Source organism: Vibrio sp. TBV020, from assembly GCF_046056895.1.
Taxonomy (GTDB): Bacteria; Pseudomonadota; Gammaproteobacteria; order Enterobacterales; family Vibrionaceae; genus Vibrio.
In genome coordinates this window covers 691,107-806,449 of record NZ_JBEEAQ010000001.1, presented here as the reverse complement: position 1 = coordinate 806,449, position 115,343 = coordinate 691,107, and the positions used below count along the sequence as shown (strand labels likewise).

Here is a 115,343-nt window from a genome sequence, read left to right as displayed (position 1 = left end):
AGTCCACTGCAAGGCCGCCACCGATATCGAAGTACTTAATATCCGCGCCCATTTCACGTAGTTCACAGTAGAAACGCGCAGACTCGTTAACACCATTACGGATATCGCGAATGTTTGCCATCTGTGAGCCAAGGTGGAAGTGCACAAGTTGCATTGCGTCTAGCTGATCTTCTTGTTTCAGACGATCGATAACAGTAAGAACCTGTGACGCTGCTAAACCAAACTTCGATTTCTCACCGCCGCTTGATTGCCACTTACCTGCACCCTGTGACGCAAGGCGAATACGAATACCTAAGCGAGGTTTTACACCTAAGCTTTTTGCTTCTTTCAGTACCAGATCAAGCTCAGAGAGCTTCTCTAGTACGATAAATACTTTATGACCTAGCTTTTCACCAATAAGCGCAAGACGCACGTATTCACGGTCTTTGTAGCCGTTACATACAATCACTGAACTTGCTTTTTGCGCCAGTGCTAGTACCGCTAGTAGTTCAGGCTTGCTGCCCGCTTCTAGCCCTAGTTGCTTAGTTTCTAGCTGCGCTTGGCTTTCTAGAATCTCATCAACCACTTCTTTTTGTTGGTTAACTTTAATTGGGTAAACCAGCAGGTAGTTGTTTTGGTATTGGTATTCTTCAATCGCTTGGTTGAACGCTTGGCAAATACCGTGCACGCGCTGGTGCAGAATCTGCGGGAAACGAACCAATACAGGTAAATTAAGCTGCTTTTGTTCTAGCTTAGAGACGATATTACTCAGAGGTACCTGATGTGCGTTATCGCTACGAGGTGATACATACACTTCACCTTGGTTATCGATACCGTAGAAGCCTTGGCTCCAGTAATGAACATTGTAATCAGCACGAACACGATCAAGTTTGGAATTGTTTTCCACTTCAAATCTCACAAAGATAGGGAGAGAAATACATGACCCAGTGGAGCTGAGTCATACCTGACACGGGTCTGAATTCGGCTCTCTAAGCTTCCGCGTCGAGCGCATTAACGGATAAAAAGGCAACAGAGTCTAACAAAACAATTTTGTCGTCACGATTGATTAAATGAAGACAGACGAGTGGTGACTTTCTATGCATTTTAGATGCGGATTTAATGTGTGCTGAAGCCTTTCTTTGACTGCTTCGAGCCGTTAAAATGGGCGCAAATTGATTACTTTTGGAAGAACCATGGCAAAACTGACACTTCAAGAGCAAATGCTTAAAGCTGGCTTAGTAAACGAGAAAAAACTGAAAAAAGCGAAGAAAGGCTCGAAGAAATCTCGTGTACAAGCACGTGAAGTAAAAGCGGCAGTGGAAGAAAACAAGCGTGCGCAACAAGAGCGTGACAAAGCACTGAGCGAAGAGCAGAAAGAACAACGCCTGTCGAAAGAGATCAAAGCGCAAATCAAACAGCTGATTGAGATGAATAAAATCGATCAGAAAGATGGCGACATTAAATACAACTTCACTGACGGTACTTTGGTCAAAGCACTTTATGTTGAACAGTTGATTCGTGACCAGCTAGCAAAAGGTATTCTATCGATTGCTCGCACTGATGAAACTTACGTGGTAATCCCAAGCAGCGTAGCGAAGAAAATTGCGATGCGTGATGAGAGCGTGATCATCGAACAAAATGCACCTGCTGAAGATATCCCAGCAGAAGATGACCCATACGCAGATTTCGTCGTACCAGATGATTTGATGTGGTAACCACGGATTTAGTCGAATTGAAAGGAGCTCTACTTAAGGTAGGGCTTTTTTGTGTGTGAAGAAAAGTGTTTGTTCAGTCTAGGTTTCAGACACAAAAAAACCAGCCACTAGGGCTGGTTTTTAGAAATCTTAGTAATCGACGCTTAGGTCAATCTAAAATTAAGCTGGTACTACGTTAGCAGCTTGTGGGCCTTTTTGACCTTGTTCAACTTCGAAAGAAACCTGTTGGCCTTCTTTCAGAGTTTTGAAACCTTCAGAAGCGATAGCACGGAAGTGAACGAATACGTCAGCACCGCCGTTTTCTGGAGTGATGAAACCGAAGCCTTTCTCTTCGTTAAACCATTTTACGATACCAGTAGTTTTGTTAGACATGATGTGTCCCTTATATAAAAAATTAAATTGTAGTGCGCTGAAAAATCGAACTATTTAATGTAAACAATGAAGCTAAGGGAAACACTGGGATAACAACGGTAACGCAGAATCTAAGGCTTTACTTTTACTTGCAGTTTCACAAATAACCCTGTCTTGCAGAGCGACCTAAATAGTACCTGATTACCGTGTGATGTAAAGATATATTTTGTGTTTCCTTTGGGCTTCTTAGCAAGGGAGAACTTATTCTCCCTTGCACTCTTATGTTTTAAGCTTACGCGCTCTGTTTATCATCGGTTTGCTCTTCACCAATAAAGCCACCAGTCTGGTGTGCCCAAAGCTGAGCGTAAATTCCACCGCTTTGAACAAGCTCTTGGTGTGTGCCTTGTTCTACTACTTCACCTTTGTCGAGAACGATCAAACGATCCATAGCTGCGATTGTTGATAGGCGGTGTGCAATTGCGATTACCGTCTTACCTTGCATCAGCTCGTTTAAGCTTTCTTGGATAGCGGCTTCTACTTCTGAGTCCAAAGCCGATGTCGCTTCATCAAGAATTAACAATGGTGCATCTTTTAACAGAACTCGTGAGATAGCAATTCGCTGACGTTGACCACCTGATAGCTTAACACCACGTTCACCCACTTGAGCATCGTAGCCTAGGTTACCAAATGGGTCACTTAGGGTTTCGATAAACTCATGCGCGTGAGCTTGTTTGGTTGCGCGTAGTAAATCTTCTTCGGAGGCATCTGGGTTGCCATACAAGATGTTGTCACGGATAGAGCGGTGTAACAGTGAAGTATCTTGCGTCACCATACCTATCTCGCTGCGAAGTGAATCTTGTGTGACATCAGAGATGACTTGCCCATCAATTTTAATCTTGCCGCTTTCTACATCATGGAAGCGCAGCAAAAGGTTTACGAGCGTAGATTTACCTGCACCAGAACGTCCGACTAAGCCGACTTTTTCACCTGGTTTAATATTGAGATTAAGATTACTGATCACCCCTTTCTCTTTTTCACCGTAGTGGAAGCTGACGTTATCAAACTCGATACCACCTTTCTCAACAACCAGTGGCTTTGCGTTTGGTTTGTCTTGAATATCAATAGGCTTAGATAGTGTCTTCATGCCATCGACGACCGTACCCATGTTTTCAAACAATGCGCCGACTTCCCACATGATCCACATCGACATACCGTTGATACGTAGTGCTAACGCAATCGCAATTGCAATCGCACCGACACTGATCGAGTTATCCATCCACAAGAAGATAGATAGAGCACTGATAGAGAAAACCAATAAGTAGTTGGTGATTTCAACTGCAACATCGAAGCCAGTCACCAAACGCATCTGACGGTAAACCGTGTCCAAGAAGCCGTTCATGCCTTCTTCTGCGTATTCCGTTTCACGCTTGCTGTGAGAGAACAGCTTAACCGTCGCAATGTTGGTGTAACTGTCAACAATACGGCCAGTCATTGTTGAACGTGCGTCGGCTTGCTCTGATGCAACGCTTTTTAGCTTAGGTACAAAGTAGATTTGGATACCGATATAGCAGCACAACCAAATAACCATTGGGATCATCAGTCGCCAATCTGCTTGGGCAAGTAAGACGACAATAGATGTGAAGTACACTGAGACATAAACGAAAACGTCCATGCTCTTCATTACGGTTTCGCGCACGGCGAGGGAGGTCTGCATCACTTTGGTTGCTACTCGGCCAGCAAAGTCATCTTGGTAGAAGTTTAAGCTTTGCTTTAGTAGGTAGCGGTGCGCTAACCAACGGATCGACATTGGGTAGTTACCCAGCAACGTTTGGTGAATCAACAATGAGTAAACAACAACCAGAATGGGCATGACTACGAGTAGAAGGCCGCCGTAAAACATCAGTTCACTTTGATTTTCTTGCCAGAAAGTTTCAGGGTTACTGGTTGATAGCCAGTCGACAAGGTTTCCCATTGCGCCAAATAGAGACACTTCGACAATCGCTACTATCGTCGACATGATAGACATGATGATCAGAGGGACTTCAAAGCCCCGCGTATAGTGGCGACAAAAAGCAAAAATACCCGATGGCGGCTGACTAGGCTCTTGCTCGGGAAAAGGCTTGGTAAAGCCTTCAAATTTCTTAAACATAGTTAGTTCCTAAACACCGAAAAGACAGGAGTTTGCCGTATGGCAAAGATTTACGTCCAAAATAGGAAGGAAATGCAATGGTATAACGTTAGTGTGTGAAATGTAATCAGTTTATTACGCCTTTTTATGCATAATATCCATGTCATTTCGATAAAAAGTCAGCGTGACAATAAAAATCACTGAAAATTGACTAATTTGCATTGTAATTACCTGTATGGATGAGCGTTGTGTAGGTTATTTCAGTAAATGTTGTTTTAACATTATGTCTACAATTGCCACTATGAGTGAGATTAATTGAGTTTGTCCTAATGTTGAAACAGCAATCCCTACTACAAGAAAATCAATCAACAGTACAAAACGCTAATTGTGTGGTGATGGTGCCACCTAAAGAGTTTGCTTTTAACGCTGAAACTGCGAAAGACAATGAGTTTCAGCATCAAGTGTCTCAATCGACTAATGAAGTACGTGTTGCTGCAATGCAAGAGTTCAAGACTATGGTTGAGACGCTACGCAAAGCGGGCGTACAAGTTGTTGAGTTTGATTATCCGAAAGGCGAAGTTGAAACGCCTGATGCGGTATTTCCAAACAACTGGTTCAGTACAACGGCAAACGGCGAGTTGTTTACCTTTCCAATGGCGTGCACTAACCGCCAACATGAAGTGAAGACTGAATCTCTCGTTGAAACGTTACAAGGATCTGGCCGTGTGGTGTCAAGTCAAGACACCCTTACTCAGTACCTTGAGCAAGATGCTTTTTTAGAAAGTACCGGTGTGATGGTAAAAGATCACGTCAACAAGACGGTCTATGCGGCTTTGTCGCAACGTTGTGATCGTGAAGTGTTGGAAGATTATGCGCAGCGTATCGGTTATGACCGTGTGGTGTCATTCCAAACTGCTCTGCCGTCTGGCAAACCGATTTACCACACCAATGTAATGATGGCGATTGGTGAAAATTTCTGCGTGATTTGCGATGAAGTAATTCCTGAATTCGAGCGTCGCTTTGTGATTAAATCATTGGCTAAAGACAAGCAGGTAATTTCGATTTCACTGGAGCAAATGAACAACTTTTGCGGCAATATTCTACAACTAGAAACTGTGAACGGTGAGAAGGTTATTGCTATGTCGCAGTCAGCATATGATGCTTTCTCTCCTGCACAACTTGCTCAACTTTCAAGTCACGGTAAGTTACTGCCATTTGACGTTAAAACGATCGAGAACATTGGTGGTGGCAGCGTTCGTTGCATGTTAGGTGAGGTGTTTTTACCAACACGCCAAAAGCAGCTGTAATTTTAATTAAATAAAAAACCCGCCCCGCTTACTGAATTAGAGTCGGCGGGGCGTTTTTTTATGGTGTGAATATTAGAACTTCACTTGGTAGTTTAGGGTGTATGTGCGGCCTCGACCTTTATAGTCATAAGCTTCCGCAGCATAGTGCGAAGAGTAAAGAATTTGAGCTCGCTGACCCCAGATCGTGGTGTAGTCTTCATTAAACAGGTTTTGAATACCAAAACCTAAACTACCCACTGGAAGTTGATAGCTACCCACTAGATCAAATACCGTGTAACCGTCGAGCTTGTTGTCAGCGTCATCTTCATAGTCAAACATGGTTTGGCTTTGTAGTTTTAAAGCTAAATTAGCATCGTACCAACCTGCCCAAGCACTGGCTTTCGATGTACTAGCTTCTCCTGCTGTTAGATCTTCCCAGCCATTGTCACCATCCAGTTCAGAAATTACATAATGTCCAGAAGCACCTAGTTGTACATTGTCATGTACCCAGTAAGAAGCCAATGCTTCTAAGCCGTAGACGCGTTTCTTGTCTTCGACTTCTTCAATCAATAGTGTTGTTTTGTTGTATTTCGCGCTCTTGTCAGATTGAGAGTAATAAGCTGCTGTTTGGAAGTTTAGCTCGCCCGTATCTACGCGGTAACCCAGTTCAAAGCTATTGGTTTTAATTCCCGATAGTTTGGAGTCTGAGACATTAATGCTGTCGTTTAGCTGCCAGTGGTCGCCAACAAGAGTGTAGTCACCTTGTCCATAGTATTTGGCAGGATCTGCAAGATCAAAACCTTGCGAGAAGTTTGCCCAAACCTGAGAGTCATTTGTTAGGTGGTAAATTGTCCCTAGGTTAAATAGCCCAACACTGTAGTCTGTTTCACCCCCTGGAACAGCGTCAGCGCTACTACCATTGCCTGCAGCAATGTTCTTTTGTTGTGTATAGCCGACAAAGTCATCTATCTTGTTGACCATGTATTGGTAGCGATAGCCACCTTCGATGGTCCATTCATCAGTAATCGCGTAGTCTGCTTGGATGAATCCCGCGACAGAGTTTACTTCTACCCCTGGATAACGGCCAACCTGCGTATAGGTCTTATTGATCAAATTACCTGAATTATTGGCGATAGTCGGATCGTACAATGCTTGATTACTGTCCAAAGAATCATGGTAAGCATCCACACCATATACAAGATTGAAACGGTTAAAGCTTTTTGCTAGAGCCGCTTTTAAAGAGACAACATCGGTAATTTGCTGGCCAGAAGACTGATAGTAAGGGGTATAGGTTTGGTCTTCTCTACGGTATGAAGCTTCTGCAATAAGTTGATGGCCAAGGAACTCTTCATCGACGTATGAGCCGCTCAACATAATACGTTCAGTGCCATGCTCTCGGTCGGAATCAAAACCTTTTCTGACGTCAATGAAGGTAGAGTTTTCTATGTATAGGCCGTAAGGAGAATCTTGTTGACTGTCGTAATACTGAGCTAAGAAGTTGATTTTTTTAGTCTCAGAAAGGTTGACTCCTACCGTAGTCAAGAAATCGATAGTTTGGTTAAACTGCAGCGAACCTTGCGAAATATCAGGTACGACGATGTCACCGTTAGCATCGAAGAAGCCTTGCGTTTCAGTGTAAATAACAGAGGCTCTGGCTTGTACTTTTTCGTTACCGCCAGAAATCGCTTGGCCAAGTTTATAGTCAAAATCTTCGCCAGAGTTAAAACCGGAAGAGGCACCCACGTACGATTCAAATTCAAGCTCTTCACTTTCCGCCTTTTTAGTAATGATGTTGATCACACCACCGGATGCGCCCGCACCATAAATTGATGTTGCGCCTGATAACACTTCAATTCGGTCAATATTAAATGGGTCGATTGAGTCTAAGTGACGGCTGATCTGACGTGAAGATTGCAGAGATACACCATCGATCATAACCAGCATTTTTCGGCCACGTAAGTTTTGACCATAGTTGGTTCTTGCACCACTGCTCACATCTAATGAAGGGATAGTTGCAGCAAGGATCTCTCCTAATGTTTTACCACCGCGGTATTCCTGTTCAATTTGCTCTGATTCTATATACCAAACGGTACCAGGAATATCGCTGAGAGCTTTAGGAGTACGGCTTGAAACTACGACCATTTTTTCTTGAGTTTCAGTGTACTCCTGTGCGTGGGTTATCGCTGGAGCACTAATTGTCGCAATAGCTAAAGCGACAGAAGATAGGGGAAAAATTCCTTTTATTACGTTCATTTCTTTCTCTATTTTAATCATTTGGCTAATCAGGTCGGCCACGGGTCGTACTTTGAGCAAATACGAACTGTTACTGTTATTAACTCTAAATAAGAATCATTATTATTGTGTTTTTGTTGCGAAAAAACAATAGATAAGACAATTTAATTTTGAGAGATATATAGATAGGGATATTGTTTAGAAAGCTTTTCTGTTGTCGCGTAGGGGTTAGAGTGAACGATACGTACGCTCGAACTGATGCTGAAGGGCTGTGTTTAATACGTTGAAGTTTATTGAGGGATGAGAGGCTGCTGTATAAAACCAGCAGCCAGAGGTTAGTTTTTTGGCGTGGTTAGGTCGCGAATTAAGGTTTCGCGTTGCTGCCGAGGGACATTCATAACGTCATTGTAGGTGCGCGTCATGACACGAATATCATTTTCTAGTAGCTGAGTTAGTTTGGTGGCCGCAGCTTGATTCTCACCTTTAAGTACTAATTCTATAATGTCCAATCGGCGTTGACAGGATTTAGCGACGGACGATTGAATATGCATGGACACAAGGTCGGTCGCTTTGCGTAAGCGATTGTGTTGCTGCATGGTACCAAGTAAAAATCGATTTCCTGAGCAGGCAGAAAGCAGTTCGTGAAACTCAGCGCTAAGGTCAAACAGCTGGCTAGCTGTTACGGCATTTGGTTGATTGATTGCCCGGATGTGACGCTCTTGGCAACCCTCTAGGGCTGCAGTGTCTAGCGCCCAAGTAGGTTCCAGTAAACCTGCTGGTTCGAATATTAATCTACATCGATAGCTTTCGGCGTGTCTTTCTAGGGTATTTAATACCCCGTCAATGTGCCATTTATAACCAGGGCTGCGGCGGAAGATACCGTCGGTTTCTAACAGCCGAAGTACATTTTGTATCTCACCTCGATTAGCCTCATAGCGTTCCTGAAACTCCTTTTCTGAAAGCGAGGTGTTAAGCGCACCAAAAAATAAGTCCATTAGTATGCGCAGATATAGTTGCTCTTGGCGACACCGTTCACTGTCGTTAGCGAAAGGAATTTGGATATCGGCGGCGTTAACTTGTAAGACAAAGCCTTTGTAGGGTACTGCTTTTGCCACGTCGAGTTGTGATAAATACTTGAGTACTGCACGCATAGGCGTACGAGACACTTCAAATTGTTGTGCCAAAGATGACTCGTTTAGGCTATCGCCTGATTGCAAACCTTCTTTTTTGAGTCGAGTGACGACTTTAACCAACAAATCTTTTTGAAGTCGAGTGATTGCTGTTACGTCCATGATGTTCAATGACTGATTTTGATTTGTTCTATGGTAAACACAAAACGGTGGTAATGCCAATAATTGTATTTTTGCCATGAAAATACAATTTATAACATTGCCACCTATTTAGGTTAGCGCCTCATTAAATACAGGAAGTATCCGCCACCAATTAACGAAGCTAATAAACCCGCAGGGAATTGCCATGGGAACCAAAGCGTTCGTCCTATCCAGTCTGCAATAACCATGATTATTGCCCCCAATACTGCCCCCGTTAGCATTTGAGGCATGGCTCGGTATTGATGAAGAGATCGAGCCATATGGGGAGCAAGTAGTCCGATAAAACTCAATGGTCCAATTACGATGGTGCATAAGGTGGTTAACGCTGCGACCAACAGAAGCAGAACCAACCTAACGAGGGTGGAGTTCATGCCGATACTGTTGGCTGTTACTTCTCCCAAGCCGATAAGCTCAATCCAACGATGGAGTGAAAGTGAAATCGCGCCGATTATTGCAACACCAACGGCGAGAAGAAGGACGTCGTTACTGGCAACCAGATAGGTTGAACCGGACAACCAAGTGAGTAAGGATGTTGCATTATCGTGACCTGAGCTCATTGCAATTCGGAGTAAAGCATCAAGGCCAGCGCTAAGAGCAATGCCTGTTAACAATGTTTGAGTCGGTGCAAAGTTGTGTTTTTTCCCCATCAACCAGACAAAACCTGTGACCGAGACGGCTCCTAGGGTTCCTAGTAGCATTTGCTGATCTCTGTCTACCGCAATGCCCATCACTGTGCCTAAGACCAGTGCTAACGCAGCACCAGAACTGATCCCTAATACCTCGGGACTTGCCATAGGGTTGTTTGAAATACGTTGAATGATAGTGCCAGCGAATGCGAGGCCAATTCCGGCTAGCAGAGCGACCAAAACTCTAGGGGAACGTAGTTCAAACATAGAAGCGCTAAGGCTAATAGCCCAACCTTGCTGAGTTTTGCCTACAGCCAGAGCCAATAGGGTAACCACCATCAAAACGATGCACATGATTGCGAGGATGTGTCGAGTATTTATCTGGCGGTAATGTTCAACATGCTCAGAACGTGCTTTTAAATCAGACTGTAATTTGGTTCGTTGGAGCAGCCATAGAAGAAACGGCGCACCGATGAGAGCCGTCATTGCACCAGTGGGTAGTAGCTCTCCGCCAACGCCAGAAAATGGCTGAATCAGTAAATCAACGATTAGAAGAATAAGGCTACCAATAACTCCGCTTAGTATGATTTGTTTTGCTAGTGTACGAGCACCAAACATGCGAGCGATAGCTGGTGCAACAATACCAACAAATCCAATCAGCCCGACTTCACTAACTACGGCAGCGGTGATGAAGATGGCTAATGATAAACAAAGCAGCTTAATTTGCTTGATATTCACGCCTAGTGAACTTGCAACATTGTCTCCAAATTGCAGAGCTGATAATGGACGTTGAAGCATTAGCAGTAGTGCGGTTGGAGCGGCGATCAATGGGATTAGCATCTGTGTGCTTGTCCAATCGTTTTGGTTAAGTGCGCCTGCCCCCCAAACAAATATGCTGGTTAGCTGTTGTTCATGAAGCATGAGCAACATGGTGTTTAATGAACCTAAAAATAGGCTCACGACCATACCTGCTAACACCATATGTAGCGGTGAAAACCCTCTGGCTGAACTTAAAATAAACACCAGTCCAGTAGCTAAGCACCCGCCGAGAAAAGCGGGAACAAAGCTCGGGATCATTAGGTTCGCGGGGATGAGTAAGATTCCGAGTACCATGCCAAGTTCGGCACCAGCCGCGACACCGAGCGTCGTTGGCGAAGCTATGGGATTACGCAAAACAAATTGCATGACACAACCTGCAACTGCAAGCGCGAATCCACAAAGCGTGGCAACGGCCAATCGCGGCAGGTAGGTTAGATGAGTAATAAGGTGTTGGTAATTCGCGGAGTCATAATGAAACAGTGTGTTCCAAATCAATCCAATGCCTTGCGTATAAGGCGCTGTGAGCTCAAGTAATAGGATGACAGTAGCTAAAGCGGCGCCGATTAAGGCTGCCGCTTTAATATTGATTCTCTGATTTGAAGAGTTATCGATTTTTAATGTGTTCATTGCTTATCAGTAAGCTGCTCGGTGATATGGTCACTAAAGCGTTGTGCTGCGATTAATCCACCAAAGGTCCAAATCGCGGGAAGTTCATAAACAGAGTCGGTACGAGTAAACTCCATCGCTTGCCACAGCGGAGATTGGGTTAACTTGTTACGTTCATTTTGGGTCAAAGGTCCGAAAATCATCACACTCGCTTTTTGATGCTCCGCCAGTTTCTCTGTACCCGTGGTAGTGAATCCCCACAAGTTGGTTTCTTCTTGCCAATCATTTTGTAGGCCCATTGCACTGATGGTTGATTGAGCTAACGAACCTTGGCTGTGAATGCGAAGTGTTTTGTCATTAATAAAACGGGCGAAAAGCAATGGTTTATCTGCTTTACCAGATTGACGAATTTTGTCGCCATTGATAGCGAGTTTTTCGTCCGTTTGAGCGATCACCTGTTGTGCTTTCTGTTCTCTATCAAACAACTTCCCTAGCGAAGTGGTAATAGATTTCGCGGTGTTCAATGGCTGTTTCTTTTCACTGTACATGCTGTAAACGAGGACAGGAGCGATTCGGTTCAGTTGTTCGTAAGCCGGTGCCATGTGTTTGCTAATTAAGATTACGTCAGGTTTTAGCTCTGTGAGCAGTTCAAGATTGGGCTCTCTGCGAGAACCTACGTCTGCCTCTGTACCATTAAGCTCAGGTTCGACAACCCATTGTTGATACCCTTTTGTATCAGCAATACCTTGGAGATCAACGCCTAAACTTAATACTGTTTCAGTCAAAGCCCAATCAAGTGCCACAACCTTTTTAGGCGTAGAGTCAAAAGTAGTGACGCCCATTTCGTGGGTAATATCGAGTGCGTAGGTATTGAATGCCAGCGTCGCTGACAACATAAGTAGAAACTTTTTCACAACGAATTCCTTGTTAGTTAAGGGATGTAGCTGATGGGTTGACCAGTCTTTGGGTGTGGGAACAGCGCCAACTCCATCCCGTATATTTTCATCAGTGTCTCTGGTGTCATTAGGTTGGCTGGGGTGCCACTCGCAATGACTTTACCTGAATGGAGAGCAATCAGTTCATCACTGAATTTTGCGGCCATATTGACATCGTGTAAGACCATAATGACGGTTAGGCCCATCGATTGATTCAGCTCTCGAATTAGGGCGAGCAATTCATGCTGATGAGCGACATCTAACGCAGATGTGGGTTCATCAAGCAGTATGCATCGACTTTGTTGGGCAAGTAGCATTGCTACCCAAGCTCTTTGCCGCTCTCCTCCAGAGAGAGTTGCGACAAACCTGTCAGCGAAGTTAGTAAGTCCCACTTTGCTGATGGCTTCATCGACAATGGCATAATCTTGCTGGCTATATCGGCCAAATGCTCCTTTCCACGGGTAGCGCCCAAAGCACACTAACTCACGAACTGTTACTCCGTCGGTAATGGGTGGATGTTGGGGCAAATACGCGACTTGATGAGCGAACTCTAGGTTGGTATATGAGGATACTGGTTTCTTCTCAAACAAAACTTCTCCTTGAGACGGAGCATTCTGACGACTTAACAGTTTGATTAACGTTGATTTACCGCAACCGTTATGCCCGAGCAAGGTAGTGACTTTTCCAGGAGAAAAACTCAAATTAGTTGGAGAAAGGATATTTTTACCGTCGATTTCGAACGACGCATCGACAAGTTGGAACATGACAAAAGCTCAAAGCTGAGTATGGATGATTGGCGAGCAATCCTATCACAATGAAATGCAAATGATAATACTTGTCATAATCACATGCGCATTTGACTAGTCTTTGTTATCTGGATGGCGAGGGCAATCGCTACACAGCTTTCTGCCGTCGCACTTGTAGACTAAACAACAACTGGTCCTGATAAGCGTGAGTTGCTTAGTTGTTTCATCATAGGTCAGTGTCTTTATGAACTTTTCTGGTAAATCACAAGCTTGCAACCAACTGCGAGCCTGATCCAGGAGGTACTCTTTTGGTAAGTTAGGAGCGTATTGGTTTAGCTTTACCAGAGAGCCAAGTATGCCATCTGCAAACAGATGCTTGGTGAAGCCGGGGCGTATTCTGGTCCATTGGCTCATCTCTTCTCTGAAGTAGTCAAAAAGTGTATTAAGTTGTTTTCCTGCTTGGTCTATAAGTTCTTGCTCACTTCCTTCTACGAAAGCTTGTGATTCGAATTGATAGCCACTGACAAAGCCTAGCTTGATTGATTGCGCCATAGAAGCAAGGTTAGGTAGCCCACGACATGCATAGATAGCAATGAATGCAACATAAATAGGTTGCCAGCAAAGCAGTGTCCAAGTTCTTGTCAGCCAGTAAGCAGAGCCTGCCTCAGGGTGCTGAGACTTTAGTTGTTCATAGAGGGTATGGATGTGATCAGAACTAGAGCGATCGATATGAATAATCGCATGCTCACCACTGTCACTCGGTAATTGAGCAATTGAACCGCTGAGGTATGGAGTGACTTGTTTAGAGTGCTCGAATAAGTGTTCAAAGAACGAACTATCGCTCATTTTCTTATGCTTGTTTAGTTTCCTTAGCGCGCAAGAATAATAAAACCTACCATTTATTACAATTGATTCTCATTTCAGGTTAATCAATGAGCACAAAAAAGCGGCTGATTAAAGCCGCTTCTTGAACTCAGAACAGTTTTTTAAACATCTCGATTTTCAGCGAATTTCTCTAATCCAAGCACTAGTGCAATCGCGCAAAGCATCATGACAATAGCGATCCCAAGTTGAGCTGGTTGAGAGTTCAGTACTTCAAAGTCTGATGGCATTAGGTTGTGCTGAATCAACGGCACTTGCTCACCCTTGGAGTTTGTTCTCCAATTAATTGTTTCTTTCCACGGCCAGATCTTTGGTAGCGTACCGATCATTAGACCTGTTAAAAAGACGAGAGTGAGGTCTCTAAAACGTTTCAGCAACCAAGAAAGCACATGAGAGAAACTCAGCAATCCGATTACACAACCAGAAAGAAACAGGGCAAGGATGCCAATGTCGAAAGACTTCACCGCGCCGAGGACAGGCGTATACATCCCGATCAGCAGAAGAATGAAACTGCCAGAAATGCCAGGAAGAATCATGGCACAAATCGCAATTCCGCCAGCAAGCAGAACATTGATGCTCGTTGGTTCTAATTGAAGTGGATTAAGTACAGTGATGCTGTAGGCAAAGCCAATACCTAATATCAGGAACACCAACCGACTTAGACTTCTCTGCTCAATTTGCTTAAGCATATGGAAGACAGAAACCAAAATTAGGCCAAAGAAGAATGACCACAGTGGGATAGGGTGCGTGACTAATAACCAAGATATGAGTTTAGCCAGCGTCGCGATACTGGTTAGTACGCCACCAAACAAAGAGATCAGAAATAAGCCGTTGATATGTTCGAAAGCTGCTTTAAATCCGTCACGTTTCCAAATTCCGATGACTGATGGATTAATGCGTCGAATACTCTCAAGTAGAGTGTCGTATATACCAGTGATGAATGCGATCGTACCACCTGACACGCCAGGTACCACGTCGGCAGCGCCCATCGCCATGCCTTTTAGAAATGTAGTTAGGTAGTTCATTCTTATTGATGCGTAAATTAAAGTGCAGTGAGTATATCCACTCTGACGTAAAAAAAGTATGAAAATTCATTTTTGATAAATATGTTTATAGGAATCAGGTTTGATATGTTTTTGCGAATCTTTGCAAAATGCAATTTTCAAATTGCATTTTAGGAGGGTTAAATGGCAAAAAAGTGCGGACAGGTACAAACAAATCGGCGAATTAAAGTTGGCACGCAAAGTGCATGGTTATAACTGACCCTTATTAAGCCGAGGGTCACCTAGCCAACTGACGTTGTTAGTGAATACAATTTGTTCACACTATATATAAGCCAATTGCAATCTTGCGATTGGCTATTTTTTTGCTCCTTTTCCTGTCAACCATCTTCATTTGTTTATCTCTACGAGCGCACATTTACATTCAATGCACATAGGATTTTTATGTCTATACTCGACAAGTAGGGTCAAGATTATTAATAATGTCCGCTTTCTTTTCGAAACCCTAACTTTGTTTTATAGGGTTAACTGTTGAAACGAGCATCTTGAGGCTGTTTGTATAAGGACAAATTTCAATAGAAAAATTGAATCTATGAGCATTGCTCATCGGGGCTGTTTACGCCTTGAACTCGTTAAGGAAGATGAGTTAATAACTAATAAGAGGTTATATGAATCAGATAATTTCAGTTGGACCGCTAGAATCTTTCTTAATCGCAATCAGTGTTCTGTTCTTGGGGCACTTTGTAAACGCTAAGCTTCCTATTCTTAAGAAGTTTAATATTCCAGAACCGATTGTGGGCGGTCTTATTGTCGCGGTGATCATCACGTTAATGCATTTTAATGGCATAGACTTAGAGTTTTCACTACCGCTTCAAAAAGTCTTCATGTTGATGTTTTTCGCCACTGTCGGGCTTGCTGCAAACTATACTCAGTTAATGAAGGGTGGAGCGAAAGTCTTTGTCTTTTTAGCTGTAGCATCTTTCTACATCATCATCCAAAACGGTGTTGGTGTTTCAATGGCAACCGCACTTGGGCTTGATCCTTTAATGGGACTTATTGCCGGTTCGATTACGCTGTCTGGCGGTCATGGTACGGGCGCTGCGTGGTCACAGACTTTCTCTGAAACCTACGGCCTAACCAATACGCTTGAAATCGCTATGGCCTCTGCAACGTTTGGTTTGATCATTGGCGGTATCATTGGCAGCCCTGTGGCGCAAAAGTTGATCAACAAAAATGGTTTTGAGTCTGAGTACGGTACAGGAACAAAAACCCATGAACGCTTTCCTGAATTGGTGACTTATAACGAGTATGAAGAAGATAAAGTGACGGCTAAGAAAGTCGTTGAAGTCCTGTTTATTCTTCTGATTTGTGTTACCGGTGCGAAGTACTTAGAGCAGTGGGTAAGCAGTTTTAATATCAGCTGGTTGATGATTCCTGACTTCGTTTATGCGTTATTCATCGGCGTGTTTATCACAAATGTTATTGAGGTGACTAAGGTCCACAAAGTGGATACAGAAACGGTCGATATTCTTGGTACCGTTTCACTCTCCTTGTTCTTAGCTATGGCGCTGATGAGCTTGAAGCTGTGGAACATCTTTGACCTTGCGATTCCATTCCTAGTGATCTTAGCTGTGCAGTCGGTGGTATTGGGTATCTTTGCGTATTTTGTGACGTTTAAAGTTATGGGATCGAACTATGACGCTGCGGTAATCGCTGGTGGACATTGTGGTTTTGGCCTAGGAGCAACACCAACAGCCGTGATGAATATGGGGTCACTAGTGAATCGCTTTGGCCCATCTCCACAAGCGTTTATGGTCGTTCCAATCGTTGGAGCTTTCTTTATTGATATCGTCAACCTGATTATCCTACAAGGATATATCTCGTTTATTGGATGATAGGCCGAAACAAATAAAAACGCCCCGTATCAAACGGGGCGTTTTTGTATCTGGATTTTACTTTAGGGTTAGCTTGGTACCGTTGAACTTTAAATGACCCAAAAGTATTTTTGCGTTGTTCTTGCCATGGTCGTTAAATTCAATGCCGTAACGGGCATAGTGTAGCGAGCGCTGTAAGTTACATACTTTGCCAAACAATGGCTCAAAGTATATGTCCTTATTATTGGCAAGCTGTACATGCAACGCTATCTCTTCGCCTACTTGGAACGGTCGGCTTAAAGGAGCGGTAACAAAACGACAGCCACCTTTGGACAAATCTCTAATTTCACAATCAAGTTTATGACTTTCAGCAATAACACGCGCGGCTAAATTCACATCAAAACGTGGTTCTTTTCGCAGCTGCGTAACCTGCATTGTTTGCGGGATAGAGAGTGCGACCATAGCAACAGGAGACTTTAAAACGTGTTGAATCTGGCTTCTGAAGTGAACAATCGCCCCTTCACCACGTGGAGAAATTGCTCGAATCGCTATCCAAAATCCTTCTTGAAAGAAGAAGCTAAGATCGTCTTCAGAGATTTTTGGTAACTCGATGAGGATGACATTACTAGAATGCGTGCCAATAAAAGAAGACTTACAACGGAAAGTTGTACCAACAGGAGTAGAGATCCCTAAAGTCAGCTCACCGCCATGTTCTATCATAGCGAGTGCGTCTGTGCTGTTGAGTGTCGACACATTTCTGTCGTGAGAAGAGCGAGTTGGCTGCGCCTTCGTTGCTACCGCTTGGGTGTTCATCTAGCCTCCATTATCCCCACCATGTTATTGTTTTAGCGGTAGGTTGACGTGTACATTCCGAATTCTTATATAAATAGTTCGGACGTTATAAATTTTATGTGTGCTTTGATGTTTATTCAAACACCAAAGTGGCTGATTTATATGATCTAAGTATCATTTCTAGGAGCTATTGTGTCACATACGCTAATTATTGATGAAGTAAACTCACAGTTTCGGGTTCATTTAGAGGATGAACAGTACGCTGTGGTGAAATTCGAGCTCAAAGGAGATGTCTACGCGATTACGTCGACAAAAGTGCCTGAAGAACTGCAAGGTAAAGGGTATGGCAAGGTGATGATGGAAACTGTACTACCTGAAATTGAAAGACGAGGCGCAAAAGTAGAACCAATTTGTAGTTATGTAGTTCACTATCTGAATAGACAACAACAATGGGCCCACCTGAAAGCTGAATAATGAAAGAATACGATTATCACGTATTGGTTTGCTCTCTTGGAATGACGAGCTTACAGCGTATAGACGTCTTGCAAACCTTGTGGGGCGGCTATGGGGAGCTTGTCCGTCTACATTGCGAGAGCGGTAGTGTCATTGTGAAACACATTCGTTTACCCAAGCCAGAAAGTCACCCTAGAGGGTGGAATAGCGATCTATCCCATCAGCGAAAGCTTCGTTCTTATGAGGTTGAATTGAATTGGTTTAAATCAGCTGCGAATCAGTGCAAAGCAAAAGTGCCTCTGGCGATAAAGGTAGATAAACACGGCCAAGAGCTGCTTATCGTTATGGAAGATCTACACCCTTTAGGTTTTTCTGAAGTGGTGGTAGACCCGCAGCGAAGTCATTTGAGTGCATCGTTATATTGGTTAGCCAATTTTCACGCTCAGCATATTGGAGACCCTGGTGCAGGGCTGTGGGAAGAGGGAACATATTGGCATTTAGATACTCGCCCCGATGAATTGGCTGTGCTAAGTGACGAATCACTCAAGTCCGCGGCAGAAAAAATTGCTCAGGTATTGGCAACCGCTCCATTCCAAACCCTTGTTCACGGTGATGCTAAACTCGCTAACTTTTGTTTTTCGCCAGATGGGACTCAAGCCGCCGCCGTAGATTTTCAATACGTTGGTCGAGGGTGTGCAATGAAAGATGTCGCGCTATTTATGAGCAGTGCTGTTAAGCCAGAGCAGTGTCAGATGATGGAACAATGGGTACTTGATGAGTACTTTAAACATCTACAGACGGGGCTCGCTACATACCAACCTCAGCTATCTGCTGCTGATGTCGAAGCTGCTTGGCGTCCATTGTTCGCGATTGCATGGGCTGATTTCCAGCGCTTTGTGAAAGGTTGGAGTCCAAATCATTGGAAAATCAATACTTACACTGAGGGGCTGACTGCACGTGCGTTGCAAATGTTAAAGGCTTACCCAGAAAAGTAAGCCTTAGTTAGTAGAGTATTTTTATGAATGGCGATTGAGAATTCGCGATCTAATTAAGGTTTGATGCGCGCCATATAGTAAGTATTGATGTACTCACCGTCTCGGAAGGAGCCAAACTTAGATTCCCCTTCAATTTCAAAACCAAACTTTTTATAGCAGGCGATAGCCCCTTCATTATCAGTGTTGACCTCAAGTTGAACTCGCTTTACTTGTAGCCAGTTGTCGGCCAAATCTAACACGGTTTCAATTAACTTACTGCCTACACCTAACCCATGGTAGGCGTCATGAACCCCGATTCCAAAGCTAGCGCAGTGGGCAGTTCTTGGTCGCTGCGAATGCTCAAATCCAATGTTCCCTACCACTTTTCCGTCTATTTCCGCGACGAAACTATAAATACCTTGAGGCATGTTTTCCAGTCGTTGAGTCCACATCGCAATCGATGGTTTAGGGAGCTGGAGCGTCTCACGTTGCGCCTTAGGTTGTGAATAAATTTCACATAATGCTTCTGCATCACTCGCTAATGTCGGACGTACTATAATTTCCATTTTTATGCCTCTCGACTGGTTAAACATAAAAACACCATAACCATAACTTAAACTAATTTAAAGCATTGTTTTTAATATTTTTATTTTACGTATTTTTCCTAGTTACTAGTATGAGATAACCCAAATTTGATACAGTTAAAGTATAAATTGTAAATAAGTTTGTTTCTTAGGCTAAGTCGTTCTAATGTAACAGGCTATTCACATAAGGATTGACCTATGAACCACTCTGCGAGCTGGAAAACACCACAAAACTTTCTAATGCTCATCTCCATCGTTGTGCCAATTGCTTTTTCAAGTTGGATGGCATTATTGAATAACTTTGTTATTGAACGGGCTAATTTTGATGGCTCGGATATAGGTTTACTCCAGAGTGTACGTGAGATACCGGGTTTTCTTGCTTTTACTGCTGTATTCGTTTTGCTGTTTATACGTGAACAGCGTTTCATGTTGCTATCTTTATCGGCATTAACATTAGGAACTGCCATTACAGGTTTCTTCCCATCTCTTATGGGCTTGTTGCTTACCACATTATTGATGTCGACGGGTTTTCATTATTTCGAAACCTTGAAGCAATCACTCTCTTTACAGTGGCTGTCGAAAGACGAAGCGCCTGAAATGTTAGGTAAGTTTATTTCTGTCGGGGCATTGGCTTCATTACTGACCTATGGGGCGCTATGGTTCTGTTTAGAAGTGCTAAAGATGGATTTTGAATGGGTTTACCTATCCTTTGGCGGCGTTGGTTTCTTATTGGTAGTATGGATGGCGTTTGCTTTCCCTCAGTTCGAAACTAAGGTTCAACAAAATAAGAAATTAGTACTGAGAAAACGTTACTGGCTTTACTATGCATTGACCTTTATGAGTGGTGCCCGACGTCAGATCTTTACGGTGTTCGCAGGCTTTTTGATGGTCGAACGCTTTGGCTACTCTGCCGCGGATATTACCGTGTTATTCCTGATCAACTATCTGTTTAACTTCTTATTTGCAAAACGTATTGGCCGTTTCATTGGTAAAGTGGGTGAGCGTAAAGCACTGACGTTTGAATATGTTGGTTTAATTTGTGTCTTTGTTGGATATGCATTGGTGGAAACCGCAGAGTGGGCTGCTGCACTTTACGTTATTGACCATCTATTCTTCGCTCTCGCATTGGCCATTAAGACGTACTTCCAAAAAATTGCTGACCCTGCCGATATGGCATCGACAGCTGGAGTCGCGTTTACTATCAACCACATTGCAGCTGTCTTTATCCCTGTGACATTTGGTTTAATCTGGCTCGTGTCACCGTCGGCAGTGTTCTATATTGGTGCCGGCATGGCTTTGGTTAGCTTAGTGCTTTCGTTAAATATCCCAAGAGCTCCTGAAGAGGGTAATGAAGTTCGAGTTCTAAAGTGGAGTTAATTGACCTCTATGTGCGTTGAAAGCCCGCGAATTACTCGCGGGCTTTTTTATATCATGTAAATCAACTCAGACTCATTTACTGCGGTGTAGCTAATGCTTTAAGCGATGCTTGATTTTCTAATAACCAAGTTTCAAATGTCATAGGCTTACGTCCAGTGAGTGTTTCAAAATCATTGCTATTGCCGTCAGATAGGCCCGCACGGTTGTGTGCATCCATAGTTACACATAGGTCAACGATTGGAGTTGGAAGCTCAAAGCTCTCTAGCTGTTGGCGGTATTCATCATCAGAAAGGTTTACCATCGTAATTGACGTGCCAACTGCTTGGTCGATGCGCTTTGCCATTTCAGTGTTCGTGAATGATCCTGAGCCGTTCATCGATAAGGTGATGCTACCTTTAGCGGGTTTAACAAGTGCATTAGCGGCTGCAAAAGCTAAGTCTTTGCGAGAAATCTGAGCTGTTTTTCCCTCTGCTGCGGATGTTAGCCAATGGCCTGTTTGCAAGATGCTTGCAAAGTATTCCGTAAGGTTGTCAAAGTACCAGTTGTTACGCAGAATCGTCGCATTTGGAATATTACTGCTTTCAATGGCTTTTTCGGTGGCTTCATGTTCGTGAGCAAAGACAATCGGTGACTGCTCCGCTGCAGGCATTGAAGTATAAACAATGTGGTTCACACCTGAAGCTTCTGCTGCTTTGACAGCATTGAGGTGAGCTTGAGTACGCGGGCCCGACGCATCAATACTGATGAGTAGTAGACTCTCTGCCCCTTTGAATGCGGCTTCTAGTGAGGCGATATCTGAAAAGTCAGCTTCTCTTACTTCTACGCCAAGCTTTGCAAACTCTGCCAGTTTGTTGGCATCTCGTGTTGTCACGATGAGTTGAGTTGGCTGGACGCTGAGTTCACCTAAGAGTGAGCGTACAACCTCTTGACCAAGCTTACCAGATGCGCCTGTTACGAGTAGTTTTTTATCTGACATAGTGTGACTCCTTAACGAAACCGATGACTTACGATTTCTGCTTAATTAATGATGTTTGTTTCGATGGAGTAACTATATCGTTTGGTCATTGATAGATAATTAGCCTTAAACTAAACTCATTGTTTAATTTAATTAAACAATGATGGCATGATTTCACTCGATGACATGATGGTGTTCGCTACCGTCGCTGAAAAAGGCTCTTTTACCTTGGCAGCAGAGGAACTAAATCTGGGAAGAGCACGAGTCTCTCAAATCGTAAGTAAACTTGAGCAAACTCTGAATACCCGTCTTTTGCACCGTACGACGCGATCGCTCTCTTTAACGGACGCTGGCGAAGCTTATTTGGAAAAGTGCCAAGCAATTGCGGAAATTGCTCAAGAGGCCAACACACATACGCAGAATGTTAACCCTGTCCCCAGTGGAACCATCCGTATATCGACGCCAAATACAACACTAATCTCAGTGTTGAGTGACTTTTTGCGTCTGTATCCTGAGATTAAGCTCGATGTCATAGAAAGTGATAGCTATAGTAATTTAATTGAGTCTCGGTGCGACATTGCGTTAAGAGCCTCTTCATCTTTGGAAGATTCCAGCTTATACGCGATAAAGCTTGGCTATTTCACTGACATGCTTTGTGCGACGCCGACATATTTGGCGAAGCACCCGCCTGTGAAATGTGTCGAAGACCTCCTCAAGCTTGATTGGGTTAGCCACCATATTGTACACGGGGAAAAGCAACTTACTTTGGTCAATCATGAAGGCGCGGTGACTAAGCTTGCCCACTCACCGAAAGTTCAGGTTCGAACGTCCATATCGGTGCGAGAGTTTGTACTTAACGATCTAGGTTTTGCGATTATGCCGAGCTTTATGATTAAAGATCAGCTAGAGCGAGGTGAACTCACCCGTTTGTTGCCTACAGTTCACGATTATCAAGTCCCTATTTATGTTATCTATCAAGACAAAGCTTTAATGCCACTTAGAGTGAAGGTATTGATTGAGTTTTTAAAACAGCAGGGGGATGCCTTTGGTTAATCAACCGCTGTTTTCTTAAGTCACCAAAAGGTAACTACTTGAATAATTGACACTTAGTGCCTACTTTAATCTTGTTAGCTAAATGACGAACAGACAGATTAGGAGTCACAATGAGCACTTCAGTTAAACTAAAAGCGGGTGATCAGTTCCCACACCTTACTGCGACCAAGTTAGACGGGACGAGTGTTACTTTAGGTCAACCTCAAGGTGAAGCAACTTGGCAAGCCGTGTTTGTTTATCGTGGAAAACACTGCCCGCTTTGTACCAAATACCTAAATGAAATTGAAAGCTACAAACAGGCTTTTGTTGATGCGGGTGTTGATATCCTAGCGGTATCAGGTGACTCGAAAGCGCAGTTGGAAGAGCATATCGAAAAGCTCGACATTAGTTTCCCAATTGCTTACGGCCTGACAGAGGAACAGATGCAAACCTTGGGTCTATACATCTCTTTGCCTCGTTCAGAGCAAGAAACGGATCATAACTTTGCAGAGCCAGGTCTGTTCGTTGTGAACGAGAAAGGGGATTTGCATGTGGTGGATATCTCTAACAATCCATTTGTTCGACCTGAACTCGGTGCATTAACACGTGGACTGTCTTGGATTCGTGATCCAAACAATAACTATCCAATTCGCGGGACAGCCGATTACTAAGGACAGAATCGATCAGACATTAAAAAAGCAGGGCGTGAAATGCGACCTGCTTTTTTTGTTTCGTTATTTCGACAGTTGAATATCGTGGGTTTCAGACCATTCTCTTAAATCGTCGAGGATTTTCAGCGCTGTCTTACCAAAGTCGGTCAACTCGTAGCTCACAGCGATTGGCCTATCACTGATTACCTTGCGAAGCACCATACCTTCAGCTTCAAGTTCTTTTAATCGTTGATCAATCATTTTCTTACTTGCACCGCCAAGCATACGGGCCAAATCATTGAATCGAACTGGGCCGTCTTTCAAGTGGTAGATCAGTGAGCCTTTCCATTTGCCACCAATTAAACGCATCCCTTTTTCAATCGCGCAGGGCTCAGTACACATATTCGAAACTGACTTGCGACCTTTGGTGTCGACGGAAACTTTGCTTTGCATTGTGCTCTCCTGATAAAACGGCCAAAAGCGATGTGCGGTTCATGATTGCACATCGCTTGTTTTGGAATTATACCATTACTTAAAACGTGAGTTAGAAGTTCTCATTGATGTGAGTTTCGAAGCGTTTAAAGTCATTGTCGATATCTGCATTCTTCATCACATCATAACAAGCGAAAGTAGGCAGTGCTGTCATACCAAAGAAGCGGAAATTCGCGTGCATATGGAACATAAGGTCATCAACGCCCTTACCTTGGAATAGATACTCGCCTTCATCATTAAATGACTCTTTTGGTGCATTGAAGGTCAGAGAAAGCATGTATTTAGACCCAGTCTGTGTACCACCCGTACCGTAGTTTTTCTTTGGCTCTTCGGCGCTGCGTCCATCAAAGGCACATAAAGCGCCCCCCATACCTGCAGTGAACACATCGTCCATGTATTTTTTGAACGACCAAGGAACACTCATCCAGTTCACCGGTGACTGAATGATCACGCGGTCAGCCCATTCAAAGTGTGCCAGCTGTTCTTCAACGACAATATCGTCTTGCATTGTGACTACGCGAACTTGATGACCTTTGCCCTCAAGTAACGTTTGCGCTTTGTCCACTAGGCTCGCGTTTAATTTGCCTGGTGAGTACGGAGAGACTTCGTGTGCATTGATGATTAGTACATTGCTCATGGTTTTACCTTAATTCACATCGCTTTGCTAAAAAGGCGCAGAGTGCCACGCCGCTGATGTGGTTTATTATGGTAACCTGAAGAACTAAAGCAATTAGTATACTTTTAGTAACCACTAGGTTTTTGACCTAACTGACTGTATTTATGGAATAAGTTTTTTTGTTTTTATAGGTCACTGAATCGGTGAGCGAGATATTCAACAAAGGTTTTGATCTGACCAGGAATAAATTTTGATTGTGCGTATTGAGCAACAACTCGCCCTTGGTAGTTCCCCCCGACATGCCAATCTTTAAGTAGCTCAACGACATCGCCAGAGTCGATGTAAGAGCGAATGGCAAACTCAGGGAATACTGAAATGCCTACCCCTCTTAATACCGCTTCTCGTCGGATTTCACTGTGGTTCACGGTGAACGAACCGCTAACGTTGATGGAGATCTTTTTCAGGTTGTTGGTGAAGTCCCATACGCGATCTCTAGGATTTTCGCCAAGGCAGATACAGTTGTGCTTCGCAATATCTTCCGGATGGATAGGTGTACCATGTTCGGTTAAGTAGTCTGGACTGGCACACATGATCAAACGGCAATCTGCCAATCTTTTTGCAATTAACCCTTCTGTAGGCTTGTCGGTGATATGAATGATGACATCGACTTCATCTCCAATAGGATCGATATAGTGGTCGGCGACTTTGAGTTGCAGGGCAACATCAGGGTAGGCATCAATGAAGTCCAAAATCATTGGCATCAATACTTGTCGAGAGAGTGCTTTAGGCGCGGCGACTCTCAGTGAACCTGATACGATATTTTTATCGACTTGCGCTGCCGATACGGCCATTTTGGCGGAGTTCATCATATCACTGCACAAACTATACACTTCTTGCCCAGTCGTACTCAGGCGCATTTGCCGAGTCGTGCGCTCCAGTAGCTTCTCTTCTAATGCATTTTCCAAACGTGTAATCGAGCGACTTACTGAGGAAGGTGCGACTCCGAGCTTTTTCGCGGTCTGAGAAAAACTCCCGGATTCGACCACATGGACGAAGATCGCCATCTCAGAAAGCAGTGGAATGAGCCTATTTGTGTCCATGGTGCAAAAATCCTTTGCATTTTTACTATATTGTTTCGTTTAAGTTACTTATGGATACTAATTAAGTCAATAAATGGCAAGAACAGGGAACAAATGACGTGAAGAAGCTAAGAAGTATTGAAGATGTTCAGACTATCTCGAAGTCTGTAAAACACGTTTTGACACTATTTAGTGGTGGTTTAGATAGCACCTACTTATTAGAGCTACTGAAAGAGTCACAAGTAAAAGTGACCGCTGTGGCAATAGATCTAGGTGAAGGGATTGATCAATCGAGCCTACAGTTGATTGCTGATCACTATAGTGTTGATCTGAAAATAGTGGATGCTCAGCAAGAGTTCGTTGAGCACAGTTTGGTGTCCGCAATTCAATCTCAAGCACTCTATATGGGGGATTACCCTGTTAGCTCTTCGTTGTCTCGCCCAATCATTGTAAGAAAAGCCGTTGAACTTGCTCAGCAACTCGGCTGTGAGGCGATCATTCACACTGCAAACCAATCTCAGAATAGCTTGCGTAGACTTAATGGTGCTATTGAAGCCAGTGGTTACAAGGGCTACTACGGCTCTCCATATGAATACACGGCATTAACGCGTGAAGAAAAATCAGCAGCGCTATTCCATTCAGGCTTAGTCGGCTTTAAGTCACGCAATGTAAGTGGTGATGCCAACCTTTGGTGTCGTGAATTTGAGTCGGGTGTATTGGATGACCCAGAGTCTTTCGTCTTGTCTGAGTCTCTGTTTACTTGGTCGAAATGGGATACCAGTAAACAGCTTGATAAAAACCAAATCAAAATAGGATTTCGTAAGGGGTATCCAGTCACCATCAATGATCTGCCGATGTCTCTTAAAGAACTGATTGCTTTCATTAACAACCACGTTGGCGCGTATGAAATTGGTCGATATGTAGGGTTCGACCACCTAGACGAGGATGAAAAAGTCTTAGAGGTGCGAGAAGCACCCGCTGCACACATCCTCATGAAAGCATACAAGTTGCTTGAAACAGCAACATTACCTACAGATGTTCTCAAAGTAAAAGCGATGCATAACGACATTTGGACCCAAGAAGCTGTAGAAGGCCGATGGGGGAGTCTGCTGCAAAGCTCAAGCTATGCGTTCATCGCCCACACTGCTGAGTCTATCTCTGGCAGTGTTTTATTCACTCTCTCGCGTGGCCAAGTACTGGCAAGCAGCATTAAAGCAGATAAGCCGAAGTACTTACGCGACAGAGACAGTTGGGAGATTCAAATTGCGAAGGAGCGTAGCTTACGCACTTTGGCTCCTGAAACTAAAATCCTCAATCGTCAAATAGCCAATTAGAGAGGTAGGTATGGAAACCATTAAAAAGCCCATTGATCGGCACGCTTCTGTCATTGCGCGTCTGCTGGCTGAAAATCGCTATGTATTTATTAGTGGTAAGCAGATGACGACCATGCTTTCAACCAATGTAGATGAAGTGATTCGGTTTAAGAATTGTTGGAATCATCTTGAACGCGACCGCTATATGGCAGATGGAGGAACTTATCGCTACCGTCGTTATGGACAGTTCAACAAACTAGGAAGTGGTCGACAAATCTCAATGTTGGCGCATGAACCTTACATGCAGCCTGCATATATCAATACGCTCAATGGTGACGTTGAACGTCATTTTGAACCTTTAACAGACAAGTTTGTCACGTCACCTATTCTAGAAAAGCTGTTGTTGCTGATGAGTGATGTGTATGACTCTGTCGAGGGTGCAAAAACAGATTGGAACATTCGTTTGCATCCGTATCGCATTACTTCAGATCGTACCGAAGTTGGCCAACCAACGCCTGAGGGTTTGCATCGTGATGGGGTGACATATATCGCTTCTTTAATGATCAACAGAGCTAACTTGACTGGTGGAGAAACAACAATTACCGATGACAAGCAGCGAGTACTTGAGCAGCTTACACTCGACAAAACCTTCGATATTGTGATGGCGGATGATGAAAAAACCATGCACGAAGTGTCGCCGATAAAACCGAACAGTTCAGAAAAATGCGCGTATAGGGATGTGCTCGTCATCGCGTTTACAAAAATGGGAGAATAAAATGTCAACGGCTACGGGATTACTAAAAAAAGGAAGTTTTAAGTTTCCGTTAACCGAATCATTACTGCTGCTTGTAGCGGTATTTTGGGGAACAAGTTATGGCTTAACAAAGAGTGCACTGATATACACGAGTGTGTTGGTTTTCATTTCGATTCGTTTCTCGATCACTTTTCTATGTATGCTACCTGTAGTGATCCGAGACTTTCGCCAAGGGCTTAATAAAGACTGGAAGATTGCCATACCGACCGGCTTTATCCTCTCGGCGATTTTTTTCTGTGAAGTGTTTGGGGTCTCTCAGACCTCAGCATCAAATGCGGCATTTTTGATCAGTTTATCGGTAATTCTCACTGCATTCGCAGAGTTGATCATTAATAAAAGGCGGGTAAGCAACACCTTATGGATGCTGACTTTATGTAGTGTTGTTGGTGTGTTGCTACTCACGAGTAATCAAGGCATCGAACTGTCGTTAAATACGGGCGATTACTTCATCTTGGCCGCTGCGGTACTTCGCGCGTTAATGGTGACCTTGACTAAACGCTTTACTGAAGGCAAAGAGATCACGACTAGTACTCTTACTTCTTTGCAGTCACTTGTGGTTGCGAGCGTGGCTATCGTTTGTGCCGTCACTTATTTGCCAGCGAGTGAATTTGTTATCCCGACCAGCACCGAGTTTTGGATTACTGTCGCCTACCTAGTGCTGTTTTGTACTCTATTTGCATTTTACGTTCAAAACTATGCGGTTCGTAGAACATCACCAACAAGGGTTTCTTTACTTATGGGGAGTGAACCATTGTTTGGGGCAATTTTTGCGATGATTTGGTTGCAAGAGACGTTGAGTATTACTCAGGTAATTGGAGGAGCGTTGATTCTGTTTAGTGTGATTGTCACCTCTACCAAAGAAACCTAAAGATGAAAACGGGCCGATGATGGCCCGTTTTTATTGAATCATTGAATATTGATCTTATGGCCTAGGTGAGTAACTTGAATGGTGGCATAACCTAGTGTGACAGCCTCAAATTGTTGACTTAGTTGCTGTGCATGTTGGGCGTCTTTGGCCAAGAAAGATACTGAATAGACTGGGCGAACGATACCATCGTCGAGCTCTTGTGTATCTAGGTAAGAAGCTGTCACCAAGCCAGCTTGATTTAAGCTGATCACTCGTTGTAAGTCGATACCCAGTACACGATCCATTTCTAGTGCTTCAATACCATTCTTCCATGTAATCGTTACTCCATAGTTATTGTATACCGGTGTGTTATCGAGCCATTTCGAACCCATAGGCTGAATATTGGCGATTTTCACCAGCTCTTTTTTGTATAGAGGAAGATCTTTTAGTTTTTCGCTGACTTGTTGCTCAGTGTCTGCTTGGATGACGAAACGCAGCATCTGAACAGAACGCCCATCAAGTTGCGAACGGGAGACGAACATATCTTTAATCTCTCCTTGTTCGATCAGCTCTCCAAAGGCGGCCTTCTGCTCAGGCATTGTATCTAAGACTTGTTGAACGTCATCAGTGTTCCATGCGAGCTCAACACCAAAATCGGCAGAGTTCGCAACAGTTGCGGTAAAAAGTGTGGTGAACAGAGTGGCAAGAGTAAATGCTTTCATGATTGTTATCCTTGATAAATTGATTGCTGACGATTGTTGTAAGAGGCCTACCAACGTGAACGGTAACTGCGGTGACAAGCATTACAGGTGTCTTGAGCGATATTTAATCCGCTTTCTGCACCGGAAAGCTCTTGTTTTAGGCTTGCTTGATATAGGGTGTGAAAGCCTTCGTCCATTTGACTTAGAAGCTGGTTAAACTTTTCAGGCGAGTTCCAGACGGAAGCTTTTGCTTTACTGCCAGATTTGCTCCCTTGTGGAAAAAGTGAGAGCAATTGATGACTATGAGTTTTAAGAATGTCACTGTTCTCAGCGACAAGAAGCCAATTGATATCAGACTGGTTCAACTGTTTTTCAGTCTGTTTAGTCAGTGATTCGATGTCGCTAAACGCGGCTTGTCGTTGTTCGACAATGTTCTGTTGAGCCAGTGCACACAGTGGCAAAACAGCAAATAGGGTAGTTAGGGTCTTTTTCACGTTCGTTCTCTTAATTTGATGGTTTGATCAACGGAGGATCATTTCCTCGTGTTGAAGATAATTTACACAGCAATAATTGCAATTGCAACTATTGCTGTGTAAATTATTGCAAATCGAATATTTGGTTTGTTTTAAGAAAGGTCAAAGAATGAAAGTATGGGATTTAGCAACGCGCTTATATCACTGGGTGCAAGCCTTATTATTTGTCGCTTTAATGGCGAGCGGGTTTAGTGGCAATGGGCCTCATGTTCAGTTAGGGCTTGTATTGGCAACCTTACTGGTGTGGCGAGTTATTTGGGGATTTGTTGGCAGTGAGACGAGTCGATTTAGGCAGTTTGTTGGTTCGCCAAAGTCCATCATGCTCTATCTATTGGGTAATTCGCCACAGAAAGCAGGTCATAATCCAGCTGGTGGATGGATGGTGATAGTCATGATTAGTGCGTTATTGCTTCAGTGTTTTTCGGGGCTCGCTATCGCGGGCTTGCTGGACGGGTTGCCTATGACTCAGTATTGGTTAACGGATGAAGTCTTTGGAATACTGGAGTCTATCCATTTCGGTTTAGTCAATTTACTTCCTGCCATCATCGGGTTGCATGTCGGGGCGGTGTTGTTTTACAAGTTGCGTGGTAAACCACTGACTAAAGCGATGATCACAGGTGTACAAACACACGTTGTAAGTGGAGAGCGCGTTAAATTTGTCTCTCAACTGCGTGCATTATTAATGCTTGTTGTGTCTGCATCAGTTACCATGGCAATTATTGCATTTTCATCGTAATGAAACGGATGGTGAGCTGTACCATGAGTCAGGATTTTAATAGACAAACGAGCTTCGGCTGGTTAATCAATGTGTTAGCAAATGACGCGGCTAAACTTTTTGATAACGAGCTTAAAAAGCATGGTTTAACGATCGCTTTGTGGCCAACACTTATGTGTTTGTGGGAAGAGGAAGGTGTCACTCAGCGTGATATTGCGAGAAAATCAAAGGTGGAAAATTCAACCACTACTCGTACCTTAGATAAGTTGGAAAAACTGGGTTTGGTGGAGCGTCAACCTGACCCAACAAGCCGCCGCTCTTTCCGAATTTACTTAACAGATGAAGGTCGCGCACTAGAAAGTCAGTTAATTCCTATACCTGCTCGACTCAATAAAGAATATTTGAGTGTATTGGAAGCTGATGAACAAAAAGATCTGATTAGAATTTTACAAAAGCTAGTCCATCAAGTTTGATTTTTACTTCCCGTTGAGGTTATTTCCTCAATAATTAAACTTAGTTTTAACCTCCTGTTTACTAATTTAGGGGCATATATTGTGTCCCTGATCTCATATCTCTATTCTATTTTTATATTAGTCACACATTTTAAATGGGAAAAATAGCTTCCCTTGTTTGTCCCATTCTATTTATAGGAAAATTATCCCATAGGGACTTTCTTGTGGGAAAACCGGATGAATAAGAAGCAATTTGGAGAGCAAGTAAATCAACTTGGTGCACTTAGCAGTGCCGAGCAGTTGATTGTTCGCTACTTTAGTAATAATTATACGGTTCTTCCTTTTGCAAAAATTGATGAGCTATGTAAGCAAGTTGGTGTAGGCAAGGCGACACTTGGACGCTTTCTCAATCGGCTTGGCTTTAGCGGTTTTATCGAGTTCAAAAAACGGGTTTCGGATGATCTAGTCCAAGAGTTGTCAACTCCGATTGATAGATGCATGAGTGGCCAATCAGAGCAGCAGTCTAGCTGTCTACTAACAACACACTATCAAGAAGTTAACTCAAATTTAGAAGACACGTTCAACCAACTTTCTCACCAAGATTTTCAAACTGCGATTGACGCATTTACTGATTCAAAAGGTAAGTTGTATGTCATTGGCAGTGCTTCTGCTGAGGCGCTCGCGAATTACTTCTACTTGCTTGCTCGATATTTGCGCAAAGACGTTGTTCTAATCAAAGCAGATCCTTCAACTCTCCCTCACCAACTGGTTGATGTCACCGAAAACGATACGTTATTTGCTATCTCGTACCACCGTTATTCAAATATCACGTTGCGTCTAGCTAAGTGGTTTAAAGAACATGGTGGAGAGGTTGTTGTTCTTACCGATCAACAAGTGAATCCATTTGTTTCTTACGCAGATATATTGTTCGCAGTAGAAAGTCAAAGCGAAGGAATATTTAACAACCGAACATCTGGCTTATTTTTAATTGAAGCTTTCATTAAAGGTATGTCAAAAGTGGAAAATAAAGAAGATAGATTTTCAAGAATAGAAAAAACATTTGGAGATTTTGATTTCTTTAAAGTGAACTAATCAATAAATACATTTAAATTCTGAGCCCCTATTATTCGAGGTGTAATATGATTACTTACCTAGCGATCCCTATTATCTTTTTTGTCGGGTATTTTATTATTAAAAAATACAATACTCAGTCCGTTCTATTGCTTGCAGGCCTTTTAATGATTGCCTTGGGCGTGCTTACTGGCCATGAAGAGTTTATGCCTAAAGGGGGTAAGCCTACCGGTTCAGTGATTGTCGATTTTTTTGAAGTTATTAAAGTCATTTCCTCTTCAACCCTAGCTAAGCTTGGTCTCATTATTATGGCTGTTGGTGGCTTCTCCAAATATATGAGCCATATTGGTGCTGCGAACGCGATGGTAAAAATCGCTACTAAGCCTCTGTCGCATATAAAGAACCCGTATCTGGTTTTGGCAATGGCTTATGTTACTGGCCAATTGATTAATATCTTTATTCCAAGTGCAACGGGTTTGGCGTTATTGCTATTAGTGGCGATGTATCCGGTATTAGTTGGTGTTGGTTGTAATCCTGCGGCTGCGGCTGCTGTGGTTGCAACGACTGGCTGTCTAGATTTAGGTCCTGCATCATCAGCGGCAAACAAAGCGGCGGAAGTAGCAGGCATTGATGTGGCGACCTATTTTGTCAGCTACCAAATGATTGTGGCAGGTGTCGCGATGTTTGTGATTGCAGGGCTGCACTTTGTTTGTCAACGTTACTTCGACCGAAAAGATGCAGAGAACGGCATCGAGCATGACTTTAACCTAGAGATGAAAGAGCAGAGAGAAGTGCCAAAATGGTTTGCAATCCTGCCTGTTCTACCGCTTTTGCTTCTATTAACGTTCAGCAAATTTGCGATTACTAGCATTAAGATGAATGTGGTGACAGCAATGTTTATTGCTTTGTTTGTATCGATGGTCGCGGATTATATTGTGACTCGTGATGGCAAGTCGGTTGCTGCTTCACTTAAAGTTTACCTAGATGGCATGGGGGCAGTGTTTGCGAGCGTCGTCAGCTTGATCATTTCAGCGCAGGTATTTGTTACAGGACTAAAATCGATTGGTTTTATTTCAATGCTGCTTAATTCGGCTTCGAGTCTTGGCTTTGGCTACTTAGCGATGGTGCTGGTTTTAGTGTTAATTATTACCGTGGTTACCTTGCTTTCAGGTTCGGGTAATGCGTCATTCTTTAGTTTCTCTAACTTAGCACCGGATGTAGCTGGTCAGGTTGGTGCCTCAGTGGCGGCGGTGGCACTACCAATGCAATTAGCATCGGGTTTGATGCGCTCTGCGTCTCCAGTGGCAGGGGTTGTTATCGCTTGTGCAGGCGTTGCCAATGTCTCGCCAATAGAGCTTGCTAAACGCACTGCGATTCCGATGATTGGTGGCCTCGCAACTGTTCTGATTGTTTCACAAGTATTGGCGTAGAAGGAAAGTCTAATGGATATCGTTGAACGCTTTTTAAGCTATACCAAAGTAAATACAACAACAGACCGAGAAAAAGGGGCCGCTGGCATCATGCCTTCTTCGCCTGGACAAATGATTCTAGCCAAACAGCTAGAGCAGGAGTTACTCGCACTTGGCCTTATAGACGTAAAAGTCAGTGAAAAGGCGATCGTAACCGCAACACTGCCTAGCAATGTGAGTGAAGACATTCCTGCTGTAGCTTTCTTTGCCCATTTAGATACCAGTGCAGAGCAAAAAGGCGATACTCACGCACAGATTGCGACTCACGGCGGAGACTCTATTTGTCTGAACGAAGAGTTAGGTATCTATCTCACCGAACAAGAGTTTCCTGAACTAGCCCAATATCGTGGCCAAGACATTTTAGTCACCGATGGTACCAGTTTGTTAGGGGCAGATGACAAGGCGGCGATTGCTTCGATTATGGATATGCTTGAGTTCTTTACGGCTCATCCAGATATTCCACATGGTCCGGTTAAAGTGGCATTTTTGCCTGATGAAGAACAAGGGCTGCGAGGTGCCAAAGCCTTTGATGTTGAAAGCTTTGGTGCTGAGTTTGGTTACACATTAGATTGTTGTGGGATTGGTGAGTTCGTGTGTGAAAACTGGAATGCGGGTAATGCCGTTGTTACCTTCACTGGCCAATCTGCCCACCCAATGTCTGCGAAAGGGAAGCTTAAAAACTCGTTGTTAATGGCGCACAAATTTATTGCCATGCTGCCACCCGGAGAAGCGCCAGAATATACGGAAAATCGTGAAGGGTACTACTGGGTCAAAGAACTGGCTGGAAATAGCGCAAAAACCATACTTAAACTCGATATTCGTGATTTTTGCTGGGAAGGTTACAAAAAGCGTATGGCCTTTCTTGGTAAATTAGCCCAGCAGATGAACGATCTTTACGGCGGGGTCGACATTGAATTGAGTGATCGTTATGAGAATGTCGCAAACAGTTTACAAGGCGAGATGAGCTATCCGATTGATATTGCGCAGCAAGCTTATCAACGATGCGATATAGAAATGCGTCAAATCCCAATGCGAGGTGGTTATGACGGAGCTGTCCTGTCTCAGAAAGGGTTACCTTGCCCAAACCTGTTTACAGGTGCGCATAACTTTCACTCCATTTATGAATACCTTCCGGTTGATTCACTAAGAGCTGCCAGTAAGGTCGTTCAACAAATTGTTTTAATTACTCATAATAAATTCAGTCAGTAGCAGGTAACACTATGAATGTAATGCTTTTTAGTAATGGCAAAGTCGCAGGGAATACTCAGATCTTAGAATATGGCTTTGAGTGGATTGCGCCAATGATGAATAAGACGAAAGCGAAAAAGTTGGTTTTCATTCCTTATGCTGTCATTCGTGGAAGCTATGATGAGCGTACTGAGCAAGTACAGCAGTCATTTTCTCAGTTCGATTGTGAAATTGTTGGGATCCACACTTGCGATAACCCGGTAAAAGCAATTGAAGATGCAGACGGTGTTGTAATCAGTGGCGGCAATACTTGGGTGCTGAACAGAATGTTGCACGACAATGGACTGATTGGCGCTATTCGCAAAGCAGTGCTGCAACAAGATAAGTTATTCATTGGTTGGAGCGCTGGAACGAACGTGGCGACACCGACTATTCGAACAACAAATGATATGCCAATAATCAGCGCTGCTATTTTGCCAGCGTTAAACTTGGTACCTTTCCAGATCAACCCTCATTACATTGATGGTTCTATATCGGGTCACATGGGCGAGACCCGTGATGAACGTATAGAGGAGTTTTTAGTAATGAACCCTTCTGAAGTCGTGGTGGGAATTCCTGAAGGAACGATGCTGCAAGTGTCAGGAGATAAGTTAACGTATCATGCTGCACACGAAAAACCGTTGAAGCTTTTTAAACATCAGTATGAAGCCGTTACCTATACTCCTCAAGAAGATATACAGTTTCTGATGGACGAAGGGATTTAACCTTCACAAAAATGTGACCTTCACTACTCAAGCAAACGAAGACGGTTTAAAGTAACGTGAGCTTGTTAGAGATAACCAGAAAAGCGAGCCAATCAGATGCTCGCTTTTTTATTTTGAGGATTGCTATGACCAAACCATTGAATGAATGTATTGTACCGATGTACCCGACGATACAAGCTCTAGATGTGAATGCACTTGAAGCTGGGGAGCATAAGTTCTGGTTTGCGGTGGCAACGGATGCGATTGGGCACCCTCAAACATTGCCAGTTCGGGTGTTTAAAGGTGAAAAACCAGGAAAGCGCATTGTCATCACTGCTGGAGTACATGGGGATGAACAAAACGGTATTTTGAGCGCTCAAAAAATTGCGCGTGAATTGGAAGGCCAGTCAATTTCGGGCTGTATTACCATTGTGCCTGCGGTGAATCTGTCTGGTATTGCTCGACATAGTCGAGATTTTCACTCTGCTGCGCCCGACAGCTCTTCTGCTAACCTAAATCGAATCTTCCCTGGAAATCCTCAAGGGGATGACGCCAGTCGATATGCTTATAGCTTGTGGGAAAATCTGCTTAAGCCAAATGCTGACTTGGCTATCGATCTTCACTCACAAACCAGTGGCAGTGCATACCCATTATATGCCTTTGCCGATTATCGAATTGAAGATGCAATTCGTATGGCAAGGTTGATTAACCCTGATGTGATTCTCAATGATCCCGGTGATCCTGGAATTCTTGAAACCGTTTACAACCGAGCAGGTATTCCTTCTATTACAATTGAAGTTGGTGTCGGACGGTATACCGATTTGGAAATGGTCGACCGAGCAACCGCTGGAGTTCTCAACGTGTTGCGTGATTACGAAGTCTTAAAAGGTGATACTGTTACCCCACAAAGCGAGTGTGTAGAGGGCACGACGATCACCAGTATAAGAGCGCAGCAAGGCGGCTTTGTTATCTGCCATGTTGAGTTGATGCAACGTGTCAGTGAGGGGCAGACGTTGGCAACTCAATACAATAGCTTTGGTGACGAGATTCAAACCTATTACTCACCGAGTGACGGCACAGTGATCAGCCATAATGTTGAATCGGTGCGGGCACCTGGCTCTTTGGTTGTGAGGCTAATCAATTAATTTCGTGCTGGGGGATTGAGCTGCGCAATGTTGTTCAATCTTCCTTGTCCTCAGACCTAGAGTTATTTTTCTATATAAATATTCACTTTATACCCTTTTGATATCTCAATCGGCTAAGCCATCAGTTATTGCCCCCTGACGCGGCCTAAATTTTCTTTTTATACCCCTAAATGAAAGCTTGATAAGCCATATAATCATTGGGCTACCTGATGGAATGTACTTCAAGAATTAAAACTTCATATTAACACTAGTGTAACATTCTGGTTGGGTGCTTTTAAATAATGCAATCATCTGGATTTATTTTCACTATTAGTGAATAAAATTTCATTTATCTATTGCCTTGGGATTATTTATCGATATAATCGCTCTCATTGAAAAGTTATTCATTAATTTCGAGTTTATAGTCATCTAGGGAGTAGTCAGATGAGCGATACACTTCTTGCCCAAGAGAATCACAAGACAAACAGAAACTTTCTGATGTTTGCGATTCCATCATTACTGGGTTTGTTCTTTTTCCTTGCACCATTAACTTATGACGGTAGCTTTACTTTTCCTCTTGCGTTGATGGCAAAAGGGGTAAAAGCAGTCTTGGGTGATGCTATTTTGCCGACAGTGACTGGTGTTATCTGTTTTTCTGCACTAGCGTCGATTGCAGCAAGTCTTATTAAGCCAACTTTTGTTACTCAATCTCCTTTGCTTACCAGACTTTTTGTTCTGAACCCGACTTGGCTATCAATTCGTTCACTGGGTGCGGTATTTACTCTGCTTGCTCTTCACCAGATTGGTCCTGAGATCATTTGGAATGGCAATACTGGCGGATTAGTACTAAATGACCTATTGCCGTCACTATTGGTCACTTTCTTCCTAGCGGGATTACTGCTGCCACTACTACTGAACTTCGGCCTTCTTGAACTACTAGGTACCTTGCTGAGTAAGTTCATGCGCCCGGTGTTCCGTCTACCAGGTAGAGCGGCAATCGACTGTATGTCTTCATGGTTAGGTGATGGTACGGTAGGTGTTATTCTGACGAGCAAGCAGTACGAAGATAAGAAATACACAGCGCGTGAAGCAGCCGTAGTTGCAACAATGTTCTCACCAGTAGGGATTTCGTTCTCACTTGTCGTACTGACTCAAGTTGGCCTTGCAAACTACTTTGTACCGTTTTACTTCGCAATTTGTTTATCAGGTGTCGTTGCGGCGATGGTCATTCAGTTCCTACCGCCTCTATCGTACAAGAAAGATCTTTACATTGATGGCACTGCGCCGAATCGTGATGACGAGCTAGTACCAGCAGGTAAGTCAACGGTCGGCTATGGTCTTGAGTTAGCGCTTAAGCGTGCAGACAAAGTGAAAAACCTAGGCTCAGTGGCAAAAGAAGGTATTAGCAACGCACTAGATATGGTGTTTGGCGTATTACCAGTGGTTATGGCAATCGGTACATTAGGTCTTATTGTTGCAGAAGCGACACCGCTATTTTCTCTACTAGGTGCGCCGTTTGTACCACTACTAGAAATGCTAAACGTACCAGAAGCGGCGGCAGCGGCAGAAACTATGTTGGTTGGTTTCACTGATATGTACGTACCGTCAATCATCGCAGCATCGTCAATCAATACTGACCTAACTAAGTTTGTAGTAGCCGCGCTTTCTGTAACACAGCTTATCTTTATGTCAGAGACTGGCTCAGTAATTCTAAGCAGTAAGGTGCCAATTAACTTCCTAGAACTAGTTGCTATCTTCCTACTAAGAACGCTAGTAACGCTACCAATTATTGTTCTAGTGGCGCACGCAATTTTTTAAAATGATTTAAATGTTAAAAGCCTCTTCAGTGACTTGAAGAGGCTTTTTTTGTTTTGAGCTTAAACGTATTCCCTGATCAGTTAAGAGTTAACGTTTCTCCATCTTCAGGTAGGAAGACCTTATTTTGTAGTTGGTTTGCTTCTAACGACTCTTTGAGGATGTCTCGAGTGACGGCGCAATGATTCAACGCTTCCATATGATTCGCGATGACTTTGTTTGGTGATAGGCGAATAAACTCCATTACTTCATCGGTCGACATTAATAGTGGTTGTCCAACATCCATGCGAGCACGACCCGCAGCCACTACGGTGATATCAGGTTTTAGCTCCGTCAACGCACGTTTTACGTCATCAGTTAAAACCGTATCACCACTAATATAGATTGAAGGCTCATTTGGTAGCTCCAAGAAAAAGCCCACGCCATTGGCCATCACTTTATGGATCCAGCCATGACCGTGTTGAGCGGGTACAGCGGTAAGTTTTCCGCCTAAAAAGTCGATACTTTGCCAATCCTCAATGCCCCAACGCACGCTTAAGCCGTATTTTTCTAAGTAGGCTTTGTCTTTTGCTGGTGTAGCAACAGGTATGTTGCGTCTCACTAAAAACTCTTCACCAGCAGGATCGAGATGGTCACCATGCTGCAGCGCTTTAATTCCAAATGTTTGACTGTGCGTGATCAACGTATGAGTCACTTTGCTGAGCAGTTCATCGGCATTATCCGGTAGTTCAACGGTTGGGTTTTTTGCGGCTTTAGCTTTGATAACCGAAAACGGGGGCATAGAGCCTTTTTTGCCTAGCATAGGATCGATCAAGATAAACTTATCGCCAGATTCGATAATAAATGTCGCGCTGCGTAGGTGATGAACTTTCATAGTGACTCTCTAACGTGTAAATATTGCTTGGTTGCTATGGAGTCTAGTATGCACTGGGAGCAAAAACTGCAATACTGTCTCTAAAGTCAATGATCGCGCAAATCGGGCCATTTTATGTCGTTGGAAGAAAACAAAATCAAAGTAGCGTTGGTTGCCTTCGAAGGTATCAGTGCATTTCACCTCTCTGTGCCTTGTATGGTGTTTCAAGATATTTTTGTTGGTCAGCCTAGTCAGTTTGAGCTGAAAATATGTGCTGAAAATGGCAATGAGTTTTCAACAGGATCAGGATTTGGAGTCGTAATAGAGCGTGATATTTCGATCATTGAAGAAGCTGATATTGTCGTTATTCCCAGCTGGCCTAACGAGCTTCCCGAACCTAGTGAGCCGCTTGTCCATGCGCTGCGGGCTCACCATGCGAAAAATAAACTCACGGTAGGCTTGTGCTTAGGGTCGTATGTTTTGGCTTGCAGTGGAATATTAGATGGGAAAAAGGCGACCACACACTGGGTATTCGCGGAACAGTTTCAGCAGCGCTTTCCCTCTGTCATATTTGATCCAAATCCTCTATTTATTGAGCACGAGACGGTGATTACATCGGCTGGAATTGCAGCGTCATTGGATTGCTGCTTACACATTGTGAGGCGTTTTTGTGGCAGTGAGGTTGCTAATGATTTGGCAAGAAAGATGGTCACTGCTCCATTTCGCTCTGGGGGGCAGCAGCAATATATTCCCGCACCAATCAGCAGTAAAGCTCCGACTGAAACAAGCTTAAGCCGAGTGATAGAACACGTTGAGGAAACGCTAAACGAACACCACTCGCTAGATTCTGTCGCTGAGCGATGTGCAATGAGCAAGCGGACGTTTACACGACAGTTTAAATCGACCTATGGGTGTACATTTGGTGAATGGCTGTTGAATCAAAGGCTAGTGTTAAGCCAAAGGTTACTGGAAACAACGCAAAGCTCGATTGTTCAGGTATCTGAAATGGCAGGTTTTGGTTCAGAGAGCGTGTTTAGAAAGCACTTTAAGCGAGCGTTTCATGTCTCTCCTACACAGTGGAGGCTATCTTTCAAACAAGATGTTTAGGCGACATTTAAAAACGAAAAGCGAGAAATGAAGCACTAGAGCTTTGCTTAACTCTAGTGCTTGATATTGCTTGATTGAAGTTGAGAAAGGGCTATACCAGTTCGACTTCGACATCCGTTTGAATTTGGCTAGAGCAAGCTAGTGTATAGCCATTGGCCAAGTCTTCCTCGCTAAGCGTTTCAGTACTGGTGCGAGATACTTCACCTTTGGTGACTTTACACTTACAAGAACCACACATACCGCTTCGGCACGCGATAATGATAGGTACACCATTTTGCTCAAGAACGTCAGCAAGTGTTGCGCCTTGATCGACTTCTTGGGAAACGCCAAATGTCGGTACATCAAATTGTACCACTCCACTACTAGCCGTTTCTTGGTGAGTTTCAATGGGTGTAAAACTTTCTTGGTGGAATTGTTCTTTCTCAACACCTAACGCAAGCGCATTCGCTTCCATATCTTTCATGAACTGTGTTGGGCCACATAAGTAAATTGTGCGCTCAGAGAGATCTGGACAGAGTGTATTAAGCCACTCTTTATCAAGGCGACCTTGAGGGTGGCGGGTTCCGCTATTGTCTTTGAGAAGTAGTTTCAACTTAACGTTGTCATTGATAGCGTCCATCGACTCTAATTGGTCAAAGTAGATGGTTTTATCTGCATTTTTCGCCATATGGATAAAGGTAATATCGATATTGGCTTTATCACGCAGCCAAGTTGAAGTCATAGACATCACCGGAGTAATACCACACCCAGCGCTAATTAGGGCAACTTTTGATTTTGGTGGACAATCAATACTATTAAATGGACCTGTTGGTGCAAGCACGTTAACTTCATCACCAATTTGGAAGTGATCAACGATATGGTTAGATACGAGCCCATCTTCCACACGTTTAATGGTCAATTTGATATGGTCATCGCCAGGCATAGAAGCGATCGAGTAGGCGCGATATTCTAGCTTGCCATTTAGGTCAAAGCCGAGCGACACAAATTGCCCTGGTTTAAAGCCATTAAAATGAAGGTGGCAGCCATCTGAAGACTCAAGTTTGATAGTGACGGAATCTTCCGTCTCACTCCACTTGTCTACGCATCGCATTTTTGCTGGTTGATTGTTTTGCCATTCAATAAACATCTATTTCTCTCTAACAAAAGCGCCCAATACTGGAAGTGCAAGGTTCCAAGTATCGGGCGTAAGCAGTGAAGGGATTAAGCCGCTAGGATCGTTTTCAAGTCATCTTCTACATTGCCGATACTGCGCATATCGAATTTGTCTTGAATAACCTTAATAAGGTTGTCAGTTAAGAATGCAGGTGCGGTTGGGCCTGTGTAGATACCTTTAACGCCAAGAGCGAATAAGGTAAGAAGGATCACGATGGCTTTTTGCTCGAACCAAGATAGAACTAGCGTCAGTGGTAGTTCGTTAATGTCACAATCAAACTCTTTAGATAGTGCAAGTGCTAGCTGGATTGCAGAGTAAGCATCGTTACACTGACCAACGTCGAGTAGACGCGGGATACCGTTGATGTCACCAAATTGGTTTTTGTTGAAGCGGAACTTACCACATGCAAGCGTTAGAATGACGCTATCTTCTGGTGCTGCAGCTGTGAAGTCTGTGTAGTAGCTACGTTCTGACTTATCACCATCACAACCGCCAACTAGGAAGAAGTGTTTGATGTTACCTGCTTTTACTTCTTCAACCACAGCAGGTGCAGCTTGCATCAGCGCGTTGCGGCCAAAGCCAACAGTGATCATCTGTTCAATTTCATCATGTTGGAAGCCATCTTGCGCTAAGGCACATTCAATCACTTCACTGAAGTTATCTCCCTCAATGTGTGCGACACCTGGCCAACCCACAATGCTGCGAGTGAACAGGCGATCAGCGTACTGGCCGACATTTGGATTAAGCAGACAGTTTGACGTCATCACGATGGCACCAGGGAAGTTGGCAAACTCTTTCTGTTGGTTTTGCCAAGCGCTGCCGTAGTTACCGACTAGGTGAGGGTATTTGTTCAGCTCTGGGTAACCGTGTGCAGGGAGCATTTCACCGTTGGTATATACATTGATGCCTTTGCCTTCGGTTTGCTGCAGGATTTTCTCTAGATCGTGCAAATCGTGGCCAGAAACTAGAATCGCTTTACCTTTCACCGTTTTAACATTAACGGCGGTTGGCTCTGGGTGACCGAACGTCTTAGTCTCGCCGTGATCGAGCATTTCCATCACTTTGTAGTTCATTAGACCAATTTGCATTGAACACTCTAATAGGGCATTCAAATCTTCAGGGTCAGTACCTAGCCAGGCCATAATTTGGTGGTATTCAGCGAAAATGTCATTGTCAGTTTGTTCTAATACACGAGCGTGCTCCATGTAGGCAGCAGCACCTTTTAGGCCGTATAGACAAAGTAGTCGTAAACCAATTACGTCTTCACTGATGGTTTCGTAGCCGCGGTTGACGGCAACTTGAGGCGCATAAGCTAAGATAGCTTCAGAGGTTGCTGGCAGTTCGAAGTTTGCGACTGTTGGTGCTTCTTCTAGTGCAATGTCTCCCAGTTTTGCTGCTGCAAGTGTTTGCTCTTTTAGGCGAGCTTTGAATTGTGCAGCTTCAGCTGAAAGCTCAAGGATACGAGCAGGGTCAAAGTTAACGTTGGTTAGAGTAGAGAAGAATGCACGTGGTGCCCACTCATTAATTTCATTGTCGATGATGTCGAACTTTTTCGCTTGTTCTGCCCAGTAAGAAACGCCTTGTAGCGTGTAAACAAGAACATCTTGAAGATCAGATACTTCAGAAGTTTTACCACACATACCTTGTGCGAATGAGCAGCCCTTAACAGTCGGGGTTTGAATCGTCTGTTCACATTGAATACAGAACATGGCGTGTCTCCAGTAGTAATAGTTTTCAGCGGGCTTTCGTAACCCGTAGTTTTGTTTTGTCTCTACTAGAGCACGTAGTGTGCCAGTTTTTAAGGTGTTGATTTTTAATGAATATTAGTATTTTTCAATCTATGTTTGTTGTATAAATGACAACGCAATTGTTGTCGAAATTACATCGTAAACAATCAAGGTGAGAAAAAGTAGGCGGCTCAATGGCCAAAAAGAGTGATCAATGGAATCAAATTGCACCTCAATTTTGTTTGAAGATTAATCATTTATTGAGTAACTACGGTTGAGGAAACATTGATGTAGAAAATACATCGGATGAGACGATTGTTAGAAAAGCCCGCCGCACAAACAAGTGAATAAAATGGGGAATTAAATACGGATAAAAGTGGATCTAAATCACACTTTAGTGCATAATTTGCTCAAATTTTGATTGGTAGAGAAAGGTTTAGCTATGAACAACACAATAAGCATGAATCGTTACACTCAAGAGCACAATCAAGGAAAGACCACTGCAAAATTTGAATGGAAGGAAATTGCGACAATTATTGGTATGTATACCTTTGCAGCAATGACCGTTGTGTTAACTGGCTTATCTTGGGCCGCTTAACTAAAGATGCAGAAAGAGAAAAGGCGCTAATTTAGCGCCTTTTTAGATCATTGCTGAGCATCTAAGTTTAAGATAGTGATTGCATTAGCAACGCTGGTAGCCAAGATATCAATGGCTCCGGTGCGAAGCGCCCCAACAATCGATAGCGGTTTACTACTTTCAGCTGCGATAGCAATTACTTGTGGTATTTTTTGATAGTCAGAGATGGTTAATCCAACAACTCGGTTGCTCATGTTGGTATCTTGAACTCTTCCTTTGATGTCATAAAAATCGTAACCGCCGACTTCACCGACAACACCTTGCTGAATTCTCGCTTCAACCATTTCTTGAACTGAGAACCAACCTAAGTTAACCATATAACTACTTTCATTAAGATCGCCGATACCGACTAGTGCGACGTCAGCTTTGCGAGCAATGTCCATGGTTTGTTGAACTGTCTCATCTTCAAGAAGTGCATTGCGAAGTTCAGGGTTTCGGATGTAAGCAGGAGCGTATAACGTTTCACTGACTCCCCCGAAAGTTTTGGCGAAACGACGTGAAATGTGGTCAGCATTGAGCATGCCACCCCTAGGGTGGATCCCTCCGATACTGGAGACAAACGTACATTTCTTCGGATTAACTACACCAATATGTTCAGATACGGCAGAAACATTTCGACCCTGTCCAACGGAAATTACCATCCCGTCTTTTAACGTCGATGACAGATAAGTAGAGACCACACCGGCTAGCAGCGCACGTTGTTCGTCTTCACTTGGTTGGTCTAACGCAATCAACGCTCGCTTAAGTCCAAACCTTTCTTTGAGCTGCTCTTCAAGCTTGGCGCCAAATACAGGGTGATATTTAACTTTAATTTCCACGATACCCTGATCACGGGCACGCTTTAGTAAGCGACCTATTTTTACCCTAGATAGTCCAAATCGTTTCGAAATTTCTTCTTGAGTCGCGCCATCTTGGTAATAGGCCACGGCAATTTCAGTAAGAAGGTTATTTTCTTCTGTCTGTTCTATATTGGTTAAATCCATGCTTGTCCTTATTGAGATAGGGAATCTCCAACCCTATCCCTATTTCTCATTATTATTCTGTGAGTCTTTATTGCTCACTGTTCACGGTGACATCGTGAATGGATTTGACCATTCTAATCGTTTTTGTCTCCCCTTGTACAAGCAGAGTCTCGGTAGTTAGGCTTTGTCCATGTTTTTGGACTCCATCTAACACGTCACCTTTAGTTATCCCGGTCGCACAAAAAATGATATTGGAGCTTTTTGCTAGCTGATCTAAAGGAAGGATAGTGTTTGGTTCAACATTCATTTGCTGACATCGAAGGTGTTCTTGTCTGCTGATTTCTCGATTGTGTGGGTCTTGTCCTTTGACCTGCTCTCTCAGCAATAGTCGGGCTTGCATATTTCCTCCCATTGCCTTGATTACTGCGGCACTGACAACACCTTCAGGTGCACCGCCGATGCAATACATGGCATCAACATCGCTTTGAGGTAAGCATGTTAAAAGTGAAGCCGCGACATCGCCATCAGGGAAGGCATAAACTCTTACACCGAGTGCCTGCATCTGTTGAATCACTTTGTCATGTCTCGGTTTCGCTAAAGTTGCGACTACAAGTTCGTTGACAGGTTTGCCAAGTGCCTGAGCGATATTGTTAATATTGGTTTCTATAGAGCAGTTTAAATCAATAGCTGAAGAAGCTTTTGGGCCGACGACCAGCTTTTCCATATACATATCGGGTGCTTGTAATAGCGTACCTTTCTCTGCCGCAGCGAGAACGGCAAGTGCGTTAGCTTGGCCCATTGCGGTCATTCGTGTGCCTTCAATTGGATCAACAGCAATATCTATTTCAGGGCCTCCTTGGCCAAGCTCTTCGCCGATGTAGAGCATTGGAGCGTTATCTATCTCTCCTTCACCAATGACTATCTTTGCACTGATGCTGCTGCGATTAAGCTCTGTTCGCATGGCATCAACTGCCGCTTTATCCGCATGTTCTTTATTCCCCCTGCCAAGCCATTGGTATCCGGCCAATGCCGCTTTTTCTGTAACTTGGGTCAGTGTAAGTCCTAGTTCGTTCATGATCTTTCGTCCATTTGCGTGTTCATATGTTCATCTTATACATCAAATGTTCATCCTGTAAAACAAAAGTACATGAAATATAGTTCTCATAAGTTCAAACGGGTGTTCATATTATCAATTCCAATGGTTTAAGGGGGTTTTATATAAATTAATAGAGTTATGGCTCTAATGTGTTAAAAAATGTTACGGGTAAAGTTTTATTTAAGTTGTTGTTTTATATGTAATTTCTTAAAAGTGTGATTGAGGCGGCATGTTTGAGGGTTCGTCTAATGACCTTTTCAATGTTACGTGTATCGATCACGTAATTGTTAATAATATGTGTCTTTTTGGTGACTGATGTCTCACTTGGATTATGTTCAAGTGTTATAAGTTAGATAATTAGTTCAATATCATTTGTAACTTTTGTGGTCATATGTACAAGGAGAAAGCATGATAGCGATAGGTTGTGATGATGCTGCGATTGAATTGAAGGAGTGTCTAAAGTCCCACTTGGCCTCGAAAGGTATTGAATGTGTGGATTATGGCATTGACCCAGACAATGCAGCTTTATATCCGGATATAGCAAAGACGGTCAGTGTAGCGGTGAGTGAAGGTAAGCATCAGCGCGGAATCATTTTATGTGGGACAGGCATTGGTGTGTCGATTGTTGCCAATAAAGTACCTGGTATTCGAGCGGCGTTGTGTCATGACACATTCTCAGCCGAACGTGCACGCAAAAGTAATGATGCACAAATCATTACGATGGGTTCAAGAGTGATTGGTCAAGAGCTTGCTAAGTCGATACTCGACACTTGGCTAGACTCCGAATTTACGGATGGCCCATCGACACCAAAAGTAAACCGAATCAAGGAGATAGAAAAAGAATTTATTAGTTAAAACCCTACTCAATGTTTAATGGAATAACGTGGAAACTAACAATGAAAAATACAACGATTACTTACTCAGCACTCGCTATTGCTACTCTTTTTTCGGCGGCGACTTTAGCAAAAGACCTAAAGGTTGCGACAAGCGCGCAAGTTGGCTCGCTGCAATACAATACGACGCAATACTTTACTGATGTTGCAAACGAAGAATTCAAGAAGCAAGGTATCGACTACAACCTTAAGTTTTTTGGCGCAGCTCAGCTTGGTAAGGACAAAGATGTTCAGCAAAAGCTAAAACTTGGTACCGTCGACCTAGCTCTACTTACCTCTACGCTGCCGACGCACGTATCTGAAATGGCGCTGTTTGAATTACCATTCTTAGTTTCTGATCGTGACCATGTAGCAAAAATTGAGCAAGACGTATTCTGGCCTTACATTGCACCAGCTGCTGAGAAAAAAGGCTATAAAGTGATCGGCTTCTGGGAAAATGGATTCCGTAACATCACTAACGCGAAACGCCCAATCACAACACCTGACGATTTGGAAGGGCTCAAAGTTCGAACGCCAAACAGTTCTTGGCGCGTAAAAATGTTTAAAAACTGGGGGGCGAACCCAACACCGATGAGCTTTAGCGAAGTATTTATTGGCTTGCAAACTGGCGTTATCGATGGCCAAGAAAACCCATACACAAACATCTACGCAGCTAAGCTTCATGAAGTTCAAGGTTACTTGAGCGTGACTAACCACGTTTACACGCCAGCGTATTTAACCGCGGGTGCTCGTCACTACGGTAAATTCCCAGATGAAGTAAGAGCAATCCTAGAAAGCTCAGCGACTCAAGCTCAACAATGGGGCTACGCTGAGGCGACCAAACTTGAAACCGAACTGAAAGACAAACTTGTCGCAGGCGGTATGAAGTTGAACGTAGCAAATCGTGACGCGTTCGTTAATGCGAGCCAACCAATTTACGACGACTTCGTTAAGAACGTGAACAACGGTGAAGCAATGCTAAGCAAAGCAATGGCATCAGCAAAATAAACCTGCGTTAACTTAGACTGCGCCATGTGCGCAGTCTTGCTTGTCAATTTCTGCGAGGGCTTACGATGTCTTTTCTAGCGAGCATTAATACAATTTCAAACATACTAGAAAAAGTGCTGATCGCTATTTCAATGACGATTCTCATAGCACTAAGTACGATCATCATTGTTGCGGTGTTTTCCCGTTTTAGTGGCGCGTCTCTTTATTGGTACGACGAAGTGTCGGCCATTCTCTTAGCGTGGCTGACCTTCTACGGTTCAGCTCTTTGTGCGTTGAAACGAGCACATATGGGCTTTGGTGGCTTAGTTGCCAATATGTCACTTCAACTACGTAAAGTCGTTTTCTTATTCAGTGAAGCAATCGTTATTGGATTCTTTGCGGTAGTAGCTTGGGCAAGTTATTACATCCTTGAAATCTTTGGTGAAGAAACCTTAACCAGTTTGGATTTCATTACTCTTTCTTTTGCACAATCGGCTCTACCGATTGGCGCGGTACTTTTCATCGTGGCGCAGCTTTGTTCTCTCCCTAATGCATGGAAACTGCTGTGTGAAGGTTCAACTCAAGAAGATGAAGAAATTAAGGAAGCAATCCGTGATGCGAAAAAAGACATGGCGGAAGCAATGGAGGCTGTGAAATGAGTGCGTTAGTCGTCCTATTTTGTTTAATCGCTCTGGTTATGATCAATGTACCGATTGGTGTGGCGATCGGGGCAGTGGCGATTGTTGGTATGGTTGCGACGTCTGGAGTTGATGCCATTTACAATGCTGCATTGGCTATGTTCGAAGGCGGTTCTAAGTTTACCTTGTTGTCTATCCCACTGTTCGTTTTTGCCGGAGCATTGATGAACACTGGCGGCATTTCGTTGCGCCTAATTAACTTTGTAAACGCGATTGTTGGCTTTGTGCGCGGTGGCTTATCAATGGTTAACGTTGGCGTTTCGATGATTTTTGCGGAAATCTCGGGCTCTGCCGTTGCTGATGTTGCCGCTCTAGGTTCAATCCTTATTCCAGCGATGAAAAAACGTGGTTACTCAGGCAGTTTTTCAGCGGCTGTAACATCTTCATCGGCTTCTCTAGCCGTTATTATTCCCCCTTCGCTACCAATGATTATCTACGGTGCAATGGCGGATGTTTCTATTTCGCAGCTGTTTGTTGCTGGTATTGTCTCTGGCCTATTAGGCGCAGCAGGTATGTTCGCCGTGTGTTATTACTACGCAGTGAAATACGACTTACCTCGTGAAGAGTCGTTTAGCCTGAAAAAACTATGGGTAGCATTCAAAGATGCATTCTGGGCACTGACTCTACCATTCGCGATTTTAGGCGGCATCTTGTCTGGCTTTATGACAGCCACGGAAGCAGCAGGTATTGCAGTGTTGCTTGCGATTCTAATCAGCGTGTTTATCTACAAAGAGATGAACCTAAAACTGTTCTACAAAGCGATGATGGAAGGGGTAACCGGTACTTCTGTCGTTATGTTACTTGTGGCAACTTCAGCAGTATTAGGTCTTTTCCTAACTGAGCAGGAAGTTCCTCAAGCAATGGCTGCGGGTATCCTGAGCATCTCAGAAAACAAATATGTCGTGTTGATGATGCTTAACGTGATGTTGCTAGTCGTGGGTATCTTCCTGCACGGTGCAGCGGCCATCATCTTAACGGTACCAATCGTATTACCGCTTATTCATGAGCTCGGCATCGACCCAATCCACTTTGGCATCATGCTAGCGCTGAACATCTCAATCGGTCAGCAAACCCCACCGGTTGCAAGTGTACTTATTACCGCTTGTTCAATTGCTAAACGTGACATCTGGCAGGTGACCAAAGTAAACGCTTTATTCATCGGTGTACTGTTCACGGTACTTCTACTCGCAACATATATCCCAGCGCTGTCTGTTGGATTCGTTGACTACATCTACAAATAATTCAAGGAACTGAGAAATGACTAAACCAACTATTGCACTTGTACTCGGCGATCCATCAGGCATTGGTCCAGAAGTCGCAGTAAAAGTTTTGGCTAATGAAGCGAATCGTCAACAAGCAAATATTCTCATCATTGCTGATGAGTACGAACTGCGAAAAGGGATGGATATTGCCCAAACATCATTTGATTACGATGTAGTTCAAAGCTTTGAGCAAGCGAAGTTTGAAGATGGTAAGCCAGTATTGTTGGAGTTCAAGAGCTCTCATTCAGAGCCGATTGAGTATGGTGCAGCAACAGCACAAGGTGGTACTTACGTTCTTGAAACGCTAAAAATCGCTGTTGATTTAACTCTTGAACACAAAACCCATGGCATCTGTTTTGCGCCGCTGAATAAACAAGCGATGAGCAAAGCAGGTCTACAACACCGTGATGAGTTGTCTTGGTTTGCTGAGCTGACTGATTTCCACGGCTTTGGCTGTGAAGTAAACGTTGTTGATGACATTTGGGCGGGCCGTGTGACTTCTCACATTCCATTCAAAAATGTCGTTGAGAATCTAACGGTTGACTCGGTACTAGAAACGATCGAATTGATGGACGCAACATTGAAGTCAGCAGGTTTTGAGCAACCTCGAATCGCTGTACAAGCATTGAACCCACATGGTGGTGAAGGTGGCTTGTTTGGAGACGAAGAAATCACAGTGATCACTCCTGCGATCGAAAAAGCGAAAGAGAAAGGTATTCAAGCATTCGGTCCATTCCCAGGTGATACAACAATGTGGGTTGTTGAGAAAGAGTCGATGAACTCAATTGTTTCGATGTATCACGATCAAGGTGCGACGGCACTAAAAATGATGGGCTTCGACCGCGGTGTGACAGTGCAAGGCGGTATTCCAATCCCAATCGCGACGGCAAACCATGGTTCGGCATTCGACATCTACGGAAAAAATGTTGCGTCGACACCTGCTATGGAAAATGCCCTTAAATTGACGGTTCGCATGGCAACAAGCTACCAACAAAAGCAAAGTTAATCAGTGGTGATATCGATGAGAAAGCCAAAAAAATTAATCAATGATCCAATGAACGTCGCTCAAGAACAATTTGATGGTTTGTTAGTGGCGATGAACGGAAAACTAGAAGGTCTCCCAGGTATTACTGCGGCAATGCGTACGGATTTTCCTTCCGATAAAGTTGCGATTCTGACCGGCGGTGGTGCTGGGCATGAGCCTTTATTTGCTGGCTATGTGGGCAAAGGTTTAGCGGACGCTGCAGCACTTGGTGATATTTTTGCTGCGCCTGCACCGAACGTAATCTTACAAACCACAGAAGCGGTAAATAACGGTAAAGGTGTCATCTATATCTATGGCAACTATGCGGGCGATAACATGAATTTTGATATCGCAGCAGAGCTCGCTGATGACGATGACATTCGCACCCATACAATTCGTGTTTGGGACGATGTGGCTTCTGCTCCACTAGAAAAAATCCAAGAGCGTCGTGGTACTGCTGGTGATTTGTATGTTCTGAAAATTGCAGGTGCCGCATCTGAGCTATATGACGATTTTGACCAGATTGTGGAAGTAACCGAACGCGCTCGTGATTACACCCGTTCAATTGGCGTTGCTTTGTCTGCTGGCTCTGTGCCTCAAACCAATACTTTTAACTTTGAGTTACCAGATGATGAGCTTGAAATTGGTATGGGGCTTCACGGAGAACCGGGAGTTGCGCGTGAAAAGATGACTTCTGCGGACGTGGTTGTCGATCGATTGATTGATGAGTTATGTGCGGATCTTCCTTACCAGTCGGGTGATGAGGTCTGTCTTCTAATCAACAATTTAGGTTCATCAACCTATATGGAAATGTTGATCGCTAACCGCCAAGCGCATGCGAAGTTGGCTGAAAGAGGTATTAAAGTTCACGATACCTTAGTGGGCAATTACTGTACGTCTCAGGAGATGTCTGGTTACTCGATTACCCTTATGAAGCTCGATGACGAGCTGAAGAAACTGTTTGATTTACCTTGTGATTCATTTGCTTTGAGGAAATAACTATGGATGCATTAACTACAAAAGACATGATGGCGTATGTCGCTCAAAAGATGGTGGCAAGTGAACCTGTACTGACTAAGTTCGACCAAGCGATTGGTGACGGTGACCATGGTATTGGTATGGAACGTGGCTTTAAAGCTGTTTCAGAACTACTGGCGAGCGATTACCAACCTGAAGATGTGAGCAAACTGCTATTGAAAATTGGCTCGACCATGATGGCGACGATGGGCGGTGCGTCAGGTGCGATCTTTGGCACGCTTTTCCGCTCTGGTGCTAAGTCGATTAAAGGTGCTCAGACATTAGATACCGCAACACTGGCGACTTTCTTAGCTGGCGGCTTGCAAGGGGTTTATGACCGTGGTGGCGCAAAACCAGGTGACAAAACTATGATTGATGCGCTGGTGGCTGCAGTTGAAAAATCGGAAAGCTTGCAAGGAGACTTGGCAGCTAATTTACCGGCTATCTCGGCAGCAGCGGCTCAAGGGGTAGAAGCAACTAAAGATATGATTGCGACCACAGGTAAGGCAAAAACCTTGGGCGAGCGTTCATTGGGCCACCCAGATCCGGGTGCTATGTCGATGGCGTTTATTCTTCAATTTATGTGTGAATTTGCAACTGAGCAGGTAGCCGCATGAAAAAAATCTGGGTCGGTACGAGCTGGAAAATGAACAAGGATGCGCACACAGCAGAAGCATGGGCTTCTGCTGTGTCGCCTGCGTTAAAACATTGTTCTGAGCAGATTCAGCCATTTGTGATTCCGCCTTTCCCATACCTTAGCCTAGTCTCTGAGCTATTTAAGTTTCAGCCGATACAAATAGGCGCACAGAATATTTGTTGGCAAGACTCTGGTGCATTTACGGGGGAAGTCTCTCCCTTAATGGCAAGAGACTGTGGGGCAAACATTGTTGAAATTGGTCACTCTGAACGTCGAGCTATGTTCGGTGAAACTGATGAAACCGTTAACCTCAAAGTGAAGGCTGCATTAAGGAATGGACTAACCCCTCTTGTTTGTGTTGGTGACAGCGCCGATGAGAAAGAATGGGGAGTGTCGGCTGAGTCGGTGATTCGCCAAGTAAAAATTGCACTTTATGGTGTGGAAGCTGAGCAACTGACTAAGGTTGTGATTGCTTACGAGCCTGTTTGGGCAATCGGTGAAAATGGTACGCCAGCAACCAAAGAAGAAGCGCAGACGATTCACTGTGCGATACGACATGCTCTTGCTGAGCGTTATGGTCATGAGATCGCCTTTAATATGGTGCTTCTCTACGGCGGTAGTGTGAACTTGAGCAATGCTTCTGAGTTGCTCGACCAAGAAGACATTGATGGTGTCTTTGTAGGGCGAACCGCTTGGGAACCAGACGGTTACATCGAACTACTTAGCATCGCTCATAGCAAGGTCGGAGTGTAGTGTGGAGCAGGTGAAGTTGATGAGTTGGATCATTCTTGGTCTAGTCAGTGCTAAGGGGCTTTCGGCACTGTCTAAGTCAAGAGTGGATTGGGTGAGAAACTTCGCCTTTAGCTATCTCACACCTTGTCTGTTTTTCACCTCAGTGTATCGCGCAGATTTAGCTAACCTACCTTCGATAGAGTTGTTGACCACATATGGTATTTGCCTTGCTGGTCTTTTCGTCGTTTTAAGAGTTTGGTTAACCAAGCATGTGCGAGACACGTTATCAACATCCAACATTAAAGCAATCTCAGCGCTGTACCCTAATGCTGTAGGAGTCGGGGTACCGCTAGTATTTGCGTTATATGGAACGGAAGCTGAGCTGATTTTAATGGGGATAGTGGTAACTAACCTATTAGTGGTGTTGCCGTTTATCAATGTACTAATGATTCGTTCCGGTGAGCAGGGCTTTTATAGCTACCGAAAGGTGGTGACGGATCCCATTTTATTATCGATTGTAGGCGGAATTCTTCTCAATGTGTGGGGCGTTGAGTTGGCTCCGGAAATTGTATCGGGTCTGGCCCATATTGGCTGGATCGCTCTACCGGTTATTTTATTCATTCTCGGCGCAAGCTTGAGCTTTTATTCATTTAACTCGCTTGTGCAAGAGAAGATCGGTGTACTGCTGATCGTAAAAATAGTGATTTTCCCAGTCTTTACCCTGTTGCTAGCACACTATGTGTTTCAGCTGTCTGCATTGGAAACTCAAGTTCTAGTGTTATTGGCGAGTTTACCAACAGGGGTGAACGTTTATCTCCTTTCTGAACGTTACCAAGTGGCAAAAGAGGCAACTGCGGGTGTTATTTTGTTTACCACGATTTCTTCATTGGTTTCGTTATTGGGTTGGGAAAAGGTCTTACAACACTGGGTAGCTTAAAGGATGTAAGTGATGAGTATTATAGAAAGATTAGCGATCAACACGGCGATTTTTGATGGCCATGATTTGAAAACATCGTTAAAAACGATCAAAAGTTTGGGTGTTAGTCAGGTTGAGTTTGCTTTTAACCAAGGCTATGTCGGTCAACTGGATAGTGACATGTTTTCAGCCAACCATGCTCAATACTTAACGTCACTGCTCGACAAAGAAGGGCTGACTACACAAGCATTGGGCTGCACAATGAACTTAGCTGTTCCGAGTGCAATTGAAGATTTTATGATGCGCATCGATTTCGCCCATCAACTGGGTGTGACGTATTTGAATACCTGTACTGGACCAATTGCCGACCGTCATATCATCGTCGCTAATTTGAAAGTCTTATCTGAGTACGCACAAGAAAAAGGGTGCGTAATTTGTATCGAAAATGGTGGTGATCATAACTTTAATGCGTTTGCCAGTGCCCACGATGGGGTGAGAATCCTATCTGAAGTAGAAAGTGCAGGGCTTGCGCTAAACTTTGACCCTGGTAACTCAGTGTCGTTAGTGCCTAATTTGAGCCCAAGTGAAGAAGCTAAGATTGCTCTGCCATTTTGCCGACATTTCCATGTTAAAGATGTTCAGGTTCACGATGATAAGTTTACCTTTCCGGCGTTGGGAACAGGCATCATTAACTATCAGCCGATTGTAGAATCGCTGGCAGCTCGTCAAATTCCTTTTAGTATCGAAAAACCACTCAGAATGTTCCGTCGAAAAGACTCTTTCCCAATTCGTGGAAGATCGCCAGAAAGTATGGAAAACATTGTAAACGCTCTGACGCAGAGTATTGATTATATTAAAAATATTGAAAATTAAGCCCAGTAGGTGAACAGAATGCCAATTAGTAGTATTGAAGAAGTAATTGAAGATTATCGCCAAGGAAAAATGGTCATTCTGATGGATGATGAAGACCGAGAAAATGAAGGCGATATTATGATGGCCGCTGAGCATGTTACAGCGCAAGATATCAACTTCATGGCGACTCATGGTCGTGGTCTTATCTGTTTAACTCTGACTAAGCAGAGATGCGACAAATTAAACCTATTTCCGATGGTATCAAACCCAACAGAACCTTGGGCGACGGCCTTTACAGTGTCGATTGAAGCTGCTCAGGGCGTCACTACAGGGATCTCTGCAGAGGATCGTGCGGTGACTGTACAGGCTGCGGTGGCAGCAGAGGCAAAACCGGCAGACTTGGTTCAACCGGGGCATATTTTTCCGCTCGCAGCGAAAGATGGTGGCGTTTTGGTTCGCGCTGGTCATACGGAAGCTGGCTGTGATTTAGCGCGATTAGCGGGCTTTGAACCAGCTTCTGTTATCGTTGAAATTCTTAATGACGACGGCACCATGGCGAGACGACCACAGCTTGAAGTGTTTGCGGAAAAACATGGTATCAAGCTTGGCACAATTGCTGATTTGATTGAATACCGCAATGCAACTGAAACTACCATCGAACGTGTGGCTGAGTGTCAATTACCGACAGAGTATGGTGAGTTCTCAATGGTGACTTATCGAGATACGGTAGATAACCAAATTCACTATGCGTTGAGCAAAGGAAAAGTGAACGGCGCACCAACGAATGTACGAGTTCACCTTCAAGATACGTTCAATGATGTTTTGTTCTCACAAAGAGAAACTCAGCCTGCTTGGCCTTTGAATAAATCAATGGAAAAAATTGGTCAAGATGGTGGTGTGTTGGTCATTCTTGGTCAGCAAGAACATCCTGATGCGTTAATTGCACGTGTTAAGCATTATCAAGCCCAAGATATGGGTGAGAACGTAAATGCCAAGAAGAAAGACCAAACCTCGCGTCAAGTTGGGGTAGGTTCGCAGATATTAGCTGATCTGGGCGTGACGAAAATGAACTTACTTTCATCGGCGACAAAGAAATATCATGCACTATCAGGCTTTGGCCTTGAGGTTGTCGATTACATTGAAGGGTAAACAGTTAGGCGGGGAATCCCGCCTAACTTTTCTAGAACGGTTTTACACTTCTACACCCAGTTTTTTCCCCATTCGGTACAAATTTCCTCTGTCCATTTGTAAAAACTCAGCGGCTTTAGCCCAAGTTCCATTTGATTGCTCAAGAGCATGTACTATCAAATCTTTTTGGAAAGACTCCACCAAACCACGCATAGGCTGACTTTCTGTCGGCAATTGATGACTTGATGTTTCTGCGCCTTGCAGCTCAATACTGCCATCAAAATGATTTACTCGAATCATCTGTTGCTGCTGCTGGATAGCGCGTAATGCTGCGCGGGTTAATGTATGTTCAAGCTCGCGCACGTTCCCTGGCCAAGGCTGAGCTTCAAGCTTCGCCAAGGCTTTTGGGTGTAAATGTAGGTTGGGAATATTAAACTGACTACGTACTTTTTCTAGCAAGTAACCAGCAAGGACAGGGATATCTCCCTCGCGTTTTCGAAGCGGTGGGACTGCAATTGGGAATACGTTTAGGCGGTGGTACAAGTCAGCTCGGAATAGCCCCTCTTCGACTTCTTTTTCTAAATTACGGTTGGTTGCAGCCACGATGCGAACATTGACCAATAAATGTTTGTCACTACCGACTCGCTGGAGCTCTCCTTGTTGGATAACTCGGAGTAATTTGGCTTGTAGCAGTAATGGCAGTTCACCCAGTTCATCCAAGAAAATCGTACCACCATCAGCCAGTTCAAACTTACCAGCGCGGGAGCTATTTGCCCCTGTAAAGGCCCCTTTGACGTGACCGAATAACTCACTTTCTGCCAATCCCTCTGGTAAAGCAGCGCAGTTGACGTAAATCATCGGTTTGTTGCTGCGGTGAGACTGAGCATGAACACTGTGTGCAACCAACTCTTTGCCGACACCGGTTTCACCTGTAATGAGAACGGCATAATCTGACTTAGCCACCGTTTCAATGTTGTTACGCAATTGGTTGATCTGTGGGCTTAAACCGACCATCTCACCTTCTTTAGAACGAGCCTGTTGGATTAGTGTCTCGGTGACATGCTTCTGTTTTTTGTTCTGTGCTTTAAGGGCTTTGATCTGGCCGATATTGCGCAATGTTGCGGCGGCGAGCGCAGCGAAGGTTTCTATCGTGACCGACTCAATCGTATCAAATGCACCGACATTCATTGAGTCAAGCGTCAGTATTCCAACCAGTTGTCCATCAACGTATAAACTACATCCTAAACAGTCATGAACATCTAATTCGGCTTCTTCACTGAGGAGCACACCACTGAAGGGATCAGGTAACTCGCAATCAGCATCAAATCGGACCGGTTGCTTGCTTTGCATAATGGCTTCAAGGCGTGGATGAGCCTTTGGGAAAAAGCGGCGACCAAGAACACTACTCGATAGCCCTTTCACTGCCACAGGGCTTAAAAAGCCATCTTCATCAAAAATAAACAACGCACTCGCATCACAGGGAAAGACTTGATCAATACCGTCGATTAGGTGTTGGTATTGTCTTTCACTCGTCAGGTTGGAGCTTAAGTTGAGTGCAATATCGAGCAGCACTTTGTTCATGTTCACATACATTGAAGATGCCTTTCATAACGGTTTGGAGGCATCCTAACAACCCGTTGTCATTATTACATCGCACCAAAGGGTATAAACGCCATACGCTTGATTTAGGTCAATAGAACACAGTGGCGGTGACCTCATTCCATTTGGTTATCAGAGTGATATGGCTGATTCATTATTCGTTTTCACACTCAGTTAATAAGATGGAAGCCAACAACGGTCAGCAAGATAGGGCGACTTAACTTAAGCAATGGACAGCACCAACTAGCCAGTCTGAAATGAAAAAATACGTAATTATTGCCTCTCTATTCGCTTATTCAGCGCACGCCGATTTAGTTGAAACGATTGAACAGTTTACCGATATATTTGGGGTGAGCTTGTCTAATGTGGATGGAAATACTATTTATACGTTAGATGCCACTTATGACATTAATGATAAATTGAGAGTGTTCGGCGATATAGATACTGAGTCCAGTTGGGAAGCAGGCATTGGTTATTCGTTTTGGTCGGGTGAAAGTTATTACACAGAAAATACGATAAAAGTTTCTGATATTAAATATTCCACCGGTATATTTGCTGCTAAATCAATTGCTGAAGACTGGATAGCAATAGGAGATATAAACTACAACTATATGCTAGATATTGATGACCCTAACTGCCATTGGTTTGATAGTTGTAATGGTAACCGGCTGGAGATGGTTTACCTGCCTTCTGACACTATTGACTATAGTCTTGGGGCCATGTGGAGTGCTCATAAATACATTGACTTAATGTACAAATTTAATCAAGAAATAGGATTGTTTCACAACGAAATCTCTGTATTGGGTGAAAAATATCCACTAAATAAACGGACTAATACGATATACCATGAGGTGATGGTGTTCTTGAACTTAAAGTATATCAGACCATCTGTTACCTACACTGTACGTGACGAACTCGAGAATTATGTTGAATTTGGATTAACGTTTGATTTCTAGTTATTTCATTTTTGCCTTTGTGCCCCTTAAATAAGGGGCTTTTTTATGTCCATAATATGGTCATTCCATTTGGTTATCACGCAAATACCCACAGTTCATTATTCCTCTGATTTCAATTGGTTAATATAAACGCATTCAACGCACGGATGCTGTTATTTAATCTGAAACTAAGAGTAAATTATGAAAAAGACCATTCTAGCTTTGACCATTACAGCAACATTCTCACTTCCAGTTCTAGCCGCTCCAGCGCAAGTGGATCGTCAGCTAGCTAACCAGCAGACTGAGCAATTAATCCAAACCCAAATGTCAGATATTGATGCATCAGTTTTAGCTAAACTCAATGCGCAAAATAGCAATGTTGCGGTTGTCGATGATGTCGTTTATGAAAAGCAAAGTAATGGCACATGGGCGGCAGTTGGTGCGGCCTCTGCAACCTTAGTAGCTGGGCTTTTGAGTTCATCATCAAGCTCTGATAGCAACAGTATGACCCCTGAACTTCCAATTGAAGTCAACCCGGGGCATTTACCTCACGAAGATCCTGTTAACCCGATCGAAATTGACGGATTACCGACACTTCCATTACCAATTGATATTGATAATCCAAACGTTCAATGGGGAATGGTAACGGTTCAAAATACCACATACATTACCAAAAATGGTCAGCTAGCATTTGCAGTACACGACGGGGTGATCTTCGATGTGAATAACTATGAGCCGGTTGGTCAAGTCTACACACGCCCAGACGGTAAGATCTACAAAGTAGAACTAAATGGTGCGGAAGTTCTTGTGACTAATCGCATTAAGAATGGCGCTGAGATGACTGTGACGAGAAAAGACGGTTCGACGGTTGACGTTATTTGGACTCAACAAGGTGGATTAGTGATTGCTGGCACACCAGACCGACCAGTAGAAGGTGTTCCGTCGCTACCGTTGCCGATTGATCCTGAAAATCCAATCTTTGAAGGTGAAGGCACAGGCAATGTTAAAGTCTTTGTCGAAGTAAAAGACAACGGTGCGATCTTCTTTAGAGATGCAGAAGGCAATCAATTAGGCCGAGTGGATGGACATGGCGATGTGTACTTTAAAGGCAATAAAGTCGGCACTGCTGAGTATCATGGCCACAAAGATAATCAAATTACGATTACGTTAGATAATGGCGCAACCATCAATTACAAGGGCTTTAACGAGAAGAACAAGTCAGGCCAAATTGTTCGAGCAAACGGTGATGTGTATAACTGGACACCAAAGCATGGCCTTGTACCAGCGGGCGGAGAGCCAGCTAACCCAGTTCCATCAAATCCAATTCATGATACTCCGAATTGGACCTTTGAAGACGTAAACGATGACGGTATTTACACAGCATATCGTGATGGTGTTGAAATGGGGCAGGTTTACCATCAAAGTGGCGCTGAAAATGATCGCACTAACATTACACTGGTGAAAGGAAACAATGGCGGGAAAGTGTTTATTGAGACGGACACAACGGGTAATGAACGTAAAATTGTTGATGTGCAGGCCAATCAACAAGCGAAAGACACCATCAAGTCGATCGTCAAGCAACCTCGATTTGACCAGCTAAGAAGCCAAGTTAAAGCTCGAATGAACTAAGGTTTTCCGGAAAATAAAAAAAGCTCTGACCTAAACAGTCAGAGCTTTTTTTATTTTTGTTAGTCGTCAAAGAGTAGGTTGATGGCGATAGCCAATAGAACCAACCCTGATATAGGGATCAGAACGCCATAGGGGGAGCGTTCAATATAGGGTAAGTTTTCTGCGATCAGCAATCCCCACTCCGGCTCTGGTGGGTTAACGCCTAAACCAATAAAGCTCAAAGACGTTAAGCTCAAGGTGATCACTGGTAAGCGCAGAATTGCGTGACGAATCAGTGGTGGTAATACATAGGGGAGTATGTAAAAGCGGAGCGTTCTCCAAGAGCGCGTTCCCCAGGTTGGCGCTAGGTGGGTATAAGGTTGTGCTTTTGCTTCGACAACTAGACTAGAGCAGTGTGCTGCCAGCGGAGCCCACGAAACCAATACAATGGCAATCAACGCACTATTAGAGTTCATTCCGGTTAATCCTGCCACCAAAAGCCCTGCTACGATGTAAGGCACGCCCTTAGTGATTTCGATAAGCCCTTGACTATATCGTGTGATAAAACCCATCAACAAACCAACAGACAGACTCAATATTGTGGCAAAGATGCCCATTTTGAGTGTCGAGAACATACCGCTACCGATGCGGGCAAGTAGATCTCGGCCGACTGCATCTGCACCAAATGGCGCAGCTAAAGAGGGTGTGGCTAAACGAGTAAATTGAATCGTGTAGGGGTCACGCAATAGAGCCCAGACAGCACAAGTGGCAAGAATGGTCAGAAGAGCTGCACTGGTGATTTGTTTGGTTTTATTTGTGGTGAAACCAAATTTGCTGTGACTGCTGATGAGCTTGCCACTACTCACACTTTGGCCTAAAACCCAGCGTTGTAGCAAAATACTTAAACTACTGATGAGCATAGAGAAAATTAGTAGTACTAATAATCCCCCTTGAAGCAAAGGTAAGTCTTGTGATTTAGCAGCGCCTAAGATGAGTCGACCAATTCCAGGGATAGAGAAAATTTGTTCTACTGCAACGGCACCACCCGTTAAGCCAATCACGATCATTGCCACTTGTGGTATCAAGTTACTGATTGCTCGCCAAAGTGCAAAACGCATGATTTGTAGTTGGCTTATGTTGGCACTTAACCAAGTAATTACCCAAGGCTCATTGAGGACTCGTTTCAAGCTGTCATTTAATAATCGGCTGAACAAGCCGCTCGCGGGTAGTGCGAGCGCCAAGCTTGGTAGCCATAAATTGTGAATACCTTGCCAACCGTAAGGCGGAAACCAACCTAGCCAGATTGAAAAGAGCAAAATGAGCAGTGACGCGACAACATATTCTGGCAGAGAAATTAACACTGAACTTAAGCTATTATGCTGCTCCGCCAACTTGTTACGTTGCCATTGCATCACTGTATAAGCAGTACTTAGCACGCACAGCAAAAAGGTCATGGCTAATGCTGTGCTCATCAATAGTAGTGATGTCTTTGCCGTCTGCTGCACACTCTCGAAGACGGGCGAGCCATCAATCCACGAAACGCCCATATCGCCTTGAATCGCAAGGCTTAGCCAATCAATGAGGCGTTCGCTCGCGCTGCGATCAAGTTGTAAGTCGACACGAACAGCTTGTAAGGCTTCAGCAGTCAAAAGCTGTTGGGCACCTGACCTAGCCCGTAAGATCGACTGGCTTGGATCGATACCTGCAATATCGGGCATTAAGCCAACTAAAATCACCATGACGGCTAAAGAAATTAACCGTGACAACCAAGGCATCAGCGATTTTATTATGTGGGCAACCGACGGCATACGACTATTTTACCTCAGTGAACTGATTGATGAGTCGGCGTTCACGAGGGTCACGCTCAACTTTACTGACTTTCTCACTTTCACCTTGAATCACACGTTCGTGAAGTAGTGGAATCGCAGCGTATTGCTCTAGGATTTTGCGTTCAGCTTCAATAATCGCTTGTTGGCGTTTTTCACCGAGTGGCTGGCGGTCTGCGTGCTTAAGGGCAGCGTCTACCTCTTCAGAGCAGAATTGACCTAGATTGAATGAACCTTTACAACCAAAATCACTTTGCATGTAGGCAACTGGATCGCCTGAATCAAGAACGGTTGCGCGGGACAGAATGAACGCGTCAAATTTTCCAGATAGCGCATCATTTTCAATTTGCGCGTATTCACGTACATCAAGTTCGACGTCAAATCCTGCTGCTTCAAGTTGTTGTTCAACAAGAACAGCGACTTCAGGGAGTTCCGCGCGATCAGTAAACGTACCGATGACGATTTTCTCTCCGTGAGCTTGGCGCAGCTCCATTGTCTGCATCATAGGGTTCTTTTGACGCACAGGATCTGCCCAAGCGAGCGCTGGACCAAGCAGGCCTTTTGCTAGGTCCGCGTGACCTTCGTAGACGGTGTTGATGATTTGTTCACGATTGATAGCTTGAGCAGCAGCTTTACGCAGATTAAATTGGCTAAACACGTCAGATTGGTTGTTTAGGTAGAGAGTATTGGTGCGCGGCATAGCCACTTCATGCAGCTGAGACTTATCCATCATCGCGATTTGAGAGACAGGAACAGCTTCGACTACATCAGCTTCTCCGGTTCTTAGTGCAGCGGCGCGAGCAAAACCGTTCGGTACATATTCTGCGAAGATGCTTTGAACTTGGGCTTTCTCACCCCAGTAGTCATCAAATCGTTTTAACTTCGCGCTTGTTTGACCGTTGATTTCAGTGAGAACAAAGGGACCAGTTCCCGCCTTAATTGGCACTACACGACCATTTTCCTTGTAAGCCGCAGCCGAAAGAATCGCAAGCTGAGGGCTAGACAAACGGCTCGGTAGAAGCGGGTCGTTAAAGCTTGTGGTAATTTGAACTGTAAAATCATCTAAAGCGTTAACTTGCCATTCGATGCCGTCAAGAATACGTGGCTTTGGTGCTGCATCCAGTGCTTTCTGTAGAGAATTTACAACCGAGTGCGCGTCTAGACTTGAACCGTCATGGAATTTAACGCCCTGACGAACTGAGAACTGCCATACATGCTCATCCGTTTGCTTCCAGGTTGTTGCAAGCATTGGCTCAGCGACCGATTGGTTGTTCAGGTTAACCAGTGTTTCCGCGGTGCTCCAGCGAGATAATTTGAATGCGTCATCGGACAATGGTGATAGTCCAGTTCTCGGTGGCTGCATCATCGCAATCCGGATTTCTGAGGCTTGTGCTTGTTTAGTGCTTACATCTTGCACTGCCTTTTTTTCTTCAGAGTCGAAGCACCCAGTGAGTAGTGTGCCGAGCGCGACGGCTAATGCCAATTTTGGCGTTTTAAGTTGCATAGGAAGTATCTCCAACGTTTTGGTTTAATTCTGTAGTGTTGTGGTATTGAGCTCCAAGCAGTGCTTGAGTCGTATGGTGCTGAGCTTGATTAGAAAGCATGCGGCTATCGATTTTCTCGACCATTTTCCCTTTATCGAGAACAACGATTTCGTTGCACAGGACTTGGGCCGCATCTAAATCGTGTGTGACTAAAATCAGCTTCATTTGGCGTCTATATTGGATCTCTTTGAGCAAATCAATCACTTGAGCTCGACTGACAGGATCTAAACTGCTGGTGGGTTCGTCGGCGACAAGTACGCAAGGTTCTGATATTAATGCTCTTGCAATTGCGACTCGCTGAGCCTGCCCGACCGAAAGCTGTTGAGAGTTACGTTCAAGCAGTGTCGAATCTAAACGAACGTCTGCCAGCACCTGATGAACTTTTGCTTCTAAATCTTGGTTTGAACCCATGTTCGTTAAGGGCTCTAGCAAAACCTGACGAACGGTATAGTATGGGTTTAAGCTTGATTGTGGTTCTTGAGGGATCAACTGAATATGTCGACAAAGTGCTTGATGTTGATGGTGGTTGATCCTAGAAAGGGGCTGGCCGCAGACATAAACTTCGCCACTGCTGGGTTTGCGTAACCCAAACAAAAGCTCAATCAATGTAGACTTTCCTGCTCCAGATGGTCCAACAATCGCCACATTTTTCGTTTCAATGTTTAGGCTCAGATTATCAAGGGCAATATGCGGTTTTCCCCCCAGCCACTTGGGTTTTGAGTAATAAAGTACGCTTACTTTATCGAAACGCACTTGCGCGGAACGAGACTGTTCTTGATTCACCTTTAAAGTACTCCAACAGATAATTTAAGGCAGTAGCTTTGCCAATTGTTGGCAGAATGTGTGCGAAGAGTGATTGATGGCATCGATTGGTGAGCCGTAAGCCACCATTCCTCCATCTGCGATGACGAGCAACTTGTCGCAAGCAAGTGCGGCACTAAGATCGTGGGTGATCAAAATGCCGGAAATAGACTTTTGACGAACATTACGATGAATAAGCTGTAAGATTTCTGATTCAGTAATAGGATCAAGTGCGCTAGTGGGTTCATCAGCAATGATCAGGTTTGCTTTACCTAACATAGCCATAGCAATACAGATGCGTTGGCGTTGTCCACCCGACAACTGGCTCGGCTTTTTACTGAGGACTGTCTGAGCTTGTGCAAAGCCAAGAGCCTCTAGTAGGGCTAATACTTTGTTTTTATTGTCGATCGATAGACGTAGCTGCTTTGAGGTTAACGCTAGACTGAGTTGTTGTTCTACGCTAGCAAGAGGATTGAGTGCTTTAAGCGCGTCTTGGAACACCATGCCTGCGCGTTGAAGGTTTGGGCGTTGCATCAAATGCAGTTGGCTGACTTCGAGTCCATTTAATACGATACCTCCGTTTACCTTAATGCTTTCAGGCAGAAAACCTGCAATGGCTTTTGATAGCATGGACTTTCCTATCCCTGATGGGCCCATAACAGCGAGCATCTCACCTTGTTTGAGACTGAAGGAGATATCAGAGAATAGAGGCTGCTCACCAATACTGAGGTTGAGCTTGTTTACGGTTAATATTGGCTGAGAAGTCACGTTAGCAGAAAGTGTAATGATATAACATTACAATGCTACCATGCGATAACGAGCATGAAAACAACCCTGATGGGTTATCTTCTGCTCTTTTTATACTTTTATTACTTAGTGTACGAAGTCGAGGTGTAGATTACGCCGTAGCGCATTTTTGTTTTATCTGACCAATATATGGGTACAAAAATGCAAATCGACCTATATAGAACAGCGTAAACGCTAACCAAAGTCCATGGTTCCCCCAAAGCGGAACAGCAATAAACTGTGCAATTAAGAAAACAACTAAAGTGATGAAACTTGAATTTCGTACTGCTCGTGTTGTGCCTGTACCAGTAAAAATACCATATACGGTTAAACCAAACCCAGCAGCTAGCGGGAATAATAGTAACCATTGGCTCATGGACAGATAAAGTTCGACTAGATTGGGTAGGCTAGTAAACAAACTCACGATTTGAGTCTTAAACAGAAGCGTAAGCAAGGTTAAGGCGGCAATAAACGCAGCCGTCCATTGGAAATTGAGCTTAATGACGCGATCTAACAGCTTAGCGTTTTTTTCACCAACTGCTTTACCAGCAAATACACTTGAAGCGTTGGCAATCCCATCAAACATATAGCTGATGATAAAAGTGACCTGCATAAGAATAGCGTTGGTTGCCAGCGTGTCTGAGCCAAGCTGAGAACCCACCCGTGCCATCATATTGAAAAATACTAAGAGGCAGACTGTGCGTAACAATAGATCCATATTGGATGAAACGATAGTACGTAGGTCAGAACGAGACATCTTTGCACTGTTGAGATATGAGAATAAAGAAAATTGGCAAGTTTTGAATACGATCGCCATTCCAATAACGAATGTTGAGATTTGAGCGATCAGTGTAGCAATGGCGACTCCCGCAATACCCATGTCGAGATAAACAACGAAGAAGATATCGAGCACAATGTTTAAAACATTACCAAAAACTTGAGTAAATAAGGTTTCTTTCGCTTTTGCTTGCCCCATTAGCCAACCGATAACGGTGTAGTTAAGCAGTACAAACGGTGCACCGTAGATCATGATGTCAAAATAGATCTTGGCTTGCTCACCGACAGCATTGTTTGGCTCGATTACCCATAGTGCTGCCTGCCAAATGATGGATTGTAGGGCAATGAAGATAAAACCGACGATAGAGGCAAGAACAAATGGCTGGATTAGGCTGCTTGCTTGTTCGTGTTGGTTATTCTTGCCCAGAGCAATGGCGCTTTGCCCTGTAGTGCTAACACGGAAAAAACCGAATAGCCAATATAAGGTATTCATTATCACAGCACCAATTGCTACACCGCCAATCATTTCTGCGATACCTAACTTACCAATAACGGCAGTGTCGACAGCGCCAAGCAATGGTTGAGTGACTGTGGAAATAATAAAGGGGAAAGCGATTTTAAAGTAGTCTTTATGAGAGAGGGTCATGCTTACGGCGTAAAAGCGTTAATGAGAATCAATCTTATATATCACGATTTTACGCCGTAGGGTAAACAAAAAAGCCTAAGAAAATATATATTCACTATTTACTGTCTTTTTGGGGCTGAAATTGCTGACGATATTGATTAGGTGAGATACCGACCAAACGGCGAAAGTGATGACGCATCGTGGTCGCGTTGTCGAATCCTGACATGTTGGCTAGCCGCTCAATTGAGTATGGCTCAGCTTCTAGTAGACCTTTGGCTCTTTCTATTCGCTGTTGTATCAGCCACTCCTTTGGCGATAGATCAAAGCTTGCTCGAAATTTCCTATCGAAGGTTCTTCGTGACATGTTGGCTCGGTTGGCTAAGGTATCGACAGTAATGCTTTTATCCAAATGTTGGTTAGCCCAATCTAAAGCATTAGAGAATTGGTTCGGCACGGCGAGTATGGGGGTTTCGACAAACTGAGCTTGTCCACCTTGTCTATGTGCGGAAACGACTAAACGCTTAGCAACTTGATTTGCTATCACATAACCGTAGTCTTGGCGGATTATCGCGAGGCCAAGATCTAATGCGGCGGCACTTCCTGCTGAGCATCCCACATTACCATCGAAGACATAGAGCACATCGGGCTTGTAGCTGATATTAGGAAACTGCTCGCGAAATGCGTTTTCATACATCCAATGCGTAGTCGCTGTTTTTCCATCGAGTAATCCTAGCCTTGCCAGCAAAAACGCCCCTGAGCACAAAGTGAGTATTCGCTTTCCTGCTTTAGAAAACTCTAGAACCTCACGTTTAATGACTTCTGGGATAGGGTAGTCCCACGTGGGCCAGCCAGGAATGATTAACGTATCGTAATTTTTGAGACTATCGGTGTGTTGTGCCGTCAGCTGAAGGCTTCCCGTCGTCGTGATTGGTGTGTTTTCCATACTCACTACGTCGGTGACGTACCACTGTTCAAATTCCGGACGAGGAAGTGCAAAAATCTCTACTGCACAAGAGAGCTCAAATAGTGTGACGTGAGAGTGTGCGAGAATGGCAACACGATCCATTTTCCGATCCTTGGTATATGAATAAATTGGCTCAATATTAACGAACCTTGTCTATTAAGCCAATTTTTTATGGTTAAGTTTTGCACACATAATGACTCCTGTTCAAACTAACAAGGAGCATAGACATGGGAAGTTCGGTATCTAGAGTAACAGCAGCAAGTAGTGAACAAGCGTTGGCGCACTTTGAATCATTACTGAAGTTTGAAACGGATTGTTGGGATGTTCACCACGCTTTGACTAATGATCTACAAGACTTTGTGCTGGTGGATGTGCGTGGGGAAATCTTGTTTGAACAAGGCCATATTCAGGGTGCGATAAATATTCCTCACCCTCGATTGAATGAAAAGCGATTAGAGGAGTTCCCTCGCGACACCTTGTTTATTGTCTATTGCGCTGGTCCGCACTGTAATGGCACTGAAAAAGCAGCGATCCGACTAGCGAAGCTGGGTAGGCCGGTGAAGAAAATGATCGGTGGTGTGACTGGTTGGATTGATGAAGGTTTTCAATTGCAACCATCAGGTGATGTATGCACAAAACGCATAGCCTAATTGAATAAAGATCATTTGAGTCATTGCGCGAGTGTCACTACACTTCGCGCTCTTTTTTAATCCATGCTGAGATTTAGAATCATGTTTTCTCAATCACTTTTCGCTCAGCTGATGAGAATGTCCGTGCTGCTAGTACTAGCGCTTGTTGTGGTCCATCACTCCCCAAAATTATTGGAGCTGTTAGCCGAGCAAGCGATTAATAGCGGCTGTCACCAGACGACTGGTGGCGAACACGACCACTCTCACCACCATAATCACTAAGGTTTTGCGATGAGTATTTTCCGATTTCCACTTTTGGTTTGGCTTGGGATCGCCATTCTTGTTACCAGTCTAGGGATCAGACAGTCTTTCGGCATTTTTATGATGCCTATTTCTGATCACTTCCAGACAGGGCGTGAATTTTTTAGCTTTGCGATTGCTCTGCAAAACTTGATGTTTGGTGCATTTCAGCCATTTGTTGGTATGGCGGCAGATCGCTTTGGTGCCAAACGTATTATTATTCTTGGTGCGATTGCGTACGGTCTAGGTCTATACCTAACGTCTATTGCAGTTGAGCCGAGCATGCTTTACCTATCATTAGGTATGTTGGTGGGCTTAGGTCTAAGCTCAACAAGCTACGTGATCGTTCTGGGGGCGGTGGCGAAAGTCGTACCTGCTGAACATGCGGCAAAAGCTTTTGGTTTAACAACGGCGGCTGGCTCGTTCGGCATGTTTGCTATGATCCCTGGTGCTCAAATGTTGCTCGCAGATATGGGTTGGCAAGGCGCATTGAATGTGTTCGCGATACTTTGCTCGACCATGATAGCCTCCGCGCTATTTATGCGTGCACCCAAAGCGTCAGAGAAAAAAACGCAAGTGATGGATGACAATCAAACGCTTAAGCAGGCGTTAAAAGAGGCGTTTGCGCATAAAGGCTACTGGCTTATCCATGCTGGTTTCTTTGTGTGTGGTTTCCACGTTATGTTTATTGCGACACATTTACCGAGTTACTTGGCAGATAAGAACCTATCGGCTCAAACGGCGGCAATGGCATTGGCCTACGTGGGAATCTTCAATATCTTTGGTTCTTACTTCTGGGGTGTAATGGGCGATAAGTTCAGCAAGCGCCACGTTATGTCTGCGCTTTATTTAGTCCGAACCGTCGTCATTGCTGCGTTTGTTACTTTACCAGTAACGGAGTACACCGCTGCGATCTTTGGTGGAGCAATAGGCTTTTGTTGGCTAGGTACGGTGCCACTGACATCGGGCCTTGTTCGTCAAATCTTTGGTGCTAAGTACCTTTCGACACTTTATGGCCTAGTATTCTTTACTCACCAAGTAGGCAGCTTCTTGGGAGCATGGGCTGGCGGACGTATTTATGACTACTACGGCTCTTACGATCCAATTTGGTGGTCTACTGTTGTATTGGCGTTCGCCGCTGCACTGATTCACCTACCGATCAATGATAAGCCTGTTATGCGTTTAGCAACGGCGTAATCTAATCATCAACAATCTTCGTACAAGAAAGCGGCCATAGTGAAATGGCCGCTTTTTTGTTATGAGGAAAAGACTTTGACTAAAACGAAAGGGTTGTACTGGTTTACCAATGATTTGCGAATCCATGACAACGCATTGCTAGAGTTGGCTCTTGAACACGTTGACGAATTGGTTTGCTGCTATGTCTATCCTGAATTGACCCGCTTCCTTGGTCACTTCTCGCAAGAGAGTCACTTGGGGATGGCTAAGCAACGTTATATAAGGCAATCCGTCGAGGAGGTAGCAGCACGATTGGGCGAAAAAGGGCTCACTCTGTTGCCATTTAAGGGCTCTTTAAAAGCATCAATTTCGACGGCTATAGAACAGAATGAACCTACCCATCTGTTTTGCAGCCATAGTTCGGGCCATGATGAACAGGCGATCATTGAAGCGATCAAGTCTCAGTTCAAGGATCTGAAAGTGGTGCAACTTAGCAATAGTTCTTTGTTTCAAGAAGAGGACTTACCCTTCGGCCTAGATGATTTGCCAAAGACCTTTACGCAATTTAGAAAGAAAATAGAATCTGCAATCACGCCTTTGTTCCTGCCTTCAGCCCAACTTGCAACTTCAGACAATAAAACAGCAATAGATGCTTTTAACGATTCCGTTGAAGACTACTTTCGTGGCGGGGAGTCTGAGGGACTAGCGCATTGTGAGCGATACTTTTCATCAGAACTACCCTCAACCTACAAATTAACGCGCAATGGTTTGGATGGACTGACTTATTCGACCAAGTTCTCACCTTGGCTCGCGCTTGGTTGTCTAAGTCCACTGCGAATCTACACAAGCTTAAAACAGTATGAAGCGCAAAACGGACAAAATGATTCTACGTATTGGATCTATTTTGAGTTGTTGTGGCGAGAATACTTTTACTGGTATGGGCGCAAACATAAATGCCGGTTGTTTCAATTTGATGGGCTTACAGGCAACAAGCCTCTGACCACTTTTTACCCTCAACGATTTAAACAATGGAAAGAGGGAAGAACAGCATTTCCAATCGTGAATGCGTGCATGAATCAGTTACGTGAAAATGGTTACCTCTCAAATCGAGGACGTCAACTCGCCGCGAGTTGTTTGATACATGAACTCGGTATCGACTGGCGATATGGCGCGGCCTATTTTGAAACGCAATTGCTTGATTATGACGTGGGCTCAAACTGGGGTAATTGGCAATATCTTGCTGGCGTGGGGGCTGATATTAATGGTTCTAGGCAGTTTAACTTGCAAAAGCAGACTGAGCTTTATGACCCCGAGGGAGCATTTATTAGCCGTTGGTGTGGCGCTGTGGGCTGCGGGCTGACGGATTTAGTTGATATGGTCGATTGGCCAATTGTCATTAACCAAGCAGACAAATAAGAGGCCGAAATGAAGTTTGATACCGTTCGTCTGATTCTTGGTGATCAGCTTGATCACAACCATACTTGGTTTGCTACCTCGAATGATTCAATTCTGTATGTGATTGCGGAGCTGCACCAAGAGGCAAGTTATGCGAAACACCACGTTCAAAAAGTGTGTGCCTTCTTTGCTTCGATGGAGAATTTCGCGAATGAGCTAAGACATGATGGTCATCAGGTAATCTACCTCACCTTAGATGAAACTGAACGTTACGAGTCGGTCTGTGAGCTTTGTGCTGATATGGTTAATAAAGCCAGAGCAACAAAGTTTGAATACCAAAGACCTGATGAATATCGTTTGGCCAAGGCATTCTGTGAATTTGAGTTAGACAATTGTGATGTTGTACAAGTAGAAAGTGAGCACTTTTTGCTGCCTTTTTCTGAGATTTCGCAGCAATTTGCACCGAATAAACACATTATGATGGAGCATTTTTACCGACGAATGAGGAAGCGCTTCGATATTCTTATGGAAGACGGCAAGCCGCTAGGAGGTAAATGGAACTTCGACGCGAACAATCGTAACAAGCTTAAGCCACAAGATATTGATGTACTTCCAACCCCATTACTTTTTAGCACTGATATTCGTCCGCACATAGAACGACTAGAGCGGCATAGTATCAATACCATTGGCAAGACTGACAGTCATCTGCTTTGGCCGACTAATCGTAACCAGAGCTTGTCTTTACTCGCTCACTTTTGCCAAGTGTGTTTACCGCTATTTGGTCGCTTCCAAGATGCAATGACGTCTGAACATCCAAGTCGCTGGAGTCTGTATCATAGCCGCCTTTCATTCTCTCTTAATAGTAAGATGTTGCGACCGCTTGAAGTGATTGACGCCGCTTTGTCTGCCTACGCAGCCAATAAACAGATCGATGTTTCTCAAGTGGAAGGATTTATAAGGCAGGTATTAGGTTGGAGAGAGTATATTCGCGCTGTTTATTGGGCAAATATGCCGCATTACGCAACGAAGAATCACTTATCAGCGCAGCGTAAGCTTCCTGACTATTTCTGGAGCGGGGAAACGAAGATGCGTTGCCTGAGTCAAGCAATCTCACAATCTTTGGAATTTGGTTACGCTCATCATATCCAGCGTTTGATGGTCACTGGTAACTTCTGTTTGATCACCGAGATTGAGCCTAGCTTGGTTGATGAATGGTATTTAGGTATTTACGTTGATGCGATTGAATGGGTAGAGATGCCCAATACTCGTGGAATGGCCCTTTTCTCCGATGGCGGAGTTGTTGCAACGAAACCTTATGCGGCGAGCGGATCTTACATTAATAAAATGAGTGACTACTGCAAAGGTTGTCATTACAAGGTGAAAGAAAAAATTGGGCAGGACGCTTGTCCATTCAACAGTTTGTATTGGCGCTTTATGATCAAACATCGAGAGAGGCTTTCCCAAAATCCTCGTATAGGGATGATTTATCGTTCATGGGATAAAATGAACACAGATCTGCAGGGTGAAACCTTAACTAAGGCGGAGCAGTATCTAGAGCAAATCGAATCCTTATGATGGGTGAAAAATAATATGACGAGCAAGCAAGAATAGTGTGCCACTTTATTAACCAATTCGATTATCATGGTCAGACATTATTCTTATATATCTTACACATATGCTTGCTGAATGGATGACTTCCGAAGCATTGATCGCAGCCTTGCTCATTTTTTTAGGCTCTTTTGTTCAGACTGCGATTGGCTTTGGACTAGCGATTGTTGCTGCCCCTTTATTGTTTCTTGTCTCTCCGGACTATGTACCTGCCCCAATCTGTATTGTGGCGCTGTTTATCTCGATTCTAAATGCTCTAAAGCATAGAGAGAGCGTCGAAATCGGTGGATTAAAAATGGCACTGATAGGTCGAGTTCCCGGATCAATAGCGGGTGGCGTATTACTTGTTATGGTTTCGACAGACTTACTTGCTTTATGGCTTGGCGTACTTGTGCTGTTTGCTGTCGTGGTCAGCTTATTGCCATTTCGTATAGAACCCACACCTGTGAGAATGGGCGTAGCGGGCTTCTTTTCAGGTTTCTTTGGTACCAGTTCTGCGATAGGTGGCCCACCAATGGCATTACTGCTGCAGCATCAGGAAGCAAATCAATTGCGCGGTAATTTGTCAGCCTTCTTTGTGTTTAGCTCTATGATCTCTTTGATCATTCAGATGCCCGCAGGGTATTTAACGCTTCATCATGTATGGATTACCATTCCGCTTATTCCTGCATCTTGGATGGGCTATAAGTTGGCGAGATTGACGACTCAGTCGTTACCAAAAGAAAAAATTCGCACTGGTGCGCTGTTACTTTGTTCGATTAGTGGGGCGACGGCGGTGTGGCAGGGACTGCAATAAAATTACTTCATTCATCTTACGTTAAGGAAAAACCATGATACTGGAAGTCGCAATCTTAGATGTGAAGCCGAATTTAGAAGAGGAATTTGAACAGAACTTCGCGAAAGCTCAGGCAATTATTTCAAGTATGAGCGGGTATGTATCGCATCAGCTTCAACGTTGTATTGAGAATCCAAGTCGCTATATTTTATTGGTGAATTGGCAAACATTGGAAGACCACGAGCAGGGCTTTAGGCAGTCTGCTGAATATCAGGAATGGAAGGCTCTTTTACACCATTTTTATGACCCATTCCCAACTGTAGAACACTACCAGCCTGTTTACGGTTAGTTATCTTCAGCTTGGTTTTCTAAAGGAGAGACAAAGTGCTTAGAATTCTTGGCAATATAATTTGGTTTTTGTGTGGTGGTGTAATCATGGGATTAGCTTGGTGGCTAGTCGGTTTGATTTGCTTCATCAGTATTATAGGTATCCCATGGGGACGGGCCTGTTTCGTTATCGGTAACTTCTCTTTCTTCCCGTTTGGTCAAGAAGTGATTAGCCGTGATGAATTAACCAAAGAGATGGATATAGGTACGAGCCCACTTGGTACCATCGGTAATGTTGTTTGGTTCCTACTGGCAGGTATCTGGCTCGCTATTGGCCATATCATGTCAGCGGTGGCGTGCTTTATTACCATCATTGGTATCCCATTCGCGTTGCAGCACTTGAAGCTCGCGTATATCTCACTCGCACCAATCGGCAAAACGGTGGTGCCAAAAGAACAAGCTGCAATGGCTCGTTACTCAAACCTCAAGTAACTTCCAATAAAAAGACCCGCGATGTATAGCGGGTCTTTTCGTTAGGCATTAATTAAAGCTCTTCACCGTAGATATCGAATGAAAAGTACTTCGCTGCGATTTTATCGTAAGTACCATTGTCTCGGATGGTCTTGATGGCTTGGTTAAATTGCTCTGCGAGTGCTTTGTCATTTTTTCTTAGTGCAAGCGCAGTCCCTTCACCGATGTAAGCTTTGTCTGTGACTGCTTTGCCGATAAATTCAAATCCTTTGCCAAGGTCTTTGTCTAAGAATGCTAAAGCTAGCTGATCTGAGTTACCAAAGGTGAGGTCTAAGCGACCGTTGGTCATATCGATGTATACTTCGTCTTGACCACTATAGCGCTTAATGTTCGCTACATCGCCAAACTTATCTGTCACGTAACGGTCATGAATTGTCCCACTTTGAACACCGATGACTTTGCCTTTCAAGCCTTGTTGCGTGAGTTCAATGTTGGTGCCTTCCGCTGCTACAAATCGAGCAGGCGTCTGATAATATTTGTTGGTGAATAGAACTTTCTTCTTACGATCTTCGGTAATTCGCATCGATGCCATAATGACATCAGACTTTCGCGAAAGTAGGCTTGGAATAAGAGCATCCCAACCTTGAGATACCCATGTGCAGTTAAGTTTAGCTTCTTCGCAAAGTGCATCTGCAATTTCAATATCAAAGCCAACAGGTTTGCCACTTTTGTCCATGTAGTTGAACGGTGGGTAAGTGAAATCCGAAGCAAGACGAACTTCCTTTGCCAGTACTGGTGCAGAAATCAAAGCGGCAGCACAAGCGATCGCACTAAGCATTTTGTTCATGAGTAATGTCCTTATTATTTTCAGTTGATGGTCTCAGCGTGTCAGAAAAGTTGCAAATGATTTCGGCGACCTCTTGCATGGTTTTTTCTGTTCCTATGGTGATTCTTACGCAGTGTTTCAGGCTTGGCTCATGCCCTTGGTTACGTGTCACTACGCCGTGCTCAAGTAAGTAGTCGAATAGCTTTAAGTGAGGTTGCGTGCGAATCAAAACGAAGTTAGTGGAAGATGGGTAAACGCGTTCAATCCAATCTAAGTGTTGAATGCGTTGGACGAAATTCTCGCGGTTTGCAATCAATGCTTGGGTTGAAGCGCTGACTTGTTCTAACCCTTCTTTACTCAGTGCTTTTAATACGATCTCGGCAGAGCTGTCGGGCATTGGGTAAGGAGGAACGAGCTTTAGGACAAATTGCATAACCTCTTGCGACGCGATAATAAATCCACAGCGTACCGCCGCCAACCCAAAAGCTTTGGACAGGGTTCGGATAACAATCAGATTCGGGTATTGGTCAATTAGGTCTACGACACTTTGTTCCAGTTCAAACTCAATATATGCCTCGTCCAGCACTATCAAAGCTTTGTCGTGAGTGCGCTGTAGCACTTCCTCAATGGTCTTCTTCGGTAGCAGTTGTCCTGTAGGGTTGTTTGGAGAACACAAGAAAATGAGATTCGCATCATCAGCCGCTTTTACAACACTGTCCACATCCAGAGAAAAGTCCGGTGCAAGCAAAGGGCAGTCGATAGTGCTGATGGAGAGTGATTCCGCACAAAAATCATACATAGCGTAGGTTGGGGAGCATTGTGCAATTTTGTCTTTGCCAGGCTGACAGAATGTGCGAATAAGTAAATCGATTGCTTCGTCTGCGCCACGAACCGCTAATGCCGGTTGAGTAGTGCCACAGTAGTCTTGATAAGCAGCAGATATATCGTGTGGCAAGAAGTCTGGGTAACGATGTAAGTCAGACTGATGCTCAGTAAAATGAAGTGGCTGCTCCAGTTCGTTAGCGTTTAACCACAATCGCCCAGAACCACCAATCCGACGAGCAGATTGATAAGGTATTAATTTTTTTATGCTTTCTGGTGCGACTTTCTCTGCAATTGACGTCATTATAATTATCCATTTACGCATAGTTAGTCATTCAAATGAATTTAAACTAACTAAGTTTGCTCTATAAGAGATAATTTAGTCACTAAATGCTTTTTGAAAAATCGAAATAAAGGCATACTAGCCATGCAAAAAAATCATGGATAGTAAGATGATGAGTATGAGATTACCGTCGACGAAAAACCTACAAGCTTTCTTGGCTACTGCTCAGCACCTGAATTTTACTCATGCAGCAGAATCTTTGAACATGACTCAGGGTGCAATTAGCCGACAGATTCAAACATTAGAGAGCATAATGGGCGTAGCTCTGTTTTATCGTCAGGCAAGAGGCTTAGCATTGACTCCTGAAGGCGCGAAATTCATACCTCTTGCGGAAGATATTATCACTCGCCTTCAACTGTCTATTCGAGAAGTTGCGCAGAGTGCCAACCGGATAAAGATGAGTGCGCCGAGTTGTATTACAAACTGGTTGTTATCTCGTTTGGCAAACTTTCAGCAAGCTTACCCGGAAACGAATGTTGAACTGACTTCGACAACCAAACATCAAGCAGTACCCAACTTTGATAACTTCGATCTCATCGTTAGTTATGGAAAACCACTCCGCAGTAAGACGGTAGAACAAACATTGCTATTCAATGAGATTCTTGCCCCTGTATGTTCTCCAGAGTTGTGGAACCAAATCGAGCCAAAACTTGAAGAGTCTCAGGCTCTCAAGCACTTCACATGGTTGCACGCTAACTCAGAGCAGTCTGATTGGTCGATGTGGCTAGCGTCGCGCGGGCATTCCCATCTAAAGGGGAGAGGTAACCAGACGTTTGCTACGCTTGATCAGGCTATGAACGCCGCACAGCAAGGATTTGGCATGGCAATAGGCGACCTGACATTGGCTGAGCAAGATCTAAAACTAAAGCGTTTGATTCAACCATTTGAGGCGTCGGTACATTCCGGCTTTGGCTATCATTTGTTGAACCCTCATCATGGGGAAAATGAGAGGGTAAGTCAGTTGATTGAGTGGTTAACTATTAACCCGAGATAGTCTCTTCAATAATCCGTTTGAGCCATAGCATGGTCTCGTTTTGCCTGTTTTTATGGTGATAGTAGGCGTAGACATTGGGAGTAAGTGCTGTGTTATCAATTAAGATTGGTAAGCGGCGAAGCTTGTCGAGTTTTTCTATGTTTGCCAAACTAGAGCCTGGAAACATCATGTCAGAGTTTAGGACGACATCGATAACCGCAGATGGGAGCTCTGAACGAAAAGCGATGCGAGGGGCAATGCCGCGCATATCTAACATCTTCTCAGCAAAAGAGCGATTTGAATTCCAGTCGGGGGCGATGATGGTCGCGAGCTCAAAATTGAACTCAGAGTCGAGTGAAATCGTGTCTTGGTCGTAAGGGTGATCTTTGCGGATATACGCACTAAAGCTGTCTTGAGCAATTTTCTTGGCGATGAGCTCTTTAGGCGCATGACTAATTTCATAGTGTACCCCTAACTGAACCTCATTATTGATGATCTCTTGCATTGTGCTTTTCGACCAGTTCAGCAAATGAACTTGTACATTTGGTGCTTGAGAACGAATAGCACTAAAGATCTCACTGGCGAATGAGCTCAGGATAAACGGGGCCAAAGCCACCTTCAATGTACCAGTTAATTCATGGGGTTCAAATTCGGTAGAAGCGTTAATCGCACTGGATAGTTCATCAATCAGCGGTGAAATACTATCGGCTAATGTATTCGCATACTCAGTCGCTCGTAAGCCCGTGTGTGTTTTGACAAACAGTTCATCATCAAAGTGATCCCTAAGTCGCTGCAAGGCTTTACTCACTGCAGGTTGAGAAACAAATAGGCGCTCTGCTGCTTTGCGCATATTTCTTTCCTGATGAAGAATAATGAAGGTCCGCAACAAGTTAAGGTCTAGGTTTGCGAATAAGTCTTTTGCCATGTAAGCCTCCGTGCTGATGGCGTTATACTAACGGGTCTTCAAAGTGGTGACTAATGACTATCTTACATAGGTTAATAGGCTTTTATACCAAATGCTTTCAACCTAGAAGGTAACACTTCGTCGAGTTTTGAAATTTCGTCGGGTAGGACTTCAATCAAGGCAAAGTTGTGTTTTTCATACACTTGGCGGATTGCCCGTTGTTCTTTTTCTGATATTGCTCCAGCGTCATTACCCCAGAACTGAAGGTAAACTTTACCTGTTGGCAGATAAAAATCACTTAACACATCTTGTTCAATAGGAAGCTGACGGTCATAAGCGTGAACCACTCCATTCATATACAGCCAATTATCTATGATGAGCTCACCTTTAGAGCGAACGTAGTGACCGTCTAAGGTGCGATGCTTAGCTTCAAATTTCTGCCTAAAACTGGATAAGGACTTATCAGTAGCATGAGCCTCGGCATCTTGGCCTGAGAATTCGACGACAGATTGTTTTAAGCGTTTATTGCGCACGATAGAGTCATGCCACACCACAAACTTTTGTTCGCTTTCTTTGTCTTCTCGCTGATATCCACCGACGGTTAGCCCTGAGGCGGTGACAGTCCAGCCCAATTGCGTTTTCTCAATCCAACCAAGCTCTTGTAATAATTGATTTATCTTTTTAGCGCTCAGTGAGAAGCGTTGCCCAATTTGAGTGGCACTTAATGTTTTTCCGCTTGTGGCGTCGGAATCGATAAGCAGGTTTTCTGGCCACACAATGAATTGTCCGAATTTGGGGTGATTGGCGTATTCTCCGCCAAACTTGTTGCCTAGTTCAGTCAGTACCCAACTTTCCTCTGAACGGTTTATATAGCCCGCGGTTTTCAAATCGTTAAACAGCTGCTTAACGTCTAATTCTCGCAGCTTAGCCAGCGCAGTTGTGGAAATTTTCTCAGGCATGATTTTCTCCTTATCAATATCGACATTGTTGGAGTAAAAACCTATTTAATCAAGCAGATGAGTGTAAATATTGGAAGGGCGTAGAGCCCGTTTGTTGTTTGAAGAAAGTGATAAAAGCGCTATCGCTAGAAAACTCGAGTTGATAGGCAACATCATTAACCTGTAGCCCTAGTGACAATAGTTCTATCGCTCTCAGTAATCGCCATTGCTGACGCCATGATTGATAGGGCATGCCTGTCTCTCGGTCAAATATTCGACTTATGGTTTTACTGCTAGCCCCTACCTGCTCGGCAAGCTGATTGAGAGAGGGCGCAATTTGACCCGGTTGGGTAAGTCTTTCAAGCCAATTTCTAAGTCTTGGGTCGCTTGGCATAGGTAAGGAAAGTGACTGTTCAGGAGCTTGATTTAACTCTTCGATAAACAGGGCTAACGTATTGCTCATTTCGTTCTCTGGCTTGTCCCATTGCCAGAAAGCCATGCGTTCAATTAAGGCTTGAAGTAAAGGGGAGACCTCAACAATTCGTATTTGGTCAATCTGTGGTGCGGTAGAGTCGGAAAAGTAGAGTGAACGGTATTCAACGACATTATTCATTCTGGCGCAGTGTTGCACGCCGGCTGGAATCCACGCCGCGCGAGTGGGTGGCAATACACTTTTAGTTGCCTCAAGTTGAATGCTAATGCATCCCTTAGGGGCATAAAGTAATTGGGCTTTGTCGTGTGAATGCATGCCAGAGTCATGTTTGCCAATGCTAGCCGCAATGCCAATTACCGAGCCAGATAGCCCATCTAGATTAAAAGAGGTTGATTCATCAATCCGTGCCATTTGTCTTTATCTTGAAATTTTTTGTTTTAATGTTGTTATATGGACTCTATCAGCTTTATTTAAACTGCGCTCACTTTTTAGAAACTGAGTAAGTAAGAGATGAATAGAGCCCCTTCGGTATGGTTAATGGTAGGGCTGATGATGTTTCCTCAAATTGTCGAAACCATCTATAGCCCGGTATTGCCTCATATCGCTCAAGCGTTTGAAGTGAGTAGTACGATCGCAGGCCATACGTTATCAATTTATTTTAGTGCATTTGCTATTGGCGTTGTTTTCTGGGGGGGAGTGGCCGACTACCTAGGGCGCAGATACTCAATGTTATTGGGATTGTTCGTTTATGGGTTGGCCGCAATAGGTGCGGTGTTCTCGACCCAATTTGAACATTTAATGCTGTTTAGAGCATTGAGCGCTTTTGGTGCAGCAGTTGGCTCTGTGGTGACACAAACCATGCTCCGTGATAGTTATGATGGGCCAAGGTTGGCCAAAGTATTTGGTTACATGGGGATGGGTATTTCGATCAGCCCAGTAGTGGGTTTGATGTCAGGTGGGATACTTTCAGACTTTGCTGGTTATCAAGGTGTATTCACTGCTCTATCTTTGCTCGCAGTTACCCTTATCCTAATTTGTGGTAAGTCCCTGCCAGAGACAAAACCTACACATATCAGTCAGCCTGACTTAGTTGGCCTAGCGAGACAAATGTGTACAGATAAGAATATTTGGTTAGATGCGATCATGGTTGCTGGGTTTAACATCGCTTTATTTAGCTACTATCTCCAAGGTCCATTTGTCTTCGAGTCGATGGGGCTGAGCAGCCAGCAATTTGGTTATAGTGGTGTGGTTCTCGCGCTAGGAACATTTATGGGAAGCGTAGCCAATAAGTCGCTACTGCAGCGTAAGTGGTCTTCAAGCCGACTGATTTGGTTGGCTGTCATAGGAGCGCTTGTAGGAGCAATAGGTGTATGGTCGCTACAATCGAGTTTGTGGCTGTTAATACCAATGCTACTGATTGTTGCGGCGTTCGGAGTTGGCATACCGAATTTATTGAGTGGAGCTTTGATTCACTATAAAGCGCAAGCTGGCAGTGCTGGAGCATTGTTTGGGTTAATGTACTATTTGATGATTGGCCTTGGCTTATCGGTAGTAGGATCAATGCAAGATCTAGGAATGGCACTTTGCTTATCTGGCGCGGTACTACTGATCGCAAAGCTGATTAGGTAAAACAAAAAAAGGAGGCAACGGCCTCCTTTTTAATATAGTTTTCCATCGACTAGCACAGCGCGGCTTCGATATTCGCTGCCTAATACCGTGGCCGAAGCGCGAGAGCCATTCTCAAGTGTGCCAAGCTTGTCGCATTGCAGTGCTTGGGCAGGATAAGTTGAGGCCATTTTCAACGCTTCATCTTCCGCGATACCCCATTCAATAACATTAGCGACTGACTCGTCCATACCAATGTGCGCACCTGCAAGGTTTCCTCGGCTGTTGACCAACTTATTATCCACCACACTGATCACTTCGCCATCAAGCTCAAAGTAATCTTTTTCGCTGCCAACGGTTGCCATTGCATCAGTAACAATCAACATTTTGCCTTGAGGCTTGGCTTTGTGAGCCAGTAGGAAGCTTTGTGGATGGACATGGATATTGTCCGTGATGATTGAACACCATGCTTTATCGGTGTTGAGTGCCGTGCCGACAACGCCGGGCTCTCTTCCTTCAAATGGCGACATTGCGTTGAATAGATGCGTAAATCCATCAACCAAAGCAAGCTTATCTTCTGTCAATTGTGAGGTCTTAGCATTACTGTGGCCGCACGACAGAGTGAAATTGTGTTCTTTCATCCAACGAAGAGCGCTAGGCTCAATATTCTCAACGGCTGCTGTGACAAGCACTTTGCCCTGGCTTGGCCAAGTAAATTGGCTGAGATCGTCCGCACTTGGTGCATAGAACAAGTTGGGATCGTGAGCCCCTTTTTTGTCTTTGTTAAGCCAAGGACCCTCAAGGTGCACACCCAGTAGGCCAGCGATTTTGTCACTCATTCCTTGTTGCGTTGCATTGAGCGCCAATTGAATCTTTTCAGGTGTTGAGCTGATTAATGTCGGTAGTAAATAGGCCGTGCCGTGTTTTCTATGTGCTGAACATATAACGTCGATGCCTGTTGGGGTTATATCATTATTGAACATCACACCGCCGCCACCATTGACTTGAATATCAATGAACCCAGGAGTAATGAGCGCATCGGCAAAGTGCTGATGTTCAATGTTGTCATTGAGCTCTGAGATAGGGACGATTGAATGGATATGTTCATCATTCCAAACTAATGCAGCGTCCGAATGATATTGCTTCCCGTCAAAAATTCGTGGGGCCGAGATGGCTTTGAGTCCCATTGATTACTCCTTAAATTGATATGCTGCACCCAGCAAGCAAGCATCGTAATTACCTACCGCTTCGATAACGGGAACTTGGAACGCATCCGGACGAGACTGAATGGCTTTTTTCACACGGTCTAAGTAACCTCTAGCTAAACCTACGCCTCCGCCGAGTACAACGACATCTAAATCTAACGTAGCTTTCAGATTACAGCATAGAGTTGCAATTGCATCGGCACTATGAAGTATGATCGTTTCAGCCTTAGGGTTAAGATCAGCTTGCTCAAACAGTTCGATATTACTGATCGGCGGAACAAACTCAGCATCGCTCGCCTTTTTAATCGCAGTACCAGAAGCGATTGCTTCGACGCACCCTGTTTGGCCACAACCACATTTAGGTCCTTGTCTATCGATAGAAATATGCCCTATATGCCCAGCCAGTCCGGATTGACCACTATGAAGCTTTCCGTCAATGATAATACCGCCACCAACACCAGTCGATACAGTGATAAACGCCATATTCTTTTCCGGAGTATCAAGTTTGATAAATTCATACCAAGCTGCTGCTTGTGCGTCATTGAGCATGGAAACCGGCTTGTTAGTGAGTGTTTCAAGTGCATGAGCAAGAGGAAATGGGCTAGGAAAGGCGAGGGTATCAGGGTTGATGGCTGAAATACCTTCTTTTGTTACTAGCCCTGTTGTGGAGACTCCAATGTTTTCTATATTGGCTAACCACTGATCAGCTGAGGCGAGAATTGCTTGAGCAAATTGATCCGCACTCTCAGCTTGTGGTGTAGGGATCTGAGCGCGTTCTATAAGTTCGTCGTTTTCGACGATACCTAAAGCGACCTTGGTTCCACCAATATCAATGGCTAGTGTGCGCATGCTTGCTCCCCTGCGGCTCGTGTTGCTGAATTAAACCAATTGGTCACTACTTCTAGACGGGTGATTGCCGAACCGACCGTTACTGCTACTGCCCCCGCTTCAATTGCTTGAGCTGCCATCTCTGGTGTGTTGTAGCGACCTTCAGCCATTGTAAAGAAACCGGCTTGTGAAAACTGCTTAACCAGTTGCAAATCTGGTTCGGTAGGCTCGGTCTCTCCAACATAACCAGACAAAGTTGATCCAATGATCTCAACGCCTTGTTCGTGCGCCCATTTCCCATCTTCGAAGCATGAGCTGTCTGCCATGGCAAAACACCCTGAATTCTTGATGGCTTGTGCTATGTGTTCGCGGCTTTCGGGACGAACGCGATCTGTCGCATCAAAGGCAATAATGGTTGCACCCGCATTAGCAAGGTTATCAACATCACTGGCAAAAGGTGTGATGCGAACAGGACTGTCCTGCAAGTCACGTTTCACAATTCCAATTATTGGTACACTCACGGCTGCAGAAACAGCGGCGACATTTTCGACACCTTCAATTCGTAATGCTTTTGCTCCAGCTTGCTCTGCGGCTAATGCCATCGCAACGATAAATTCTGTTTTTTCTAACGGACTGCCAACAACGGGTTGGATAGAAACAACGGTTTGACCTAGCAAGGATGACTTTAATTCATTGATATTTAGATTTTTTGTTCTCACGACGGGCCTCATAAATTAAGCGTTGAGTTGCGGAATGATGGGAGAAAAACAATCCATCACAATTCGTCTAATCAGTCTGCCAATTGATAACTCTGGCGAATTTTTGTCCGCGATCACATTTTGTAAAAAGTTGGTTTGAAAATAATCTTCACGGCAATAATAATCCATAACGAAGATTTTTTTCAAACAAAATAAAAGTTTTTTTTGAAATTGGTGAAACAAGGTAAAAATCGAATAAAAAGGGAATAATATGAAAGCCATCAACAAACTTACTATCGCTATGCTGGCTCTTGGTTGCGTTGCTACAGTTAATGCTGAAACGACGCTAAAAATGGGCATGCAAGCTTCTGTTGGTTCTGTCGAATACACATCAGCGAAGTTGTTAGCTGACACCATTGAAGAGATGAGTAATGGCGAGTTGAAGCTTGCACTGTACCCAAGTGCCCAGCTAGGTGATGACCGAGCGATGCTTCAACAGCTAAGTATGGGTGATTTGGATATCACTTATGCAGAATTTGGCCGTATGGGCCTTTGGATTCCACGTGCTGAAGCAGTAACGCTACCTTATGTTGCACGCGACTACGATCATTTGCGTCGTATGTTTGACTCTGAATTTGGTCAAGGTGTTCGTGAAGAGATGCTGACTAAGTTCAACTGGCGTGCACTTGACACTTGGTACAACGGCACACGTGAAACGACATCTAACCGCCCTCTTAATAACATTGAAGACTTCAAAGGTCTGAAACTACGTGTTCCAAATGCTAAGCCGAACCTAAATTATGCAAAACTGTCTGGCGCTTCACCAACACCAATGGCGTTCTCAGAAGTTTACCTAGCACTGCAAACTAACGCTGTTGATGGCCAAGAAAACCCGTTACCAACCATCAAAACCATGAAGTTCTACGAAGTTCAAGGCAACTTGGCGATGACGAATCATATCGTTAATGACCAAATGGTGATCATTTCTGAACCGACATGGCAAAAACTATCAGCTGAAGAAAAAGATATCGTGAGCAAAGCAGTAGCAAAAGCTGGAGCAGCGCATACGGCATCTGTGAAACAACAAGAAGCGGATCTCATCTCATTCTTCGAGAAAGAAGGCGTCAATGTGACTTACCCAGAACTTGCGCCATTCCGTGAAGCAATGCAGCCACTGTACGCAGAATTTGAAGAGAAAATCGGCGAACCAGTAGTTAAGAAGCTAGCGGCAATGTAAGGAAATAAACCCGTCAGTTTATTTCGACTATTCAGGCTGGCCACCTTTGGCCAGCCATGGAGCTCAAGATGTTTAAGAAGATAATTGAAAATATTGAAGAGATCATCACCGTACCTTTAATGGTGGTGCTTTTGGTCGTTCTGACCTGGCAGATTGGTACGCGTTGGTTATTGAATGATCCTTCTCTTTGGAGTGAAGAACTCGCCCGAGTTCTGTTTATGTATATGTCGTTAATTGGTTGTGCGATTGCGATTAAACGCAGTACTCACGTCAACATCACCTTTTTCTCAGATAAGTTGCCGGAAAGAGTTCGTTTAGCTTTGGTGCTATCCCTCGAACTGGCTGTTCTGTTGTCTATTTTTGCCATTGTTTACTTAGGCTATCAACACGTTCAGCGCACCGCTTTTTTTGAATTGATTACATTAGGCGTATCAAGCAGCTGGATGAATTACAGCCTTCCGTTGGGTGGCTTATTTATGGTGTTCAGGCAGCTTGAAAAAATGTTTGGACTATCAAAGCAACTTTTTAGTTGTTCTAAAGGTGCGCAAGCATCTAACTCGCAAATGGCACAGAGGTAGGGAATCCTTATGGCAGGTTCAATTTTTGGCTGGCTAGGGCTGCTGTTTGCAGGTATGCCAGTAGGCTTTTCGCTTATTTTCGTCGCGTTGGTGTTTTTACTCGTCACCAACAGCACAGGTATCAATTTTGCCGCTCAGCAGATGTTGGGTGGTATCGACAACTTTACATTGTTAGCTGTTCCGTTCTTCGTACTGACTGGCCACTTAATGAATAGTGCGGGTATTACAGAGCGAATTTTTAATTTTGCTAAGTCTATGGTGGGTCATATTACGGGCAGTTTAGGCCACGTAAACATCATGGCCAGCCTCCTATTCTCAGGTATGTCAGGTTCTGCTTTGGCTGACGCTGGTGGTCTAGGACAACTCGAAATTAAGTCGATGCGTGATGCAAAGTATGACGATGATTTCGCCGGTGGTTTGACCGCTGCATCTTGTATTATTGGTCCATTGGTTCCCCCTTCAATTCCTTTGGTCATTTATGGTGTAGTGTCAAACACTTCCATCGGTGCTTTATTCTTAGCAGGTGCGATACCTGGTCTATTGTGCTGTGCCGCTCTAATGACAATGAGCTACTTTATTTGTAAAAAGCGTGGTTACATGACATTGCCGCGTGCATCACGTAAAGCGCAGCTAAAATCGTTTAAAGAAGCGTTTCTATCGTTACTGACTCCGGTCATCATTATTGGTGGTATCTTCTCTGGTAAGTTCACGCCTACGGAAGCGGCAGTCGTTTCATCTTTATACGCTTTGTTCTTAGGTACCGTAGTGTACAAACAACTGACGCTAAGCGGTTTTGTTGAAATCTTAAGAGAAACGGTCAATACCACCGCTGTTGTTGCGCTAATGGTCATGGGTGTTACCGTATTTGGTTGGATTGTTGCTCGTGAACAATTGCCACAAATGCTTGCTGATTACTTCCTAACAATCAGTGACAACCCACTTGTTCTACTTCTATTGATCAACTTACTCCTACTGTTCTTGGGTACGTTTATTGAGTCACTAGCACTATTGCTTCTTCTGGTTCCTTTCTTGGTACCTGTTGCTGGCGCTGTAGGTATTGACCCTGTTCACTTTGGTGTAATGGCTATCTTGAACCTTATGATCGGCATTTTGACTCCGCCGATGGGTATGGCGTTATACGTTGTATCACGTGTCGGTGACATACCTTTCCACGTGTTAACGCGCGGCGTTATTCCATTGCTTGTGCCGCTATTTATCGTACTTTCGCTTGTTGCTGTATTCCCACAATTTACTCTGTTGCTTCCTGAAATCTTCTTGGGCTACGGACAGTAGAAAAATAATTATTAAAGGTATTTAAAATGAAAAAGTTAACTGGTCTTATTGCTGCTCCGCATACGCCGTTCGATGCAAACAACAAAGTCAATTTTGCTGCAATTGACCAAATTGCCGAACTTCTGATTGAACAAGGTGTGAAAGGGGCTTATGTCTGTGGAACAACAGGCGAAGGTATCCATTGTTCAGTAGAAGAGCGTAAAGCAATTGCGGAGCGTTGGGTTAAAGCGGCAGATGGTAAGTTGGATCTGATTCTACACACAGGTGCTTTGAGTATTGTAGATACGCTTAACTTAACTGAGCACGCTGAGACTCTGGACATTTTAGCAACATCGGCGATTGGTCCTTGCTTCTTTAAACCAGGAAGTGTTGATGACCTTGTTGAGTATTGCGCGCAAATCGCTGCAGCAGCACCATCTAAGGGTTTCTACTACTACCACTCAGGCATGTCTGGAGTAAACCTAGATCTCGAACAATTCTTGATTAAAGGTGAGCAGCGCATTCCGAATTTGTCGGGAGCGAAGTTCAACAACGCTGATCTTTACGAATATCAACGATGTGTTCGTGTATCGGGCGGTAAGTTTGATATTCCTTTTGGTGTGGATGAATTTTTACCAGCAGGTCTCGCAGTTGGCGCAGTCGGTGCGGTTGGTAGTACCTACAACTATGCAGCGCCACTTTACTTGAAAATCATCGAAGCATTTAACCAAGGCAAGCATGATGAAGTTGCAGCACTAATGGATAAGGTGATCGCGATTATTCGCGTGCTGGTTGAGTATGGTGGTGTGGCAGCAGGTAAAGTTGCAATGCAATTGCATGGTATTGATGCAGGCGATCCTAGACAACCAATTCGTGCACTGACAGAGAAACAGAAAGCTGATGTTGTCGCGAAGATGCGTGACGCAGGTTTCATGTCTCTTTAAAGGAATCGGGGGAGGCTTTCCTCCTCTGACTTCAAGGATTTTCGGATGAAATCTTCGAGATTTGGTGTCAATGTTCGAAGGTCTTTGATACTTTTAGCTTAGCCAAACAAACTCTATGAGGCCCTAGTGAATTCGCCTAAAAATCTATTGGTTCGATTGCGTTCTAATATTGAGCCGTTGAGTAAAAAACTAAGACTAGTAGCGGATTACGTACTTGAGAATGCTCATGACGTTCAGTTCCAAACCATTACGGATCTAGCTCGTAACACCCAAACGAGTGAAGCGACGGTCGTACGTTTGTGTCGCGATATGGGCTACAAAGGATACTCTGATTTTAGAATGGCTTTGGCTGTCGACTTAAGCCAGACTGCTTCTAAAAACCAAGCTCCTGTTGAAGGTGATATCTGCGATATTTCAGCACAAAGTGCAGTTGATAGTCTTCAAGACACCGCTAAGCTGATCGATCGTAAATCGTTGGCACGGATATGTGAATTAATCCATAGCTCGCGGTTTATTGGTTGTGTCGGTGTTGGTGCGTCAAGTATCGTTGGGCGTTATCTAGCTTATCGATTAGTACGTATTGGTAAAAAAGCCATCATGTACGAAGACACACACTTAGCAGCAATGAGTGCAGGCCGAAGCGAGGCAGGAGACATGTGGTTTTCTGTATCAAGCTCAGGTTCGACTAAAGAGGTGCTTCATGCTGCAACGCAAGCGCACCGACGAGGAGTGCCTGTGGTGTCGCTTACTAATATTAGTCACAGCCCGCTCTCAGCGATCTCTGATGAACTATTAGTTGCAGCGAGACCTGAGGGACCATTGACTGGTGGTGCTTTCGCATCAAAGGTAGGGGCGCTACTTTTGGTTGATGCACTGATTAATACATTGCTAGACAGTTATCCTGAATATTCTGAATCAGTAATGGAAACTGCAGAGGTCGTTCTTCCTCTGATGAAGTAAGTCTATTGTACTGATTTTTATAACTATTATACAAAGCTCATCATTTCGATGGGCTTTTCTTTTATTTAATGGTGAAAATATTTTTTATTGCTAAGTTGATCAAAGAAATATTTTTTCATTGATCAATAATTAGTATGAATTTTGTACAAAGGCGCACCTAGGCTAGGAGCGCTAATCCATGACCGAATGAGTGGTAGGGTCATCCAATAAGGAAATAACAATAATGACTATCAAAACCTCAATACTTCATACACCTTTGCTTGCTGCTTCTCTGGTGTTGAGTGTTCATGCATTTGCTGCCAGTGAATGGCCAGATCTTCCAGTAGGTATCAAGAGTGGTATTGGAGCTCAAGCTGGCGATAAAGTTTTCGTTGGACTTGGCTCTGCGGGGCAAGACTTCTATATGCTCGATCTGAACAATTTGGATTTAGGTTGGCAAAAGAAGGCGGATTTCAGCGGACCAGCTCGAAGTGGCGCAACGGCATCCGTGATTGGTAATGAAATTTATGTATTTGGTGGTTCGGGTAAAATCAATGCATCTGACCCTGCTCCTATCTTGTTCGATAGTGTATATCGATACGATGTTGCGTCAGACTCTTGGGCAAAAGCGAACACAACCGCTCCAGTTGGCTTGCTCGGTGCCGCTTCCTATTCACCGGACGGAAAACAAGTGGTGTTCTTCGGGGGCTATAACAAAGCGTACTTCGACCAATATCTCCATGACGTTCTAACAACGGACAAAAAAGCTGCCCCTGAAGCATGGCAGAAGATCGTTGATGATTATATGGGTATGAAGCCCACCGATTATAAATGGAATCGCCAAGTCATAAGTTACAAGCCTGAAACGGGTAAGTGGAATGACCTTGGCCAGTCGCCTTACCTACCGAATTGTGGCAGTGCTTTAGTCTCGAAAAATGAACAAGCGCTCCTAATCAGCGGAGAAATCAAGCCAGGTTTGAGAACGGCTGAAGTCAAGGCGTATCACTTTGGTCAAGCTCAACCATGGGAAAGCCTACATTCAATACCTGCACCGAAATCGGCGGATGTGCAAGAAGGGGTTGCAGGGGCATTTGCAGGTGAAAGTAATGGTGTTGTGATTGTCGCAGGCGGTGCTAATTTCCATGGTGCTAAGTCTGCTTTCGAAAGTGGAAAAATGTTTGCGCATGACGGCTTTAGCAAAGCTTTCAATCCAGAAATCTATGTTCAAAAAGAAGGCTTGTGGGCACAAGTGAATAACTTGCCTCAAGGTCTCGCTTATGGTGCCTCATTCAATGCATCCAATGGTGTATTGATTGCTGGAGGTGAGAAGAGTGATCGCAGCGCAAGTAATAAAGTGTACATGCTGTCATGGAATGGTTCGTCAGTAGACATTACCGATTAAGAGGGTTACTAGATGTCGTTACTCATTGAAGATTTTCCACCTTTACCATGTGGGGTGAAAAATGGCGTAGGGGGAGTGATAGGAAACAAGCTCTACGCTGGTTTAGGGAGCGCAGGGAAGCGCCTGTTTTTTTATGATTTAGATTGCCCTGAACTAGGTTGGCAAACGGCAGCGGAGTTCCCTGGAGTGACTCGAAATGATGCGGTTTGTACAGTGAGTAATGACAAGCTGTATGTATTCTCTGGGGCTGGGATCTTGGACGGTGAGCAAGCGCCTGTTGTTCTTGATGATGGTTATTTATATGACCCAAGAGTTAATCAATGGAGCAGATTGGAGACTCACCTTCCTATCGGTTTATTAGGTGCGTCGGCATGTGAGTTTGAGCCGGGCCAGTTATTGTTTTTCGGGGGATATTGCAAAGAGACATTTGATACGTTCCTCGCGGCAATTTCAAAAATCGATCCTGAATCTCAGCCGGAAAAACATCGTTCTATGCTGGTGGAATTTATGTCTCGTCCTGTTGAAGCGTACGGGTGGAATCAAGATATCTGGATGTTTGATACATTTCAGAAGAAGTGGTCGCTTGTCGCGGAGAATATTTTTCCAGCCAACTGCGGTGCAGGTATCGTCCGTCAGAACAATGTGGTCACCCTAATCGAAGGTGAAGTGAAACCAGGGCTTCGAAGTTTAGACACGAAGCGATATGAGTTTCACTCCTCACGAAGCCTCAGTTCTCTAAAGCTACCTTCAATACAGCAGGTAGAAAAAAGCCATGAAGGTTTAGCCGGTCACTTTAGTGGCGTTATTAATGAGCAAATTATCGCAGCTGGTGGCGCTTATTTCATCGGCAGTCAAAGTAATTTCCTGAAAGGGCAGTGGTACAGCCATCAAGGATTGACCAAGCACTATAACAATCAAGTATGGCGATTCGATGGCAACGAGTGGCACCAAACAACCTCACGACTACCCGAGGGTGTTGCTTACGGTGTGTCTATTTCAACCAATAATAAAATGTACGTAATAGGAGGTGAAGGAAGTAAAGGACAAGCTCTATCAAGTTGTTACGCACTAACTTGGCGATAAGTTACCTCCCCCTATAGATAACTTTCTCGCCACAAAAAATAGTCAAAGACCAAACGATTCTCCTCTGCACCATATTTCAATGGTGTAGAGGCTTTTTACACCCTTTATTTGTCTTTGGCTTGTAGGTCGAACACCAAATAGTAAGAGGACATTCAGTGATGGAACAGTTTAAAAAGAAGGGATTAGTGGCGTGTGGACTACTGACTCTTGGGATGCTATTAGCCCCGATGAGCGCACATGCCGTTGCACCTAATTTACGAGATGTAGTGGTATTTAAAGGTGGTGAAGGTGGCAGCAGTCACTATCGCATCCCTTCAATTGTTGTGGCTCAAGACGGGTCTTTAGTTGCTTTTGCAGAAGGACGAGCTTCCAATAAAGATCCTGGCAGTGGTTATCCTACGAGCATCAAAAGTCGTCGCTCTACAGACAACGGTGCGACGTGGAGTGACTACGCCGTTATCCATGAAGTCGCGAATGAGGCCTATTCGGACCCGCGTCCATTTGTTGATCAAAGCACTGGGCGGATGTTTGTTTTTTACACCAAGTGGGATAACGACTGCGCTCAAAACGGCAGTTGTGTTCCGTTTGATGACCCTCAGCATAAGCTATTTTATCGAACCAGTGATGATAATGGTCAAACCTGGTCAGCAGCGGTTGATGTTTTAGACCAAGTTAAAGATGTCAACTGGATGGCTAACGGCACGGACAGCAGAGATGGACGTGCAACATGGTCTGCCACACCTTCACAGGCTCAAATTGACCACGCCAGTCGTGATGGTTGGAGCTTGAGTTGGAACTCTCGCGTCGCTGATGGTGCTTGTAACGTTCAGTATTACGGTAATGGTAGCAAGCGCTTTTTAGCCGACCTTCAAGTGAATGCTGATAAGTCAGTGAAAGCCGTGTTGTATTCTGATAGCGGTAATCTTGAATTCCCAATGGACTTCGATATTTCTGCTTACCATGATTACGAAATCGTTGGTTCTGGTAGCACAGCCAGCTTCTATGTTGATGGTACCCTTGTTACGTCGAATTGGTCAGGGCAAAGTCACTCAAGTAAGACGGTGACATGGGGTAATGGCTGCTCATCAACTAAGGGGGCGTCAGCTTATCACACCATAGACTTTTCCATTGCGGGTGGCCAACAGTTCTATTTTGATGCCAGTTTGATGGAGCGAGTGAATGGAACGATCATTAAACACCCGGCAGAGCAAGGTTGGACGAAAACCAGTGCAAGAAATGGTCGAGGTGATCCCGGTTGGAAGAGCATTAACGCCGGACCTGGACAGGGTATCCAGTTGACCAATGGTCGATTGATTTTCCCTGCGATTGTTTTAGATGCATTTACTCAACTCTCTGTTGTGTCTATTTATAGTGATGATCACGGTGTAACTTGGCAGGCGGGCAACCAAACACCAACGTATGCACTCGAGCCAAGTGAAGCGGATATGGTCGAGCTCAGTGACGGACGACTTCTAATGTCAGCTCGTAATGATGGGGTAACGGGTACGGGGAATTTTAACCGTTATCACTTTGTCAGTTCTGACCAAGGTGTTAGCTGGACGATGATCGAAGAAGAACGTAATTCAATCAATGGTGCTTTGTTCTTTAAATTGGATCAAGTTGATATAGGTCTGCTTCGCTATGGTGATAATCGTGTCTTGATGTCTGGCCCACAAGGAAACTCAGCGGTGAGCTCTGACCGAAATGATTTAGCGATTTGGAGTGCCGTCGAAGATGGTGCTGGCAATTACAATTTCACTCAGCGAACTCAGTTTAGAGATGGTTATAGCGCCTATTCTGACCTGATTGAGCTGCAAGACAAAGGGACTGCAGGCAATGAAGATCTTGGTGTCATCTATGAAGCGCAATCTAGTACAGAAATTCGCTTTATGGTGATTGATATTAACAATGTGAACTAAGTGATTTAGTAACCAAGGGAAGTGCGAAGTGCACTTCCCTTATAAGTTTAGGCTTGGAACGTATTTAATACGACTTGGTTTCGCCCCAACCCTTTGGCTTGATAAAGCGCTTTATCTGCCCGACCTATAGAGATGTGCTGGCTGTCTCTGTTCAAAGTGATACCAATGCTCACTGTGTATTGCAGTGGAACATCATTACAGACAAGCTTGGACTGTTCGATCATATGTCTAAACATCTCACATTGCTCGTAAGCGTCGTTTTCATCATTTGCTCTAAATAGTACGCAGAACTCTTCCCCACCAAAACGCGCCAGACTGATTGAGTTCGGCTTCGGGAAATATTTTCTCATCAAATCAGCGGTATGTGTGATGACTTGATCGCCAACTAAATGCCCTAGATTGTCATTAATACGTTTGAAATGGTCGATATCAAGAATCGCCAAATAGACATCGTCCTTATCAATATGCCTATCGAGCTTTTCTCTTAGCGTGAGCTTATTGTCTAAGTGAGTCATGACATCTTTACTGCGCAGCTTCTTGTGGAGCAGCAGGTTAGTTAGGGCGACCTCGGAGTAATCTCTGATCATACGTAGAATGCTGCGATAGGTCGGAAAAGTGGTTTGCATGTAAATAACCGCAATCAGACTCTCTTTATCAAACAGTGGAATGGTGTAGTGGCGAGAGTTTATCTGCAGCTTTTTCGCCAAAGGATCGGCATATCGCTTACCTGTGTAGCTTAGCGAGCTAGGGGAGAAATGTTTTGCGAGGTCTTTGTCTCTGAGAACGACATTGGTATTACCATGGTAATCAACAGTAGTGAAGTGGCCGTAGTCAGCGTCATAGAAGCAGAGTTGTACGCCTTTGTGATGGCAAAAGCGGTCAAGGATCTCTCTTAAGTTGTGTTTGAAATCGACCAGCTCATCTTTATTGTTAAGTTCAGCCAAGCTGGTATTTAATTGATAGGTTAGGTAGTTAATAACTAGCGCTAGAAACAGCAATGAGGCAATAACGATAGCAGTCAAAGAAAACTGATAAGAAGAAGAGAGAATGTCTGAGCGGTCGGTGCCGGATATAAATACCCAGTTGTACGGGTTATCGCCGTCGTAGACAGACATTTTGTGCTGCCCTTTATAGTAATACTCATATTTGCCAAACAGTAATCCGCTATTTATCTGTTCGCTGATTCCGGCATGATAACTCACTGACGGACTGCCAATTCGCTCAGGATCAGGGTGGAACACCAGTCTGCCAGAGGTATTATCTACCACGAACACGTAGCCTTCATTTAATGTACGAAGCCCACGTAAACTTTGTGTGGTGTACTTTAAGTTGAACTCCAACCAAATTTCATTGCGACTCTTTTGTGTGTATTTAACGGCAAACACCCATTTATTCGGAGATTTTTCATAAATGGAAGAGACGGTGAGGTGAGGAGCAATGTTATCAAGAGGACGCCAAGTAATGTCGGGGCTTTTTTCAGCGGAGGTAGAATTGAGTAAGACAGAGCGATATTGATTGGTCTCGTGATTGACGTAGATGACGTCGCTGTATGTTGGCGTATGCTCTAAAATGCGTTTTGCAATTGAGTCAAAATCGGAAATCGAAGAGGCTCCATCCAATAGATAAAGCTTACTGGCTGCTGCTGCGACTTGAGAGAAAATAAGCTCAGAACCGGTTTTTAGGTTCGAGTAAGATTGTTGATAAGCATTGTGCTCAGATTTGTTAAGTTGTTGGTATGCCGCATATATCATTCCAATTACCAATAGTATGATGTACGGCCTGAGTGTTCGAATAAGAAACTTAGGTAAAGCCATTGTGTGCCAACTGATTTTTGAAGCTTTGTAATTATGCGGCGTATATTAAACGGAACTTACAAGCACATCAATGCATATTAATCTAGGTAATGATCTTTATTTATTCATAAATTGAGCGATACATCACCATATCGCTCAATTATGTGAAGTTAATCTTTGGCAGAAAAGATAGTTAAAGAGGCTGGAGCAACAAGAACTTGCTTGTTGTCGATGGTTTGATGGAGCTCATGACCATCGGTGTTACAGATCATTGTCCACTCTTTGCTTTGTGAGTCTGGGAGAGTGAAACGAGCGGGTGCATTAGTTTGGTTGATACAATAAAACAGCTCGTCGCCGTCTTTACCAATTCCTAAATGCAATGCAACAGAGCTCAAACGATTCCAATCATCATGTTCCATAAAGCTGCCATCCAGACGACGCCAATAAATTCGGTTTGAATTGCGTTTTTCACCACTGAAAGCTCGAATGAAAGGAACCATAAACTCTTGGCGTGCTTTGACCATTTCAGCTAGCCATTGTTTAAAGTCTTGTTTGGACTCTGAGCTGTCCCAATTTAACCAGCTAAGCTCATTGTCTTGGCAGTAGGCGTTGTTGTTACCTTTTTGGCTATGTGAAAGTACGTCAGCAGTGAGGATATGTGGAATACCAAATGCGAATAGCAGGCTAGCCATAAAGTTACGCTTTCGCTTTTCTCGCTTCGCCAATATGGTTGAGTTTTCTGTTTCGCCTTCAACCCCGTAGTTGTCGGAGCGATTATCGCCGTGACCGTCTCGGTTTTGTTCACCGTTTGCTTCGTTATGCTTATGTTTGTAAGACACTAAGTCTTGCATACAAAAGCCATCATGATAAGTAATGTAATTGACCGTGAGTTTGTAAGGCCAATTGGCAGCGCTGTACAGGTCGCGAGAGCCCATGATACGGGTGGCAAATTCTTTTAAGAAGCCTTGATCACCGCGCCAGAAGCTACGAGTAATGTCTCTAAGGCGGTCATTACATTCGTTCCAACCAAATGGGAAATTACCGACTTGATAACCGTTAGGGCCAATGTCCCATGGCTCTGCAATTAACTTTACTTCGCGAAGCACAGGATCTTGGGCAACAGACTTAAAAAAAGCCGATTCAGGACTAAAGTGCTCACCATGTCTGCCTAAGGTCGCTGCTAAGTCAAAGCGAAAACCGTCAACTTTGTATTCGTTTACCCAGTAGCGCAGAGTATCCATCACGAGGTTTAATGAAGGCTGGTAAGAAAGATCAACGGTATTACCGCACCCAGTATAGTTCGCGTAATGTTCACCATGTTTGATGTAGTAGCGCTTATCGAGAGCTTTTAGGTTAAATACCGGGCCGTCAGCGCCACCTTCAGCGGTATGGTTGTAGACAACGTCGAAGATAACTTCAATACCATGGCGATGCAGTTCACGAATGGCGGTTTTGAGCTCTGTAACGGCGTCTTGATCAGCGTATCTAGGATCAGGCACCATGAATAGGTAAGGGTTGTATCCCCAGTAGTTTACCTTGTCCATTTTAAGCAAGTGAGGTTCATGCATACATGCTGCAACAGGCAATAGCTGCAGTGTGTTGATGTTCTGTTGCTTGTAGAACTCGAGCATTGCAGGGCTGACAAGCCCGAGGTAACGACCTTGTTCATGTTTCGGTAGTTCAGGGTTGAGCTTAGAAATACCTTTAACGTGGGTTTCAAACAGAACCATTTCTTCACGTGGTCGATTTGGTTTTTCTATACCCTGCCAGTCAAAGTTGTCATCTACTACTACACACTTCGCTAGCGTAAAACTGGTTTCATTATCAAAAGGGAGCTGGTAGTGAAGAGGCTTTTCGATCGCTTTGGCATAAGGGTCAGAAATTAGATGTGGCTTACCGTCGCTTTTGACGATGTAGCCGTATTTTTGGCCGGCTTTGATATTAGGTAGGAAGGTAAACCGAACACCAGCATATTCACCTTCTAACGGATATGTTTCAAATTCACCATTGTCGTCGAAAAGCGCTAATTGGATATGTTTTGCTTTTGGTGCAAATATGGAAAAGTTGCACCCTTGACTATCTGGTGTTGCACCCAAAGGGTATGGACGAGAACACTGTATCATTATGACTTACTAAATTAATTTATTGCTATAGCTTTAGTTAATAGGTTTGCTCTCAGTAGGTCAAGCGCCATTCACAAAAAGAATAATTGTAATTTTATTTCACTAATATGATGAGTTTTATATAAATAGTGAGCTGCTTGGCATTTTGTTCTAAGTATTTTTCCTCTAAGCCTAAAACTCCTCCTTATTATTGTGATTTAACACTTATAAATATCGTTCTGTATAATTTCTACTCCTTTCTCATCCCCCCTAAATATTTCTCATCTGGAGGATTCAAGCTTTCTACTCCCCAGTTAATCTTGCTGCAGTTGAAACAAACGGGGACTAAGCCCTTAAGCCCATGTCCTGTCTTACCTCTCTTTTTCGAACTCTGTTTCTGCCTTTACAGAATGATCTAAGAGAGAGCAAAAGAATAATAATCTCTAAATGGAGTTAATAATGAAAAAAGTAAGTGTAATTGCTGCTGCAGTGGCGGCGACTCTGGCTGCTGGTCCAGTACTCGCTGTTGATTTCTACGGTTATGTTCGTTCTGGTATTGGTCTAAGCGGCGATGCGGGTGAAAACCTTGGCTACGAGAAAAGCAAAGTAGGTCGTCTTGGTAACGAGAACGATACTTTCTTCGAAGTCGGTTTAGGTCAAGAGCTATACAACCAAGATGGCGTTAGCTTTTACCTTGATTCTCTAATTGCACACGCGGTTGACGGTGACAATGATTGGGAAGAAAGTCCAAGTGCACTTCGTGTAATCAATGTTCAGGCCAAAGGTCTAATCAAGTCAGACAAAGATGCGACCATGTGGGTTGGTAAGCGTTACTACCAACGTCGTGATGTCCATATTACCGACTTCTACTACTTAAATACTTCTAGCGGTGCTGGTGTTGGTGTTGAAAACCTAAGCCTTGGCAACGGTAAGCTTTCTACAGCGTTAATTACTGATGAAGGTTCTCAGCAAGGTGATGCTACTTACGGTTACATCGCTGCAAACAACAAAGCGACTGGCGCAACGGATCCTAATCAAGTTTGGGCTCAAACTGGTTACGATTCTTCAGACGTTCAAGCTTACATTGCAGATATTCGTTACTCAGGCATTAACCTTTGGGAAAACGCTAACCTAGAGCTAGCTGGTGCTTATAACTTCGCTCATGAAACTAAAGGCCAAACTGCAGTTGCTGATGACGGTATGTTATTAAGTGCAATCGTTCACCAAGGTCTAGATAACGGCTTCAACCAAACTGTATTCCAGTACGGTAGTAACTCTTATGCTGCACAAATGCCAGGTCTAGGTGGTGGTAACAACTACGACCGCTCTACAGATGCTAACAATGGTGCAGATGGTTTCCGTATTCTTAACTGGGGTGTGGTTGGTCTAGGTGAAAGCTGGGAAGTTGGTCACCAAATCATGTACGCATCAGCGTCTGATGTTGGTACAGCTGCTTCTTACAAGAACAACTACGATAAAACAACTGGTGCATACACTGGTGACACAGTAGTTGCAGGTAAGAAGTTTGACCATACTCTAGCTAACGTTGTTGTACGTCCAACATACAAGTGGGACAACAACATGAAGACTATCTTTGAAGCAGGTTACTTTACTGAAGAAAAAGACAACGTAGATAGCGCTGGTTCTAAGTTCACAGTTGCACAAGCTTGGGGTGCAGGCTCTAGCTTCTGGGCTCGTCCTGAAATCCGCCTATACGCTTCTTACTTCAATGATCACGAAGGTGAGTTCGATTCAGGTAACGATTCTGAATTCAGTGTTGGTGCGCAGTTCGAAGCTTGGTGGTAATCACACCTTAACTGACTAAATTAACTGTCCTATTGAAATAGCCGGCTTAGGTCGGCTATTTTTCTAATCACTTTCTCATTAGAGTCATTAGAAAAATACTAATAAAGGAAATCCTATGAGTTTTCGTACCTTATTGTTAAGTGGTTGTGTGATGTTAGCTGGTTGTCAATCCGCTGACTTTGTACAACCAACGTCTGCTGATGTTGTTGCTCCAGCATCAACATTTTCTGCTCTGAAAACGCTTGATGTAGAGCTCCCAAGTTCGACTAAAATAGAAATCAATCAGTACTCACAGCTCCTTCAATACGCGGGTATTGATAGCCCAGTCGCAGCGTTCAGAGTGCCCGCGAACCAAGGTACTCTGGATTTAACATTAGTGAGTCAGATTACAGATAAAGTCTTTGTGCCTTATGCAAAAATTTTCGATGAAAATGGCGTTGAGCTAGCACTGATCAAATCGGATTCGTTTGAATACAAGAAACCTCGATTACATTGGGGTAACCGTTTAGAGGCTGAGTTTGAACTCACGCCAATGCAAGCGACGAAGAATATTGTGGTGGTAATCTACTCTGATCGTTCTGAACTTGGCGGTTATACGGAAGTGATTCACCCTGCTAGGTTAGATGCTGAGGCAAGAGGTAACTACTTACCGGAAGTGAAAGATATTCCTGTGCCGCATAGTATGGAAGGGACAGTTGATCTTGAAGTTTCTTCATCTGGATTAATCATGGCTGAGCCACAAAAAAACACCCTTGTTGTGCAAGAGCCGAGTAAAACATTAAAAGTTATTCCTGAAACTCAAAACTATTATTTGACGGCAATTCAGAAAGCAGTTGAATCGAATAACCTAGATAAAGCATTAAGCCTGCTTGATGAAGCAAAAGCGCTAAATATTGAAGGCGCACAAGAAACCTTTATTAAGGCAGTGAATAAGAAATAACGTACTTTTACCAAGAAAAATGAATGCTCAAGCCCTCGTCGATGCGAGGGCTTTTTCGTCTTTATTCAATGAAGTTCAATTTAATTAATAAAAATGTGACCCCTGTCACTTATGTTTTTTCAATGAATTCACTAAGGAAAAACAATAGATAATTTATATACTTAGTTTCTTTTGATAATTATCGTAATTGCAATAAAACTGAAAAATATCGCCTATAGGTGATTGGTTGCACTTCATTTTTTCATTTTCCGTACTAGCTTTTTAGTTGTTCGTGCAGTTTTTAGTTCTTCACGGCTAATTCGAACATTGGTTAAACCAAATACGGACGTTACAAAATGAAAATTAAATTATTAGCCGCAGCAATCGCGGCAACAGCATGTGGTACAAACGCTTTCGCAGCAGAAATTTACAATAGCGAAGGCTCAACAATTTCTCTTGGTGGCTATGTCGATGTCGGTCTCGGCGAGTATGGGTCTAGTGATGAAGTCGAAGTACACCAAGTTTCTCCTCGTATTAATATTGGCGGTACCCAAGATGTGGGGAATGGTTTTACCGTTGATGCAAAAGGTGAATGGGCGTTAGATTATCTCGATGGTGGTGACACTTCTTTCACGACTCGTCTAGGTTACATCGGTGTTACCCATGATCAAGCCGGTCGACTCGCACTTGGTACGCAATGGGCGCCATACTATGACATCGCAGGCGTGGCTGATATGCCAATTGCCTTTGCCAATGACTTTCTCTACTCCAACCATGGCAATTTAGCGACAGGTCGTGGTGACAAGATGGTGACTTATCGCAAAGGCTTTATGTTTGGCGACGATATGTCGTTAGATTTTGGCCTAGGTTGGCAAGGTAAACATACTGAAACTGGAGATTTTGCCGGTGAGTATGATGCTCGCGGGCAAATTGCAGTGTCTTTCTCATTCATGGGCGCTTCGCTAGGTTATGTTTACAACGGCGGTGATGTTGATAATACGGATGCTGAATCAAATGCGGTTTCATTGAAGTATGGTAGCTATGGTGATGGAATCTATGCTGCGTTAGTTTATGCAGACAATGACAACTTCTACTCACAAAAAATTGGGGCGGTATACTCAACGTTACATGAATCCGAACAGTATGAGGCTCTGTTAGCTTACGGTCTAGGCAATGGTTTGACTCTTAGCGTCAACTACGAAGGCGTTGATGGTAAGTTACTTGCAGCATCACCAGAACGTACTTATAAGAGTGAAAGCGCGATTCAAGCAGAATACAGCTTCACTCCTAAGCTCGTAGGTTTTGCGGGATACCAGTTTGATTTGGGAGATGACATCTCAACAGACGACGATAAGTGGACGTTCGGTGCTCGATACTTCTTCTAAAAAGAATCTACTGCCTTAACACAATGATCGTGTTAGCGCCTATTCACGCTTGAATAGGCGTTTTTCTATTTTAAAAGAAAGGTATGTCGCCAGTTGAGTAAATCATTAATATTATTGGCATAGCTCTTAGTTTTGAGCGCTAAATCAACACCTCAACATTGAGTTCGCTTAGAATATGGTCACTTTCTCAATGACCAAAAGGATGGGGCAATGAATTCGGTAAAACTTGGAGATACACAGATTACGCCAACAAAAGTATTGTGTATTGGTCGTAACTACCTAGAGCATATCCAAGAACTGAATAATGCCATTCCTGATCAGATGGTCGTCTTTTCAAAACCCTCTACCTCTATTTCTGCTCAGTTAAACTCTTTTCATCAAGAGCGTTTACATTATGAAGGTGAGATCTGTTTTATTGTTAAAGCTGGTGAACTATCGGCCGTTGGTTTAGGGCTCGACCTAACCAAAAGAGAATTGCAGTCTCAGTTGAAAACTAAAGGTCTGCCATGGGAACGAGCAAAAGCGTTTGATGGTTCTGCGGTTTTCAGCCGGTTTATTCCCCTTGATGGACTTGATATTGAAAAGCTAGAAATCGAACTTTTCATAAACTGTGTTCGAGTGCAAAAAGGCTCAGTTCAACAAATGATGTACCCACCTGAAACGATTCTTAAAGAGCTAAAAACATACACAACACTGTGCGATGGCGACATCATTATGACAGGGACACCCCAAGGTGTGGGTGAAGTGCATGCCGATGATGTCTTTTTAGCGAGGCTTAAACAGGGCGACAGCACGCTTATTGAAATTGAGTGGGTCGCGAAGTAAGCCTTTACCCTTACCCAAGGGCAACCTCTATGCTAATGGTTTTGATAGTCCAAAGAGGTTGCTATGGTTTGTTGCAATAAAGCGCCGAAAGGTGGCACTACTAACCTAGGTTCACTCGTTAAATGTATCGTAGTGATGGCTGTTGTGCTTTTTCTAGTAGCGGCTCTATTTGGTTAAAACAGTTTCAAGACTAGGAAAATAACCATACTTACGATGGTTGTTAGTAACACATTTTTTGTCTTCCAAGCCAGAAAAGCAGCAATGATTGCAGCAATCAGGTAAGGGTTGCTAGGCGCTAGCCATAACTCTTTTTCCGGCACGAATACTATCGGTGCCCAAATCGCGGTCAGCACTGCTGGGCTAGAGTAACTTAACAACTTTTGCGTAGCTGGATTCAACCTTAAGGGTAGTTTTGGCTCTAAGAACAGGTAACGGCTGACAAAAACCAGTACGGTCATGGCCAATATAGAGAGCATGATCATTGGTTGCCTCCTTTTGCTGAGTCAGCAAAGTAACCTGCAAACATTCCGGCAATACTCGCAATCATCAAACCTGACTCGATGCCTTGCATGTAACAGTAAACGGATGTCACCAAGGAAACGATAACAGACACGAGTACCGGAGAAGACTTAACATTAGGGACGACAATCGCGATAAAAGTTGCAGCGACAGCGAACTCAAGTCCCAGCTCATTTAAAGAGGGGATATAACTTCCTGCAATGATGCCTGCCAAGGTGGCCAAATTCCAACATAGATAGAAGCTGAGCCCGGCTCCTAGCGCATACCAACGATTAAACTGTTTTTCTGATTGCTGGCCACATATGGCGAACAGTTCATCAGTAAGTAGGAATCCTAGTGCTAATCGCCATTTTAGAGGCAGTGGTGAGATCTTATCCCGCATTGACACGCTATATAACAGATGGCGAGAAGTGATAAAGAGGATAGCGATCAGCATTGTGATCAATGAGGCTCCCACTTTAAACATTCCTGTCGCAACTAACTGTGCTGAACCTGCGAACAAGATCGCGGATAAGGCTTGGCTTTCAAGGATCGTTAAGCCAGATTCAATAGCAAAAGAACCCGCCAACAGGCCCCATGGAATCACAGCGACACTGAGTGGAATCATTGCTATTGCTCCTTGCCATAGGAGTTGTGCTCGATCGTGTTCTGATTCGGTATCTATCGTCATGGTATTCATTATTAAGTTACGAAAGCTTGGTGAGTGATGGCTTTATTTAGACATATAGCTAATCATGTTCGCTTGTATAATATTGCTGTGCCTAGTTAGCTCGTTCCGACGAATTGTTTAGGAGTCACCCCCAAAGCGCGTTTGAAGTGCCTATGGAAGTGGCTTTGATCGTGAAAGCCCGTTTCTTGAGCTACGTCCGAAATACTCATCCCTTTTCTTAAAAGTTGTTTAGCCACTCTTAATCTAGCTTGGATCTGATAGGCGTGTGGAGGCAACCCAAATGTCTTTTGGAAGCTTCGTGTTAGGTAATATGGGCTAAGGCCTGCTAGTTTCGAGAGATCTTCTAAACTGATGTCAGCTTGGGGAAAGTCATCTAGGAACTCTTTAACGAGTAAAAGCTGTCTTTGGCCATGGTTTCTCGGTTCCCAATCGAACTTAGTTTTACTGTGCCTAGATACAAGCTTAACCAATGTCCCATAGATTAACGTTTCTCGAAGTAACTTGTTGTCTGATTGCGCGAGAGTATCAAAGACAAGTCTGAGCTGCTGAGCAAGCTCAGGATCATGGACCACAGGCTCAGGGAAATAGGGTACAGACAGCCCAGGTGACAATCCTTCGGTTAGCTTTTGAAACTGTTCCGGTACTGGGTACATCGCTTTGTATTCCCAGCCCCCTTCAGTTGCAGTTTGACCATTGTGGACCTCATCAGCATTGACGAGAATAATGCTGTCTTGAGGTGCAATATGATTACCACCAGTTCGATAGAAACGCTGAGCACCTTTCTCAATGACACCAATGGTGTAGCCTTCATGGCTATGACGGGAAAAATTCTGATTGGTGTATTTGGCATCCAACAGTTCAAGTCCACCTAGCTCTTCTGCCAGATGAAAACTCGCTGATTCCTTACTGCTTCTTGCCATGTGCTTTCCTTGCCTATAGAGCCCAATCATTCGAATTATCAGTCTAGCTTATAGTGGCTAATCATTTTTGTACAAAATTGCTCTCACCAAAAGAAATTTGTTGAATATGCATGTGGATTATTTCTCTTATTTTTGATTTATAAACTTATCATTTGTCATGGATTTTATTATTTTGTTGGACTAAAATCCCGCGTCCTTCTGTTCCTGTGAAATTTTAGAAATGATCGATCTTTCTGTGCTACCTGTTTATTTGACAGCAGTAGTCGCACTTTTGTTGCTGCCTGGTCCCGATATGTTGCTCATAGCAAGTTCAAGCATGAGTTACGGACGTAAAGTGGGTGTGTTTGCTAGCTTAGGTAACGCCACGTCTGGAATTATTCTGACGCTCCTTGCTGCTTTAGGTGTATCTGCCCTTATTGCAATGAGCCCATTAGCATTAAAAATGCTGCACCTTTTAGGCGGTGCGTACCTGCTTAAAATGGGCTGGGATTGTATTCGAGCAAACGCAGCTGATGCGCCAGAACTGGATTCTGGAAATAAAATGGCGGCTGCGTTCTATCAGCGTGCGCTAGTTAGCAACTTACTGAACCCGAAAGCTTTGGTATTCTTCGTCATGTTTTTACCTCAGTTTGTCTCTAGCAATATTACTGCAAGCTCTGGAGAACAGATGCTAGCGTTGGGATTATTGCTTAACGTGTTAGGTTTGCTGTTTAACTTTATGCTAGTGGCTCTTGTGGGGACATTAGGTAAGCCTCTACTAGAAAATGCCAAGTTCCGAACTTATCAGCATAAGTTTATGGGGCTGATATTTGTCGCGTTAGCAATTTGGATGTTAAGCTCATTTTTCAGCTAACCTTGATTAAAAAAGCCAGCAGTTAGCTGGCTTTTTTGTGCCCGCTAGTTTTAAACAAGGAAATCGTTATGAACGTGCAGTTTATCCTTAACCCGCCAAAGAATATCAAAGACGTTATCTACAACGGACTCAAGTCATTCAACTTAAAGCACTTTCCCGATGAAGACGTCACCAGCATTGCCTGTTTTATCGAAGATGAGGATGGGGATTTTGTGGGGGGATTAACTGGAGAGATCTTCACTAGTACGCTGTTTATTGAGTTTCTTTGGGTTGATGATAAAAAACGCCACTCAGGTATTGGTTCTACTCTTATGGAACGATTAGAAAAAGAAGCGGTCCAACTGGGCGTAACCGATGTTTACCTCGATACGTATAGTTTTCAAGCCCCTGATTTTTATGCCAAACTTGGCTTCAAAGAAGTAGGGAGATATACAAACTTTCCGACCGCTGACATCGATAAGATTTTCTTGCAAAAGAGAATTGCGTAAGGCAATTCTTACAATGCACTAACAAAACTTTTCTTCTGCTTGTCATAATTCGCAGGCTTGATTAATTGGCTACTGATAATTTTGCTCAAACATTTTGCTACGAACAAATCGGTGAATATTACTCTGATTCTTATCGGATGGGTCTTTGCTATCTGCCTTTCTCAAAATGCAGGATGGCAGTCTGTTTGTGAATTCAAATATTCATCTTTAGTCGATTACTCCGTTGATGTATCTCAGCCAAAAGAACTTAACAAGCAGTGTGATCTAACGGAAAAGTTATTGAGTAGCGCGAAAGCAAGTTTAGAGCACGTGATTATCACTGTATTTGTTATTGCTTTGGTCATCGTCGTATGGCGCATCCTTACTCCGAGTGTTGCCCCTGCCTTTACCGAACCCATTCCTCCCAATAACCGGCTTCATTTAACTTTTTGTGTATTTAGAGAATAACCCCGCTTTCGACTAACTTTTTTGTTAGTGCGTTCGCGCACCTGTTATTTATTCCTCAGGTTTGTGGGGAAACAATGGATACACACATGAATAAACAATCTATTTCTATTCTTCGTGTTGCTAGAAGCTTAATTCTTTTGGCGAGTACGTTGATGTTCTCTGTCTTTTCTATTGCGCAGACAGACACTGGCTGGTTGACTAACCCGCAACATCCGCCGGTGAAGACTCGATTTGTCCTTACTGGGCAAAGCAATCCTAATGATAAAACGGTAGAAGGCTTTTTAGAGGTCGAACTCTCAGGAGATTGGAAGACCTATTGGCGTAGCCCAGGAGAGGGCGGTGTTGCTCCAAGCATTAATTGGGATAAATCGTCTAATTTGACTGAGGTTGATTGGCATTGGCCTCACCCTGAGCAATTCACTCTACTTGGTATTCATACATTGGGTTACAAGGGCGATACGGTTATTCCGATGACGCTGCACGTCGAAGATATGAGTAAACCCGTAGTCATTGACGCAAAGTTAACGCTCTCTTCCTGCACAACGATTTGTGTACTGACTGATTATCCGATCGCTTTAAATTTCGTGCCTAACGAGTTAACGATCGATGAGCAAGCGATGTATATCCATGCTCAAGCCATCAGTATTGTACCTAAACCATCACCACTAATTTCTTCTCAAACTGCTATTTGGGACAAGTCGACGAATCAACTTGAAGTGACCATCACCAAACCTTTAGGTTGGGAAAGTCCTAATGTGATCGTTGATAGCAGTAATGAAGCAATCAGTGAGTATAGCTACGTCTTATCTTCCCTGAAGACATCAAATGACAAACTGGTCGCTATTTTTGATGTGTCGACTTGGTTAGGCGATATCGATCTGGCGGATCAGAAGGTTAATATTACGATTCAAGATACAGACTTTATCGCCGAGCAATCAGCAGATGTCTCAAAGGGGGTTATTTCTCCCTTAGCGCCTGAACTTAGTCTGATTGAAATGATTGGGTTTGCTTTACTCGGAGGCCTAATCTTAAACGTGATGCCTTGTGTTTTGCCTGTTTTGGGGATGAAGCTAAGCAGCGTTATTTCAACTCAGGGTTTGGCTCGTCGTAAGATTCGTCTGCAATTCCTCGCGTCTTCAGCAGGTATTCTAACCTCTTTCTGGTTGTTAGCTGGATTTCTGCTCGCACTCAAGTTGTCAGGCAATGCAATAGGTTGGGGTATTCAATTCCAAAGCCCTTGGTTTATCGCAATGATGGTGCTAGTTACGGCGTTATTTGGCGCCAATATGTTAGGGTTGTTTGAAATAAGACTCTCGTCTAGCACAAATACTTGGATGGCATCTAAAGGTGATAACTCTTACTCGGGCCATTACCTTCAAGGTATGTTTGCTACCTTATTAGCGACGCCATGTTCAGCGCCGTTCTTAGGTACAGCAGTTGCATTCGCTCTGGCAGCAAGTAGCCTGGAAATGTTTGTCATCTTTACCGCTCTCGCTATTGGTATGGCACTGCCATGGATAGCTATTGCACTGTTCCCAGGCCTTGCATCCTATTTACCAAAACCGGGTGCTTGGATGAACAAAGTCAAACTCTTGTTTGGTGTCATGATGTTACTGACAAGTGTGTGGCTGGTGTACCTGCTTTCTAATCATATTCCACCGTTTTGGGTGGCAGCGATCGTTCTCAGCGCTTTGATTGTACTGCTTGCACGTGTTAAGCGAATTTATGGCGATAAAGCGTTTTTGATTTCAGGTGTGCTATCAATTGGCCTATTTGCAGGTGGTTTGGTTTTGGGGAGTGTGACCGCTGATCATTGGTCAACGCCTTTGCCTGACGATCTACCATGGGTGAAACTTTCAAATGAAGCGATAGAAAACTCTGTTGAGCAAGGCAAGACGGTATTCGTCAATGTGACGGCGGATTGGTGTGTAACTTGTAAGGCAAACAAGATAGGTGTCATCTTGCAAGACCCTGTATACTCAGCACTGCAACATTCTAATGTCGTGGCAATTCAAGGAGATTGGACACACCCAGATGGTGCGGTCACGGATTACTTGAGAGCTAACGGACGATTTGGCGTCCCTTTTAACATTGTCTATGGCCCGAATGCGCCAGAAGGTATTCCACTGCCAGTGATTCTGAACTCTGAGACGGTCACCAAAGCGCTGCAAATAGCGAGCGGGGAGGGAAGTTAATGAAGAGGTCATGGCGCTATTGGATAAAAGAGATTGCCTTATACCTCATCTTAGCTATTGCAATCACTACAGCGGTCGATGTTTATCGCAGCCAAAGTGTGCCTATGGAGCGAGCTCCAGAGCTTATTGGCATTGATTCAAATGGAAAGCCTATCGACGTTGTTGAAATGAGCTACGACTCTCCGGTCGTGGTTTACTTTTGGGCGACGTGGTGCCCTGTGTGCAAATTTGTCAGTCCGACAGTTGATTGGGTCAGTCAATACTTCCCCGTGGTTGCCGTGTCCGGCGCATCTGGCCCCATTGAACGTGTTGAGGCGTTTAAGCAAGCTCATGATTATCAATTTACCAATATCAATGACGAACAATCTCAGCTGTTTCGACAGTGGGGAATTTCTGTCACACCAACCATATTCATAGTTAAAGATGGGCAAATCGAATCAGTAACTACAGGTATTACGACTCCGCCTGGATTACTGATACGTCTTTGGCTGAATCAATAGGAAAAATTTAAATGTTTAAACCACTTACTATCGCACTTGTTGTTAGTTCACTACTTACAGCTTCAGCGTTTGCGCAAACTCAAGAAGAGAAAATCAATGACATCGTTGAGATGTTAAACAGCAATCCACAGGTGATTGATGGGTTACATGAGAGTCTAGGGATGTACATCAAGCAGAAACAGCAGTTCGATCAACTGTTGGAAAACAGCGATAAGTACATTAACGACCCTAGTCACTCTTATATGGGGGCTGAAAATGGTGAGCTAACGTTAATTAATGTTACGGACTATAGCTGCCCATATTGTAAAAAGCTGGACCAAGTTCTTGAACAATTGGTCGAAGAGTACCCACAAATAAAGGTAGTGAACCTCTATGTTCCATTAAAAGAGGGCCGTGACTCGTTAAACTCAGCAGCATATGCACTAAATGTGTGGCAAAACGACCGAGAAAAGTACGAGCAGGTGAATGACTTATTAGTCGCTAAGCCGGGCGCTCATAATGCTGCTTCATTAATGAAAATTGCTCAAAAAACAGGAACAACAGAGTATCTAGAAACGACGGAAGAGATTAAGAAGCAGCTAGAAAACAACTACACGATGTTTAATCAACTCGGGCTGAGAGGCACACCTGCTGTAATTATGGGTGATCAAATTATTCCAGGCTACGTTCCTTATGAACGCCTAGAAGAAGTGGTTTCGGAAGCTTTGTAACTGGCTGAACGTGAGTAGCTAATAGACAAACGCTAGGCCCAATGGTCTAGCGTTTTTTTATCAAAAAACAGCTATCAAACAAAAGAAACAATACTAAAGGGTATTATAGAACGATAAGTTATAGAGAGGAGAATACTGTTACTTGAACAGTTTCACAGAACAGGATATGGTCTGATCACGGAATGTAACAAATCATCAACATGGAGTGTGGTGTGATCCGATTTACGTTAATAGCGATACTAAGTGTGTTCTCAAGCGTCGGTTTAGCGCTTGAGCTATCCCCCCTTAGCTCGCAGCCTTATGTGGGCGACTTTTCTGAACTAAAAAAGCGCGGTGTTATTCGTGTTCTCGTTTCTGCTGACTTAGGCTTTTACTATATTGAAGGGGGTAAGCCGAAAGGGATCGTCGCTGAGATGTTGTATCACTTCGAGAAAAACGTGAAGCAAAAACATCCAAGTGTGAATGTGCAGGTCATTCCGGTGCCAAGGGATGATTTACTCCAATCGCTCAAGGTCGGTTATGGTGATATTGCTGTCGCTAACCTGACGATCACCGAGCGTCGCAAGCAGATTATCGACTTTAGTGATCCTGTGATTAAAGATGCGCAGGAATGGATTATCACTAACAAGTCGCATCAATCCTTTACTTCTATTGAAGATCTAAGCGGTCAAGAAATCTGGGTGCGTGGTAGTTCTAGCTACTTTGAAAGCCTGCAGAAGGTGAATCAGCATCTTGATAGTTTAGAAATGCCTCCTATCCACATCAACTTTATTGAAGAAACGTTGCAAGACTATGAGTTGATTGAAATGGTTAATAAAGGGTTTATTAATGCGACGGTTTTAGATAGCCATAAAGCGAAAATGTGGCAGGGTGTGATGGAGAATATTCAGCTGCACCGTGATCTTCCGATTAGAAAAGGCAGCCAGATAGCATGGGCGATAAGAAAGGAGAGCCCAAACCTTAAGAAAGTGGTGAATCGCTATGTAGGTAAAGCAAAAAGCGGTACGTTACTGGGGAATGTGATTTATCGCCGCTACATTGACAATACTCGCTGGTTGAGTCGCTCGTTGGACGATAGCCAGTTAAAGCAACTTGCTAATCTTTCGCATATTTTTGAGCATTATTCTGATATCTACGGTTTTGATCCTTTAATGGTCTCTGCGCAAGGATACCAAGAGTCTGGGCTAGATCAGCGAAAAGTCTCTCATCGAGGTGCTGTTGGAGTCATGCAAGTGTTGCCAAGTACTGCGAAAGACAGAAACGTTAATGTAAAGAACATTCACAAGGTGGACAATAATATCCACGCGGGCGTGAAGTACTTAAACTTCATCCATAAACGTTACTTTGATGATGAGTCAATTTCACCAGATGACCAAATCTACTTTAGTTTGGCAGCATACAATGCCGGGCCAGCAAAAATCCGTAAAATTCGAAAATTAGCGGCGAAATATGGTTATGATCCTAATAAATGGTTTAAAAATGTTGAGATCGTGGCAAGAAAGCACATTAGTCGTGAACCGGTACAGTACGTAACCAATATTAACCGTTATTACGTTATCTATAAGCAACTTGCTCGCGTTAATTTGGCCAATAACGGCAATGCAAAGCTTCATGAGCTGCATTTAATCGACCGTTAAGTAACAGACAAATATACCAATGATACAAAAATCCCCACTGGTGTTAGTGGGGATTTTTTGTTTCTAATTGTCAGTGGTTACTTAGTCTTCAGCAGAGCCCGCCATTGACTTATAAATGACAGCACCTAGCACAGCACCAACAATTGGAGCGACCCAAAATAGCCACAGCTGAGACATCGCCCAATCACCTACATACAAGGCAACGCCCGTACTACGAGCTGGGTTTACAGATGTATTCGTTACCGGAATGCTGATTAGGTGGATAAGAGTTAACCCTAAGCCGATCGCGATAGGAGCAAAACCTTGCGGCGCTCGCTTATCTGTCGCGCCTAGAATGATGACCAAGAACGCCATTGTCATCACGACTTCGGTGACCAAGGCTGCGGTTAATGAATATTGACCAGGAGAATGAGCGCCGTAGCCATTTGATGCAAAACCCGAAGCGACAGCGTCGAAGCCAGCTTGCCCACTCGCAATGATATACAAAACACCGCCAGCAATAGCGCCACCGATGACTTGAGCAATGATGTAGGGTGCCAGTTCTTTCGCCTCAAAACGGCCGCCTGCCCATAAGCCAATACTTACTGCTGGGTTTAGGTGGCAACCCGAAATATGCCCAATCGCGTAAGCCATGGTTAATACGGTTAAACCAAATGCAAGTGACACGCCTAATAAACCGATACCGACATCTGGAAAGGCAGCCGCAAGTACAGCACTACCGCAGCCTCCAAGAACTAACCAAAACGTACCGAAACACTCTGCGATATATTTGTTCATAAATAATTCCTAACTCAAGTGAAAAACTGATTGTTATCAGTGATGTCTAGTCAGTTAAGTTCAGTTTTATGAATTTTGCGTCGGTAAATGGTTAAAACTGTGTGAAGTCTTATTTATTGACCAAATATTAATCAGGTTGTTGGTGGTTTCTGATAAGCATTTTATTTGGCAAGCGATAATATGTAGGAGTTCGCTGAATTATGCCCCTGCTCTGAGGGGCATAAATATTTAGGAATTAGATTAAGCTATGTTGATGCTCAGAGATAAGCATCCCCATTGACTCAGATGCCTTGTCTTGAACATCCGCAAAGCTGTCGGATTCTGCAAAGGATTGGATCACTTCGTAGTAGCACTTCAATTTTGGTTCAGTGCCTGAAGGTCTAACAATAACTTGAGCTCCACAAGAGAGGTGGTAGATTAGCACATCGCTTTTTGGCAAATCGATCTCTTCACTTGAACCATCGGCAAACTGTCGGATTGATGATTTTAGATCTTCAGTCACTTCAACTTTGCTGCCAGCAATCATAGTTGGAGGGTTCGCACGAAGTTTATCGCCAACGGGTGGTGCTTTTGGATCGAGCGCTATACTTCTTTGAGCATTCAGATACATGCCATGTTGACGGTATAATGCCTCTAGTTGATCCCAAATGGATTTTCCTTGGCTTTTCAGTTCCGCAGTGAGTTGAGCGAACGCGACTAACGCTGATAGTCCGTCCTTATCCCAAACTTTGCTTCCAACGGTGTAGCCAAGTGCTTCCTCATAAGCGAATAGGAAAACTTTCTGCTCGCTTTGCTTTTGCATAGCAATGTTTGTTAGCCATTTAAAGCCAGTCAGAGTTTGGTAGTACTCAGCACCATGGGCATCAGCAATCTTTTTCAGCAGCGTTGAGGATACGATCGTATTCCCCACTAGCGACTTACTTCCCTCCGATTGTGAGAGCAAATAATGACCAAATAGTGTACCGACTTGGTCACCAGTTAACATTTGATACTCACCGTCTGGCTTACGAACCGCAACGGCGAAACGATCAGCATCAGGATCGTTCGCACAGGCTAGCTCTGCTCCGTGTTCTTTAGCGAGTGCCATTACCATATCCATTGCACCTGCTTCCTCTGGGTTAGGGAAGTTTACGGTTGGGAAGGTACCATCAGGTTCTCTTTGCTCTCTAACGCTATAGACATTGGTAAAGCCAGCATCGTTAAGGAGTGTTTCCGCCATGTCTGCGCCAACGCCATGCATAGCTGTGTAAGCAATACCAATAGACTCTGGTTGAGTGTGATTGGTGAGCAGCGAGTTATCATTCATTGCTTGGCGGTAAGTTTGGTAATAGTCATCTTTCAGCCATACCAATAAGTCATGCTTTTCGGCGTCATCAAGTGCCATCAAAGGGATAGGTTTCTTAGCAGCAATGTCGATCTCTGATGCAATACCCGCATCGTGGGGTGGAATAATTTGCGCGCCATTTTCCCAGTAAACTTTAAAGCCATTATATTCCGGAGGGTTGTGGCTAGCGGTTACCACAACTGCTGCTGCTGCATTGAAGTAGTTAACGCCAAACGCAACAATAGGCGTGGCTGCAACGGCGTGAGTTAAGAACACTTTGATGCCTAATGACGTCAATACAGAGGCGGTATCATGGGCAAACTGTTTTGAATCGGTTCGGCCATCATAACCAATCACGACACCTCTTTTTTGCGCGTCTTGTACTTGTTCAATTAGGTAATGACCAAGACCCGTTGCGGTTTCTTGAATCACGAGTCGATTCATTCTATTTGGTCCACAACCGACTTTTCCTCTTAGGCCAGCGGTACCGAATTCCAAGCGCTGACTGAATCTGTCTTCGAGTTCATCGAACGCTTTTTCATCAATAAGGTGCTGGAGCTCTTCTCTTGTATGCGGGTCGGGATCTTTTTCTAACCAGTAGGTCACTTGTTCCATCATGATTTATTACCTTTTCCATGCCTCAAGTCAGCTATTCACTTAAGTCTATGTTAATTACAGAAAGTCGTTAGATTTTAATTGATATTGATTATCATTTGCGAGAGCGCAATCGCTAAAATTTACTTGGTTAGTTGAGTTGTCATTTCTAGTTGTACTTTCTTGCACAATTTAAAAAGGCCAACTAGCTTTTATTAACATAAATATAACAAATTACGTAAAATTTGCTGTTTGAAAGGAAATATAAAAGTCCAAAGGCTGATTGGTACTTTCTTGCGTATTTAGGCACTCCGAGCGCGAAAGAGTATCAGCATCACGGTTGATGACTCTGGCATAGGAGAGGTCTTTTGAAAAGTTCACCAGTTTCACTGTGGCGATTGAGTAATATTGCGTTGGTTAGTTTTTCTGCTTCTTTATACGCAGAAGAAAACAGCTACAACATGACGCAAGGTGTTACAGATATTAGTGGTAAGGTTTATGACCTTCACATGCTGATTTTCTACATTTGCTGCGCTATTGCCATCATTGTGTTTGGTGCGATGTTCTATTCGATGTACCACCATCGCAAATCTAAAGGTGCGGTTGCTGCTCATTTCCATGAAAGTACTAAAGTGGAAGTGATATGGACTGTTATTCCTATCATTATCTTAGTGCTAATGGCTATCCCCGCGACCAAAACGCTGGTGGCGATGGAGGATACTTCCCAATCTGATCTCACAATCAAAATTACTGGCTCTCAATGGAAGTGGCACTACAGCTACTTTGGTGAAGATGTCGAATTCTTTAGTTTGCTTGCCACGAGCCAAAAAGAGATTGATGGTATCGAGGAAAAAGGCGCGCATTACCTTCTTGAGGTAGATAACCCACTTGTGCTGCCAATCAATCGTAAAGTTCGATTTCTTATGACTGCAGATGACGTTATTCATTCTTGGTGGGTACCTGATTTTGCCGTTAAGAAAGACACTATTCCTGGGTTTATTAATGAGGCTTGGACTCGAATTGATAAACCGGGCGTATATCGAGGCCAATGTGCTGAGCTTTGTGGCCGAGCCCATGGCTTTATGCCGATTGTGGTTCATGCAATGGAAGAGGAAAAGTACGACGAATGGTTACTCGCTAAAAAAGCTGAGCTAGAGCAAGCCAAGCAAGACGCCGCTGCCTCTCTGACTGCTTCATTGACTCTTGATGAACTGATGGAAATTGGCGAGAAAGTCTATGTCGATCGATGCGCAGTGTGTCACCAAGCAAGCGGCGCAGGTATTCCCGGTGCTTTCCCTGCTATTACGGGGAGCAGTATCGCGACTGGTAGTACTGAAGGGCATATTGACGTTGTGGTCAATGGCCGCTCTGGAACTGCGATGCAAGCGTTCGCCAATCAGTTAACAGATAAAGAAGTTGCAGCCGTTGTGACCTATCAACGAAATGGCTTAGGAAATAGTGTCGGTGATTTGGTTCAAGCGTCGGATGTGAACCAATTTAAGGCGTCTAAGGAGGGACAATGAAAACGTCCAAACCTGATTCTGTAGTTGAAGATAAAACCAAATCAGCACCTGCTACAGACGCTGATATAACCCGAGCAAATAGTTCAGTAGCGGCTGAGCTTGATGAACACGATCACCATGAGCCTCCGAAGGGGATCACTCGTTGGCTCTACTCTACGAATCACAAAGATATAGGTACGCTCTATCTATGGTTTAGTTTCATTATGTTTTTGACGGGTGGAGCGATGGCGATGATCATTCGCGCAGAGCTGTTTCAGCCTGGCCTGCAGCTCGTTGAACCTCAGTTTTTTAATCAGATGAC

Annotated in this window: 110 protein-coding genes (2 of these 110 cut by a window edge); 65 read left to right on the top strand and 45 right to left on the bottom strand. The window is 43.9% G+C overall.

Going from position 1 to position 115,343, the window contains the following annotated elements; genetic code table 11:
• Window positions 1–886, bottom strand: partial view of an arginine decarboxylase gene (gene speA / locus AAFX28_RS03425; RefSeq protein ID WP_408685640.1) — the 5' end (the start) only. 1,025 nt of this gene lie to the left of the window's left edge; 886 of the gene's 1,911 nt are visible here — the first part of the coding sequence; the start codon lies at window positions 884–886; its stop codon lies beyond the left edge, outside the window.
• Window positions 887–1,172: 286 nt separating this feature from the next.
• On the opposite strand from speA, the gene AAFX28_RS03420 reads away from it, so the two are divergent.
• The gene (locus tag AAFX28_RS03420) at window positions 1,173–1,694 is read left to right on the top strand and encodes a DUF2058 domain-containing protein (RefSeq protein ID WP_408685639.1); all 522 of its coding nucleotides are present in this window, start codon (window positions 1,173–1,175) and stop codon (window positions 1,692–1,694) included.
• A 159-nt stretch (window positions 1,695–1,853) separates the two neighbouring features.
• Here the strand turns inward: AAFX28_RS03420 and AAFX28_RS03415 are convergent, their stop codons facing one another.
• Window positions 1,854–2,066, bottom strand: a complete 213-nt coding sequence (locus AAFX28_RS03415) for a cold-shock protein (RefSeq protein WP_004744614.1) — start codon at window positions 2,064–2,066, stop codon at window positions 1,854–1,856.
• A 271-nt stretch (window positions 2,067–2,337) separates the two neighbouring features.
• Window positions 2,338–4,194 carry an ABC transporter ATP-binding protein gene (locus AAFX28_RS03410; protein WP_408685637.1) on the bottom strand — a complete coding sequence of 619 codons (1,857 nt, stop codon included), beginning with the start codon at window positions 4,192–4,194 and terminating at the stop codon, window positions 2,338–2,340.
• A 308-nt stretch (window positions 4,195–4,502) separates the two neighbouring features.
• On the opposite strand from AAFX28_RS03410, the gene ctlX reads away from it, so the two are divergent.
• Window positions 4,503–5,480: a citrulline utilization hydrolase CtlX gene (gene ctlX / locus AAFX28_RS03405; RefSeq protein ID WP_408685635.1), complete on the top strand. Its 978-nt coding sequence runs from the start codon at window positions 4,503–4,505 to the stop codon at window positions 5,478–5,480.
• A gap of 72 nt (window positions 5,481–5,552) precedes the next feature.
• Here the strand turns inward: ctlX and AAFX28_RS03400 are convergent, their stop codons facing one another.
• The 7 genes from AAFX28_RS03400 to AAFX28_RS03370 all read right to left on the bottom strand — a co-directional run bounded on the left by AAFX28_RS03400 (window position 5,553) and on the right by AAFX28_RS03370 (window position 14,661).
• Window positions 5,553–7,712 carry a TonB-dependent receptor gene (locus tag AAFX28_RS03400; protein ID WP_408685634.1) on the bottom strand — a complete coding sequence of 720 codons (2,160 nt, stop codon included), beginning with the start codon at window positions 7,710–7,712 and terminating at the stop codon, window positions 5,553–5,555.
• Between the two features lie 314 nt (window positions 7,713–8,026).
• Window positions 8,027–8,983: a GntR family transcriptional regulator gene (locus AAFX28_RS03395; protein WP_408686811.1), complete on the bottom strand. Its 957-nt coding sequence runs from the start codon at window positions 8,981–8,983 to the stop codon at window positions 8,027–8,029.
• A gap of 113 nt (window positions 8,984–9,096) precedes the next feature.
• The gene (gene fhuB, locus AAFX28_RS03390; protein WP_408685633.1) at window positions 9,097–11,094 is read right to left on the bottom strand and encodes a Fe(3+)-hydroxamate ABC transporter permease FhuB; all 1,998 of its coding nucleotides are present in this window, start codon (window positions 11,092–11,094) and stop codon (window positions 9,097–9,099) included.
• On the bottom strand, window positions 11,091–11,987 hold the full coding sequence (locus AAFX28_RS03385) for an iron-siderophore ABC transporter substrate-binding protein (RefSeq protein ID WP_408685632.1): 897 nt from the start codon (window positions 11,985–11,987) through the stop codon (window positions 11,091–11,093). Before AAFX28_RS03385 ends, fhuB begins: the two co-directional genes overlap by 4 nt.
• A gap of 17 nt (window positions 11,988–12,004) precedes the next feature.
• Window positions 12,005–12,772 (bottom strand): ABC transporter ATP-binding protein, encoded by a 768-nt coding sequence (locus AAFX28_RS03380; protein ID WP_408685631.1) that lies wholly within the window; start codon window positions 12,770–12,772, stop codon window positions 12,005–12,007.
• Window positions 12,773–12,868: 96 nt separating this feature from the next.
• Window positions 12,869–13,600: a siderophore ferric iron reductase gene (locus AAFX28_RS03375; RefSeq protein WP_408685629.1), complete on the bottom strand. Its 732-nt coding sequence runs from the start codon at window positions 13,598–13,600 to the stop codon at window positions 12,869–12,871.
• A 140-nt stretch (window positions 13,601–13,740) separates the two neighbouring features.
• Window positions 13,741–14,661, bottom strand: a complete 921-nt coding sequence (locus AAFX28_RS03370) for a DUF368 domain-containing protein (RefSeq protein WP_408685627.1) — start codon at window positions 14,659–14,661, stop codon at window positions 13,741–13,743.
• 644 nt (window positions 14,662–15,305) lie between these two features.
• Between AAFX28_RS03370 and gltS the strand changes: the two genes are divergently transcribed.
• Entirely contained in the window at window positions 15,306–16,532 is a 1,227-nt protein-coding gene (gltS, locus tag AAFX28_RS03365) for a sodium/glutamate symporter (RefSeq protein ID WP_408685625.1), read from the top strand.
• A 57-nt stretch (window positions 16,533–16,589) separates the two neighbouring features.
• On the opposite strand, the gene AAFX28_RS03360 is transcribed toward gltS, so the two are convergent.
• Entirely contained in the window at window positions 16,590–17,324 is a 735-nt protein-coding gene (locus AAFX28_RS03360) for a flagellar brake protein (RefSeq protein ID WP_408685623.1), read from the bottom strand.
• 171 nt (window positions 17,325–17,495) lie between these two features.
• On the opposite strand from AAFX28_RS03360, the gene AAFX28_RS03355 reads away from it, so the two are divergent.
• Together AAFX28_RS03355 and AAFX28_RS03350 are read left to right on the top strand one after the other, a co-directional pair.
• Window positions 17,496–17,777, top strand: coding sequence for a GNAT family N-acetyltransferase (locus tag AAFX28_RS03355; RefSeq protein WP_408685621.1), 282 nt, complete (start codon window positions 17,496–17,498; stop codon window positions 17,775–17,777).
• Window positions 17,777–18,751 (top strand): aminoglycoside phosphotransferase family protein, encoded by a 975-nt coding sequence (locus AAFX28_RS03350; protein ID WP_408685619.1) that lies wholly within the window; start codon window positions 17,777–17,779, stop codon window positions 18,749–18,751. The genes AAFX28_RS03355 and AAFX28_RS03350 overlap by 1 nt, the downstream gene beginning before the upstream one ends.
• Window positions 18,752–18,804: 53 nt before the next feature.
• On the opposite strand, the gene AAFX28_RS03345 is transcribed toward AAFX28_RS03350, so the two are convergent.
• Entirely contained in the window at window positions 18,805–19,296 is a 492-nt protein-coding gene (locus AAFX28_RS03345) for a GNAT family N-acetyltransferase (RefSeq protein ID WP_408685617.1), read from the bottom strand.
• A gap of 216 nt (window positions 19,297–19,512) precedes the next feature.
• Between AAFX28_RS03345 and AAFX28_RS03340 the strand changes: the two genes are divergently transcribed.
• Window positions 19,513–20,691 (top strand): MFS transporter, encoded by a 1,179-nt coding sequence (locus AAFX28_RS03340; RefSeq protein ID WP_408685615.1) that lies wholly within the window; start codon window positions 19,513–19,515, stop codon window positions 20,689–20,691.
• Window positions 20,692–20,767: 76 nt separating this feature from the next.
• On the opposite strand, the gene AAFX28_RS03335 is transcribed toward AAFX28_RS03340, so the two are convergent.
• Window positions 20,768–21,667, bottom strand: coding sequence for an SDR family oxidoreductase (locus AAFX28_RS03335; RefSeq protein ID WP_408685613.1), 900 nt, complete (start codon window positions 21,665–21,667; stop codon window positions 20,768–20,770).
• 147 nt (window positions 21,668–21,814) lie between these two features.
• Between AAFX28_RS03335 and AAFX28_RS03330 the strand changes: the two genes are divergently transcribed.
• Window positions 21,815–22,699 carry a LysR family transcriptional regulator gene (locus tag AAFX28_RS03330; RefSeq protein ID WP_408685611.1) on the top strand — a complete coding sequence of 295 codons (885 nt, stop codon included), beginning with the start codon at window positions 21,815–21,817 and terminating at the stop codon, window positions 22,697–22,699.
• 110 nt (window positions 22,700–22,809) lie between these two features.
• Window positions 22,810–23,349, top strand: coding sequence for a peroxiredoxin family protein (locus AAFX28_RS03325; protein WP_408685609.1), 540 nt, complete (start codon window positions 22,810–22,812; stop codon window positions 23,347–23,349).
• Between the two features lie 63 nt (window positions 23,350–23,412).
• Here AAFX28_RS03325 and AAFX28_RS03320 read toward each other — a convergent pair whose 3' ends face one another.
• The 3 genes from AAFX28_RS03320 to AAFX28_RS03310 form a co-directional block, all read right to left on the bottom strand.
• Entirely contained in the window at window positions 23,413–23,781 is a 369-nt protein-coding gene (locus tag AAFX28_RS03320; RefSeq protein WP_408685607.1) for a winged helix-turn-helix transcriptional regulator, read from the bottom strand.
• Between the two features lie 91 nt (window positions 23,782–23,872).
• Complete coding sequence (locus tag AAFX28_RS03315) at window positions 23,873–24,457, bottom strand: NAD(P)H-dependent oxidoreductase (RefSeq protein WP_408685605.1); 585 nt, start codon at window positions 24,455–24,457, stop codon at window positions 23,873–23,875.
• A 164-nt stretch (window positions 24,458–24,621) separates the two neighbouring features.
• Complete coding sequence (locus AAFX28_RS03310; RefSeq protein WP_408685603.1) at window positions 24,622–25,536, bottom strand: LysR family transcriptional regulator; 915 nt, start codon at window positions 25,534–25,536, stop codon at window positions 24,622–24,624.
• 98 nt (window positions 25,537–25,634) lie between these two features.
• Here AAFX28_RS03310 and AAFX28_RS03305 point away from each other — a divergent pair, with 98 nt between their 5' ends.
• The 3 genes from AAFX28_RS03305 to AAFX28_RS03295 are packed head-to-tail and all read left to right on the top strand — an operon-like array spanning window position 25,635 to window position 28,510.
• The gene (locus tag AAFX28_RS03305; RefSeq protein WP_408685601.1) at window positions 25,635–26,849 is read left to right on the top strand and encodes an argininosuccinate synthase-related protein; all 1,215 of its coding nucleotides are present in this window, start codon (window positions 25,635–25,637) and stop codon (window positions 26,847–26,849) included.
• A gap of 10 nt (window positions 26,850–26,859) precedes the next feature.
• Window positions 26,860–27,603 carry a 2OG-Fe dioxygenase family protein gene (locus AAFX28_RS03300; protein ID WP_408685599.1) on the top strand — a complete coding sequence of 248 codons (744 nt, stop codon included), beginning with the start codon at window positions 26,860–26,862 and terminating at the stop codon, window positions 27,601–27,603.
• A gap of 1 nt (window position 27,604) precedes the next feature.
• Complete coding sequence (locus tag AAFX28_RS03295; protein WP_408685597.1) at window positions 27,605–28,510, top strand: DMT family transporter; 906 nt, start codon at window positions 27,605–27,607, stop codon at window positions 28,508–28,510.
• 38 nt (window positions 28,511–28,548) lie between these two features.
• Here AAFX28_RS03295 and AAFX28_RS03290 read toward each other — a convergent pair whose 3' ends face one another.
• Together AAFX28_RS03290 and AAFX28_RS03285 are read right to left on the bottom strand one after the other, a co-directional pair.
• Window positions 28,549–29,211 (bottom strand): hypothetical protein, encoded by a 663-nt coding sequence (locus AAFX28_RS03290; RefSeq protein ID WP_408685595.1) that lies wholly within the window; start codon window positions 29,209–29,211, stop codon window positions 28,549–28,551.
• 47 nt (window positions 29,212–29,258) lie between these two features.
• Entirely contained in the window at window positions 29,259–29,684 is a 426-nt protein-coding gene (locus AAFX28_RS03285) for a c-type cytochrome (protein WP_408685593.1), read from the bottom strand.
• Window positions 29,685–29,832: 148 nt separating this feature from the next.
• Between AAFX28_RS03285 and AAFX28_RS03280 the strand changes: the two genes are divergently transcribed.
• The 8 genes from AAFX28_RS03280 (at window position 29,833) to AAFX28_RS03245 (ending at window position 38,303) form a co-directional block, all read left to right on the top strand.
• Window positions 29,833–30,459, top strand: coding sequence for a cytochrome b/b6 domain-containing protein (locus AAFX28_RS03280; RefSeq protein ID WP_408685591.1), 627 nt, complete (start codon window positions 29,833–29,835; stop codon window positions 30,457–30,459).
• 23 nt (window positions 30,460–30,482) lie between these two features.
• Window positions 30,483–30,911 (top strand): MarR family winged helix-turn-helix transcriptional regulator, encoded by a 429-nt coding sequence (locus tag AAFX28_RS03275; protein WP_408685589.1) that lies wholly within the window; start codon window positions 30,483–30,485, stop codon window positions 30,909–30,911.
• Between the two features lie 216 nt (window positions 30,912–31,127).
• Window positions 31,128–31,982 carry a MurR/RpiR family transcriptional regulator gene (locus AAFX28_RS03270; protein ID WP_408685587.1) on the top strand — a complete coding sequence of 285 codons (855 nt, stop codon included), beginning with the start codon at window positions 31,128–31,130 and terminating at the stop codon, window positions 31,980–31,982.
• Between the two features lie 47 nt (window positions 31,983–32,029).
• Complete coding sequence (gene dcuC / locus AAFX28_RS03265; protein ID WP_408685586.1) at window positions 32,030–33,391, top strand: C4-dicarboxylate transporter DcuC; 1,362 nt, start codon at window positions 32,030–32,032, stop codon at window positions 33,389–33,391.
• A 12-nt stretch (window positions 33,392–33,403) separates the two neighbouring features.
• Window positions 33,404–34,639, top strand: coding sequence for a peptidase T (gene pepT, locus AAFX28_RS03260; RefSeq protein WP_408685584.1), 1,236 nt, complete (start codon window positions 33,404–33,406; stop codon window positions 34,637–34,639).
• Window positions 34,640–34,650: 11 nt separating this feature from the next.
• Window positions 34,651–35,382, top strand: coding sequence for a dipeptidase PepE (pepE, locus tag AAFX28_RS03255; RefSeq protein ID WP_408685582.1), 732 nt, complete (start codon window positions 34,651–34,653; stop codon window positions 35,380–35,382).
• Window positions 35,383–35,507: 125 nt separating this feature from the next.
• Window positions 35,508–36,506 carry a succinylglutamate desuccinylase/aspartoacylase family protein gene (locus AAFX28_RS03250; RefSeq protein ID WP_408685580.1) on the top strand — a complete coding sequence of 333 codons (999 nt, stop codon included), beginning with the start codon at window positions 35,508–35,510 and terminating at the stop codon, window positions 36,504–36,506.
• Window positions 36,507–36,929: 423 nt separating this feature from the next.
• Complete coding sequence (locus AAFX28_RS03245) at window positions 36,930–38,303, top strand: YjiH family protein (RefSeq protein ID WP_408685578.1); 1,374 nt, start codon at window positions 36,930–36,932, stop codon at window positions 38,301–38,303.
• 76 nt (window positions 38,304–38,379) lie between these two features.
• On the opposite strand, the gene AAFX28_RS03240 is transcribed toward AAFX28_RS03245, so the two are convergent.
• Window positions 38,380–39,174: an MBL fold metallo-hydrolase gene (locus AAFX28_RS03240; RefSeq protein WP_408685576.1), complete on the bottom strand. Its 795-nt coding sequence runs from the start codon at window positions 39,172–39,174 to the stop codon at window positions 38,380–38,382.
• Window positions 39,175–39,288: 114 nt separating this feature from the next.
• Between AAFX28_RS03240 and AAFX28_RS03235 the strand changes: the two genes are divergently transcribed.
• On the top strand, window positions 39,289–40,260 hold the full coding sequence (locus tag AAFX28_RS03235) for a GlxA family transcriptional regulator (protein ID WP_408685574.1): 972 nt from the start codon (window positions 39,289–39,291) through the stop codon (window positions 40,258–40,260).
• Window positions 40,261–40,351: 91 nt separating this feature from the next.
• Here AAFX28_RS03235 and AAFX28_RS03230 read toward each other — a convergent pair whose 3' ends face one another.
• Both AAFX28_RS03230 and hcp read right to left on the bottom strand, forming a co-directional pair.
• Window positions 40,352–41,386 (bottom strand): 2Fe-2S iron-sulfur cluster-binding protein, encoded by a 1,035-nt coding sequence (locus tag AAFX28_RS03230; RefSeq protein ID WP_408685572.1) that lies wholly within the window; start codon window positions 41,384–41,386, stop codon window positions 40,352–40,354.
• A 74-nt stretch (window positions 41,387–41,460) separates the two neighbouring features.
• A complete protein-coding gene (gene hcp / locus AAFX28_RS03225) occupies window positions 41,461–43,122 on the bottom strand; it encodes a hydroxylamine reductase (RefSeq protein ID WP_408685570.1) in 1,662 nt (553 codons plus the stop codon).
• Between the two features lie 460 nt (window positions 43,123–43,582).
• Here hcp and AAFX28_RS03220 point away from each other — a divergent pair, with 460 nt between their 5' ends.
• The gene (locus AAFX28_RS03220; RefSeq protein ID WP_408685568.1) at window positions 43,583–43,738 is read left to right on the top strand and encodes a hypothetical protein; all 156 of its coding nucleotides are present in this window, start codon (window positions 43,583–43,585) and stop codon (window positions 43,736–43,738) included.
• Between the two features lie 47 nt (window positions 43,739–43,785).
• On the opposite strand, the gene AAFX28_RS03215 is transcribed toward AAFX28_RS03220, so the two are convergent.
• Together AAFX28_RS03215 and glpX are read right to left on the bottom strand one after the other, a co-directional pair.
• Window positions 43,786–44,760 carry a sugar-binding transcriptional regulator gene (locus AAFX28_RS03215; RefSeq protein WP_408685566.1) on the bottom strand — a complete coding sequence of 325 codons (975 nt, stop codon included), beginning with the start codon at window positions 44,758–44,760 and terminating at the stop codon, window positions 43,786–43,788.
• Between the two features lie 67 nt (window positions 44,761–44,827).
• The gene (gene glpX / locus AAFX28_RS03210; RefSeq protein ID WP_408686810.1) at window positions 44,828–45,817 is read right to left on the bottom strand and encodes a class II fructose-bisphosphatase; all 990 of its coding nucleotides are present in this window, start codon (window positions 45,815–45,817) and stop codon (window positions 44,828–44,830) included.
• 426 nt (window positions 45,818–46,243) lie between these two features.
• Between glpX and rpiB the strand changes: the two genes are divergently transcribed.
• From rpiB to ribBA, 11 genes are all read left to right on the top strand, one after another.
• Window positions 46,244–46,690: a ribose 5-phosphate isomerase B gene (gene rpiB, locus AAFX28_RS03205; RefSeq protein WP_408685565.1), complete on the top strand. Its 447-nt coding sequence runs from the start codon at window positions 46,244–46,246 to the stop codon at window positions 46,688–46,690.
• A 41-nt stretch (window positions 46,691–46,731) separates the two neighbouring features.
• Window positions 46,732–47,715, top strand: a complete 984-nt coding sequence (locus AAFX28_RS03200; RefSeq protein WP_408685563.1) for a TRAP transporter substrate-binding protein — start codon at window positions 46,732–46,734, stop codon at window positions 47,713–47,715.
• Between the two features lie 65 nt (window positions 47,716–47,780).
• Window positions 47,781–48,353, top strand: coding sequence for a TRAP transporter small permease (locus AAFX28_RS03195; protein ID WP_408685561.1), 573 nt, complete (start codon window positions 47,781–47,783; stop codon window positions 48,351–48,353).
• On the top strand, window positions 48,350–49,633 hold the full coding sequence (locus AAFX28_RS03190) for a TRAP transporter large permease (RefSeq protein WP_408685559.1): 1,284 nt from the start codon (window positions 48,350–48,352) through the stop codon (window positions 49,631–49,633). Before AAFX28_RS03195 ends, AAFX28_RS03190 begins: the two co-directional genes overlap by 4 nt.
• A 16-nt stretch (window positions 49,634–49,649) precedes the next feature.
• The gene (locus AAFX28_RS03185; RefSeq protein ID WP_408685557.1) at window positions 49,650–50,660 is read left to right on the top strand and encodes a 4-hydroxythreonine-4-phosphate dehydrogenase PdxA; all 1,011 of its coding nucleotides are present in this window, start codon (window positions 49,650–49,652) and stop codon (window positions 50,658–50,660) included.
• A 15-nt stretch (window positions 50,661–50,675) separates the two neighbouring features.
• Window positions 50,676–51,677, top strand: coding sequence for a dihydroxyacetone kinase subunit DhaK (locus AAFX28_RS03180; RefSeq protein WP_408685556.1), 1,002 nt, complete (start codon window positions 50,676–50,678; stop codon window positions 51,675–51,677).
• A 2-nt stretch (window positions 51,678–51,679) separates the two neighbouring features.
• Window positions 51,680–52,312 (top strand): dihydroxyacetone kinase subunit DhaL, encoded by a 633-nt coding sequence (gene dhaL / locus AAFX28_RS03175; RefSeq protein WP_408685554.1) that lies wholly within the window; start codon window positions 51,680–51,682, stop codon window positions 52,310–52,312.
• A complete protein-coding gene (locus tag AAFX28_RS03170; RefSeq protein WP_408685552.1) occupies window positions 52,309–53,085 on the top strand; it encodes a triose-phosphate isomerase in 777 nt (258 codons plus the stop codon). The genes dhaL and AAFX28_RS03170 overlap by 4 nt, the downstream gene beginning before the upstream one ends.
• Window positions 53,086–53,104: 19 nt before the next feature.
• Complete coding sequence (locus tag AAFX28_RS03165; RefSeq protein ID WP_408685550.1) at window positions 53,105–54,001, top strand: AEC family transporter; 897 nt, start codon at window positions 53,105–53,107, stop codon at window positions 53,999–54,001.
• 12 nt (window positions 54,002–54,013) lie between these two features.
• Window positions 54,014–54,853 (top strand): sugar phosphate isomerase/epimerase family protein, encoded by an 840-nt coding sequence (locus AAFX28_RS03160; RefSeq protein ID WP_408685548.1) that lies wholly within the window; start codon window positions 54,014–54,016, stop codon window positions 54,851–54,853.
• An 18-nt stretch (window positions 54,854–54,871) separates the two neighbouring features.
• Window positions 54,872–55,981, top strand: coding sequence for a bifunctional 3,4-dihydroxy-2-butanone-4-phosphate synthase/GTP cyclohydrolase II (gene ribBA / locus AAFX28_RS03155; protein ID WP_408685546.1), 1,110 nt, complete (start codon window positions 54,872–54,874; stop codon window positions 55,979–55,981).
• A 42-nt stretch (window positions 55,982–56,023) separates the two neighbouring features.
• Here ribBA and norR read toward each other — a convergent pair whose 3' ends face one another.
• A complete protein-coding gene (norR, locus tag AAFX28_RS03150) occupies window positions 56,024–57,553 on the bottom strand; it encodes a nitric oxide reductase transcriptional regulator NorR (protein WP_408685544.1) in 1,530 nt (509 codons plus the stop codon).
• Between the two features lie 263 nt (window positions 57,554–57,816).
• Between norR and AAFX28_RS03145 the strand changes: the two genes are divergently transcribed.
• On the top strand, window positions 57,817–58,515 hold the full coding sequence (locus tag AAFX28_RS03145; protein WP_408685542.1) for a hypothetical protein: 699 nt from the start codon (window positions 57,817–57,819) through the stop codon (window positions 58,513–58,515).
• Between the two features lie 180 nt (window positions 58,516–58,695).
• Window positions 58,696–60,123: a hypothetical protein gene (locus tag AAFX28_RS03140; RefSeq protein WP_408685541.1), complete on the top strand. Its 1,428-nt coding sequence runs from the start codon at window positions 58,696–58,698 to the stop codon at window positions 60,121–60,123.
• Between the two features lie 59 nt (window positions 60,124–60,182).
• Here AAFX28_RS03140 and AAFX28_RS03135 read toward each other — a convergent pair whose 3' ends face one another.
• The 6 genes from AAFX28_RS03135 to AAFX28_RS03110 all read right to left on the bottom strand — a co-directional run bounded on the left by AAFX28_RS03135 (window position 60,183) and on the right by AAFX28_RS03110 (window position 67,527).
• Complete coding sequence (locus AAFX28_RS03135; protein ID WP_408685539.1) at window positions 60,183–61,910, bottom strand: ABC transporter permease subunit; 1,728 nt, start codon at window positions 61,908–61,910, stop codon at window positions 60,183–60,185.
• A gap of 4 nt (window positions 61,911–61,914) precedes the next feature.
• Window positions 61,915–63,432 carry an ABC transporter substrate-binding protein gene (locus AAFX28_RS03130; protein WP_408685538.1) on the bottom strand — a complete coding sequence of 506 codons (1,518 nt, stop codon included), beginning with the start codon at window positions 63,430–63,432 and terminating at the stop codon, window positions 61,915–61,917.
• Window positions 63,422–64,255 carry an ABC transporter ATP-binding protein gene (locus tag AAFX28_RS03125; protein ID WP_408685536.1) on the bottom strand — a complete coding sequence of 278 codons (834 nt, stop codon included), beginning with the start codon at window positions 64,253–64,255 and terminating at the stop codon, window positions 63,422–63,424. The genes AAFX28_RS03130 and AAFX28_RS03125 overlap by 11 nt, the downstream gene beginning before the upstream one ends.
• Window positions 64,256–64,279: 24 nt before the next feature.
• Window positions 64,280–65,041: an ATP-binding cassette domain-containing protein gene (locus AAFX28_RS03120; protein ID WP_408685534.1), complete on the bottom strand. Its 762-nt coding sequence runs from the start codon at window positions 65,039–65,041 to the stop codon at window positions 64,280–64,282.
• Between the two features lie 130 nt (window positions 65,042–65,171).
• Window positions 65,172–66,482 carry an MATE family efflux transporter gene (locus AAFX28_RS03115; RefSeq protein ID WP_408685532.1) on the bottom strand — a complete coding sequence of 437 codons (1,311 nt, stop codon included), beginning with the start codon at window positions 66,480–66,482 and terminating at the stop codon, window positions 65,172–65,174.
• 94 nt (window positions 66,483–66,576) lie between these two features.
• Complete coding sequence (locus tag AAFX28_RS03110) at window positions 66,577–67,527, bottom strand: helix-turn-helix domain-containing protein (protein WP_408685530.1); 951 nt, start codon at window positions 67,525–67,527, stop codon at window positions 66,577–66,579.
• 125 nt (window positions 67,528–67,652) lie between these two features.
• On the opposite strand from AAFX28_RS03110, the gene AAFX28_RS03105 reads away from it, so the two are divergent.
• The 8 genes from AAFX28_RS03105 (at window position 67,653) to AAFX28_RS03070 (ending at window position 74,127) form a co-directional block, all read left to right on the top strand.
• Complete coding sequence (locus AAFX28_RS03105; RefSeq protein WP_408685528.1) at window positions 67,653–68,075, top strand: rhodanese-like domain-containing protein; 423 nt, start codon at window positions 67,653–67,655, stop codon at window positions 68,073–68,075.
• An 81-nt stretch (window positions 68,076–68,156) separates the two neighbouring features.
• Window positions 68,157–68,336 (top strand): hypothetical protein, encoded by a 180-nt coding sequence (locus AAFX28_RS03100; protein WP_408685526.1) that lies wholly within the window; start codon window positions 68,157–68,159, stop codon window positions 68,334–68,336.
• Window positions 68,337–68,345: 9 nt separating this feature from the next.
• The gene (locus AAFX28_RS03095; protein WP_408685524.1) at window positions 68,346–69,551 is read left to right on the top strand and encodes an MFS transporter; all 1,206 of its coding nucleotides are present in this window, start codon (window positions 68,346–68,348) and stop codon (window positions 69,549–69,551) included.
• 75 nt (window positions 69,552–69,626) lie between these two features.
• Window positions 69,627–70,946 (top strand): DASH family cryptochrome, encoded by a 1,320-nt coding sequence (locus tag AAFX28_RS03090; protein WP_408685522.1) that lies wholly within the window; start codon window positions 69,627–69,629, stop codon window positions 70,944–70,946.
• A gap of 9 nt (window positions 70,947–70,955) precedes the next feature.
• On the top strand, window positions 70,956–72,500 hold the full coding sequence (locus AAFX28_RS03085; protein ID WP_408685520.1) for a cryptochrome/photolyase family protein: 1,545 nt from the start codon (window positions 70,956–70,958) through the stop codon (window positions 72,498–72,500).
• 100 nt (window positions 72,501–72,600) lie between these two features.
• The gene (locus tag AAFX28_RS03080; RefSeq protein WP_408685519.1) at window positions 72,601–73,329 is read left to right on the top strand and encodes a sulfite exporter TauE/SafE family protein; all 729 of its coding nucleotides are present in this window, start codon (window positions 72,601–72,603) and stop codon (window positions 73,327–73,329) included.
• 34 nt (window positions 73,330–73,363) lie between these two features.
• The gene (locus AAFX28_RS03075) at window positions 73,364–73,657 is read left to right on the top strand and encodes an antibiotic biosynthesis monooxygenase family protein (RefSeq protein WP_408685517.1); all 294 of its coding nucleotides are present in this window, start codon (window positions 73,364–73,366) and stop codon (window positions 73,655–73,657) included.
• Between the two features lie 35 nt (window positions 73,658–73,692).
• A complete protein-coding gene (locus AAFX28_RS03070; RefSeq protein ID WP_408685515.1) occupies window positions 73,693–74,127 on the top strand; it encodes a YccF domain-containing protein in 435 nt (144 codons plus the stop codon).
• A 52-nt stretch (window positions 74,128–74,179) separates the two neighbouring features.
• Here the strand turns inward: AAFX28_RS03070 and AAFX28_RS03065 are convergent, their stop codons facing one another.
• Together AAFX28_RS03065 and hisC are read right to left on the bottom strand one after the other, a co-directional pair.
• Entirely contained in the window at window positions 74,180–74,953 is a 774-nt protein-coding gene (locus tag AAFX28_RS03065) for an ABC transporter substrate-binding protein (RefSeq protein ID WP_408685513.1), read from the bottom strand.
• Window positions 74,937–76,058, bottom strand: a complete 1,122-nt coding sequence (gene hisC / locus AAFX28_RS03060) for a histidinol-phosphate transaminase (protein WP_408685512.1) — start codon at window positions 76,056–76,058, stop codon at window positions 74,937–74,939. The genes AAFX28_RS03065 and hisC overlap by 17 nt, the downstream gene beginning before the upstream one ends.
• Before the next feature lie 151 nt (window positions 76,059–76,209).
• On the opposite strand from hisC, the gene AAFX28_RS03055 reads away from it, so the two are divergent.
• The gene (locus AAFX28_RS03055; RefSeq protein WP_408686809.1) at window positions 76,210–77,091 is read left to right on the top strand and encodes a LysR substrate-binding domain-containing protein; all 882 of its coding nucleotides are present in this window, start codon (window positions 76,210–76,212) and stop codon (window positions 77,089–77,091) included.
• Here the strand turns inward: AAFX28_RS03055 and AAFX28_RS03050 are convergent.
• From AAFX28_RS03050 to AAFX28_RS03040, 3 genes are all read right to left on the bottom strand, one after another.
• Window positions 77,078–77,995 carry a LysR family transcriptional regulator gene (locus tag AAFX28_RS03050; RefSeq protein ID WP_408685510.1) on the bottom strand — a complete coding sequence of 306 codons (918 nt, stop codon included), beginning with the start codon at window positions 77,993–77,995 and terminating at the stop codon, window positions 77,078–77,080. The two genes, AAFX28_RS03055 and AAFX28_RS03050, sit on opposite strands and share 14 nt — an antisense overlap.
• A 71-nt stretch (window positions 77,996–78,066) precedes the next feature.
• Entirely contained in the window at window positions 78,067–78,933 is an 867-nt protein-coding gene (locus AAFX28_RS03045) for a glycerol kinase (RefSeq protein WP_408685509.1), read from the bottom strand.
• Between the two features lie 49 nt (window positions 78,934–78,982).
• Complete coding sequence (locus AAFX28_RS03040) at window positions 78,983–79,756, bottom strand: AraC family transcriptional regulator (protein ID WP_408685507.1); 774 nt, start codon at window positions 79,754–79,756, stop codon at window positions 78,983–78,985.
• Between the two features lie 99 nt (window positions 79,757–79,855).
• Here AAFX28_RS03040 and AAFX28_RS03035 point away from each other — a divergent pair, with 99 nt between their 5' ends.
• Window positions 79,856–80,974, top strand: coding sequence for a multidrug effflux MFS transporter (locus AAFX28_RS03035; protein WP_408685505.1), 1,119 nt, complete (start codon window positions 79,856–79,858; stop codon window positions 80,972–80,974).
• 29 nt (window positions 80,975–81,003) lie between these two features.
• On the opposite strand, the gene nagA is transcribed toward AAFX28_RS03035, so the two are convergent.
• The 3 genes from nagA to AAFX28_RS03020 are packed head-to-tail and all read right to left on the bottom strand — an operon-like array spanning window position 81,004 to window position 83,714.
• The gene (gene nagA / locus AAFX28_RS03030; RefSeq protein WP_408685503.1) at window positions 81,004–82,137 is read right to left on the bottom strand and encodes an N-acetylglucosamine-6-phosphate deacetylase; all 1,134 of its coding nucleotides are present in this window, start codon (window positions 82,135–82,137) and stop codon (window positions 81,004–81,006) included.
• A 3-nt stretch (window positions 82,138–82,140) separates the two neighbouring features.
• The gene (locus tag AAFX28_RS03025) at window positions 82,141–83,004 is read right to left on the bottom strand and encodes an N-acetylmannosamine kinase (RefSeq protein ID WP_408685501.1); all 864 of its coding nucleotides are present in this window, start codon (window positions 83,002–83,004) and stop codon (window positions 82,141–82,143) included.
• Window positions 82,992–83,714 carry a putative N-acetylmannosamine-6-phosphate 2-epimerase gene (locus AAFX28_RS03020; RefSeq protein ID WP_408685500.1) on the bottom strand — a complete coding sequence of 241 codons (723 nt, stop codon included), beginning with the start codon at window positions 83,712–83,714 and terminating at the stop codon, window positions 82,992–82,994. Before AAFX28_RS03020 ends, AAFX28_RS03025 begins: the two co-directional genes overlap by 13 nt.
• Before the next feature lie 238 nt (window positions 83,715–83,952).
• Here AAFX28_RS03020 and AAFX28_RS03015 point away from each other — a divergent pair, with 238 nt between their 5' ends.
• From AAFX28_RS03015 to AAFX28_RS02980, 8 genes are all read left to right on the top strand, one after another.
• Window positions 83,953–84,918 carry a sialic acid TRAP transporter substrate-binding protein SiaP gene (locus AAFX28_RS03015; RefSeq protein ID WP_408685498.1) on the top strand — a complete coding sequence of 322 codons (966 nt, stop codon included), beginning with the start codon at window positions 83,953–83,955 and terminating at the stop codon, window positions 84,916–84,918.
• Between the two features lie 56 nt (window positions 84,919–84,974).
• Window positions 84,975–85,496: a TRAP transporter small permease gene (locus tag AAFX28_RS03010; protein ID WP_408685497.1), complete on the top strand. Its 522-nt coding sequence runs from the start codon at window positions 84,975–84,977 to the stop codon at window positions 85,494–85,496.
• A 9-nt stretch (window positions 85,497–85,505) separates the two neighbouring features.
• Window positions 85,506–86,789, top strand: a complete 1,284-nt coding sequence (gene siaM / locus AAFX28_RS03005; protein ID WP_408685495.1) for a sialic acid TRAP transporter large permease SiaM — start codon at window positions 85,506–85,508, stop codon at window positions 86,787–86,789.
• A gap of 26 nt (window positions 86,790–86,815) precedes the next feature.
• Window positions 86,816–87,712: a dihydrodipicolinate synthase family protein gene (locus AAFX28_RS03000; protein WP_408685493.1), complete on the top strand. Its 897-nt coding sequence runs from the start codon at window positions 86,816–86,818 to the stop codon at window positions 87,710–87,712.
• Between the two features lie 126 nt (window positions 87,713–87,838).
• Window positions 87,839–88,672, top strand: a complete 834-nt coding sequence (locus tag AAFX28_RS02995; protein ID WP_408685491.1) for a MurR/RpiR family transcriptional regulator — start codon at window positions 87,839–87,841, stop codon at window positions 88,670–88,672.
• A 223-nt stretch (window positions 88,673–88,895) separates the two neighbouring features.
• A complete protein-coding gene (locus AAFX28_RS02990; protein WP_408685489.1) occupies window positions 88,896–90,053 on the top strand; it encodes an N-acetylneuraminate epimerase in 1,158 nt (385 codons plus the stop codon).
• Window positions 90,054–90,065: 12 nt separating this feature from the next.
• Complete coding sequence (locus AAFX28_RS02985) at window positions 90,066–91,136, top strand: YjhT family mutarotase (RefSeq protein ID WP_408685487.1); 1,071 nt, start codon at window positions 90,066–90,068, stop codon at window positions 91,134–91,136.
• Window positions 91,137–91,294: 158 nt separating this feature from the next.
• Window positions 91,295–93,055, top strand: coding sequence for an exo-alpha-sialidase (locus AAFX28_RS02980; protein ID WP_408685485.1), 1,761 nt, complete (start codon window positions 91,295–91,297; stop codon window positions 93,053–93,055).
• A gap of 47 nt (window positions 93,056–93,102) precedes the next feature.
• On the opposite strand, the gene AAFX28_RS02975 is transcribed toward AAFX28_RS02980, so the two are convergent.
• Both AAFX28_RS02975 and glgX read right to left on the bottom strand, forming a co-directional pair.
• Complete coding sequence (locus AAFX28_RS02975; protein WP_408685483.1) at window positions 93,103–94,806, bottom strand: diguanylate cyclase; 1,704 nt, start codon at window positions 94,804–94,806, stop codon at window positions 93,103–93,105.
• A 212-nt stretch (window positions 94,807–95,018) separates the two neighbouring features.
• Complete coding sequence (gene glgX, locus AAFX28_RS02970; protein ID WP_408685481.1) at window positions 95,019–96,971, bottom strand: glycogen debranching protein GlgX; 1,953 nt, start codon at window positions 96,969–96,971, stop codon at window positions 95,019–95,021.
• A 438-nt stretch (window positions 96,972–97,409) separates the two neighbouring features.
• On the opposite strand from glgX, the gene lamB reads away from it, so the two are divergent.
• The 4 genes from lamB to AAFX28_RS02950 all read left to right on the top strand — a co-directional run bounded on the left by lamB (window position 97,410) and on the right by AAFX28_RS02950 (window position 101,885).
• On the top strand, window positions 97,410–98,756 hold the full coding sequence (gene lamB, locus AAFX28_RS02965) for a maltoporin LamB (protein ID WP_408685479.1): 1,347 nt from the start codon (window positions 97,410–97,412) through the stop codon (window positions 98,754–98,756).
• Between the two features lie 115 nt (window positions 98,757–98,871).
• On the top strand, window positions 98,872–99,696 hold the full coding sequence (locus AAFX28_RS02960) for a MalM family protein (RefSeq protein ID WP_408685477.1): 825 nt from the start codon (window positions 98,872–98,874) through the stop codon (window positions 99,694–99,696).
• A gap of 335 nt (window positions 99,697–100,031) precedes the next feature.
• Window positions 100,032–101,060, top strand: coding sequence for a porin (locus AAFX28_RS02955; RefSeq protein ID WP_408685476.1), 1,029 nt, complete (start codon window positions 100,032–100,034; stop codon window positions 101,058–101,060).
• A 210-nt stretch (window positions 101,061–101,270) separates the two neighbouring features.
• Window positions 101,271–101,885, top strand: coding sequence for a fumarylacetoacetate hydrolase family protein (locus tag AAFX28_RS02950; RefSeq protein ID WP_408685474.1), 615 nt, complete (start codon window positions 101,271–101,273; stop codon window positions 101,883–101,885).
• A 173-nt stretch (window positions 101,886–102,058) separates the two neighbouring features.
• Here AAFX28_RS02950 and AAFX28_RS02945 read toward each other — a convergent pair whose 3' ends face one another.
• The 3 genes from AAFX28_RS02945 to AAFX28_RS02935 form a co-directional block, all read right to left on the bottom strand.
• The gene (locus AAFX28_RS02945; protein ID WP_408685472.1) at window positions 102,059–102,367 is read right to left on the bottom strand and encodes an AzlD domain-containing protein; all 309 of its coding nucleotides are present in this window, start codon (window positions 102,365–102,367) and stop codon (window positions 102,059–102,061) included.
• Complete coding sequence (locus AAFX28_RS02940) at window positions 102,364–103,083, bottom strand: AzlC family ABC transporter permease (RefSeq protein WP_408685471.1); 720 nt, start codon at window positions 103,081–103,083, stop codon at window positions 102,364–102,366. Before AAFX28_RS02940 ends, AAFX28_RS02945 begins: the two co-directional genes overlap by 4 nt.
• Before the next feature lie 86 nt (window positions 103,084–103,169).
• Window positions 103,170–103,994 (bottom strand): AraC family transcriptional regulator, encoded by an 825-nt coding sequence (locus tag AAFX28_RS02935; RefSeq protein ID WP_408685469.1) that lies wholly within the window; start codon window positions 103,992–103,994, stop codon window positions 103,170–103,172.
• Window positions 103,995–104,214: 220 nt separating this feature from the next.
• On the opposite strand from AAFX28_RS02935, the gene AAFX28_RS02930 reads away from it, so the two are divergent.
• From AAFX28_RS02930 to AAFX28_RS02900, 7 genes are all read left to right on the top strand, one after another.
• Window positions 104,215–104,847, top strand: coding sequence for a LysE family translocator (locus AAFX28_RS02930; RefSeq protein WP_408685467.1), 633 nt, complete (start codon window positions 104,215–104,217; stop codon window positions 104,845–104,847).
• Window positions 104,848–104,915: 68 nt separating this feature from the next.
• Window positions 104,916–105,335: a GNAT family N-acetyltransferase gene (locus AAFX28_RS02925; protein WP_408685465.1), complete on the top strand. Its 420-nt coding sequence runs from the start codon at window positions 104,916–104,918 to the stop codon at window positions 105,333–105,335.
• A 111-nt stretch (window positions 105,336–105,446) separates the two neighbouring features.
• On the top strand, window positions 105,447–105,782 hold the full coding sequence (locus AAFX28_RS02920) for a hypothetical protein (protein ID WP_408685463.1): 336 nt from the start codon (window positions 105,447–105,449) through the stop codon (window positions 105,780–105,782).
• Window positions 105,783–105,868: 86 nt separating this feature from the next.
• The gene (locus tag AAFX28_RS02915; protein WP_408685462.1) at window positions 105,869–107,977 is read left to right on the top strand and encodes a protein-disulfide reductase DsbD family protein; all 2,109 of its coding nucleotides are present in this window, start codon (window positions 105,869–105,871) and stop codon (window positions 107,975–107,977) included.
• A complete protein-coding gene (locus tag AAFX28_RS02910; protein WP_408685461.1) occupies window positions 107,977–108,477 on the top strand; it encodes a protein disulfide oxidoreductase in 501 nt (166 codons plus the stop codon). The genes AAFX28_RS02915 and AAFX28_RS02910 overlap by 1 nt, the downstream gene beginning before the upstream one ends.
• Window positions 108,478–108,488: 11 nt before the next feature.
• Window positions 108,489–109,187, top strand: coding sequence for a DsbA family protein (locus AAFX28_RS02905; protein WP_408685459.1), 699 nt, complete (start codon window positions 108,489–108,491; stop codon window positions 109,185–109,187).
• A gap of 212 nt (window positions 109,188–109,399) precedes the next feature.
• Window positions 109,400–110,824, top strand: a complete 1,425-nt coding sequence (locus AAFX28_RS02900) for a transglycosylase SLT domain-containing protein (RefSeq protein ID WP_408685457.1) — start codon at window positions 109,400–109,402, stop codon at window positions 110,822–110,824.
• Window positions 110,825–110,905: 81 nt separating this feature from the next.
• Here the strand turns inward: AAFX28_RS02900 and aqpZ are convergent, their stop codons facing one another.
• Both aqpZ and AAFX28_RS02890 read right to left on the bottom strand, forming a co-directional pair.
• The gene (gene aqpZ, locus AAFX28_RS02895; RefSeq protein WP_408685455.1) at window positions 110,906–111,601 is read right to left on the bottom strand and encodes an aquaporin Z; all 696 of its coding nucleotides are present in this window, start codon (window positions 111,599–111,601) and stop codon (window positions 110,906–110,908) included.
• 235 nt (window positions 111,602–111,836) lie between these two features.
• Window positions 111,837–113,543, bottom strand: a complete 1,707-nt coding sequence (locus AAFX28_RS02890) for a phospho-sugar mutase (protein WP_408685453.1) — start codon at window positions 113,541–113,543, stop codon at window positions 111,837–111,839.
• Between the two features lie 437 nt (window positions 113,544–113,980).
• On the opposite strand from AAFX28_RS02890, the gene coxB reads away from it, so the two are divergent.
• Entirely contained in the window at window positions 113,981–115,042 is a 1,062-nt protein-coding gene (gene coxB, locus AAFX28_RS02885) for a cytochrome c oxidase subunit II (protein ID WP_408686808.1), read from the top strand.
• On the top strand, window positions 115,039–115,343 hold the 5' end (the start) of the coding sequence (gene ctaD / locus AAFX28_RS02880; RefSeq protein WP_408685451.1) for a cytochrome c oxidase subunit I. 1,360 nt of this gene lie beyond the right edge of the window; 305 of the gene's 1,665 nt are visible here — the first part of the coding sequence; it begins with the start codon at window positions 115,039–115,041; its stop codon lies off the right edge, out of view. Before coxB ends, ctaD begins: the two co-directional genes overlap by 4 nt.

Excerpts from the sequence above, each read along its gene's own strand:
- AAFX28_RS03330 (WP_408685611.1), top strand. The coding sequence starts at position 21,815 with ATGATTTCACTCGATGACATGATGGTGTTCGCTACCGTCGCTGAAAAA.
- ribBA (WP_408685546.1), top strand. The coding sequence starts at position 54,872 with ATGCCAATTAGTAGTATTGAAGAAGTAATTGAAGATTATCGCCAAGGA.
- AAFX28_RS03140 (WP_408685541.1), top strand. The coding sequence starts at position 58,696 with ATGAAAAAGACCATTCTAGCTTTGACCATTACAGCAACATTCTCACTT.
- aqpZ (WP_408685455.1), bottom strand. The coding sequence starts at position 111,601 with ATGAACAAATATATCGCAGAGTGTTTCGGTACGTTTTGGTTAGTTCTT.
- AAFX28_RS03195 (WP_408685561.1), top strand. The coding sequence starts at position 47,781 with ATGTCTTTTCTAGCGAGCATTAATACAATTTCAAACATACTAGAAAAA.
- AAFX28_RS02980 (WP_408685485.1), top strand. The coding sequence starts at position 91,295 with ATGGAACAGTTTAAAAAGAAGGGATTAGTGGCGTGTGGACTACTGACT.
- AAFX28_RS03040 (WP_408685507.1), bottom strand. The coding sequence starts at position 79,756 with ATGGCACGGATTGATGAATCAACCTCTTTTAATCTAGATGGGCTATCT.
- AAFX28_RS03375 (WP_408685629.1), bottom strand. The coding sequence starts at position 13,600 with ATGAGCGATAGTTCGTTCTTTGAACACTTATTCGAGCACTCTAAACAA.
- AAFX28_RS02930 (WP_408685467.1), top strand. The coding sequence starts at position 104,215 with ATGATCGATCTTTCTGTGCTACCTGTTTATTTGACAGCAGTAGTCGCA.
- AAFX28_RS02985 (WP_408685487.1), top strand. The coding sequence starts at position 90,066 with ATGTCGTTACTCATTGAAGATTTTCCACCTTTACCATGTGGGGTGAAA.
- hcp (WP_408685570.1), bottom strand. The coding sequence starts at position 43,122 with ATGTTCTGTATTCAATGTGAACAGACGATTCAAACCCCGACTGTTAAG.
- pepT (WP_408685584.1), top strand. The coding sequence starts at position 33,404 with ATGGATATCGTTGAACGCTTTTTAAGCTATACCAAAGTAAATACAACA.
- AAFX28_RS03275 (WP_408685589.1), top strand. The coding sequence starts at position 30,483 with ATGAGTCAGGATTTTAATAGACAAACGAGCTTCGGCTGGTTAATCAAT.
- AAFX28_RS03000 (WP_408685493.1), top strand. The coding sequence starts at position 86,816 with ATGAAAAAGTTAACTGGTCTTATTGCTGCTCCGCATACGCCGTTCGAT.
- AAFX28_RS02950 (WP_408685474.1), top strand. The coding sequence starts at position 101,271 with ATGAATTCGGTAAAACTTGGAGATACACAGATTACGCCAACAAAAGTA.
- AAFX28_RS02990 (WP_408685489.1), top strand. The coding sequence starts at position 88,896 with ATGACTATCAAAACCTCAATACTTCATACACCTTTGCTTGCTGCTTCT.
- AAFX28_RS02915 (WP_408685462.1), top strand. The coding sequence starts at position 105,869 with ATGAATAAACAATCTATTTCTATTCTTCGTGTTGCTAGAAGCTTAATT.
- AAFX28_RS03320 (WP_408685607.1), bottom strand. The coding sequence starts at position 23,781 with ATGCAAAGCAAAGTTTCCGTCGACACCAAAGGTCGCAAGTCAGTTTCG.
- AAFX28_RS02960 (WP_408685477.1), top strand. The coding sequence starts at position 98,872 with ATGAGTTTTCGTACCTTATTGTTAAGTGGTTGTGTGATGTTAGCTGGT.
- nagA (WP_408685503.1), bottom strand. The coding sequence starts at position 82,137 with ATGGGACTCAAAGCCATCTCGGCCCCACGAATTTTTGACGGGAAGCAA.
- AAFX28_RS03180 (WP_408685556.1), top strand. The coding sequence starts at position 50,676 with ATGAGAAAGCCAAAAAAATTAATCAATGATCCAATGAACGTCGCTCAA.
- siaM (WP_408685495.1), top strand. The coding sequence starts at position 85,506 with ATGGCAGGTTCAATTTTTGGCTGGCTAGGGCTGCTGTTTGCAGGTATG.
- AAFX28_RS03295 (WP_408685597.1), top strand. The coding sequence starts at position 27,605 with ATGTCAACGGCTACGGGATTACTAAAAAAAGGAAGTTTTAAGTTTCCG.
- AAFX28_RS02975 (WP_408685483.1), bottom strand. The coding sequence starts at position 94,806 with ATGATATATGCGGCATACCAACAACTTAACAAATCTGAGCACAATGCT.
- AAFX28_RS02925 (WP_408685465.1), top strand. The coding sequence starts at position 104,916 with ATGAACGTGCAGTTTATCCTTAACCCGCCAAAGAATATCAAAGACGTT.
- AAFX28_RS03290 (WP_408685595.1), bottom strand. The coding sequence starts at position 29,211 with ATGAAAGCATTTACTCTTGCCACTCTGTTCACCACACTTTTTACCGCA.
- glgX (WP_408685481.1), bottom strand. The coding sequence starts at position 96,971 with ATGATACAGTGTTCTCGTCCATACCCTTTGGGTGCAACACCAGATAGT.
- AAFX28_RS03280 (WP_408685591.1), top strand. The coding sequence starts at position 29,833 with ATGAAAGTATGGGATTTAGCAACGCGCTTATATCACTGGGTGCAAGCC.
- AAFX28_RS03200 (WP_408685563.1), top strand. The coding sequence starts at position 46,732 with ATGAAAAATACAACGATTACTTACTCAGCACTCGCTATTGCTACTCTT.
- AAFX28_RS03190 (WP_408685559.1), top strand. The coding sequence starts at position 48,350 with ATGAGTGCGTTAGTCGTCCTATTTTGTTTAATCGCTCTGGTTATGATC.
- rpiB (WP_408685565.1), top strand. The coding sequence starts at position 46,244 with ATGATAGCGATAGGTTGTGATGATGCTGCGATTGAATTGAAGGAGTGT.
- AAFX28_RS03075 (WP_408685517.1), top strand. The coding sequence starts at position 73,364 with ATGATACTGGAAGTCGCAATCTTAGATGTGAAGCCGAATTTAGAAGAG.
- AAFX28_RS03360 (WP_408685623.1), bottom strand. The coding sequence starts at position 17,324 with ATGAACACCCAAGCGGTAGCAACGAAGGCGCAGCCAACTCGCTCTTCT.
- AAFX28_RS03420 (WP_408685639.1), top strand. The coding sequence starts at position 1,173 with ATGGCAAAACTGACACTTCAAGAGCAAATGCTTAAAGCTGGCTTAGTA.
- AAFX28_RS03335 (WP_408685613.1), bottom strand. The coding sequence starts at position 21,667 with ATGTCAGATAAAAAACTACTCGTAACAGGCGCATCTGGTAAGCTTGGT.
- AAFX28_RS03250 (WP_408685580.1), top strand. The coding sequence starts at position 35,508 with ATGACCAAACCATTGAATGAATGTATTGTACCGATGTACCCGACGATA.
- AAFX28_RS03065 (WP_408685513.1), bottom strand. The coding sequence starts at position 74,953 with ATGAACAAAATGCTTAGTGCGATCGCTTGTGCTGCCGCTTTGATTTCT.
- AAFX28_RS03015 (WP_408685498.1), top strand. The coding sequence starts at position 83,953 with ATGAAAGCCATCAACAAACTTACTATCGCTATGCTGGCTCTTGGTTGC.
- ctlX (WP_408685635.1), top strand. The coding sequence starts at position 4,503 with ATGTTGAAACAGCAATCCCTACTACAAGAAAATCAATCAACAGTACAA.
- AAFX28_RS03145 (WP_408685542.1), top strand. The coding sequence starts at position 57,817 with ATGAAAAAATACGTAATTATTGCCTCTCTATTCGCTTATTCAGCGCAC.
- AAFX28_RS03370 (WP_408685627.1), bottom strand. The coding sequence starts at position 14,661 with ATGAACTACCTAACTACATTTCTAAAAGGCATGGCGATGGGCGCTGCC.
- AAFX28_RS03165 (WP_408685550.1), top strand. The coding sequence starts at position 53,105 with ATGAGTTGGATCATTCTTGGTCTAGTCAGTGCTAAGGGGCTTTCGGCA.
- AAFX28_RS03045 (WP_408685509.1), bottom strand. The coding sequence starts at position 78,933 with ATGCCTGAGAAAATTTCCACAACTGCGCTGGCTAAGCTGCGAGAATTA.
- AAFX28_RS03395 (WP_408686811.1), bottom strand. The coding sequence starts at position 8,983 with ATGGACGTAACAGCAATCACTCGACTTCAAAAAGATTTGTTGGTTAAA.
- AAFX28_RS03270 (WP_408685587.1), top strand. The coding sequence starts at position 31,128 with ATGAATAAGAAGCAATTTGGAGAGCAAGTAAATCAACTTGGTGCACTT.
- AAFX28_RS03100 (WP_408685526.1), top strand. The coding sequence starts at position 68,157 with ATGTTTTCTCAATCACTTTTCGCTCAGCTGATGAGAATGTCCGTGCTG.
- hisC (WP_408685512.1), bottom strand. The coding sequence starts at position 76,058 with ATGACGTCAATTGCAGAGAAAGTCGCACCAGAAAGCATAAAAAAATTA.
- lamB (WP_408685479.1), top strand. The coding sequence starts at position 97,410 with ATGAAAAAAGTAAGTGTAATTGCTGCTGCAGTGGCGGCGACTCTGGCT.
- AAFX28_RS03325 (WP_408685609.1), top strand. The coding sequence starts at position 22,810 with ATGAGCACTTCAGTTAAACTAAAAGCGGGTGATCAGTTCCCACACCTT.
- AAFX28_RS03055 (WP_408686809.1), top strand. The coding sequence starts at position 76,210 with ATGAGTATGAGATTACCGTCGACGAAAAACCTACAAGCTTTCTTGGCT.
- AAFX28_RS03010 (WP_408685497.1), top strand. The coding sequence starts at position 84,975 with ATGGAGCTCAAGATGTTTAAGAAGATAATTGAAAATATTGAAGAGATC.
- AAFX28_RS03415 (WP_004744614.1), bottom strand. The coding sequence starts at position 2,066 with ATGTCTAACAAAACTACTGGTATCGTAAAATGGTTTAACGAAGAGAAA.
- AAFX28_RS03300 (WP_408685599.1), top strand. The coding sequence starts at position 26,860 with ATGGAAACCATTAAAAAGCCCATTGATCGGCACGCTTCTGTCATTGCG.
- AAFX28_RS03160 (WP_408685548.1), top strand. The coding sequence starts at position 54,014 with ATGAGTATTATAGAAAGATTAGCGATCAACACGGCGATTTTTGATGGC.
- AAFX28_RS03035 (WP_408685505.1), top strand. The coding sequence starts at position 79,856 with ATGAATAGAGCCCCTTCGGTATGGTTAATGGTAGGGCTGATGATGTTT.
- AAFX28_RS03230 (WP_408685572.1), bottom strand. The coding sequence starts at position 41,386 with ATGTTTATTGAATGGCAAAACAATCAACCAGCAAAAATGCGATGCGTA.
- AAFX28_RS03410 (WP_408685637.1), bottom strand. The coding sequence starts at position 4,194 with ATGTTTAAGAAATTTGAAGGCTTTACCAAGCCTTTTCCCGAGCAAGAG.
- norR (WP_408685544.1), bottom strand. The coding sequence starts at position 57,553 with ATGTATGTGAACATGAACAAAGTGCTGCTCGATATTGCACTCAACTTA.
- AAFX28_RS03135 (WP_408685539.1), bottom strand. The coding sequence starts at position 61,910 with ATGCCGTCGGTTGCCCACATAATAAAATCGCTGATGCCTTGGTTGTCA.
- AAFX28_RS03085 (WP_408685520.1), top strand. The coding sequence starts at position 70,956 with ATGAAGTTTGATACCGTTCGTCTGATTCTTGGTGATCAGCTTGATCAC.
- AAFX28_RS03080 (WP_408685519.1), top strand. The coding sequence starts at position 72,601 with ATGCTTGCTGAATGGATGACTTCCGAAGCATTGATCGCAGCCTTGCTC.
- pepE (WP_408685582.1), top strand. The coding sequence starts at position 34,651 with ATGAATGTAATGCTTTTTAGTAATGGCAAAGTCGCAGGGAATACTCAG.
- AAFX28_RS02940 (WP_408685471.1), bottom strand. The coding sequence starts at position 103,083 with ATGAATACCATGACGATAGATACCGAATCAGAACACGATCGAGCACAA.
- fhuB (WP_408685633.1), bottom strand. The coding sequence starts at position 11,094 with ATGAACACATTAAAAATCGATAACTCTTCAAATCAGAGAATCAATATT.
- AAFX28_RS03215 (WP_408685566.1), bottom strand. The coding sequence starts at position 44,760 with ATGGATTTAACCAATATAGAACAGACAGAAGAAAATAACCTTCTTACT.
- AAFX28_RS02945 (WP_408685472.1), bottom strand. The coding sequence starts at position 102,367 with ATGATCATGCTCTCTATATTGGCCATGACCGTACTGGTTTTTGTCAGC.
- AAFX28_RS03345 (WP_408685617.1), bottom strand. The coding sequence starts at position 19,296 with ATGGAAATTATAGTACGTCCGACATTAGCGAGTGATGCAGAAGCATTA.
- AAFX28_RS02955 (WP_408685476.1), top strand. The coding sequence starts at position 100,032 with ATGAAAATTAAATTATTAGCCGCAGCAATCGCGGCAACAGCATGTGGT.
- AAFX28_RS03400 (WP_408685634.1), bottom strand. The coding sequence starts at position 7,712 with ATGAACGTAATAAAAGGAATTTTTCCCCTATCTTCTGTCGCTTTAGCT.
- AAFX28_RS03105 (WP_408685528.1), top strand. The coding sequence starts at position 67,653 with ATGGGAAGTTCGGTATCTAGAGTAACAGCAGCAAGTAGTGAACAAGCG.
- AAFX28_RS03350 (WP_408685619.1), top strand. The coding sequence starts at position 17,777 with ATGAAAGAATACGATTATCACGTATTGGTTTGCTCTCTTGGAATGACG.
- AAFX28_RS02890 (WP_408685453.1), bottom strand. The coding sequence starts at position 113,543 with ATGATGGAACAAGTGACCTACTGGTTAGAAAAAGATCCCGACCCGCAT.
- AAFX28_RS03340 (WP_408685615.1), top strand. The coding sequence starts at position 19,513 with ATGAACCACTCTGCGAGCTGGAAAACACCACAAAACTTTCTAATGCTC.
- dcuC (WP_408685586.1), top strand. The coding sequence starts at position 32,030 with ATGATTACTTACCTAGCGATCCCTATTATCTTTTTTGTCGGGTATTTT.
- AAFX28_RS03220 (WP_408685568.1), top strand. The coding sequence starts at position 43,583 with ATGAACAACACAATAAGCATGAATCGTTACACTCAAGAGCACAATCAA.
- AAFX28_RS03095 (WP_408685524.1), top strand. The coding sequence starts at position 68,346 with ATGAGTATTTTCCGATTTCCACTTTTGGTTTGGCTTGGGATCGCCATT.
- AAFX28_RS03380 (WP_408685631.1), bottom strand. The coding sequence starts at position 12,772 with ATGTTCCAACTTGTCGATGCGTCGTTCGAAATCGACGGTAAAAATATC.
- AAFX28_RS03020 (WP_408685500.1), bottom strand. The coding sequence starts at position 83,714 with ATGAGGCCCGTCGTGAGAACAAAAAATCTAAATATCAATGAATTAAAG.
- AAFX28_RS02905 (WP_408685459.1), top strand. The coding sequence starts at position 108,489 with ATGTTTAAACCACTTACTATCGCACTTGTTGTTAGTTCACTACTTACA.
- AAFX28_RS03110 (WP_408685530.1), bottom strand. The coding sequence starts at position 67,527 with ATGGATCGTGTTGCCATTCTCGCACACTCTCACGTCACACTATTTGAG.
- AAFX28_RS03050 (WP_408685510.1), bottom strand. The coding sequence starts at position 77,995 with ATGGCAAAAGACTTATTCGCAAACCTAGACCTTAACTTGTTGCGGACC.
- AAFX28_RS03130 (WP_408685538.1), bottom strand. The coding sequence starts at position 63,432 with ATGCAACTTAAAACGCCAAAATTGGCATTAGCCGTCGCGCTCGGCACA.
- gltS (WP_408685625.1), top strand. The coding sequence starts at position 15,306 with ATGAATCAGATAATTTCAGTTGGACCGCTAGAATCTTTCTTAATCGCA.
- AAFX28_RS03310 (WP_408685603.1), bottom strand. The coding sequence starts at position 25,536 with ATGGACACAAATAGGCTCATTCCACTGCTTTCTGAGATGGCGATCTTC.
- AAFX28_RS03235 (WP_408685574.1), top strand. The coding sequence starts at position 39,289 with ATGTCGTTGGAAGAAAACAAAATCAAAGTAGCGTTGGTTGCCTTCGAA.
- AAFX28_RS03170 (WP_408685552.1), top strand. The coding sequence starts at position 52,309 with ATGAAAAAAATCTGGGTCGGTACGAGCTGGAAAATGAACAAGGATGCG.
- AAFX28_RS03245 (WP_408685578.1), top strand. The coding sequence starts at position 36,930 with ATGAGCGATACACTTCTTGCCCAAGAGAATCACAAGACAAACAGAAAC.
- AAFX28_RS02910 (WP_408685461.1), top strand. The coding sequence starts at position 107,977 with ATGAAGAGGTCATGGCGCTATTGGATAAAAGAGATTGCCTTATACCTC.
- AAFX28_RS03115 (WP_408685532.1), bottom strand. The coding sequence starts at position 66,482 with ATGACCCTCTCTCATAAAGACTACTTTAAAATCGCTTTCCCCTTTATT.
- AAFX28_RS03240 (WP_408685576.1), bottom strand. The coding sequence starts at position 39,174 with ATGAAAGTTCATCACCTACGCAGCGCGACATTTATTATCGAATCTGGC.
- AAFX28_RS03185 (WP_408685557.1), top strand. The coding sequence starts at position 49,650 with ATGACTAAACCAACTATTGCACTTGTACTCGGCGATCCATCAGGCATT.
- dhaL (WP_408685554.1), top strand. The coding sequence starts at position 51,680 with ATGGATGCATTAACTACAAAAGACATGATGGCGTATGTCGCTCAAAAG.
- coxB (WP_408686808.1), top strand. The coding sequence starts at position 113,981 with ATGACGCAAGGTGTTACAGATATTAGTGGTAAGGTTTATGACCTTCAC.
- AAFX28_RS03315 (WP_408685605.1), bottom strand. The coding sequence starts at position 24,457 with ATGAGCAATGTACTAATCATCAATGCACACGAAGTCTCTCCGTACTCA.
- AAFX28_RS03025 (WP_408685501.1), bottom strand. The coding sequence starts at position 83,004 with ATGCGCACACTAGCCATTGATATTGGTGGAACCAAGGTCGCTTTAGGT.
- AAFX28_RS02935 (WP_408685469.1), bottom strand. The coding sequence starts at position 103,994 with ATGGCAAGAAGCAGTAAGGAATCAGCGAGTTTTCATCTGGCAGAAGAG.